86 protein-coding genes, 1 tRNA gene and 3 pseudogenes (3 of these 90 cut by a window edge) are annotated in these 115,343 nt (G+C 62.2%); 26 read left to right on the top strand and 64 right to left on the bottom strand.

Annotation, left to right across the window (positions count from 1 at the left end):
* A protein-coding gene (locus AC3ISG_RS11670) for an ABC transporter ATP-binding protein (protein ID WP_489299336.1) crosses the window boundary here: on the bottom strand, positions 1–10 show its start. The gene continues 1,754 nt to the left of window position 1, outside the view; 10 of the gene's 1,764 nt are visible here — the first part of the coding sequence; the start codon lies at positions 8–10; its stop codon lies off the left edge, out of view.
* Positions 1–1,208, bottom strand: partial view of a beta-glucosidase gene (locus AC3ISG_RS11665; RefSeq protein ID WP_489299335.1) — the 5' portion only. 1 nt of this gene lie to the left of the window's left edge; only the first 1,208 of its 1,209 coding nucleotides appear in the window; its start codon is at positions 1,206–1,208; the stop codon is cut by the window's left edge — 2 of its three bases fall inside, at positions 1–2. Before AC3ISG_RS11665 ends, AC3ISG_RS11670 begins: the two co-directional genes overlap by 11 nt.
* Positions 1,205–2,392, bottom strand: coding sequence for a UDP-galactopyranose mutase (gene glf, locus AC3ISG_RS11660; protein ID WP_489299334.1), 1,188 nt, complete (start codon positions 2,390–2,392; stop codon positions 1,205–1,207). The genes AC3ISG_RS11665 and glf overlap by 4 nt, the downstream gene beginning before the upstream one ends.
* On the bottom strand, positions 2,380–3,561 hold the full coding sequence (locus AC3ISG_RS11655) for a glycosyltransferase family 1 protein (RefSeq protein ID WP_489299333.1): 1,182 nt from the start codon (positions 3,559–3,561) through the stop codon (positions 2,380–2,382). The genes glf and AC3ISG_RS11655 overlap by 13 nt, the downstream gene beginning before the upstream one ends.
* A gap of 313 nt (positions 3,562–3,874) precedes the next feature.
* Here AC3ISG_RS11655 and galE point away from each other — a divergent pair, with 313 nt between their 5' ends.
* Positions 3,875–4,900, top strand: a complete 1,026-nt coding sequence (galE, locus tag AC3ISG_RS11650) for a UDP-glucose 4-epimerase GalE (protein ID WP_489299332.1) — start codon at positions 3,875–3,877, stop codon at positions 4,898–4,900.
* A gap of 431 nt (positions 4,901–5,331) precedes the next feature.
* Here galE and AC3ISG_RS11645 read toward each other — a convergent pair whose 3' ends face one another.
* Both AC3ISG_RS11645 and AC3ISG_RS11640 read right to left on the bottom strand, forming a co-directional pair.
* Positions 5,332–5,556 (bottom strand): DUF6555 family protein, encoded by a 225-nt coding sequence (locus AC3ISG_RS11645; protein ID WP_122536317.1) that lies wholly within the window; start codon positions 5,554–5,556, stop codon positions 5,332–5,334.
* Between the two features lie 91 nt (positions 5,557–5,647).
* The gene (locus AC3ISG_RS11640; RefSeq protein ID WP_122536304.1) at positions 5,648–6,502 is read right to left on the bottom strand and encodes an OBAP family protein; all 855 of its coding nucleotides are present in this window, start codon (positions 6,500–6,502) and stop codon (positions 5,648–5,650) included.
* A 442-nt stretch (positions 6,503–6,944) separates the two neighbouring features.
* On the opposite strand from AC3ISG_RS11640, the pseudogene AC3ISG_RS11635 reads away from it, so the two are divergent.
* Positions 6,945–7,105: pseudogene (locus AC3ISG_RS11635) on the top strand (con-10 family general stress protein); the annotation flags it as partial.
* Positions 7,106–7,197: 92 nt separating this feature from the next.
* On the opposite strand, the gene AC3ISG_RS11630 reads toward AC3ISG_RS11635, so the two are convergent.
* Together AC3ISG_RS11630 and AC3ISG_RS11625 are read right to left on the bottom strand one after the other, a co-directional pair.
* Positions 7,198–7,470: a hypothetical protein gene (locus AC3ISG_RS11630; RefSeq protein WP_122624102.1), complete on the bottom strand. Its 273-nt coding sequence runs from the start codon at positions 7,468–7,470 to the stop codon at positions 7,198–7,200.
* A 112-nt stretch (positions 7,471–7,582) separates the two neighbouring features.
* Positions 7,583–8,110 carry a hypothetical protein gene (locus AC3ISG_RS11625; RefSeq protein WP_489299331.1) on the bottom strand — a complete coding sequence of 176 codons (528 nt, stop codon included), beginning with the start codon at positions 8,108–8,110 and terminating at the stop codon, positions 7,583–7,585.
* Positions 8,111–8,489: 379 nt separating this feature from the next.
* On the opposite strand from AC3ISG_RS11625, the gene AC3ISG_RS11620 reads away from it, so the two are divergent.
* On the top strand, positions 8,490–10,442 hold the full coding sequence (locus AC3ISG_RS11620; RefSeq protein ID WP_489299330.1) for a putative bifunctional diguanylate cyclase/phosphodiesterase: 1,953 nt from the start codon (positions 8,490–8,492) through the stop codon (positions 10,440–10,442).
* A gap of 347 nt (positions 10,443–10,789) precedes the next feature.
* Here the strand turns inward: AC3ISG_RS11620 and AC3ISG_RS11615 are convergent.
* A pseudogene (locus AC3ISG_RS11615) lies at positions 10,790–10,984 on the bottom strand (helix-turn-helix domain-containing protein); the annotation flags it as partial.
* A gap of 617 nt (positions 10,985–11,601) precedes the next feature.
* Between AC3ISG_RS11615 and AC3ISG_RS11610 the strand changes: the two are divergent.
* The 4 genes from AC3ISG_RS11610 to AC3ISG_RS11595 all read left to right on the top strand — a co-directional run bounded on the left by AC3ISG_RS11610 (position 11,602) and on the right by AC3ISG_RS11595 (position 29,709).
* The gene (locus AC3ISG_RS11610; protein ID WP_489299329.1) at positions 11,602–24,732 is read left to right on the top strand and encodes a BapA/Bap/LapF family large adhesin; all 13,131 of its coding nucleotides are present in this window, start codon (positions 11,602–11,604) and stop codon (positions 24,730–24,732) included.
* Between the two features lie 161 nt (positions 24,733–24,893).
* On the top strand, positions 24,894–26,348 hold the full coding sequence (locus AC3ISG_RS11605) for a TolC family outer membrane protein (RefSeq protein WP_489299508.1): 1,455 nt from the start codon (positions 24,894–24,896) through the stop codon (positions 26,346–26,348).
* Positions 26,345–28,504 carry a type I secretion system permease/ATPase gene (locus AC3ISG_RS11600; protein ID WP_205483263.1) on the top strand — a complete coding sequence of 720 codons (2,160 nt, stop codon included), beginning with the start codon at positions 26,345–26,347 and terminating at the stop codon, positions 28,502–28,504. The genes AC3ISG_RS11605 and AC3ISG_RS11600 overlap by 4 nt, the downstream gene beginning before the upstream one ends.
* Positions 28,501–29,709, top strand: a complete 1,209-nt coding sequence (locus AC3ISG_RS11595) for a beta-barrel domain-containing protein (RefSeq protein ID WP_172612311.1) — start codon at positions 28,501–28,503, stop codon at positions 29,707–29,709. Before AC3ISG_RS11600 ends, AC3ISG_RS11595 begins: the two co-directional genes overlap by 4 nt.
* Here the strand turns inward: AC3ISG_RS11595 and AC3ISG_RS11590 are convergent, their stop codons facing one another.
* Complete coding sequence (locus AC3ISG_RS11590) at positions 29,710–30,306, bottom strand: trypsin-like peptidase domain-containing protein (RefSeq protein WP_489299328.1); 597 nt, start codon at positions 30,304–30,306, stop codon at positions 29,710–29,712. It abuts the gene before it with no gap.
* 394 nt (positions 30,307–30,700) lie between these two features.
* Between AC3ISG_RS11590 and proP the strand changes: the two genes are divergently transcribed.
* The 3 genes from proP to AC3ISG_RS11575 all read left to right on the top strand — a co-directional run bounded on the left by proP (position 30,701) and on the right by AC3ISG_RS11575 (position 33,448).
* Positions 30,701–32,203 (top strand): glycine betaine/L-proline transporter ProP, encoded by a 1,503-nt coding sequence (gene proP / locus AC3ISG_RS11585; protein WP_122624110.1) that lies wholly within the window; start codon positions 30,701–30,703, stop codon positions 32,201–32,203.
* Positions 32,204–32,437: 234 nt separating this feature from the next.
* Positions 32,438–32,680, top strand: a complete 243-nt coding sequence (locus tag AC3ISG_RS11580; RefSeq protein WP_272635294.1) for a hypothetical protein — start codon at positions 32,438–32,440, stop codon at positions 32,678–32,680.
* 93 nt (positions 32,681–32,773) lie between these two features.
* Positions 32,774–33,448, top strand: coding sequence for an HAD family hydrolase (locus AC3ISG_RS11575; protein WP_485618558.1), 675 nt, complete (start codon positions 32,774–32,776; stop codon positions 33,446–33,448).
* Positions 33,449–33,913: 465 nt separating this feature from the next.
* Here the strand turns inward: AC3ISG_RS11575 and AC3ISG_RS11570 are convergent, their stop codons facing one another.
* Both AC3ISG_RS11570 and AC3ISG_RS11565 read right to left on the bottom strand, forming a co-directional pair.
* Positions 33,914–34,138 (bottom strand): hypothetical protein, encoded by a 225-nt coding sequence (locus tag AC3ISG_RS11570; RefSeq protein WP_489299327.1) that lies wholly within the window; start codon positions 34,136–34,138, stop codon positions 33,914–33,916.
* A gap of 23 nt (positions 34,139–34,161) precedes the next feature.
* Positions 34,162–35,292, bottom strand: coding sequence for an alkene reductase (locus AC3ISG_RS11565; RefSeq protein ID WP_489299326.1), 1,131 nt, complete (start codon positions 35,290–35,292; stop codon positions 34,162–34,164).
* Positions 35,293–35,598: 306 nt separating this feature from the next.
* Between AC3ISG_RS11565 and AC3ISG_RS11560 the strand changes: the two genes are divergently transcribed.
* Entirely contained in the window at positions 35,599–35,910 is a 312-nt protein-coding gene (locus tag AC3ISG_RS11560; protein WP_172612315.1) for a cupin domain-containing protein, read from the top strand.
* 208 nt (positions 35,911–36,118) lie between these two features.
* Here the strand turns inward: AC3ISG_RS11560 and AC3ISG_RS11555 are convergent, their stop codons facing one another.
* From AC3ISG_RS11555 to AC3ISG_RS11540, 4 genes are read right to left on the bottom strand one after another with little or no spacing between them, the layout of a single operon-like run.
* Positions 36,119–36,970, bottom strand: a complete 852-nt coding sequence (locus tag AC3ISG_RS11555; RefSeq protein WP_489299507.1) for a transporter substrate-binding domain-containing protein — start codon at positions 36,968–36,970, stop codon at positions 36,119–36,121.
* Complete coding sequence (locus AC3ISG_RS11550) at positions 36,964–37,725, bottom strand: amino acid ABC transporter ATP-binding protein (protein ID WP_489299325.1); 762 nt, start codon at positions 37,723–37,725, stop codon at positions 36,964–36,966. Before AC3ISG_RS11550 ends, AC3ISG_RS11555 begins: the two co-directional genes overlap by 7 nt.
* Positions 37,722–38,381 (bottom strand): amino acid ABC transporter permease, encoded by a 660-nt coding sequence (locus AC3ISG_RS11545; RefSeq protein WP_489299324.1) that lies wholly within the window; start codon positions 38,379–38,381, stop codon positions 37,722–37,724. Before AC3ISG_RS11545 ends, AC3ISG_RS11550 begins: the two co-directional genes overlap by 4 nt.
* Entirely contained in the window at positions 38,362–39,027 is a 666-nt protein-coding gene (locus tag AC3ISG_RS11540) for an amino acid ABC transporter permease (protein ID WP_489299323.1), read from the bottom strand. Before AC3ISG_RS11540 ends, AC3ISG_RS11545 begins: the two co-directional genes overlap by 20 nt.
* Before the next feature lie 1,401 nt (positions 39,028–40,428).
* Between AC3ISG_RS11540 and AC3ISG_RS11535 the strand changes: the two genes are divergently transcribed.
* The 10 genes from AC3ISG_RS11535 to AC3ISG_RS11490 all read left to right on the top strand — a co-directional run bounded on the left by AC3ISG_RS11535 (position 40,429) and on the right by AC3ISG_RS11490 (position 48,634).
* Positions 40,429–41,097, top strand: coding sequence for a sensor histidine kinase (locus tag AC3ISG_RS11535; protein WP_489299322.1), 669 nt, complete (start codon positions 40,429–40,431; stop codon positions 41,095–41,097).
* Between the two features lie 200 nt (positions 41,098–41,297).
* Positions 41,298–42,272 carry a GlxA family transcriptional regulator gene (locus tag AC3ISG_RS11530; protein ID WP_122625489.1) on the top strand — a complete coding sequence of 325 codons (975 nt, stop codon included), beginning with the start codon at positions 41,298–41,300 and terminating at the stop codon, positions 42,270–42,272.
* A gap of 118 nt (positions 42,273–42,390) precedes the next feature.
* The gene (msrA, locus tag AC3ISG_RS11525; RefSeq protein ID WP_122536282.1) at positions 42,391–42,912 is read left to right on the top strand and encodes a peptide-methionine (S)-S-oxide reductase MsrA; all 522 of its coding nucleotides are present in this window, start codon (positions 42,391–42,393) and stop codon (positions 42,910–42,912) included.
* Between the two features lie 249 nt (positions 42,913–43,161).
* Positions 43,162–44,067: an aliphatic sulfonate ABC transporter substrate-binding protein gene (locus AC3ISG_RS11520; protein WP_489299506.1), complete on the top strand. Its 906-nt coding sequence runs from the start codon at positions 43,162–43,164 to the stop codon at positions 44,065–44,067.
* 63 nt (positions 44,068–44,130) lie between these two features.
* Positions 44,131–45,003, top strand: coding sequence for an ectoine/hydroxyectoine ABC transporter substrate-binding protein EhuB (gene ehuB / locus AC3ISG_RS11515; RefSeq protein ID WP_489299321.1), 873 nt, complete (start codon positions 44,131–44,133; stop codon positions 45,001–45,003).
* A 229-nt stretch (positions 45,004–45,232) separates the two neighbouring features.
* Entirely contained in the window at positions 45,233–45,913 is a 681-nt protein-coding gene (gene ehuC / locus AC3ISG_RS11510) for an ectoine/hydroxyectoine ABC transporter permease subunit EhuC (RefSeq protein WP_122536280.1), read from the top strand.
* Complete coding sequence (ehuD, locus tag AC3ISG_RS11505; protein WP_489299320.1) at positions 45,910–46,560, top strand: ectoine/hydroxyectoine ABC transporter permease subunit EhuD; 651 nt, start codon at positions 45,910–45,912, stop codon at positions 46,558–46,560. The genes ehuC and ehuD overlap by 4 nt, the downstream gene beginning before the upstream one ends.
* Entirely contained in the window at positions 46,553–47,344 is a 792-nt protein-coding gene (locus AC3ISG_RS11500; RefSeq protein WP_489299319.1) for an amino acid ABC transporter ATP-binding protein, read from the top strand. Before ehuD ends, AC3ISG_RS11500 begins: the two co-directional genes overlap by 8 nt.
* A gap of 95 nt (positions 47,345–47,439) precedes the next feature.
* Complete coding sequence (locus AC3ISG_RS11495; RefSeq protein ID WP_122536277.1) at positions 47,440–47,676, top strand: hypothetical protein; 237 nt, start codon at positions 47,440–47,442, stop codon at positions 47,674–47,676.
* Between the two features lie 283 nt (positions 47,677–47,959).
* Positions 47,960–48,634 carry a DUF3313 domain-containing protein gene (locus AC3ISG_RS11490; RefSeq protein WP_489299318.1) on the top strand — a complete coding sequence of 225 codons (675 nt, stop codon included), beginning with the start codon at positions 47,960–47,962 and terminating at the stop codon, positions 48,632–48,634.
* Between the two features lie 29 nt (positions 48,635–48,663).
* Here AC3ISG_RS11490 and AC3ISG_RS11485 read toward each other — a convergent pair whose 3' ends face one another.
* From AC3ISG_RS11485 to AC3ISG_RS11320, 34 genes are all read right to left on the bottom strand, one after another.
* Positions 48,664–49,026 (bottom strand): response regulator, encoded by a 363-nt coding sequence (locus AC3ISG_RS11485; RefSeq protein WP_122536275.1) that lies wholly within the window; start codon positions 49,024–49,026, stop codon positions 48,664–48,666.
* A 24-nt stretch (positions 49,027–49,050) separates the two neighbouring features.
* Positions 49,051–50,499, bottom strand: a complete 1,449-nt coding sequence (locus tag AC3ISG_RS11480) for an ATPase domain-containing protein (protein ID WP_489299317.1) — start codon at positions 50,497–50,499, stop codon at positions 49,051–49,053.
* 540 nt (positions 50,500–51,039) lie between these two features.
* Positions 51,040–52,335: a sensor histidine kinase gene (locus tag AC3ISG_RS11475; protein ID WP_489299316.1), complete on the bottom strand. Its 1,296-nt coding sequence runs from the start codon at positions 52,333–52,335 to the stop codon at positions 51,040–51,042.
* Between the two features lie 82 nt (positions 52,336–52,417).
* Positions 52,418–53,674: an MFS transporter gene (locus AC3ISG_RS11470; protein WP_489299315.1), complete on the bottom strand. Its 1,257-nt coding sequence runs from the start codon at positions 53,672–53,674 to the stop codon at positions 52,418–52,420.
* Positions 53,675–53,801: 127 nt separating this feature from the next.
* Positions 53,802–56,024, bottom strand: a complete 2,223-nt coding sequence (locus AC3ISG_RS11465) for an ATP-binding protein (protein WP_489299314.1) — start codon at positions 56,022–56,024, stop codon at positions 53,802–53,804.
* On the bottom strand, positions 56,017–56,649 hold the full coding sequence (locus AC3ISG_RS11460) for a biliverdin-producing heme oxygenase (protein ID WP_489299313.1): 633 nt from the start codon (positions 56,647–56,649) through the stop codon (positions 56,017–56,019). The genes AC3ISG_RS11465 and AC3ISG_RS11460 overlap by 8 nt, the downstream gene beginning before the upstream one ends.
* Positions 56,650–56,838: 189 nt before the next feature.
* Positions 56,839–57,579: a type VI secretion system ImpA family N-terminal domain-containing protein gene (locus tag AC3ISG_RS11455; protein ID WP_489299312.1), complete on the bottom strand. Its 741-nt coding sequence runs from the start codon at positions 57,577–57,579 to the stop codon at positions 56,839–56,841.
* 17 nt (positions 57,580–57,596) lie between these two features.
* Entirely contained in the window at positions 57,597–58,037 is a 441-nt protein-coding gene (gene tssE / locus AC3ISG_RS11450) for a type VI secretion system baseplate subunit TssE (protein WP_489299311.1), read from the bottom strand.
* Positions 58,038–58,040: 3 nt separating this feature from the next.
* The gene (gene tssJ / locus AC3ISG_RS11445) at positions 58,041–58,580 is read right to left on the bottom strand and encodes a type VI secretion system lipoprotein TssJ (protein WP_489299310.1); all 540 of its coding nucleotides are present in this window, start codon (positions 58,578–58,580) and stop codon (positions 58,041–58,043) included.
* Positions 58,558–59,652, bottom strand: coding sequence for a type VI secretion system baseplate subunit TssG (tssG, locus tag AC3ISG_RS11440; protein ID WP_489299309.1), 1,095 nt, complete (start codon positions 59,650–59,652; stop codon positions 58,558–58,560). Before tssG ends, tssJ begins: the two co-directional genes overlap by 23 nt.
* The gene (gene tssF, locus AC3ISG_RS11435; RefSeq protein ID WP_489299308.1) at positions 59,616–61,385 is read right to left on the bottom strand and encodes a type VI secretion system baseplate subunit TssF; all 1,770 of its coding nucleotides are present in this window, start codon (positions 61,383–61,385) and stop codon (positions 59,616–59,618) included. The genes tssG and tssF overlap by 37 nt, the downstream gene beginning before the upstream one ends.
* 24 nt (positions 61,386–61,409) lie before the next feature.
* Positions 61,410–63,014: a type VI secretion system protein TssA gene (gene tssA, locus AC3ISG_RS11430; protein WP_489299307.1), complete on the bottom strand. Its 1,605-nt coding sequence runs from the start codon at positions 63,012–63,014 to the stop codon at positions 61,410–61,412.
* Positions 63,011–66,388, bottom strand: coding sequence for an ImcF-related family protein (locus AC3ISG_RS11425; protein WP_489299306.1), 3,378 nt, complete (start codon positions 66,386–66,388; stop codon positions 63,011–63,013). Before AC3ISG_RS11425 ends, tssA begins: the two co-directional genes overlap by 4 nt.
* Before the next feature lie 14 nt (positions 66,389–66,402).
* Positions 66,403–67,626, bottom strand: coding sequence for a hypothetical protein (locus AC3ISG_RS11420; RefSeq protein WP_489299305.1), 1,224 nt, complete (start codon positions 67,624–67,626; stop codon positions 66,403–66,405).
* Positions 67,627–67,628: 2 nt separating this feature from the next.
* A complete protein-coding gene (locus tag AC3ISG_RS11415; RefSeq protein ID WP_489299304.1) occupies positions 67,629–67,892 on the bottom strand; it encodes a PAAR domain-containing protein in 264 nt (87 codons plus the stop codon).
* Between the two features lie 205 nt (positions 67,893–68,097).
* On the bottom strand, positions 68,098–68,823 hold the full coding sequence (locus tag AC3ISG_RS11410; protein WP_489299303.1) for a hypothetical protein: 726 nt from the start codon (positions 68,821–68,823) through the stop codon (positions 68,098–68,100).
* Between the two features lie 131 nt (positions 68,824–68,954).
* Positions 68,955–69,671 (bottom strand): hypothetical protein, encoded by a 717-nt coding sequence (locus tag AC3ISG_RS11405; protein WP_489299302.1) that lies wholly within the window; start codon positions 69,669–69,671, stop codon positions 68,955–68,957.
* Positions 69,668–72,334 (bottom strand): hypothetical protein, encoded by a 2,667-nt coding sequence (locus AC3ISG_RS11400; RefSeq protein ID WP_489299301.1) that lies wholly within the window; start codon positions 72,332–72,334, stop codon positions 69,668–69,670. Before AC3ISG_RS11400 ends, AC3ISG_RS11405 begins: the two co-directional genes overlap by 4 nt.
* A gap of 254 nt (positions 72,335–72,588) precedes the next feature.
* The gene (locus tag AC3ISG_RS11395) at positions 72,589–73,317 is read right to left on the bottom strand and encodes a DUF2931 family protein (protein ID WP_489299300.1); all 729 of its coding nucleotides are present in this window, start codon (positions 73,315–73,317) and stop codon (positions 72,589–72,591) included.
* A 7-nt stretch (positions 73,318–73,324) separates the two neighbouring features.
* The gene (locus tag AC3ISG_RS11390; RefSeq protein WP_489299505.1) at positions 73,325–73,951 is read right to left on the bottom strand and encodes a DUF2931 family protein; all 627 of its coding nucleotides are present in this window, start codon (positions 73,949–73,951) and stop codon (positions 73,325–73,327) included.
* Positions 73,952–73,959: 8 nt separating this feature from the next.
* Positions 73,960–77,892: a type VI secretion system tip protein VgrG gene (vgrG, locus tag AC3ISG_RS11385; protein ID WP_489299504.1), complete on the bottom strand. Its 3,933-nt coding sequence runs from the start codon at positions 77,890–77,892 to the stop codon at positions 73,960–73,962.
* Positions 77,892–80,522 carry a type VI secretion system ATPase TssH gene (tssH, locus tag AC3ISG_RS11380; protein WP_489299299.1) on the bottom strand — a complete coding sequence of 877 codons (2,631 nt, stop codon included), beginning with the start codon at positions 80,520–80,522 and terminating at the stop codon, positions 77,892–77,894. The genes vgrG and tssH overlap by 1 nt, the downstream gene beginning before the upstream one ends.
* Positions 80,523–80,716: 194 nt before the next feature.
* Positions 80,717–81,208, bottom strand: a complete 492-nt coding sequence (locus tag AC3ISG_RS11375; RefSeq protein ID WP_065991578.1) for an Hcp family type VI secretion system effector — start codon at positions 81,206–81,208, stop codon at positions 80,717–80,719.
* A gap of 19 nt (positions 81,209–81,227) precedes the next feature.
* A complete protein-coding gene (locus AC3ISG_RS11370) occupies positions 81,228–83,015 on the bottom strand; it encodes an OmpA family protein (protein ID WP_489299298.1) in 1,788 nt (595 codons plus the stop codon).
* Positions 83,016–83,022: 7 nt separating this feature from the next.
* Positions 83,023–83,694, bottom strand: coding sequence for a type VI secretion system protein TssL, short form (tssL, locus tag AC3ISG_RS11365; RefSeq protein WP_489299297.1), 672 nt, complete (start codon positions 83,692–83,694; stop codon positions 83,023–83,025).
* Between the two features lie 8 nt (positions 83,695–83,702).
* Complete coding sequence (tssK, locus tag AC3ISG_RS11360; protein ID WP_489299296.1) at positions 83,703–85,058, bottom strand: type VI secretion system baseplate subunit TssK; 1,356 nt, start codon at positions 85,056–85,058, stop codon at positions 83,703–83,705.
* A 23-nt stretch (positions 85,059–85,081) separates the two neighbouring features.
* Entirely contained in the window at positions 85,082–86,620 is a 1,539-nt protein-coding gene (gene tssC / locus AC3ISG_RS11355; RefSeq protein WP_489299295.1) for a type VI secretion system contractile sheath large subunit, read from the bottom strand.
* Between the two features lie 28 nt (positions 86,621–86,648).
* Complete coding sequence (gene tssB / locus AC3ISG_RS11350; RefSeq protein ID WP_272634438.1) at positions 86,649–87,152, bottom strand: type VI secretion system contractile sheath small subunit; 504 nt, start codon at positions 87,150–87,152, stop codon at positions 86,649–86,651.
* A 385-nt stretch (positions 87,153–87,537) separates the two neighbouring features.
* Positions 87,538–89,163: an NADP-dependent glyceraldehyde-3-phosphate dehydrogenase gene (locus tag AC3ISG_RS11345; protein WP_489299294.1), complete on the bottom strand. Its 1,626-nt coding sequence runs from the start codon at positions 89,161–89,163 to the stop codon at positions 87,538–87,540.
* 128 nt (positions 89,164–89,291) lie between these two features.
* On the bottom strand, positions 89,292–90,428 hold the full coding sequence (locus AC3ISG_RS11340) for a GGDEF domain-containing protein (protein ID WP_489299293.1): 1,137 nt from the start codon (positions 90,426–90,428) through the stop codon (positions 89,292–89,294).
* A 143-nt stretch (positions 90,429–90,571) separates the two neighbouring features.
* A complete protein-coding gene (locus AC3ISG_RS11335) occupies positions 90,572–91,348 on the bottom strand; it encodes a DUF72 domain-containing protein (RefSeq protein WP_489299503.1) in 777 nt (258 codons plus the stop codon).
* A 23-nt stretch (positions 91,349–91,371) separates the two neighbouring features.
* Positions 91,372–91,803 carry an HhH-GDP family DNA glycosylase gene (locus AC3ISG_RS11330; RefSeq protein WP_489299292.1) on the bottom strand — a complete coding sequence of 144 codons (432 nt, stop codon included), beginning with the start codon at positions 91,801–91,803 and terminating at the stop codon, positions 91,372–91,374.
* Between the two features lie 86 nt (positions 91,804–91,889).
* Positions 91,890–92,582: an RES family NAD+ phosphorylase gene (locus AC3ISG_RS11325; RefSeq protein WP_489299291.1), complete on the bottom strand. Its 693-nt coding sequence runs from the start codon at positions 92,580–92,582 to the stop codon at positions 91,890–91,892.
* Complete coding sequence (locus AC3ISG_RS11320; protein WP_122536257.1) at positions 92,576–92,980, bottom strand: antitoxin Xre-like helix-turn-helix domain-containing protein; 405 nt, start codon at positions 92,978–92,980, stop codon at positions 92,576–92,578. The genes AC3ISG_RS11325 and AC3ISG_RS11320 overlap by 7 nt, the downstream gene beginning before the upstream one ends.
* A gap of 492 nt (positions 92,981–93,472) precedes the next feature.
* Between AC3ISG_RS11320 and AC3ISG_RS11315 the strand changes: the two genes are divergently transcribed.
* Together AC3ISG_RS11315 and AC3ISG_RS11310 are read left to right on the top strand one after the other, a co-directional pair.
* Positions 93,473–95,527: a TonB-dependent siderophore receptor gene (locus AC3ISG_RS11315; protein WP_489299502.1), complete on the top strand. Its 2,055-nt coding sequence runs from the start codon at positions 93,473–93,475 to the stop codon at positions 95,525–95,527.
* A 547-nt stretch (positions 95,528–96,074) separates the two neighbouring features.
* Positions 96,075–96,150, top strand: a tRNA-Asn gene (locus tag AC3ISG_RS11310).
* Between the two features lie 105 nt (positions 96,151–96,255).
* Here AC3ISG_RS11310 and AC3ISG_RS11305 read toward each other — a convergent pair.
* From AC3ISG_RS11305 to AC3ISG_RS11270, 8 genes are all read right to left on the bottom strand, one after another.
* Positions 96,256–96,942 (bottom strand): RibD family protein, encoded by a 687-nt coding sequence (locus tag AC3ISG_RS11305; RefSeq protein ID WP_489299290.1) that lies wholly within the window; start codon positions 96,940–96,942, stop codon positions 96,256–96,258.
* A gap of 417 nt (positions 96,943–97,359) precedes the next feature.
* Positions 97,360–97,767: an SRPBCC family protein gene (locus tag AC3ISG_RS11300; protein WP_489299289.1), complete on the bottom strand. Its 408-nt coding sequence runs from the start codon at positions 97,765–97,767 to the stop codon at positions 97,360–97,362.
* Positions 97,768–97,923: 156 nt separating this feature from the next.
* Complete coding sequence (ycaC, locus tag AC3ISG_RS11295; RefSeq protein ID WP_037010340.1) at positions 97,924–98,547, bottom strand: isochorismate family cysteine hydrolase YcaC; 624 nt, start codon at positions 98,545–98,547, stop codon at positions 97,924–97,926.
* 125 nt (positions 98,548–98,672) lie between these two features.
* Positions 98,673–100,511 carry an amidohydrolase gene (locus AC3ISG_RS11290; RefSeq protein WP_122536313.1) on the bottom strand — a complete coding sequence of 613 codons (1,839 nt, stop codon included), beginning with the start codon at positions 100,509–100,511 and terminating at the stop codon, positions 98,673–98,675.
* A 145-nt stretch (positions 100,512–100,656) separates the two neighbouring features.
* On the bottom strand, positions 100,657–101,286 hold the full coding sequence (locus AC3ISG_RS11285) for an antibiotic biosynthesis monooxygenase (RefSeq protein WP_489299288.1): 630 nt from the start codon (positions 101,284–101,286) through the stop codon (positions 100,657–100,659).
* The gene (locus AC3ISG_RS11280) at positions 101,279–101,695 is read right to left on the bottom strand and encodes a DoxX family protein (RefSeq protein ID WP_122536253.1); all 417 of its coding nucleotides are present in this window, start codon (positions 101,693–101,695) and stop codon (positions 101,279–101,281) included. The genes AC3ISG_RS11285 and AC3ISG_RS11280 overlap by 8 nt, the downstream gene beginning before the upstream one ends.
* A 1,068-nt stretch (positions 101,696–102,763) precedes the next feature.
* Positions 102,764–103,684, bottom strand: coding sequence for a LysR family transcriptional regulator (locus AC3ISG_RS11275; RefSeq protein WP_122535825.1), 921 nt, complete (start codon positions 103,682–103,684; stop codon positions 102,764–102,766).
* A gap of 130 nt (positions 103,685–103,814) precedes the next feature.
* Positions 103,815–104,237: an AraC family transcriptional regulator gene (locus tag AC3ISG_RS11270; protein WP_172612363.1), complete on the bottom strand. Its 423-nt coding sequence runs from the start codon at positions 104,235–104,237 to the stop codon at positions 103,815–103,817.
* Positions 104,238–104,462: 225 nt separating this feature from the next.
* Between AC3ISG_RS11270 and AC3ISG_RS11265 the strand changes: the two genes are divergently transcribed.
* Positions 104,463–105,107, top strand: a complete 645-nt coding sequence (locus AC3ISG_RS11265) for a phosphohydrolase (protein ID WP_489299287.1) — start codon at positions 104,463–104,465, stop codon at positions 105,105–105,107.
* 29 nt (positions 105,108–105,136) lie between these two features.
* On the opposite strand, the gene AC3ISG_RS11260 is transcribed toward AC3ISG_RS11265, so the two are convergent.
* From AC3ISG_RS11260 to AC3ISG_RS11240, 5 genes and pseudogenes are all read right to left on the bottom strand, one after another.
* On the bottom strand, positions 105,137–107,422 hold the full coding sequence (locus tag AC3ISG_RS11260; RefSeq protein ID WP_489299286.1) for an ATP-binding protein: 2,286 nt from the start codon (positions 107,420–107,422) through the stop codon (positions 105,137–105,139).
* A gap of 221 nt (positions 107,423–107,643) precedes the next feature.
* Positions 107,644–108,261 (bottom strand): response regulator transcription factor, encoded by a 618-nt coding sequence (locus AC3ISG_RS11255; protein ID WP_205483191.1) that lies wholly within the window; start codon positions 108,259–108,261, stop codon positions 107,644–107,646.
* A gap of 39 nt (positions 108,262–108,300) precedes the next feature.
* Positions 108,301–109,845 carry a winged helix-turn-helix domain-containing protein gene (locus AC3ISG_RS11250; protein WP_163023086.1) on the bottom strand — a complete coding sequence of 515 codons (1,545 nt, stop codon included), beginning with the start codon at positions 109,843–109,845 and terminating at the stop codon, positions 108,301–108,303.
* A gap of 467 nt (positions 109,846–110,312) precedes the next feature.
* Positions 110,313–110,756: pseudogene (locus AC3ISG_RS11245) on the bottom strand (molybdopterin cofactor-binding domain-containing protein); the annotation flags it as partial.
* Between the two features lie 15 nt (positions 110,757–110,771).
* The gene (locus AC3ISG_RS11240; RefSeq protein WP_489299285.1) at positions 110,772–111,782 is read right to left on the bottom strand and encodes an MBL fold metallo-hydrolase; all 1,011 of its coding nucleotides are present in this window, start codon (positions 111,780–111,782) and stop codon (positions 110,772–110,774) included.
* A 223-nt stretch (positions 111,783–112,005) separates the two neighbouring features.
* On the opposite strand from AC3ISG_RS11240, the gene AC3ISG_RS11235 reads away from it, so the two are divergent.
* Positions 112,006–113,436, top strand: a complete 1,431-nt coding sequence (locus AC3ISG_RS11235) for a mechanosensitive ion channel domain-containing protein (protein WP_489299284.1) — start codon at positions 112,006–112,008, stop codon at positions 113,434–113,436.
* Between the two features lie 324 nt (positions 113,437–113,760).
* On the opposite strand, the gene AC3ISG_RS11230 is transcribed toward AC3ISG_RS11235, so the two are convergent.
* Positions 113,761–114,246, bottom strand: a complete 486-nt coding sequence (locus AC3ISG_RS11230) for a Dps family protein (protein ID WP_272634403.1) — start codon at positions 114,244–114,246, stop codon at positions 113,761–113,763.
* Positions 114,247–114,458: 212 nt separating this feature from the next.
* On the opposite strand from AC3ISG_RS11230, the gene AC3ISG_RS11225 reads away from it, so the two are divergent.
* Positions 114,459–115,343 carry the 5' portion of a VTT domain-containing protein gene (locus AC3ISG_RS11225; protein ID WP_489299283.1) on the top strand. It continues 63 nt past the right edge of the window, so 885 of the gene's 948 nt are visible here — the first part of the coding sequence; the start codon lies at positions 114,459–114,461; the stop codon falls past the right edge of the window.

The raw sequence follows: 115,343 nt of genomic DNA, 5'->3' as shown, positions 1-115,343 counted from the left end.
CATTTTTCATGGGCGAGTCCGGCGGATTCCCGAATCGAGGTGCGCTGGGCACGGACCATCATGTGTTGCTGCAGCGCCTGTGCCTGTAGATGCATCGGGTGGAAAGGTGCCCGATTGCCTTCGCCGTCGGGATAACCGAACAAGCCGGTCGGGCAGTAGCGACCGTCGTCCCACCCGGGATAATCGAGAAACGGATACCAGCACACGCCCTCCATGGGCACGCCCCGGTCCAGCGCCAATAAAGACTGCTCTACGACGTAGTTGAACCATGGCACCCGCTCTTCGTCTTCACACCCGGTCTCCGAGAGCAGAACGGGGCGCTGGTAACGGTGGTGCAACTCCTTGAGCATGCCGGCCAGAGGGCGATAATCCGGGCTGCCACGCGGGATCATGCCGCCGCCGAACACCCACTGGTTATGCGGGTAAAAATTGGCACCAAGGATGTCCAGGTACTTCTCGTGCCCGCCCAGTCCCGGCCATTGCCGCCCGGTGAGCATGTCCCACGCCTCGAACTGCGCCATCCGATGGCGTTCAGCGTTTTCATGGTCCTCCCCGCGCTTCGAACCGGAGACCACGTGAATCACCGGATCGCACTGAATGAATCGCGCGGAGGGGATCACATCCCGCACCGCCTCGATGGCGGCGATGCTCGCCCTCACCAACTGGTGTTTGAGTTCAAGGCCCCGCCCATGGGCGCCCGGGTTGAAGTATCCGACGTCGCCCCCTGCCCAGCTCCAGAACGACATCTCGTTGATCGGCGCATAGAACGGAATCTCTGCGCCCTCCTCCCGCATCAGCGCTGCGGCAGCACCGGCGAAACGCGCGAAACGGTCGACGAACTCGGGGCGCCAGATATCCAGATCGTCCGGATAGCCGTAATGGCAAAGGTCCCAGATGACCTGAATGCCTCGCTCCCGCTCCGCTCGCAACATCGGCAGAAAACTGCTCCAGTCGTAGTGCCCTGGCCGCGATTCGATCAGGTGCCAGCGCAGGCCGTCGCGGGCGCAACCGATCCCCAGGCCGGCGAGCTGCGCATAGTCGTTGGAAGCCCAGCGCGCATGACCGGTTGCGTCGGCGAGGTCCAGACGCTTGCCGTCGCGACGGCGCTGGCTCGAGCACTCGTAACCCGCCATCAGAAAACTCTTGAACAGTGCCGCATTGCCGTCAGCGCCGTGGGTGCCATCCCAACGGCGCTGAGGGGCGGTCATGACGCTTGCGCTCCGACGGCCTCGGCTGTCACGGCGTGGCCCTCTTCGATGCGCTGGTACAACGCCAACGCCTGACCGACCACCTGATCCATGTTGTAGTACTTGTAGGTGCCCAGCCGTCCGAGGAAGGTGACGTTCGCCGTTTCGTCCGCCAGCGCCTTGTAGCGCTTGTACAGCTCGGCGTTCTCCGGGCGCGGCACCGGGTAGTACGGATCGCCGTCATTGCAGGGAAACTCGTAGCTGATGCTGGTCAGCGGATGGGTCTGGCCGGTCAGGTGCTTGTACTCGGTAATGCGGGTGTAGGGCACGCTCTGGTCAGGGAAATTGACCACCGCCACCGGCTGGTATTCGGCTTGCTGCACGGTCTCGTGCTGGAAGCGCAGCGAGCGGTACGGCAAATGGCCGAAGCGGAACTCGTAGTACTCGTCGATCGGCCCGCAGTAAATCAGGTGACCGTGAGCAATCGACTCGCGCACGGCCTTGAAATCGGTGTCCAGCAGGATGTCGATGTTCGGGTGATCGAGCATCTGTTCGAACATCCGCGTGTAGCCATCGCGGGGCATCATCTGGAAGGCGTCGGTGAAGTAGCGATCGTCTTCATTGGTGCGGGTGGGAATGCGCGACGTCACTGACTTGTCCAGATCGCTCGGGTCCAGGCCCCACTGTTTGCGCGTATAGCCCTGGAAGAACTTCTCGTACAGCTCACGACCTACCTGATTGATGACCACGTCTTCCGAAGTACGAATGGCCGATACCGGCTCGGCACGTTCGGCGAGAAACACCTCGGCCTCTTCCGGCGTCATCGACAATCCGTACAACGTGTTGAGGGTGGTCAGGTTGATCGGAATCGGCACCAAATGCTCATCGACCTGAGCCAGCACGCGGTGCTCATACGGGCGCCACGCGGTGAACTGCGAGAGGTAGTCAACGATGCGCTGAGCGTTGGTGTGAAAGATGTGCGGGCCATAGCGATGGACCATGACCCCGGCGGCATCAAGATGGTCGTAGGCGTTGCCGCCGATGTGTTCGCGGCGATCTATCAGCAAGACCTTTTTGCCCAACCCTGCGGCGAGGCGCTCGGCGATCACACTGCCGGCAAAACCGGCGCCGACGATGAGGTAGTCATAACCGCCTTTCAATGAGGACGACGCATTGATGGCCTGTTCAAGGGTTACCTGAGGCATTCGATCTGCTCCTTCATGAAGCGGCTGGTGGTGTCCCACGACATGCCGTCGAGGGCGGCGTCGGCGCTCTGCAGAAATTCCGCCGAGCCCTTCAGGCCCAGGGCAGCATCGATGGCGGCGACGAACGCACCGGCAGTGTCGGCGATGGTCACGGCGCCGCTCTGACCGTAGCCGCGGATGACGTCATGAATCGGCGTCGACACCACCGGGCAGCCCCCCGCCAGATACTCTGGCGTCTTGGTCGGGCTGATGAACCGCGTGGATTCATTGATCGCGAACGGCATCAATGCGACGTCCCAGCCGGCCAGGTACGCCGGCAGCTCGTCGTAGCTTTTGCCGCCGAGGTAGTGAATGTTGGGCAGCTGCGGCAACGTTGCCGGATCGATTTTCACCACCGGCCCGATCAGCACGATCTGCCAGTCAGGACGCAGGGTGGCGAGCTTCTCGACCAGCTCGATATCGAAGCGCTCGTCAATGACGCCAAAAAAGCCCATGCGAGGATGGGCAATGCCGGCCTGATCGCCAGGATCGGCAAGGCCATCGCGGGCAGCGGCGAAGTGCGCGATGTCGACACTGCTCGGCACCGGGTGGGCGTTGTCGTGTTGCCGCTGCTTGACCTCCCACAGGCTGTAGCCGCCGGTGAACACCACGTCGGCACGGGCCATCAGCTCGCGTTCCATGTCGACCAGTCGCACTGGCGCACCGCGGAACGCCGAAAGCTCGTCCATGCAGTCGAAGATCGTCACGTTGCCTTTCAGATGATCGGTGAACGCCAGGCTCATGGGCGTCAGGTACCACAGCAACAGCTCCGCGTCGCCCCGCGCCAGCAGCCTCTCGTCCAGCAGTTGACGCTGGGCCTCGACAATCTGTTCTTCGCTCAGACCGTGGGCCAGTCGCGGCACGATGACTTCAATGCCCGGTGCCGGCTGCGAGTGATCCAGACGTGGCGTAGCGCGGTCTTCAGCAAGGTCTTCAAACACCGGCTCTTCAAAAAAGATCACGTCGTAATCGCGGGCCAGACGCGACATCACATGCTGAGGCCGCTGATAAACGAAGCCCCATCGCAGGTGCGAAAGGCACAACAGCGTCGGGCGCGTTCGCTGGGTGGGCTGCAGCGGATTGTCGATGGCGACGGCGGATAACGAGTCGGGCTGTTCGGCAAGATTCATGGCGACTTCCTTTCTGAAAGGGGCTGGCTGAAGGCCTTGACTTCCTTGGCTTCAACATCGAAGAGCGCGCGGCAGTGAGTGACTGATTGCGCGACTCATGAAGCTTGGAAGGCGGCGCCGCTTCGGCCGTTCAGCGAAGCCGCGCGATTACCGATGAACAGCATGTACCGGTGGTTCATCGTGTTTGAACTCCGCGCGGTGGGTGTGCCCATAACCTGGACAGACACAGGTTTGCGTCGGCTGATTTCAGCCCGCCATGCCCATCGCAGGATGCCCGGCCACATGTCGCCGGGGTGCGTTCGAGGGATTGCAGATGATTTTGATAACCGGCGGTGCAGGCTACATCGGCGCACACGTGGCGCTGGAATTGATGAACCAGGGCGATGACGTGTTGATCCTGGATAATCTTTGCAACAGCTACCGCTCGACCCTTGATCGCATCGCCACCCTGACGGCCCGCCGCCCCGGATTCGTGCTCGGCGACGTGCGCCATCGCGCCCTGCTCGACACGATTTTTGCCGATTACCCCATCGAAGCCGTTATCCACTGCGCTGGCTTGAAAGCGGTGGGTGAGAGCGTCCGCGAGCCGCTGCGTTATTACGACACCAACGTCGGCGGCACTGTGACGCTGTGTCAGGCCATGGCCCACGCCGGGGTGTTCACGCTGTTGTTCAGTTCATCAGCGACGGTGTACGGGGATTGCTTGACGATGCCCATCGACGAGACCTGCGCCACCGGGCAGCCGACCAATCCGTATGGTCAGTCCAAGTTGATGGCCGAGAATGTGATGAAGAGCATGGTCTGTTCGGACGAGCGCTGGTCGGTGGGTTTGCTGCGCTATTTCAATCCGATCGGCGCGCATAGGTCGGGGTTGCTGGGCGAGGCGCCTACCAGTACGCCGAATAATCTGTTGCCGTATTTGTTGCAGGTGGCCAGCGGGCAGCGCGCGGCACTGAGTGTGTTCGGGCGCGACTATGAGACGCCGGACGGTACGGGGGTGCGTGATTACATTCATGTGGTGGATCTGGCCGAGGGGCACGTGAAGGCGCTGGATGCGCTGCGCCATCAGCACGGTGTGCATGTCTGGAACCTGGGCACGGGGCTGGGCTATTCGGTGCTGGAGGTGGTGCGGGCGTTCGAGAAGGTCTCGGGGATTTCGGTGCCGCTGGTGTTTGAGGGACGCCGCGCCGGGGACATTGCGCGGTGCTGGGCGGATCCTGAGAAAGCGCTGAGCGAGTTGGGCTGGAGCGCGCGGCGATCACTGGAGCGGATGTTGGCGGATGCCTGGCGGTGGGAGTGCCATTTGCACGAGGCCGAAGCGGTGCCGCTCGTTAGCTGACGCTTTGGGTCAAGATCAAGAGCGTCGGCAAACCAGGAGCAAGAGCGTCGGCCTAACGGCCTCGGGTTTCGCCTTCGGCGAGTTACTTGGAAAAGCACCCCAAGTAACCAAGGGTGCTTGCTCCTGGTTGGGCCCTTCGTTCCTCAGGGTTCCTTCACTTCGGTCTCGCTCCGTGGGCCCGCGCCGAACGGGCATCCATGCCCTGACGGCGCTCTCGCCGCATCCATGCGGCTCGGCCCACTCCGCGAGACCTGCGTTCAGCCTGCACCAAAGTCGCGATTGGCGGTGACTGGACCTTCTGTGTATGAAGATCAAAAGCAGATCAACGGCTTCCCGGCTGAAGCCGGTCCCACTGACCGCACGGGATTCTTTTAGTGGGACCGGCTTTAGCCGGGAATGCGCGCGCGTGAACACCCTCTACTTTCACTGCCTTACGCCGGCTTCCAGGTCACGGCATCGATGCCCAATCGTTCGGCCTTGGGCTTGGACAGTTTGATGGCTCTGTCGCTCCGGTATTTGGGGATGTCGGCCACGCCAGCGTCGACTGCAGCCCAGTGCCACGCCTCAGCGTTGTCCATTTGCTTGGCGCACACGTAGAACCACCGTGGCTTGCCATGGAAAAGGTATTCGATGCGGTAGTGTTGGGTATGTTGCATGGTCTTGATCTCGTTCACAGGATCGGTTTCGTGGTTTGGTTTCCATTGTGGGTGGACGACTGACTCACCGCAGGGGGGTTAACGCTGCAGACTAGGGATCCGCCTGGGGCGCGGCGGATCGACTATTGGTGCCAGGGGGCGAAGGTTTGCCCGGCTGCATGACGTGGCCGCGACCGGTAGGGTCTGCCAACTGCACTGCATCGCCGTGCTGCCAGGCATCGGCGCCCTTGAGCACCGGCTGGACCTGTATGTCCGCGCGTTCCGAGCGTTTCTTTTCGGTATCGATGGCCATGCGGCGGTTGCGCTGCTCAACCATGGCAGGGTCTGCTTGGCCGTCGGCAGTAAAGCCCATCATCAATTGCGGGACGCCCAATGGCAGGCGTTTGTCCTGATCGGTGTGCCAGGTGTGCCAGGTTTTGCCATAGGTATTGGCAAGCTTGGCCATCAACGCGTGTTCGGCACTGGCGGGAATACCCGGCGCCACCAGTTGCCCCGACTTCACTTCGTGGGCGTGGCTGTGCCAGAGCCGCTTCTCGCCCTCGGGCAGCTGATTGAACAAGTCAGCGCTGATGATGTACTCGACGCCCATCAACTTGGCGTCTCGCACGTTGCCATCGTAGATCACGCACTGAATGAACTCTTCACTGAGCACAGAGCAGTAGTGATGGGCTTCCATCTGCACATCGGGATGACCGTTATAGAAATGAAAGCCATCCAGATAGGCGTTCAGCGCCTCGACGGGCGGACGCGACTGCAAGGTGGCGGCGCCTGCATCGAGAACGCTGAGGGTTGCACTGGTTGGCTTGCCGGGACTCGGCACACTTGAGCGAGTGTCATCACCTGCGCAACCGGTTAACACCAGGCCGGCCAGTGCCGCCGATAGCGCCAGCCTCGGGCTGACCCGGACTGCATTACTCACCAATACCCGTTCAGGGAATAACCGCATTGGAAGTCTCCATAGCTGAGGCCTCAGGCTTTCAAGGGCGGCTTCGTGCCGCGTTATAACTGGGCGGTAAACCCATTGAATCGAGGAGCTGCTTTAAAGCCGGCGCAGACAATGCGCCGGTAAAGGATGGACCGGCCGACAATCGCGGATGTTCATCGTAAATTTCAAGATTGGAGACGAGCGGCTAATAAGGAGTACCAACTGCTTAGTGCGAGTTATTGAACTAACAATGCGTTCATAACGCGAGCGGGTGTGAATCATTCATTTGGATAGGGGGAAAGCAGCGTCAACGAGTGCTTCACGCCACTCATCCGCCATTCATCAAACCTTCTCAACGATTAAATATTGAAGCGCATCGGATTAGTTGTCCGTCGGATATACCGGGCGCCATCTCATTAGTTGATATCGGAGAGCCATCATGACAACCGCCAACAAAAATCCGGGTAATTTTGCCAACGATCGTGAGAAGGCCTCTCAGGCCGGGAGAAAAGGCGGCCAGGGGTCCGGGGGCAACTTCGCCAACGACCGCGTCAAGGGCTCCGAAGCGGGGAAAAAGGCGGCCAGAACAGCCATGGCGGAGGTCGTCGATCATCTGCCGATTAAGTAGCGCGACCTGCCTGAAGGGCGGTCCCGCCGCCCTATTCGCTACCGGTCATTCCGTCGTCCGCCTGTGACCCCGAGCCAGGGTACGGTAGTTACGCGGGCTCTCCCCCTGCAATACGCTCAGCCTGATCGCGCCCTCGGACGAGCCCCTGCTCGACGGTCCAGTCAGAAGCTGGAAGTCTCTCTAACGCTTCGACCACTCTTTCGCCGTCCGCAGCATAAACGCACACCAGTACTTCAACGGCCTCTTCATGGGCACGCGCACGAACTTCCAGCTGACAGCCGTTTTCCGCCGCCTCACTGTACGACTCGTCGTCGGCCGTTAGTTGCACCCACTGCTGATAAACATCACCACGATCAAACATGAAAAGCTCCCTGGTTCGGCTGTAAATGAGTGTTGATACTTATTAAAACCCGATGCCCCTTCCTGTACCTGACCGCTGCATGAGCTGGCAGCGGCACGCTGAAGGACTGCCGTCACTTCCAGCCCAACTGCTTCTGGATATCACGGCGATAAGGGGTGTCGATCTGGGCCGGTACTTGGCGGATGTAATCCCGGGCATGTTCGAGTTTCTCCCCCGTCAGGCTTCGCAGGTACGCAACAGCGTCCTCGCTCGTCGGCAAATGCCCCTCGCTGTGAAGGCGCGGCGGGAGTGCTGTCCAGACCAGCGCATCGACCTGGCGCTCCCTCGCCCACTGAGCCAGCGGGCCCGTTGAAGACCCATGCGCCCGATACACGCCGATACCGTCTTCGCGTTGTGCCGGGATCTGCTCACGCTCACGCAGCGCACTGCACGCCTGCTCAAGTGATTCGGTGGCCAGGACCGTCCACAAGACCCGGCATGGCGATGCGTTGAGACAGATTGCAGTGGCCAGCTCACCGCCGTCACCTATCCGCGAGAATTCGACTGGCAACGCCGGCCCATCCATGAACCACTCACTGGCGATCGGCAGTGCGTCCGGCTTCCATATCAATGAGCCCCAACCCAGACAGGCAATCACCATTGCTTTTGCATCCTTCCCAAGGTTTGCACGACGTTTATTACGGTGGGACTTTCATGCCCGCCACGCGCCCGTGCGTTACGCATGCCCTGTTGGGCACGGCATCGCTGAAAAAGGTCAGTTTTTCGCAGTCGGCCGGCGCGGGTGACCGCTTATTCCCTGCGCCTCCCGATGCCATGAAATCTGCCAGGAGGCTGTCCATCCATTCCTTACACTCACAGCGACCCCATGCCGGGTGGCCAATCGCCCGGCGTCTCAACCGCTGCGCTGGCTATAGAAACCAACCCCGCCGCCGATATCCTCTGACAGTCATCACGTTCTGCAGCGCTGCAAGTTGTGGGGTTCGCCGTTTTTTCTTATTGCGCGCGTTAGGTTCCTAGTCATGAAATTCCCGTCTTTAGATCGATTGAAAGCGCTGGTCTGCGTCCAGCAGGACAACACCCGTCTGATGGAGGCGCAATACATCGCGCTGTCCCGACAGCTGCCCATGATGTACGTGATTCTGCTGATCAACACCCTCGCCCTCGCGGCCACCCATTACGGTATTGCTCCGAAGTGGCTGACGGTTTACATCCCGTTGCTGTTGACCCTGATAGGCGGCCTGAGGGCAGTGCTCTGGTGGCAGAGCCGTGGTCAGCCCATCACCTCAGAGCAGATCTTCAAAAAACTGACACGCACCAATCAGCTCACGGTGTTCATCGCGTTCGGTTTCACGATCTGGGCGCTGCTGCTGTTTCCCTACGGCGATACGTACACCAAGTCCCATGTCGCCTTCTACATGGCGATCACGGTGATCGTCTGCATCTTCTGCCTGATGCACCTGCCCTCCTCGGCGATGATGACCACGGCAGTGGTCAACATCGCCTTCGTGGCGTTTTTTGCCAGCGCCGGCAACGCCACGTACACCGCCATGGCCGCCAACGTGTTTCTCGTTTCGCTGGCGATGATCGTGGTTCTGCAGAACCACTACGGCGAGTTCACCCGGCTGGTGAACATGCAGATACGCACAGAGAAGCTCAGCGACGACAACCAGCGACTGGCCAACGAAGACAGCCTGACCGGCCTGCCCAACCGACGACAGTTTTTCGCCTTGCTCGACCGTGAACTCGACCACGCGCGGCAGGACGAAACGAAGCTGGCCGTGGGGATGATCGACCTGGACGGCTTCAAACCGATCAATGACTCCTACGGCCACGGCGTGGGAGACAAACTGCTGCGTCAGGTCGGCCAGCGCCTGCGCGCGTTTGCCAGTGAGCAGTTGCACGTGGCCCGGCTGGGCGGCGACGAGTTCGGCCTGATCATCGTCAGGGCCGACGATCAAAACGAACTGATCAAACAAGGCCAGTCACTCTGCCGCACGATGCACCAGCCCTTCACCATTGGCGATATTCAGGTCAGCATCAGCGCATCCATGGGACTTGTCGTGTTTCCGGACCTGGCGAGCACCTCAACCGAAGCTTACGAATTCGCTGACTACGCGCTCTACACCAGCAAGCGGGAAACACCCGGCGAGCTGTGTATCTTTTCCGCCAGCCAGCATCAGCGTCTCAAACGCGACGTGATGACCGAGCAGGGCCTGCGCCAGGCCGACGTCGCCGAGGAGTTCACCCTGGTGTTTCAGCCCATCGTCGACATCCGCACCTCGCGCACGGTGGGGTTCGAAGCGCTGGCCCGATGGGTGAGTCCGAAGCTGGGCAGCGTCGCGCCGGGGCATTTCATTGGCGTGGCCGAGCGGATTGGCCTGATCAACCGCCTGACGCCGGTGCTGCTGGAAAAAGCCCTGCACGCGGCGCAGTTATGGCCGGCCGATATCAGGCTCGCGTTCAATTTGTCGGCCCACGATTGCTCGTCCATGGACGCCGTTGAACAACTGATCACCGTCATCCGCCAGAGCGGGTTCGACGCCACGCGACTGGATCTGGAAATCACCGAAACCGCCGTTATCAAGGACCTCGTGCAAGCGCAGAGGTCCATCAACGCGTTCCGTGAACTGGGCTGCGGTATTTCTCTGGACGACTTCGGCACCGGCTACTCAAGCCTGAGTCAGCTTCACGCCCTGCCGTTGACCAAGCTGAAAATAGACCGCTCGTTCATCACCGACATTCACCAGAACGCCGCGAGCTTCAAGATCGTCAAATCGCTGTTGGCGCTGAGCCAGGACATGGACCTGCAGTGCGTCAGCGAGGGCGTCGAGACCGAAGCGGAACTGCAGGCCTTGCGGACCCTGGGCTGCACGCTGGTTCAGGGCTACCTGTTTTCACGACCGATGCCCCTTGAGCAGACCCTGCAGTGGCTCGGCTCGCCGGAGGAGCCTGCAGTGGCAGTTGTTGTGTGAAGGGCAGCGGCGCTCATTGCCACTGACAGGATGACAACCCGCGGCGTTAATCAGGCGCTGCGCTGGACTTTCATCATGGCCAGGCCGATGAAGCGTCGAGAGTCTTCCTGAAAGTCTCGCACCTGGGCGGCGAATTGCTCTTCGCGGACATCCACGTGGCGGGTGCTGAAACACGTGGCGACGTCGGCGATGACCTGCGTCGTGTCGTTGAGGGTCTGGTGCAGCGTGACCAGGATTCCCACCGCGTTACGGTTTGAAATGATGACGTCGCGGTTACTGCTGATCAGTGCCCTGGTCGGAGACGACTGATCTTCGGCGCCAGGTCCGTTCACCGAGCCTAAAAGGCTGGTACCGGAAAACAGGTAATGAACATCGACCCCGGCGTCGCAGACGCGCTGGAGATAGTCGGCTTTGGGTGATCGATGGCCACTTTCGTAATGACCTTGAGCGTTAGGTTCGACGCCACCAATTCTGGCGAACGCGATTTGCGTCAGGCCTAACCGTTTGCGTTCTTTTCTCAAACGCGTGCCAAGCTGTTCCATGAGCAAACTCCTGCTGAATTCACGCCACGCGATGGACCGGTGGGTGCAATGGGGGGCTGGAGTGCGAGCTTCCTGGGTTAGCGAAATAGCCTCGTACAGGGGGGACTCGCCACCTTACAGCGTTTGCAACATGAGTGAACAAGTATTTGGCTGGCGTCCCACTGTGCGTTTTTCGAACGCCCACCTCCCCCGATCTCCCGTTGCCAGATTAAAACAAAGGTATCCCTACGCGCGTTCTTGCATCCAGGTGAATGTGGGTTGCTGGATTGACCAAATCCCCGGCGCCATTGTGACTCCTCCACCAATCGACCTCGCAGATAGCAAACGTTTTCCCCCCATACGGAGGAATTTGCGCAAACGGGCCGACGACCGGTAGATCACTATCTAACGCAGAAAATACCCTTATTTTTCAATCACCTGAAAGTGAGAGCTTTTTATGAACAGATAAACGTCAAACTATTTTCCATTGATATTGAGGGGTTCCATTCTAAATTACTGGCAAACGGCTTTCATTGTAAGAAACAAAGTTGCGCCTGATTAGCTAGGTCAGGCGGCTGGTATGACACGCCATTAAACGCGTTGTTGTAGTGCTAAAAGCGAAGAAAAGGACTGTCAGAATGGACAATATCGTTGTCGCCAATAAAGCAACCTCCGAACTAACTGCCAAAGCCTGGGGAAATCTGTCACTCGATACACCGTCAGTTGTTCAAATGCCTGTTCCTCCCAGTCAAGTGTCCTCGGTCTCCCGCAATGGGCAAGATCTGGTGGTGAACTTGAAGAATGGCGAACAGATCAAAGTCGCCAACTTCTTCAACACCGCGCCCGAAGGTCCCAACAACGACATGGTGTTCCAGGGTGAAGACGGCACCCTTTGGCAAGCCCAATACGACACTCAGTCCTTCAACGGTTTTACCTTCGACGAAGTCAACTCCCTGGATGAACTCATCGCAGACGCCGGCGTGGTCGGCGGGTCGACGCCTACGTTTGCGATCGCCGGGCTCGGCCTGTTGGGCGCCGGCGGTGCAGCGGCAGCGGCAGGCGGCGTTGCGGGCGGCGGCGGCGGGGGCGGCGGTGGAAACGCCGCAGACACTTCGGCACCCGTGGCCCCGGGCAACCTGCTCGTCAGTGCGGACGGCACGTTACTCACCGGCACCAGTGAGGCCGGCGCAACCATCCAGGTTCGAAACACCGCCGGCACCTTGCTGGGCAGCGGTGTCGTGGCACCTGACGGCACGTTCAGTGTGACGCTCAATCCGCCGCAAACCAATGGGCAGCCTTTGGCAGTGAGCGCCACCGATGCCGCAGGCAACGTATCCCCTTCCACTCAGGCACCAACGCCCGATACCGACGGCGGGACACCCCCGGGCCAAGGCCCAGACACGACACCTCCAGCTGCGCCGGCCAACCTGGCGGTCAACCCCACCGGCGACCGGTTGACCGGTTCCGGCGAAGTCGGCGCGACCATTCAGGTGCGTGCCGCCGATGGCACCTTGCTGGGCAGCGGCATCGTCGCAGCCGATGGCACCTTCAGCCTCACACTCAGTCCTGCGCAAACCGATGGTCAGTCACTGACCGTCAATGCGGTCGATGCCGCCGGCAATGTCTCCCCGCCTGCTCAAGCGCAGGCGCCGGACATCGACGTCACCCCACCGGTCGACACCACCGCGCCCAACGCGCCGGGCAACCTTGTGGTGAGCGCCGACGGTACGCGCGTCACCGGTTCCGGCGAAGTCGGCGCGACCATTCAGGTTCGCGGCGCCGACGGCACCTTGCTGGGCAGCGGCATCGTCGCGGCAGACGGCACCTTCAGCCTCACGCTGAGCCCGGCGCAAACCGATGGGCAGTCGCTGACTGTGAGCGCGGTCGACGCCGCCGGCAATGTCTCCCCCCCTGCTCAAGCGCTGGCGCCAGACATCGACGTCACCCCACCGGTCGACACCACCGCGCCCAACGCGCCGGGCAACCTTGTGGTGAGCGCCGACGGTACGCGCGTCACCGGCTCGGGCGAAATCGGCGCGACCATTCAAGTTCGCGCCGCCGACGGCACGTTGCTGGGCAGCGCCATCGTCGCAGCAGACGGCACCTTCAGCCTCACGCTGAACCCTGCGCAAACCGATGGGCAGTCGCTGACGGTCAATGCGGTGGACGCCGCCGGCAATGTCTCCCCCCCTGCTCAAGCGCTGGCGCCGGACATCGACGTCACGCCACCGGGCGGCGATGTCACACCTCCCAATGCGCCTGCTGGCATCGCGATCAGCGGCAATGGCTCGATTGTCAGCGGCCGCGGCGAACCTGGCAGCACTGCCAGCGTGATAGACGCCAATGGCAATGTGCTCGGTAGCGCTATCGTGGGGACTGACGGGCTATTCAACATCAATCTCGGCGCCCCGCAAAATGCCGGGCAAGTCCTGCAGGTCACCCTCACCGATGCGGCTGGCAACACCTCCGCCAACGTACCACTGCAAGCACCGGACACCACGCCGCCGGTGGCACCCTTGGCTTTGGTTCTGTCGGCTGACGGCCTGACCCTCACCGGTCGTGCCGAAGCGGGCGCCCGCGTGCTTGTGCGCAATGCGTCGGGTGCGGTCATCGGCGCCTCCCGCGCTGGTGTGGACGGCACATTCAGCGTGAGCCTCGATACCGCACAGATCAACGGCGAGACACTCAACGTCAGTATCACGGATTCGGCCGGCAACACTGCCTCGGCCGAGCTGAACGCCGCCGACACCACGCCACCCGCCCAAGTCGCCGATGTGGTGATCAGCGCAGACGGCACCCAGGTCTCAGGCAAGGGAGAAGCTGGCGCGACGGTCACCCTCGTCGCCAACGGCACGCCCATCGGTACGGCGGTGGTCGGCGCCAACGGCACCTTCGCTACCACGCTGGCACCGCCGGTCAATCCAGGTGATCAGGTGCAAATCAGCCAGACCGACACCGCAGGCCTTGCGTCCCCCGTGCTGGTGGTCACGGCGCCTGACGCCAGTGGTCCGGCAACGCCTTCGGGCCTGGTCATCAGTGGCGACGGCACGCAGCTGACCGGGACCGCCAGCGCCGGTTCGGTGGTCCAGGTGCGCGACCCCAACGGCGTGCTGCTTGGCAGTGCAACCGTCGGCAGCAACGGCAGCTTTACCGTCGCCATCACCCCGGCCCAGGCCAATGGCGAAGTGCTCGACGTGGTGGCGGTCGACGGTCAGGGCGAGAGCTCGGTCACCGTTCCCGTCACCGCCCCCGACATCACCGGCCCGACTGCCGCCACTGATCTGGCTGTGGCGAACAACGGCCTGACCCTGACCGGCCGTGGCGAACCGGGCTCGACCGTTTCGGTGCGTGACGCCCAAGGCAACGTCATCGGAACGGGCGTGACGTCCGCGACCGGCAATTTCACGGTCAGCCTCGCTTCGGCGCAAACCAACGGTCAGGCGCTGCAAGTCGTGCTGAGCGACGCAGCCGGGAATCCATCGCCCGTTGCGCCCGTCAGCGCGCCGGACCTCAACGGCCCCCTGCAACCCTCCGCCATCGGCCTTGACGTCGGCGGCACAACGCTGACCGGCATCGGCGAGGCCGGTTCGACGATCACCGTCACCACCGTCGGCGGTACCGTGCTTGGCACGGCCATCGCCGCCGCCGACGGGCGCTTCAGCGTGACGTTGAACAGCCCGCAGAACAATGGCCAAACCCTGCTGATCGGCGCCAGTGACAGCACCGGCAACCCGGCTTTGCCCGTAACCTTTGTCACCCCGGATACCCAGGCGCCCGCTGCGCTGACCAACGTCGCCCTCGACGGCACTGGCCTGATCCTGACCGGCACCGCCGAGTCGGGCGCTGCTGTGACGGTGCGTGATGCGGCGGGCACTATCATCGGCAGCGGCCAGGCGGGTGTCGGCGGTAGTTTTACCCTCATCCTGACGGCGGCGCAGACCGACGGCCAGCTGTTGCAGGTCACCCAGGCCGACGGCGCGGGCAACCAGTCCCTGCCCGTCCCCGTCACGGCGCCGGACCTCAGCGCACCGCCGCCTTTGACCAACCTTGATCTGTCGGCAAACGGTCTGATCGTCACCGGCAGCGGCCAGGTCGGTGCCACCGTCACCGTTAGAAATGCGTTGGGCGGCACGCTGGGCAGCGCCGTGGTCGGCAGCGACGGACGTTTCGAGGTGACCCTGTCCAGCGCGCAGATCAACGGCCAGAATCTCAGCGTTACCCAAGTCGATGGATCGACCCTGGCCTCTCCGGCGGTTCCCTTGCTGGCTGCGGACATCCAGGCACCGGACGCGCCCACCGCGCTCACCCTGAGCGCCAACGGCCTGACGCTGAGCGGCCAGGGCGAACCCGGCGCCACCGTCAGCGTGCGCGACGCCAGCGGCAACGTGCTGGGCATCGCGACGGCGGACCCGGCAACCGGTCGCTTTGACGTCCCGCTGAACGCGGTTCAGGCCGACGGCCAGGTCCTGCTGGTCAGGCAGAATGACGCAACGGGCAACCTCTCCCCCGCGGCCTCTTTAACCGCACCGGACACCACGGCGCCGGCTGCGCCGACCGGAATCACCATCAGCAGCGACGGTGTGACCGTTTCCGGCACAGGCACTCCCGGCGATACCGTGCAAGTGCGCGATGGAAACGGGACCTTGCTGGGTTCGGCCATCGTCGCCAGCAACAACAGTTTTGTGGTGACCCTGAGTCCGGCGCAGCTGGACGGACAGGTGCTCAGCGTGACTCAGACCGACGCCAGCACCCTGCCCTCGCCGGCAGGTTCCGTCACGGCACCTGACATCACCGCACCGCCAGCACCAAGCGATCTTGATCTGGACGCTAACGGCGTGCTGACCGGGACCACCGTGCCCTTCGGCTCGGTGAACATCCTCGACGCCAATGGCGTCCAGATCGGCACTGCCGTGGCCCTGGCTAACGGGACCTTCACCTTCAATGTCACGCCGATCCTGAGCAACGGCGAGACGGTGCAAGTGGTTGCGACCGATGGCACCAACGACTCGCTGCCCACTGCTGTGCTCGCGCCTGACACCACTCGACCAGTCCCTGTGTCCGATCTGGCGATCAGCCGGGATGGCGACGTGGTTTCCGGTACGGGCGAGCCTGGCACCACCGTCACCGTTCGCGGCCCCGGTCCCGGCAACGTGCTGCTCGGCACCGGCACGGTTGGCCAGGATGGCAGCTTCGTCATCGGCCTCAATCCGCCTGCTGCCAGCAACACCAATCTGGAGGTCATCAGCACCGACGCCAGTGGCAACGCCTCCACCGCCGTCATCCTCCCAGGGCCGGACGGCACGCAGCTGGCGACCCCCAGTGATATGGCCATCAGCAGCGACGGTTTCATTCTCACCGGCGCCGCCACCCCAGGCAGCACAGTCAACATTCTCGACAGCAACGGCGCCAGCCTGGGCAGCGGCAGGGTCAACAGTTTCGGCCGTTTCAGCATTCTCATGCGGTTCGCGCAGTTGAATGCTCAAACACTGCATGTCACCTCGACCGATGACGCGGGCCAGACTTCGGTGACCGCCCTGGTGGTGGCCAACGACCTGACAGCCCCCGAAGCGCCGACCAGCATCACCATCAGCCCGGATGGCAGCGTGGTCTCGGGCCGTGGCGAAGCCGGCTCGACGGTGGCCATCACCAACAGCAGCGGCACGTTGCTGGGTTCCGGCACCGTGGCGCCCAACGGCACTTTCGCGGTCATCGTGACGCCGTCGCAGCTGGGCGGCCAACCGCTGACGGCCACGCAAACCGACCTGGCGGGCAACGTCTCGCAAACCGGGGCCGTTATTGCCCCGGACCTGACCCCACCCGACGCCGCCACCGGTCTGACCATCAATAACGTCGGCACCGTGGTCGATGGCGTTGGCGAAGCTGGCGCGACCGTCACGGTCCGCGACGCCGCAGGCAACATTCTCGCCACCGGCATCGTCAACCAGAGCGGCCAGTTCCAGGTGACCCTGCCCAACGCCGTCACAACCGGCGCGCCGCTCACGGTCACCCTGACCGACGCGGCGGGTAACGTGTCGGCCGGCGCCAGCCTGACAACCGTGGACACCACGCCACCGGCCCTGCCGCAGAACCTGCTGATCAGCGCCACCGGCAGCACCCTCACCGGTACCGGTGAGGCCGGCGCGACCGTCAGAGTCCTCGACGCCAGCGGCACGCAGCTTGGCACCGCGCTGGTGGCCAGTGACGGCACCTTCACCGTGACCCTCGCCCCCGCGCCCGACAATGGCCAGGCCCTCGACATCAGCCAGACCGACCCGAGCGGCAACGTCTCGCCGTCGGCGAACCTCACGGCGCCGGATATCAGCCCGCCTGCCGCGCTCACTCAGGTGTCGGTGAACGCCGACGGCCTGACGGTGGTTGGCCGTGGCGAACCCGGCGCAACGGTGTCGGTGCGTACGGCCGGCGGTGCCCTGCTGGGCACGGCGCTGGTGGCGGCGAACGGCGCGTTCAGCGTGACGCTGAGCACGGCGCAGATAAACGCCGAAGTCTTGACCGTCACCCAGGAAGATCCGCCCGGCAACGTCTCGACGGCGGTTAACGTGACATCTGTTGACCTGACTGCACCGGACAGCCCGACCGCCCTGCTGCTCAGCGGCAGCGGCGTGCAACTGGCAGGGAACGCCGAAGCCGGCAGCACCGTGACCGTGCGCGACGCCGCGGGCAATGTCCTGGGTTCTGGCGTTGCCGGGACCAATGGCGTGTTCCAGGTCAGCCTGTCCGGTCCTCAACTCAATGGCCAGCGCCTGACCGTCACGGCCACCGATGCGGCTGGCAACGTCTCGGTGCCCGCGCCTTATCAGGCCGCTGACACCGTGGCGCCCTCCGCGGCCAGCAACCTGGCCATCAGCGCCGATGGCCTGACCCTGGGCGGTAGCGGCGAGGCCGGTGCAACGGTGGTCGTGCGCGATGCCAATGGCAACGCGCTGGGCACCGCCACTGTAGCGGCCAACGGCAGCTTTACGGTCGGACTGACCCCTGCGGCAGCGGCCGGCGGCACGTTGACCGTGATTCAGACCGACGCCGCCGGCAATGCGTCCGATGCCGCCACGGTGGTTGCTCCCGGCAATCTCGCGGAACCTGCGCCCGTCAATCTGGCCCTCAGTGCAGACGGCCTGACCCTGACCGGCACCGCCAACGCCGGCAGCACCGTCAGCATCCGCACCGCCTCCGGTGTCCTGCTGGGCACGGCGCTGGTCAATGGCGACGGCACGTTCAGTGCGCAACTGAATGCCGCGCAGCTCAACGGCGAGTCGCTCTCGGCCATTGCCACCTCCAGCGACGGCATCAATTCGCTGGCGACCGGTTACCTGGCAGCGGATGTCACTGCTCCAGCGCCGCTCACCGACCTGGTGCTCACCGCCAATGGCGTGACCTTGACCGGTCAAGGTGAAGCGGGCGCAACGGTCACTGTGCTGGGTGCAGGCGGGTTCATTCTTGGCACCGGGCAAGTGGGTGCCAACGGCAACTTCACCCTGTCGCTGAGCCCCGCGCAAATTGCCGGCCAGTCCCTGAGCATCAGCCAGACCGACGCCGCCGGTAATGAATCGGCCAGCATCGCGCTGACTGCCAGAGACCTGATCGCACCGGATGCGCCGCTCGCCCTGGCGGTTACGCCAGATGGCGCGGTGCTGTCGGGCACCGGTGAGCCGGGCGCGACGGTCAACGTGTCCAACGCCAGCGGCGCCCTCGTCGGCTCCGGCAGCGTGCGCATCGATGGCACGTTCCAGATCACCCTCACCACACCTCAGGCCAATGGCGAACTGCTGGCCGTGACCCTGACCGATGCGGCCGGGAATATCTCCCTGCCCGCCAGCCTGACCTCGGTCGACACCACGGCACCGCTCGCGCTGACCCAGCTGGGCATTTCCAGCGACGGCGCGACGCTGACCGGACGCGGTGAAGCCGGGGCAGTTGTCACGGTCACCAATAGCCTCGGCACTCCGCTCGGCACGGCGACGGTGGGCAGCACCGGGGCCTTCACCCTGGTGCTGGTCCCGGCGCTCTCCAACGCCGAAGTGCTGACGCTGGTGCAACGGGATGCCGTCGGCAACGTGTCACCGCAAGTCAGCCTGACAACGCCTGACTTCACGCCGCCCGATCCACTGGACAACGTGCGCATCAACGCGGCAGGGGCCGTAGTGACCGGCACCGGTGAAGCCGGGGCCACTGTCACGGTCCGCGATGCCGGCGGCACGCTGCTCGGCACCACGCTGGTGCTGGCGGACGGCTCGTTCAGCGTCACACTCTCCACCCCGCAGATCAACAGCCAGGTGCTGAGCGTTCAGCAGGCCGATCCACCCGGCAACGTCAGCGTGCCCGCGACGGTCACCGCCCCCGACCTGACCCCACCGGCGGTCGCCACCGACCTGCAGTTCAATGCCTCGGGCAGTGTGCTCAGCGGCAGCGGCGAGGTTGGCGCAGCCGTGCGCATCACCCTGGCCGATGGCACCCAGGTCGGTACCGGCAACGTGGGCGTCGACGGCAGGTTTCTGATCACGTTGACCCCGCCTCAAAACGCCGGTCAGCCCGTGTTCGTCGTGCTGACTGACGCGGCAAACAATCCCTCGGCTGCGGGTTCCATCGCGTCACCCGACCTGACGCCGCCCGCCGCCGTGACCAACGTTCAGATCGATGACACCGGCGTGGTGGTCAGCGGTCGCGGTGAAGCAGGCGCCAGCCTGTTGATCACCGATGGCGCCGGCAACATTGTCGGCACGGGCGTGGTCGGCGTGGATGGCAATTTCGCGGTCACGCTGTCGGTGCCGCAAAGCAACGGCGAGCTGTTGTCGGTGGTCCAGCGTGATGCGGCGGGCAACCCGTCCACGGGCGCGCCTGTCACGGCGCCGGACTTCACGCCGCCACCGCTGCCGGTGATCACCGGCCTGGTGAACGGGCTGACGCTGAACGGCACCGGCGAAGCGGGCGCGACGGTCAGGGTGACCAGCGCCAGCGGCGTCCTTCTCGGCAGCGCCACGGTGCAGGTCGACGGGAAATTCAGCGTCGCATTGACGTCTGCCCAACTCAACGGCCAGACCCTCAACCTCACCCAGACTGACGTCGCCTCCAACGTCTCCGCCACGCTGGTCTATCAGGTCGACGACGTGACCGATCCGCTCGCCGTCAGCAACCTGTCGGTCAGCGGGGACGGGCTGGTCCTCAGCGGTCGCGGCGAAGCCGGCGCTACGGTCACGGTATCGGTGGCGGGCACCCCGGTGCTCGGCACGGCCATCGTGCGGGCAGACGGCACGTTCAGCGTGCCGCTGTCGATCGCCCAGACCAATGGTCAGTCGTTGACGGTCGTGCAAGTCGACGCCGCGCAGAACGACTCGACGCCGGTGCCGGTCATTGCGCCGGACATCACGCCGCCAGCGGTCCCGGTGTTCGTCTCGCTCAACAGCGACGGCACGATCCTGCAAGTCACTGCCGAACCCAACAGCACCATAGCGGTGACGTCTGCCAACGGAACCCTGTTGGGTTCCGCTCAGGCGAACGCCAATGGGCAGTACTCGATCACGCTGAATCCGGCGCAGATCAACGGGCAGATCATCTCCATCGTGGCGACGGATGCGGCGAACAACCATTCCGCGCCGCTGGTCCAGCAGGTGCCGGACACTCAGGCGCCCGATCCGGTCACCAACGTGGCCATCAGCGCCGATTACCTGCTGCTGGAAGGGCGTGGTGAAGCCGGCGCGCTGGTGACGGTGAAAAACGCTCTGAACATAACCGTCGGCAGCGGGACAGTGGCGGCCAATGGCACGTTCGCGCTGACGCTGAGTGCCGGCATCACCGCCAACGACGTCCTCACGGTCGGTCAGGCAGACGTCACCGGCAACGCCTCCGGGACGTTCAACCTCACCGTTCCGGTAACACCGCCACCGAATGCGCCGACCAATCTGCTGGTCAGCGCCGACGGCCTGACGGTCACCGGCAGCGCCGCAACGGGCACCACCATCACGGTGTACAGCGCCACGGGCGCCGTGCTCGGTACCGCGAATACCACTGCGGGCGGCACGTTCAGCGTCACCCTCAACGCTGCGCAGACCAACGGCGAAAGCCTGGGCGTGACGGCCAGCACTGCGGCGGGCGGCGCATCGCTGCTGGCTGCGGTCGTGGCGGCTGACACCACGCCGCCGGCGGTGCTCGCCGACCTCCAGGTTAACGCCACCGGCACCCTGGTGACCGGTCGAGGCGAAGCCGGGGCCACGGTCACCATCACCACCGGCGGCTCAACGCTCGGCACCGCGCTGGTCAATGCCGGCGGCACCTTTGCACTGACGCTGAGCCCGGCGCAAGCCAACGGCCAGATCCTCAACGCGTTCCAGACCGACGCCGCATCGCAGCCGTCCGCCATCGTGACGGTCACGGCGCCCGACATCACCGCACCGAACGCACCGTTGCAACTGACCCTCAATGGCGCGGGCACCGTGCTGAGCGGGATCGGGGAAGCCGGTGCGACCGTGACGGTGCGCAGCAGCCTCGGCGTCGTACTTGGCACCGCAACGGTTGCCCTGAACGGCACGTTCAACGCCAACCTCTCGGCGGCGCAACTCAATGGCCAGGTGCTGACGGTGAGTCAGCGCGACGTCGCAGGCAACCTCTCGGTGCTCGCCAATGTGACTGCCGTCGACACTACGCCACCCGCTGCGCTGACCAACGTCGCGCTGAATGCCGCAGGCCTGCAGGTCAGCGGCAACGGTGAAGCCGGAGCGACCGTGCGCGTGACCAACGCGGGCGGCGCCGTGCTCGGCAGCGCAGTGGTCAATGCGGCGGGCGGGTTTGTCGTCTTGCTCTCCAGCGCGCAGTTGAATGGCCAGGTGCTGAGCGTCCAGCAAGTGGACGCCGCGAGTAACCTCTCGGCCGTCGCGACGGTCAACGCCCTCGACGTTCAAGCGCCAAATGCGCCTTCGGCCCTGTTGCTGGCGGCTAACGGCCTGACCCTGAGCGGCAGCGGTGAGGTCGGTGCGACGGTCAACGTATTCAACGCGGGCGGTACGCTGCTGGGGACCACCACCGTGGGCGTTGGCGGGACGTTCAACCTTACCCTCAATGCCGCGCAGCTCGACGGCCAGGCGCTGACGGTGCGTCAGGTCGACGTCGCCGGCAACGTGTCGGCTGCCGGCAGCCTTCTGGCACCGGACACCACGGCGCCCGGGGCACCAACGACCGTTGCGGTGAATGCCAGCGGTACGGTGGTGACCGGCACCGGTGTCGCAGGTTCCACGGTGACCGTGCGCAATGCGCTGGGCGCTGTCCTCGGCACAACGACCGTGGCCGCCAATGGCAGCTTCTCGGTGGCACTGAACGCCGCGCAGATCAACAATCAAGTGCTGAGCATTACCCAGGCGGACGCGGCGGGGAACGTATCCCTTGCGGTGAGCGCCATCGCGCCTGATCTGACACCCCCTGCTGCCCCCGGCGCGCTGCTGGTCAGCGTCGATGGCCTGACGGTCACCGGCAGCGGGGAAATCGGTTCGACGGTGCAAATCAAATCCGTTGGCGGCGCCGTGCTCGGGACGGGCACCGTCGGCGCCACGGGGCTGTTCAGCGTCACCCTCGCCCCCGCGCAGATCAACGGCGAAACCCTGCTGGTCAGCCTCACCGACATCAGGGGCAATCTTTCCGTGACGGCCAACGTCACCGCGCCGGACATCGACGTCAACACGCCGGTGGTCGCCAGTGACAACCTCGCTACCGCCACGGTCACCCTGGTGCCGGTGAAGACCACACAGAACTTTGCGGACTCCTTCACCACCTTGCTGGCCGGGTTCTCCAAGGCGTTTGTGTTCACCGTCAACAGCGGCACCCGCCTCGATCCGACCCTGACGCTGACCACCGGCAGCCTGGTGTCGCTGCTCGACGGCGTGGTCTATACGCTGCAAGTGAAAAACGCCAGCGGCAACTGGGTGACCCTCGACGTCAACGGCAGCGGCGGGCTGCTCGACCTCGTGGCCCTCACCGGCCAGGGGGTGCGGGTGAACATCGGTGATCTGCTGGGTGGCGATTACCGGCTGATTGTGTCCAGCACCGGCATCGGCGTGGTGACCAACGTCACCACGCAGCTGCAGCTGGACGTCACCAGCCTGACCCAGTTCAACGGGGTGGCCGGTACCGCCGTGACCGGGAACGTCATCACCAACCCGGGCATTGACGGCCAGGCGGATGTCACCGGCCCGGACAACGGGGCCGTGTTGCAGGTGCTGAAAAACGGCAGCTATGTCGCGGCCAGCGCGGGCATCACGGTCCAAGGCCTGTATGGCACGCTCACCATCGACGCCAGCGGCAACTACAGCTACACGCCGAACGGCGCTGTCAACAGTGTCGGCAAAGTGGATGTCTTCAGCTATCAGCTGGTGCACCCGAACGGCCTGAGCGACACGGCCAATCTGTACGTGCGCATCGACAGTCCGCAGGCCACCGAGGTGTGGAGCGACAGTAACCTGGCCAGCCCGGCCTTTTTGGTCGACGCCACCAACGACATCGCGATCAGCGACATCACCCTGGTCAACAAGGAGGTCATCACCACCTCCACGCTGGGCCCGTTCCTTGTGCCACTGCTGGGCGGCAGTGGCTCATGGACCACCAGCGTGGCGGCGGGTGCGATCAGTGACCTGACCGTGGTGGTCAACTCCTCCAACCTGCTCAGCCTGCTCGGGTCGCTGAACCTGGGCCTGTACAAGCTCAACACCACCACCGGCCAATACGTGCTGGTCAAGAGCTATGCCGGCGGCTCGCTGGCGAATCTGGGCGGCGGCAATTACGCCGCGCGCTTCGATGACCAGGGGCCCGGCAGCTATCAGGTCAGACTCGCCGCCGGGGGCATCGGTGTCGCCAGTACGGTCAACATCAGCCTGATCAACGATGCAACCTATACCAATCAGTTCGTCGTCGGCAGCTATACGCCGGTGGCGGGCAACCTGCTCACCGACACTGCCGGCGGCGGTGCTGACGTGCTGGGCTCGGCGTTCACCGTGCTCAACGTGCTGGCGTCCGGCAGTTACGTGACGCCGGGCTACAACGGCACCACGATTGTCGGCACCTATGGCTCGCTGCTGGTGCAGGCCGACGGGCGCTACACCTACACACTGACGCCCGGACAGACGGATGCGGTCATCGGCCGTGAAGACGTCTTCACCTACCAGCTCAAGCACCCCAACGGGACTACCGACACGGCGACGCTGACCATTGATCTGGAACAGGCCGGTGCCGTCGTCACTACCTCGTTTGCGGCGCTGTCCACTGTAGCGAGCGTTGATGATCACAGCGCCACCGCCATTGCCACCACCGGTGCAGAGCTGATTCAGGGCACGGCAGGCAACGACACGCTGGACGGGTCCCATGGCGGTGCCGTCACGCTGCAAGGTGGCGCCGGCAACGACACGCTGATCATCGCTGACCAGCACTTTGCCTCGGTCGATGGCGGCACGGGCACCGACACGCTGCTCTGGGCGGGAGGCGATGCCACCATCAACCTGGGTGATCTGCAGGACCGGATCAACAACATCGAGGTGCTGGACCTGAACCACACCAGTGCCGTCGCGCTGACCATCAGCCTGGCGGACCTGATGTCCATTACCTCGGCAGACAACAACACCTTGCTGATTAAAGGGGGCAGCGAGGATACCGTACACATGACCAACACCTGGGTCGCCGGCGGTGCGCAACAGGCTGATGGTGTCGATTACACCCAGTACACGCCGCAGGAAGATCCAACCCATCATCTGTGGGTGCAGAACGGTATTCACGTCGTTTGATCAGCCCGCCGTCTGGCGCTGCCAGCGGCGGGGTTCAACCGGCCGATCAATGCGCTCGGCCGGTTGATTCATTAAAGGGAAGCTCTGTATTCGTACAGTAAGGAAGCCATGTGGAGCGCGTTCGCAAGCAGAAATGGCCGGCGGTCGTTCTGACCCTCGGCCTGTGTCACCCGATATTCACCGTTGCGCTGGCGGAGGATCAGATTGATCCCGCCCTGCGCAGCATCAGCCCTTCGCGCTTGCAGGCAAAGCCCGCGGATCCGCGGCACAAGGGCGATGGCACTTCAGGCAGTTCCAAAGGCAGTTCCGAAGGCAATGCCAGAGACAATACCAAAGGCGGTTTCGCCCCCGGGGCAGTCATGGTCAAGGAAGACAGCCAGACCCTGGGTCTGGAACAGGCGGTCAGGCTCGCGGTTGACTGGCACCCCAGCATCAGCGAAGCGATCGGCACCTTGTATCAGCAGGCCGAGGGCATCAACGTGGCTGAAGCCGGTTACTACCCGCAGATCTCCGGCGGGATAAAAGGCGGTTACACCAGCGGCTACGGCAGCGACGACGGCAGCCAGTCCGTGAGCATTTCCCTCAAGCAGATGCTGTACGACTTCGGCAAGGTCTCGAATTCAGTCGAGGCGGCCCGGGCCAAGGTGGCGCGCAGTCAGGCCAGTATTCTGCTGACCATCGATCAGGTCAGCCGCGACACCGCATTCGCCTTCATCGAAGTCCAGCGTTATCAGCGTCTGGTGGAGGTCGCCCGTGAGCAGATTCGCGGCATCGGCGACATCGTCGAACTCGCCAGACAGCGCAGCGACATGGGTGCGAGCACTCGCTCCGATGTGGTTCAGGCGCAGTCCCGCGCCGAGGGCGGCATGGCCACGCTGCAAGAGTACAAAGCACTGTATGCGCGCTGGCAGTCGACGTTGACCAACCTGCTCGGGCGGCAGACCCCGCCCCAGGTCAGTGACACGTTCGACACCTCGATGAGCGACGCCTGTAAGGGGCCACTGGGCACCGACGCCCTCCCCGCGGTGCTGCAAGCCGCTGCCCAGCGCACCCAGGCCCAGGCCGAGCTGGCCCAGGCAAAGGCCGAAGCCTACCCGACGCTGTCGTTGCAGCCGTCGATCAACCAGTTTCTGGACGACCATTACGACGACCAGAACACCAGGATCAATCGCACCCAGGCCGGGATCTTCCTCAATCTGGAAGTGCCGATTTACCAGGGCGGCGCCATCAGTGCCCGCAGTCGCGCCGCCAACTACGCGCTGACCGCCGCCGATTCCGCCGAAGACGCCGCCCGTTTGCAGGCGCGGCAAGGGCTCGGCGAAGCCCAGGCCCAGACGTCCGGGCTGACGCGCCGACTCAGTTCGCTCGAATCGCGGCAGACCAGCATCACCGAGGCCCGCGAGTTGTACGGTCGGCAGTACCTGGAACTGGGCACCCGACCGTTGCTCGACCTGCTCAACGCCGAACAGGAAATCCACCAGTCGCGCTTCGACCTGGCCAATACCCAGGCCGACCTGCGCCGTCTGCAAATCGACTGCCTGTACAACAGCGGTGCGCTGCGCCGGGCGTTCGGCATCGATCACAGCACCATCCAGCACGTGGAGATCCTGCCATGACCGAGACCATCGTCATCCCCGAAGCGCCCGCGGCAGGCCCTGATCGTCCGGATTACTCGCCGTGGGTGGAAGCCATCCTCATCGTCGCCCGGCATTACCGGCTGGACGTCTCGCCCGAGAGCGTTCGTCTGGCGTCGACCAACAGCGAGGGCCGCGCCGAGGAAGTGGTGCGACACATGGCGCGTCAGGCGGGCCTGAGCGTCAAGTTCGCCCACTACGACCGTAAAAGCCTGTCGCGCTGGCGCACGCCGCTGCTGGTGCAACTGCGCGACGGCCAGGTCGGCGTGATCGAAAGCGTCAGCGAGCAAGGCGAACTGGGCATCGCCTACAGCGGTGATCAGGGCCTGCAAAGCCGTATCGACCCGGCCGTGCTCGCCGAACAGGCGCTGCGCACGGTGATCCTGCGGCCCATTCAGCCCCTGAGCGACGTGCGCACCGACGACTACATCAAGCCCTACGACGAGCACTGGTTCAGGCGCATCGTCCTCAGTGACCTGCGCCCGTACCGCCAGGTAATGCTGGCGTCGCTGGTCGCGAACCTGCTGGGCATGGCCGGGGTGCTGTTCTCCATGCAGGTCTACGACCGGGTCATTCCGGCCGAATCCCTGCCGACGCTGTATGTGCTGTTCGGTGGCGTCATGCTCGCGCTGGTGTTCGACTTCGTGATGCGCATCATGCGTCTGCGCATCACCGACGTCATGGGCAAGCGCGCCGACCTGCGGGTCTCGGACCTGGTGTTCGGCCACGCCCTGCGCCTGCGTAACTCGGCCCGGCCGAAGTCCACCGGTTCATTCATTTCGCAATTGCGCGAGCTGGAGCAGATCCGCGACCTGATCACCTCAAGCACGGCAACGGCGCTGGCGGACATGCCGTTTTTCTTCCTGTTCCTGCTGGTGTTCTACCTGATTGGCGGGCCCCTGGTGCTGATTCCTCTGGTTGCGCTGGTGGCGATGGTGCTGCCCGGCATCCTCGCCCAACGCAAGCTGGCACGGCTGGCCAATGCGTCGATGCGCGAAGCCGCGCTGCGCAACGCCATGCTGGTGGAAACCGTGCAGGGCATGGACGACATCAAGGCGCTGCAGGCCGAGCAACGCTTTCAGCAGCAGTGGAATCATTACAACGCTGCGTCCGCCGACAGCAGCCTGAAACTGCGTTCGCTGACCAACAGCCTGGTGGCCTGGACCCAGAACGTGCAGGGCGCGGTGTTCGCCGTGGTCATCGTGTTCGGTGCGCCGATGGTGATTGCCGGCGACCTCACCACCGGCAGCCTGGTGGCGGCCTCGATGCTGGCCTCGCGGATGATGGCGCCGATGGCGCAACTGACCCACGTGCTGACCCGCTGGCAACAGGCAAAAGTCGCGCTGCAAGGGCTCAATCGGTTGATGCAGATGCCGGTCGATCATCCCGAAGGCAGCCAACGTGTGCATCTCCCGTCCATTCGCGGGGATTACGTGCTGCGTCAGGCCGGCTTCAAGTACAGCGAAGAAGCATCGCCTGCCTTGAGCGGCATCAACCTGAAGATTCGCCCGGGCGAGCGCGTCGCCATTCTCGGGCGCAACGGCGCGGGCAAGTCGACACTGCTGCAGGCGCTGGCGGGTTCAATGGATTTGTCCAGCGGCGAGACCACCGTGGACGGCATCTCCCTCGCTCACCTGGACCCGGCCGACCTGCGCCGGGACGTCGGGCTGATGTCGCAGCAGGCGCGGCTGTTTCACGGCACGCTGCGGGACAACCTGACCCTCGGCGCGGGCCAGGCCAGCGATCAGGAAATCATCGCCGCCCTGGCAGTGACCGGCGCGCTGGAGTTTGTCCGCCAGATGCCCAAAGGCATGGACCACCTGATTCTCGAAGGGGGTTTGGGCCTGTCCGGCGGCCAGCGCCAGAGCCTGCTGCTGTCACGCCTGCTGATTCGCCAGCCCCAGGTGCTGCTGCTGGACGAACCCACGGCGTCACTGGATGACATCACCGAACGCCAGTTGCTGGAAAAACTCTCGACCTGGTGCCAGGGCCGCACGCTGATCGTCGCCACCCACCGGGTCAGCCTGCTGCAACTGGTGGAACGGATCATCGTGCTGGACAACGGCCGCATCGTCATCGACGACCACCGCGACGCCGCCCTCACCCGACTCAAGCAGCCGCAAGGAGCGCAGGCATGAACGCATTGACCACCGAACAAACGCCTCGGCTCGGTGACCAGATCACCTACCTCGATGGCCAGGACGAGCGCAGCATCACCGGGAGCGTGCGGGTGATCTGGGTCTGCGCGCTGATGCTGGCGTGCTTCGTCGCCTGGGCGGCCTGGTTTCAGGTCGTGGAAGTGTCCACCGGCACCGGCAAGGTGGTGCCCAGCTCCAGGGAGCAGCTGATTCAATCCATGGAGGGCGGGATCATCAAGGAGCTGAATGTCAGCGAAGGCACGCTGGTCGAGCGCGGCCAGGTGCTGGCGCAGCTGGATGCGGTCAAGAGTGAATCGAACGTAGGTGAGAGTGAGGCGAAGTACCGGGCGGCACTGGCCAGCGTCAACCGGCTGCAGGCCGAAGTCAGTGAGAAACCGCTGACCTTCGACGCCTCGCTGGACAAGTACCCCGAGCTGCGTCGTGCCGAAACCGAGCTGTTCAACGCCCGCCGCAAAGGCCTGGCCGAAACGCTGACCGGCATCGAAAGCTCGTTGAAACTGGTGCGCAGCGAGCTGACCATCACCGAGAATCTGGCAAAAATCGGCGCTTCCAGCCGGGTCGAAGTCCTGCGCCTGAACCGCCAGCGCTCCGAGCTTGAGCTGAAGGCCACCGAAGCGCGTTCGGAGTACATGGTGCATGCCCGGGAAGACCTGGCAAAAGCCAATTCCGAAGCGCAGATGCTGTCTTCGGTGATCCGCGGGCGCAGCGATTCGTTGTCACGCCTGACCTTGCGCTCGCCGGTGCGCGGGATCGTCAAGGACATCGAAGTCACCACGATCGGTGGGGTGGTGCCGCCCAATGGGCAGCTCATGCAAATCGTTCCGCTGGATGAGCAACTGCTCATCGAAACGCGCATCTCGCCCCGGGACATCGCCTTTATTCACCCCGAGCAGCAGGCCAAGGTAAAAATCACGGCCTACGATTACTCGATCTACGGCAGCCTCGACGGCAAGGTGGTGACCATCTCGCCGGACACGATTCAGGATGAAGTCAAACCGGAAATCTTCTACTACCGTGTGTTCATCCGCACGGACTCGGACGTGCTGCGCAACAAGGCAGGTAAAACCTTCGCCATCGTTCCGGGGATGATCGCCACCGTGGACATCCGCACGGGTGAAAAGACCGTGCTGGACTACCTCATCAAGCCCCTCAACCGCGCCCGAGAAGCCCTGCGCGAGCGTTGATCAGTTGGCGGCCAGGTTCGTCGGCACGGGCGCGGCCGGCTTGGCCTGGGCCATGTAGCGGGTCCACTCGCGGTTGATCTCGTTGTACGGCAAGAAGATGCTGACGCGGGGCTGGTTGGCCAGGTCAGGGCGCTTGATCCTCGCCAGGTCGTCGGCGGTCAGCAACGCCACGGTGATCCCCACCACCTTGCCGTCTGCCGAAAACACCGGACCGCCGGACATGCCCTTGGCGACCGGGCCGTCATGGGTCCCGTACATCACGTTGCCTTCCTTGACGTCCAGGCGAACCATGGCCGGCAGCGCATGGCCGGTGCCTTTCACTGACATGTAAGCGGAGTTGAAACCCACGGAAGTCAGTTCTTCACCGGGCTGGTACGAGCGCCACATTGGCACGCCGCTGGCCTTGTGCTTGAAGAATTGCACATCGCCCTGCCCCTGGTAGACCGCACCGGATACGTAAGGAAGGTGCTTGACCGTCACGGCATAGTCTTCATTCCACTGGATCGCGGTGCCCATCATCAGATAGGGCAACGGCGCACCGGAGTGGACGACGAAGGCTTGGTCAAATACAGGATCCTGAGTAAAAGCGGTGGGCATTCCGTTGCACCCGCTGATCAGCACTGAGGCTGCAACAAGTGACTTGAAGGGGCGCATGATGTTCCGTGGGTATGAGTGGATGGCGGAGTGAATATGTCATTGAGCCATCACTTACTCAATAGGCTGAGGCTACCGCTCGTCTACTACCGATACATTTAATTCATTGGATCCAACCTGTTTGAATTTATCAGCCGATAGAGCCAATCGATTAGGCACTCATTTGTACGGATTCAAAATATATGGCGCCCGTTCTGAATTATTTACGCCCTTGTCCTATCAGATGCAGATCGGCCTGCCATTATTACGACAGCACCGCATTCCACGGAGTGCGCGCGTCGCCGATAGCCAGGGCTTTGATTGCCACAACGTCATACTTCCAGCTGCCGGGACTTTTATGAGATCACGCAAGAAAACCGTCAACCCGATCGGGTTGCAAGACATCACTATTGTCGACGATGCCAAGATGCGGAAGGCCATCACGGCCGCCGCGCTGGGCAACGCAATGGAATGGTTCGACTTCGGCGTCTACGGCTTCGTGGCCTACGCACTGGGCAAGATCTTCTTCCCCGGCGCCGACCCCAGCGTGCAGATGATCGCGGCCCTCGCGACCTTTTCCGTGCCCTTCCTGATTCGCCCTATCGGCGGCGTGTTCTTCGGCGCCATCGGCGACAAGTACGGACGACAGAAAGTCCTCGCCGCGACCATCGTCATCATGTCCCTCAGCACCTTTGCCATCGGGCTGATTCCCTCGTATGAATCCATTGGCATCTGGGCGCCGATTCTGCTGCTGCTGGCGAAGATGGCCCAGGGCTTCTCGGTCGGCGGCGAGTACACCGGCGCCTCGATCTTCGTCGCCGAATACGCGCCGGACCGTAAACGCGGCTTCCTGGGCAGCTGGCTGGACTTCGGCTCTATCGCCGGTTTCGTCCTCGGGGCCGGGGTCGTTGTGCTGATTTCCTCTGTGGTGGGTGAAGAGAAGTTCCTCGAATGGGGCTGGCGTCTGCCGTTCTTCCTCGCCCTGCCCCTGGGCATGGTCGGTCTCTATCTGCGTAATGCTCTGGAAGAAACCCCGGCGTTCCAGCAGCACGTTGAAAAACTCGAGCAAGGAGACCGCGAAGGCCTGGCCCATGGCCCGAAAGTCTCCTTCAAGGAAGTCGCCACCAAGCACTGGCGCAGCCTGCTGACCTGCATCGGCGTGGTCGCGGCGACCAACGTCACGTACTACATGCTGCTCACGTACATGCCCAGCTACCTGTCGCACAACCTGCATTACAGCGAAGACCGTGGCGTGCTGATCATCGTGGCGATCATGGTCGGCATGCTGTTCGTGCAGCCGCTGATTGGCTTCCTCAGCGACAAGATCGGCCGTCGTCCGTTCATCATCGCTGGCAGCATTGCCTTGCTGGTGCTGTCGATTCCGGCGTTCAAGCTGATCAACAGCGGCCAGTTGGGCCTGATCTTCGCCGGGCTGCTGCTGATCGCAGTGATCCTCAACTTTTTCATCGGTGTGATGGCCTCGACGCTCCCGGCAATGTTCCCCACCCACATCCGCTACAGCGCGTTGGCCAGTGCCTTCAACGTCTCGGTGCTGATTGCAGGTCTGACCCCGACCGTGGTCGCCTGGCTGGTTGAAACCACCCAGGACCTGTACATGCCGGCGTACTACCTGATGGTGGTGGCGGTGGTGGGCCTGATCACCGGCCTGACCATGAAGGAAACGGCGAACAAGCCTTTGCGTGGCGCAGCGCCGGCAGCGTCTGACCTCAACGAGGCCCGTGAGCTGCTGCAGGAGCACCACGACAACATCGAGCAGAAGATCGAAGACATCGACACGCAGATTGCCGAACTGCAAGCCAAACGCGAGAGCCTGGTTCAGCAGCACCCGCGTATAGATTGATTCTGGTGGGACCGGCTTCAGCCGGGAAGAGGCTGGTTTGTGCACCATCAGTGTTGTGGTGTAGCACACGACGCCTTCCCGGCTAAAGCCAGTCCCACGTCCCCTGCCGTTCGCGGCCATTTCGGCAAATTTGTCGGAACCGCTGCGTCCCTCTCCCGGTCAGGTCTTGCATGAGCATTCACCCGCTTATGTGCAGGCACACAGGCGGACAGAGAACTGAAAGGCAGCTTTCCCATGACCGATATCATTGACCACTTGCCCCCGGTGCTGCGACCGCAAAGCGAGCGCATCCTCGCTGATATCCGTGCGTCCGGCTCGACCATCGACGCCGTCAAGAACGGCGCTCAGGCCAACGGCTTCGTGCTCGGTCTGCAGTGCTGCGGCGGCATTGACGCGCAGCAGGCCGAGGCGCTTTCGGAGTTCTACGACAAGGTCGTGGAATGCCGGTTGAAGCGGCTGACGCTCGGGTTGTCCTGAGCCGACGTTGTGCAGCGTGCCTGAGCGCCGGCCCCCCCCTTTTTATTTTTAGCCATTGTCAGCGGATGACATGTTTACCAACGGAGCCACACCATGCGATCCAATACCTCCTTCCTTTTCGACCTCGACGGCACCTTGACTGACAGCGTTTATCAGAACGTCACGGCGTGGAAGGAAGCCCTCGATTCGGAGAACATCCCACTGGCGATGTGGCGAATCCACCGCAAGATCGGCATGAGCGGCGGTTTGATGTTGAAGATGCTGTCCCGGGAGACCGGGATGGAGATCAGTGAGGCGCAGGCCGATCGGTTGAGCAAAAAGCACGCTGAGGCGTACGAGAGAACCCAGGATCAGATCATTGCGTTGCCCGGCGCTGTTGATTTGTTGAAGACGCTGGATGATGAGGGGTTCTCGTGGTGTATCGCGACCAGTGGGGAGATGTCGACGGCGAAGATCAATTTGAAGGCGCTGGGTCTGGACCCGAAGAAGATCAATCTGATCACGCGCGATGATGTGAAGAACGGCAAGCCGGACCCGGATTTGTTTGTGACGGCGGCGAAGAAGATTGACGCGAAGATTGAGGATTGTCTGGTGGTCGGTGATGCGATCTGGGACATGCTCGCAGCGCGGCGGTGTAAGGCGACGGGGATCGGGCTGCTTTCGGGTGGGTACGATACGAGCGAGCTGGAGCGGGCCGGGGCGTTGCGGGTGTATGAGGATCCGCTGGCGCTGCTCAACCATCTCGATGAGATCGCTACGCGCGAATAGCCAAATCAAGAGCGTCTGCCTAACGGCAGACATTTCGCCTTCGGCGAGTTACTTGGAAAAGCACCCCAAGTAACCAAGGGTGCTTGCTCCTGGTTGGGTTCCTCCTTCGTCGGAATACCTTCACTCCGGTCCCGCTCCGTGGGCCCGCGCCGAACGGGCATCCATGCCCTGACGGCGCTCTCGCCGCATCCATGCGGCTCGGCCCACTGCGCGAGACCTGCGTTCAGCCTGCACCCAAGTCGCGTTTCGCGGTGACTGAACCTTCGGTGTATGAAGATCAAAAGCAGATCAAACGCTTCCCTTGTAGGACCGGCTTTAGCCGGGAAGGGGCCAGTTCAGGCGCCACTGCATTTTGATCTTCAAACCCTATCCCGCTAACCGCACGCGCTGATCGTTCCCCACGCTCCGCGTGGGAATGCAGGATCTGACGCTCCGCGTCGCCCCAATCGGCTGCGCCGTTCTGTCTTACTCGCCCGCCTTATAAAACGGGTAATCGACATAGCCCACTTCAGTCCCGCCATACAGGGTGGCCGGGTTGACGGGGTTGAGGGGCCAGCCGTTGGCGATGCGTGCCGGCAGGTCGGGGTTGGCGATGAAGGGGCGGCCGAAGGCGATGAGGTCGGCCAGACCGGCGTTTGATCGTTCCCACGCTCCGCGTGGGAACGCATCCTCCGACGCTCTGCGTCGCATAGGTCAGCTGCGGGGCGCTGCCTTCACTTGCCGGCCTTATGTACCGGGTAATCGACATAGCCCACTTCAGTCCCGCCATACAACGTGGCCGGGTTGACGGGGTTGAGGGGCCAGCCGTTGGCGATGCGTGCCGGTAGGTCGGGGTTGGCGATGAAGGGGCGGCCGAAGGCGATGAGGTCGGCCAGACCGGCGTCGATCAGGCGGTTGCCACGTTCGGCGGTGTAGCGGCCGGCGTAGATGATGCGGCCGGTGAAGGCATCGCGAATGGCTTTGCGGAAGGTGTCCGGCAGTTCGGGGGCGTTGTCCCAGTCGGCTTCGGCGATGGAGACGTAAGCGACACCTGCGTTTTCCAGGACCTTGATGGCTTCGACGTAGGTGTGGTGCGGGTCGCTTTCCACCAGGCCGATGTAGACGCGTTCTTCATCGGTGCTGGCGAACAGTGGCGAGAAGCGCACACCCAGACGGTCCCCGCCTACCGCTTCGGCGACGGCAGTGACGATCTCGCGCAGGAAGCGCAGGCGGTTTTCCAGCGAGCCGCCGTATTCGTCGTCCCGGTGGTTGGCGTGTTCGGAGATGAACTGGTTGACCAGGTAACCATTCGCCGCGTGAATTTCCACGCCGTCAAACCCCGCTTCGATGGCGTTTTTCGCCGCCTGGGCGTACAGCTTCACCAGCTCGCGGATTTCTTCGACAGTCAGTGCGCGAGGCGTCGGCGGCACCACCAGTTGCCCTGCGCCCGGCCCGGTTTCGATGAACGCCTTGGCGTTGGCCGCCGGGATCGCCGAGGGGGCAACCGGCGCTTCGCCGTTGGGCTGCAACGCGTGGTGGGACACACGGCCCACATGCCAGAGCTGAGCGAAAATCACGCCCTCTTCCGCGTGCACCGCGTCGGTCACTTTGCGCCAGCCTTCAACCTGCTCGGCGCTGTAGATGCCCGGGGTCCATGCATAGCCTTGGCCGCGCGGTTCGATCTGCGTGCCTTCAGTGATCATGAAACCGGCGGACGCACGCTGCTGGTAGTAGGTGGCCATGAGATCCGAAGCGATATCACCCGGCTGCAGGCTTCTCTGGCGGGTCAATGGCGGGAAGGCAATGCGGTTTTTCAGCACATGCCGACCAAGGTTGACGTGAGTGAGCAAGGGTTGCGTAGCCATAGGGTGATACTCCGTTAAGTCGTTGAAAGTTCTGACCAGACCGACCTGCGTAGACCAGTCGTCTAGTGGATGGCCGGGAGTCTAAAGTGCACCCGCACGCCCGGCAATGTCAGATCCGCAATGATTCCGGACATCGACCGCAGACTGCGCCACTTGCAGAATCTTGCGCTTTTAGCCCCTACTGCCCTGGCAAACCGTTGCACCCTGTCATCGCGGCCTTATGATTCCTCGCATTGGACGTTGGCAACCCGACACCGCAACATCGCGGTTGATCGGCTGCCAATCCGCATTTGAACGGACCTCCCCATGAACATCATCCGCAGCAAAGACTTCACCGGTGAGCGCCCGTGGGCCGCGTTGGACATCGCCAACATGAACGGCATCACCACGCGCCTGCACTGGACCGATCAGCCCTACAAATGGCACGTCAACGACGGTCAGGAAGTATTTGTGGTGCTGGACGGGCAAGTGGAGATGCGTTTCAAGCAGGACGGCGTCGAGCAAAGAACCGTGCTGCAAACGGGGGATATTTTCTACGCCTCCATCGGCACGGCCCACGTTGCCCACCCGCTGGGTGAAGCGCGCGTTCTGGTGATCGAGAGCGAGGGCAGCGTGTGAGCCAAGCTGCCTGATCACTGCAAAGTGGTGGTACTTGGACGGACCCCTTCCCGGCTGAAGCCGGTCCTACAACAACAACGCATGCATCCAGCAGGACCGCGTACTCCCGTAGGACTGGCTTTAGCCGGGAAAGCGTCAGAGGCCACACCGCTAGACCCAGGGTGTTCGAAATGACCGCTTCCCGGCTACCAGCCCCAAGCTCGATCAATCAGGGCTTCCACGCCCCGCCTTCAACGATCACCGCCGACGGATCGGTGTCCGCCGCCAGTTGATCCCGCACGTACTGGTTGTACAGCGTGAGCAGGTACTTCTGCTGACCGAGGCTGGCCAGTTCGGTGTTCACCCAATCGCGCAGTTCCGTGTTGCCCTTCTTCACCGCCGGGGCGATCGGCGCTTCGTCGCCGAGTTTCTGCGCCAGCACGCGGTAGCCCGGGTTTTGCTTGGCCCAGCTGAACAGCACCAGGTTATCCTGGGCATAAGCATCGCCTCGGCCGTTGGCCAGCGCCTGCAGCGACTCGGAATTCTTCTCGAACTTGAGCAGCTTCCAGTCGGGGTGGTTCTTGGTCAGCCAGATATCCGCCGTGGTGCCGGTGGTGACGATGACGGTTTTGCTGGCCAGATCGTCCAGCGTCTTCACCGGGCTGCTGTCCGGCACCAGCGCCTGCACCGCGACGCGCAGGTTGGGGTGGGTGAAGTCGACCACTTGCGCCCGCTCCGGCGTCACCGTCATGTTGGCGAGGATCAGGTCAACCTTGTCGCTCTGCAGAAACGGAATCCGGCTGGCGGGCTCTACCACCACAAACTCGATCTTCTTCTCGTCGCCGAGCAGGTCCTTGGCGAAGCGCCGCCCCAGATCGGTGTCAAAGCCGACGTAGTCGCCCTGTTCGTTGACGAAGCCGAACGGTGGTTTGTCGCTGAAAACGCCGACAATCAACTTGTCGCGCGCCTTGATTTTTTCCAGTGACCCTGCGGCAGAGTCGGCAGCATGGGCGGCAGCCGTGCCGACCAGCAATCCGAGGGCGAGCAGTGGCAGTACAAAGGCAGATTTAAGGGTCACGATGCTTTCCTTTTTGGCATGTTTTCTACGTAGGAGAATTTCTCCAGGAACTGCTGCGCGCGTGCGGTCTGCGGGGCGCTGAAGAAGGATTCGGGGTCGCTCTGTTCGGCGATACGGCCGCCGTCCATGAACAGGATTCGATCGGCCACCGCGCGGGCGAAGGCCATTTCGTGGGTGACGATCAACAAAGTCATGCCACTGCGGGCCAGGTCGAGGATGACTTCCAGCACTTCCTTGACCATTTCCGGGTCAAGCGCAGCCGTCACCTCATCGAAGAGCATGACCCTGGGGTTCATGCACAGCGCGCGGACGATCGCGATGCGTTGCTGCTGTCCACCGGAAAGCTCGCGCGGGTAGGCGTCGCGCTTGTCCAGCAGGCCGACACGGCTCAGCAGCGTTTCGGCCTGTTGCTGCGCGTCGACGCGTGTGCGCTTCTGCACGCTCAGCGGCCCGAGCAAAATGTTCTCCAGCACGGTCATGTGCGGGAACAGGTGGTAGCTCTGAAACACCATGCCGATCTGTTGCCGCACCTGACGCCAATCGGTGTTGGCCGGCAGGTTCTGACCAGCGAAACAGTACTGCCCGGCGTGGCCCAGTTCGAGACCGTTGAGGCAACGCAGCAGGGTGCTTTTGCCGCAGCCGCTGGGCCCGAGGATCACCACCACTTCGCCTTCGCGAACGCTCAGGTCAACGTCTTGCAACACCGGCACCGAACCGAAGTTTTTGCTGAAGCGGGTCAGTTCTATCAATGGGCTCATGAATGATTCCAACGCCGCTCGAGCACCCGCGAAGCGGCCGACAGCGGATAACAGGCAAGAAAGAAGAATACGAACAGGAAGCCGTAGATAAGCACCGACTCATAGGTTCGTTCGATGATTTGCTGGCCGATCTTGATCACGTCAACGACGCCGATCAGCACCGCCAGGGAGCTGGTTTTGATCAGCCGGGTGAAGACGTTGATCAGCGGCGGCGTCATGCGTCGCAGCGCCTGAGGCAGCAGCACGCGGCCATAAAGCTGGAACGGGCCCAGGCCAATCGCAAGACCCGCTTCCCGCTGCCCCCTCGGAATCGAGCGCAGTGCGCCACGCACCACTTCGCCGGTTTCACTGGCGCCCCACAGCGATAACACCAGCACCGCGCACCAGAAACCGGGGATGCTCCAGCCAAGAAAAATCGGCAAACCGAAGAAGAACAGGTACAACCAGACCAGCACCGGGATCGCCCTGAACAGTTCCAGGTAGACCAGCAGCACCCCGTCGATCCAGCGCACGCCAAGGTTGCGCAGCACGCCATAGATCACACCGCCAACACTGCTGAAGGCGATCGCCAGCAGCGAAATGCCCAGCGTGCGGCCGATGCCCTGGGCCAATTGCGGCGCCGACACCCACAACAATTCAAGACCCGAACTGGCCATGCTGGAGCCTCCTTTCAATCAGGCGCAGCAGCAGCGACAGCGGCACGAACAGCAGCACGCAGAGGCCGGTCATGACCGCGAGCATTTCGTAGGTTTTGTAATACAGCGCAATGTAGCTCTTGGTGGTGTACAGAATTTCCGGCACCGCCACCGCCGAAACCACGGTGGTTTCCTTGAGCAGGAAGATGAAATTGGCGAACAGCGCCGGCAGGCTGAGGATCCCGGCCTGGGGCAGAATGACGTGGCGCAGTAACTGCCAGCGCGACAGCCCGATGGACAGCCCCGATTCGATCTGCGATTTGGGCACCGCGTCGATGCCCGCGCGCAGGATCTCGGTCAGGTAAGCGCCGCCCATGAAGGTCATGGCAATGATCGCCGAGGCAAACCCGGAGATGCGGATCCCCAGGGTCGGCAGCGCGAAGTAGATGAAAAACAGCTGGATCAGCAACGGCGTGTTGCGCGCCAGCTCCACGTACACCCGTACCAGTGGGCGCAAGATGGGCACGCCGAACGCAGTAATCGCGGCATTGATCAGCGCCACGCACAGCGACGCGCCGATGGCGATGAAGCCGACCTGCAACGTGACGCCAACGGCGCTGACGAACGCGGGCAGCGTGGACACGACAAATTCAACATCGAACGCCATATCAACCCTGGTCCTGGGTGATGAGGTTGTCGCCATCGAGGCGTCGATGGATGCCGGCCGGTCCCGGCGCTGTACGGTTGTGAGGGTTTAATGATGGGGCTGTAGACACAATTATTCCTGCCAATGACTGCCAAAACGTGACGCCATAAGCGGGTCGACACGGGTTCGTTTGCGGGTCATTGCAGGCTTTATGCCACGCCGGAAAGTCCCGGGGTTCAGGGCCGTCGGGGGGTGTGAAGGGGCGTAACTGTTTGTTTTCCATGGCAAGTGGTGGAGTGCTGTTGCTGGGGCAACAGTGTCAGCGGCTGACAGGGTTGGAGGTCCTAAGCACAGGCTGCCACCGCGCTTACCCAAGGCCTTGCCATGACAGGCTTTTTTGCCGGAGTCGCTTCGCGATCTGTGTACGCCACTGATTCTGCGATGTGACAGCTTAGGCCTTCCCGGCTAAAGCCGGTCCCACATGTGCTCGTGGTGACTCAGTGGGACCGGCTTCAGCCGGGAATAGGCCGGTGTGTACGCCATCAATTTCGCGATGTCACCCCAGACGCCTTCCCGGCTAAAGCCAGTCCTACATGTGCTCGTGGTGACTCAGTGGGACCGGCTTCAGCCGGGAATAGGCCGGTGTGTTCACCATCAATTTCGCGATGTCACCCCCGACGCCTTCCCGGCTAAAGCCAGTCCTACACGTGCTCGCGGTGAGTCAGTGGGACCTGCTTCCGCCGGGAATGAGCCGGTGTGTTCACCATCAATTTCGCGATGTCACACCCGACGCCTTCCCGGCTAAAGCCAGTCCTACATGTGCTCGTGGTGACTCAGTGGGACCGGCTTCAGACGGGAATAGGCCGGTGTGTACGCCATCAATTCTGTGGTGTGACAGCCGGCGCCTTCCCGGCTGAAGCCAGTCCTACATGTGCTCGCGGTGACTCAGTGGGACCGGCTTCAGCCGGGAATAGGCCGGTGTGTTCACCATCAATTCTGTGGTGTCACCCCCAAAGCCGGTCCCACAGGTGATCGCGGTCTTACCTTTTTGGTACGGTGCTGCGAACCGGGGCCGCTGGAGCGCGCGCCTGGCATTCCGTTCAGCCTGTGTGGGGACTTTGACAGACATCCGGGTGCCTGTTCCTGCCAAACCCCCCTCGCCTGCGTTTCAAGCCGGACACGCTGCGTATACTCAAGCGCGACGAAGCACAAGACGTCGGACCGCCGGGGGCTACGATGCTGGACGAACATCAATCTCCTCTTTACACCCGCTTCCCGCCGCGAGCGGAGCAGCACTGGCCGGATGCGATTCGGCACCCTTCCCTGCCCCCTCTGGCGCACCCGACAGCACACCGCCCAGCGGGCTGCGATCAGGTTGCTGCCGCGCAAAGCGACTATGCTCACACTCTCCACGTCCGAAAGATGGCCGAGTTCAGCGCCTCCATCGCCCATGAAATCTGCCAGCCCCTTTTGGGCATCGCCGCCAACGCCGCCGCCAGCCTGCGTTGGCTGCAACGCGACGTGCCGGACGTCGACGAAGCCATCGCCGGCTTGAAGGACATCCGCGCCGGCTGCGAACGCGCCGCCAACATCGTCAAAGCCCTCGGCGCGCTGGCCCGTCAGGCGCCCTTGCAGCCGCGCATCCTGAAAATTGACGACGTCATCCGCGAGGCCGTCAGCCTTACCCAGCCGCTGCTGACTGCCCAGCGGGTACGGCTCGAAACCGGGCTATACGTCGACCAGTCGATCGTCGCCGATGCCGTGCAGTTGCAGCAATTGCTGGTCAACCTCATCACCAATGCCGTGGAAGCCATGGCCGGCTGCGGCCGTGACGCCGCCGTGTTGCGCATCCATTCATTTTCCCTCGGCGACGGTGTCGAAGTCTGCGTTGAGGACAACGGCCCGGGCATCCCGCCTGACCGTCGCGAGCAGATCTTCGGCGCGTTCTACACCACCAAGACCAGTGGCCTCGGCGTCGGACTGGCGATCTGCCGCTCGGTGGTCGACGCGCACCACGGGCGCATCTGGGCACAAGCGTCGGCCAGCGGTGGCGCACGCATTCGCTTTCAGTTACCGACCTGCTGTTACTGAAAGGCTGTTATCACGCCAGTCACTCCCGATTCCTCTGATCAAGCCCGGTTCAAACAACCGCGACAAACCCGCTGAACTCATCCAATTGGCTTCCAAACGCCAATCATTCACATTCATTCGCGCAATCCCCTAGAATGCCGCCTGGATTCAGGCTCGTCGCCCTGCGCTGGCAGTGGCGGTAATAGAAAGGCAATCAAGGCATGCGCGACATCTCAGGGCAGAAAACAGTGGCGGTGGTGCTGTTCAACGACGTGCTCATGCTCGACGTGACCGGCCCCATGGACGTCTTTTCGATCTCCAATCGACTGCTGGCGCCGGAAAAACAGTATCGACTGATCACGGTGGCCGAACCTCCGCTGCTCATCCGCAGCTCCTGCGGGCTCAAGGTCCAGGCGGATGTGGCGCTGGCCGATCTGCCCCCCGACATTGACCTGCTACTGGTCCCCGGCGGGCCAGGTGCGTACGGCGTCAGCCATCCTCAACTCACCGCCTGGCTACCGGCCGCCGCCCAGGGCGCCCGGCGTTTCGGGGCGATCTGTACCGGCGCGTTTCTGCTGGGTGACGCTGGCCTGCTCGACGGCTACCGCTGCACCACCCACTGGAACTACGTCGAGCGCCTGGCTCGGCGTTTCCCTGCCTCCCGCGTCGAGACCGAGCAGATCTACGTCGTCGACCGCAACCTGATCACGTCGGGTGGTATCACGGCGGGCATCGACATGGCGCTGGCTATTGTCGCGGAAGACCACGGCAAAGAGATCGCCCTGGAAGTGGCCAAAGTGCTGCTGGTGGTCATGAAGCGTCAGGGCGGCCAAACGCCCTACGGCCCGTTGTTGGCGGCAGTACCCCGGGATGACAGCGCGATCGCCCGGGTGCAGGCCTACGTCGTCGACCACATTGATGAGGCCTACACCGTGCAGCGCATGGCCGACCTGGCAGCGATGAGCCCGCGCAATTTCGCCCGGGCGTTCCAGCGCGAAGTCAGCCTGACGCCCATGCAATTTCTGCTCAACGCGCGCATCGATCACTCGCGCAAACTGCTCGAAGGCAGCGACCTGCCCCTCAAGGTGGTGGCCAGTCGCTGCGGCTTTGGCAGCGCGCGGCACATGCGCAAGGCGTTCAGCGAGCGCATTGGCGTGACGCCCGGCCAATACCGTCAGCAGTTCGGCGGCGACTGAACGAGTGCGCGCGTCAGTCATCTGATCTTCAAGGCCGGCCGTTGCGCCGCGCGCTCGCAGACACGCACACTGCACTGCGTACCTGACACACACCGTTAATAGCTGGAAGGACTTGCCCATGACCACCCACACCGAAACCGCGCTGCTCGCCGGAGGCTGCTTCTGGGGCATGCAGGACTTGCTGCGCCGCTACCCCGGCGTCGTGTCGACCCGCGTCGGCTACTCCGGTGGCGACGTTGACAACGCCACCTATCGCAACCACGGCACCCACGCCGAAGCCATCGAAATCGTCTTCGACCCCGAGCAGATTTCATACCGCAAAATCCTTGAATTCTTCTTCCAGATCCACGATCCGTCGACCCCGAACCGTCAGGGCAACGACGTGGGCGTGAGCTATCGCTCGGCGATTTTCTACCTCAGCGACGAGCAGAAAGCCGTCGCCCTGGACACGGTGGCCGATGTGGATGCGTCGGGCCTTTGGCCGGGCAAAGTCGTCACTGAAATCGCCCCGGCCGGCCCATTCTGGGAAGCTGAGCCCGAGCATCAGGATTACTTGGAACGCATCCCCAACGGCTACACCTGCCACTTCGTTCGACCGAACTGGACATTGCCTGTGCGCGACAAGGCCACCACGGCCTGATTGTGCGCCGCAAGACCGGGGACCGCCGTGCCAGAGCGGTCCCCGTCTTGGTCACCGGTTTTGCCACGTGACGCCGGAGTGCATAACCTCATAACCAAACGATATTTAGCCAATTTTTTTTAGAACTCTATGATTTGTGGCTTGCGCCTTCCCGCGCTTCACTCACGCCACGAGCCCGCTATGCCCACTCCACGTACAACCGCTGGCATTATCGTCCGACACGCCTGGCTGATCGGCTTGGTCGTGGCGATGGCGAGCAGTTTCGCGGTGTCGGCAAATGCGCAAGAAACGGTGCGCATCGGCTATCAGAAATCTTCCACCCTGATCACCCTGCTCAAGACCCAAGGCACTCTCGAGCAGGCGCTGGGCAAAGACAACATCGAGATCACCTGGCATGAATTTCCCAGCGGTCTGCCCCTGCTTGAAGCACTCAATGTCGGCAACGTCGACATCAGCGCGGACGTCGCCGACACCGTGCCAATCTTCGCCCAGGCCGCGAAGGCCAGGCTCACCTATTTCGCTGAAGAGTCGCCTTCGCCCGCCGCCCAGGCCATCGTTGTGCGCAATGACTCGCCGATCCGCCAGTTGTCGGATTTGAGAGGCAAGAAGATCGCCGTGACCAAGGCGGCCGGTACCCATTACCTGTTGATCGCCGCGCTGAGCAAGGCCGGCCTTTCGTTCTCCGATATCCAGCCGGCGTACCTGTCCCCGGCAGACGGCCGAGCGGCGTTCGAGAATGGCAAGGTCGACGCCTGGGTGGCGTGGGAACCCTTCCTCACCAGCGTGCAGCGCCAGTTGCCGACGCGCACGTTGACTGACGGCGTCGGCCTGGCCAGTTACAAGCGCTATTACCTGACCAGCACGGCCTACGCCAAGGCCCACACCGAGGTGCTGAAGCGGGTTTATGAACAGTTGCAACAGGCCGGCGGCTGGGTCAAAAGCCACCCCCGTGAGGCGGCGCAAGTGCTCGGCCCCTTGTGGGGCAATCTGGACGTGGACACCGTCGAGGCCGCCAACGCTCATCGCAGTTATCAGGTCGAGCCGGTGATGGCAGACCAACTGGGCGAGCAACAGAAGATCGCCGACGCCTTTTTCAAGGCCGGGCTATTGCCCACTGCTGTGGATGCCAAGGACGTGGACATCTGGACGCCATGAACGGAGCACCTGGCGTAACCAACTGCTGCACCTGACCTTCATTCCCACTCTTGAGCGCACTTGATGAAAGGCTTAAAACCGCTGTCGCTGTCTGCCGCACTCGGCTCCGCCCTGCTGCTGAATGCCGTGTTTTCGTTCTCTGCCGTTGCCGGCCTGCTGGAGAAGGGCCGCAGTCAGGGCCTGACCGCTGGCATCGCCAACGAGCAACCCTACGCGTACGTGGGCACCGACGGGAAAATCGTCGGCGCCAACGTCGAGATCCTCAGGGCCATTCTCGAACCGCTGGGCGTCACCAAGATTGAACTGCCCATCACCGAGTTCGGCTCGCTGGTGCCGGGTCTCGCGGCAGGTCGTTTCGATCTGATCGGCGCCGGCCTGTTCATCAATCCGGCGCGCTGCAAAGTGATTGGCTATTCGAACCCGGTCACCCGTTCCGGCGGCGCCTTTCTGGTCAAGGCCGGCAACCCGCTGAAGCTGCACAGCCTCAAGGACGTCGCGGCCAACGGCAAGGCGCGCCTGGCGACCCAGCCTGGCAGCAATCAGGTGCAGGAAGCCAAGGACAGCGGCATCAGCAATGGCAACGTCGTGCTCTTCGACAAGGACACCGAAGCCCTCGCCGCGCTGCAGGCCGACCGCGTCGACGTGGTGTACTTCCCGGATGCCGAAATCATCGGCCTGCTGAAAAAAGCCGAAGGCACGCCGGTTGAACGGGCACTGCCGTTCGAGCAGATCCCGGATGCCGACGGTAAGCCGACCTGGAATTACCACGCCTACGGCCTGCCGAAAAACGATCCGGCGTTTATCCAGGCGTTCAACGAGCAACTGGCGAAACTGCGCGCTTCCGGCGACCTGCTGAAGATCCTGCAGAAATACAGCTACACCGAAAACGAACTGCCACCCGCAGACGTGACCGCCGAGCAGCGCTGCAATCGCTGATGCCGATGCTGTTGCCATTGTAGGACCGGCTTCAGCCGGGAAGACGTCGGTGGGCACACCGCAAAATGGTGAGCGCCAGCACGGGCCTCTTCCCGGCTGAAGCCGGTCCCATTGTGGGATCGCGTGCATTCAGTGGGACCGGCTTTAGCCGGGAAGGCGTCCATAGGCACACCGCAAAGTTGATTTTTCGCCCCGCAACACACGGCCCCAACCCATACGAGTACGGCCCATGCTTTTTGATGCTTCCACCCTGGACACCGCGCGCTTCATCGCCCGCCAACTGGCCAACGGCGCACTGGTCACCCTCGAAATCACCTTCTTCGCTCAAATCGTCGTGGTGGTGATGTCGTTTGTCATCGCGCTGATGCGCCTGTCGCCGTGGCGGGCGCTGCGCTGGATCGCGACGGTCTACGTCGAAATCCTGCGCGGCATCTCCGCGTTGGTGCTGCTGTTCTACCTGTTCTTTATCCTGCCGCTGTTTGGCATCACGCTCGCACCCATGATCACCGGGATTCTCGGCCTGGGCCTCACCTTCTCCGCCTATGGCTCGGAAATCGTGCGCTCGGCCCTGAGCAATGTCGCCCGCGGCCAGCGCGATGCGATCAAGGCCCTGGACTTCGACGCGATGACCGCGTTTCGCCGAATCATCCTGCCCCAGGCGCTGCCGTTCATGCTGCCGCCGATGGGCAACCAACTGGTCGAATTGCTGAAGACCACCTCACTGGTGTCATTGATTACCCTCAGCGACCTGACCTTTTCCGGTGGCCAGTTGATCACCACCCTGGGCCAGCAGACGCTGATCTGGAGCATCGTCCTGGTGTGTTATTTCGTCATGGCCTGGCCGCTCAGCTGGCTGGTCAAACGCTATGAGCGGCGGGTCACTCACTGGCGTCGCGGGGTGGCGCGATGAACTTCGATTACGCCTTCGCCTGGTCCATCGTCCCCGATCTGCTTCAGGGCCTGCTGGTGACGCTGCAAGTTGTGATTCTCGGCTTCCTGCTGGCGGTGTTGCTCGGTCTGCTGCTGGCCATTGCTCAGCGATCTCAAAACCCGTTGGTGCAAAGACTGAGCGCCGGCTACCTGAGCTTCTTTCGACACACTCCGCTGATGGTTCAGCTGTACGTGCTGTTCTTCGCCCTGCCCCTGGCCGGCCTCACCCTGCCGGCGATTTCCACTGGGGTCATCGGCCTCGGGCTGTATTACGCCGCCTACATTGCCGAAGCCTTTCGCGGCGCCATCGAAGGCGTGCCGGCGGGTCAATGGGAAGCGGCCAGGGCACTGGATTTCGACGGCGCCACCACGTGGCGGCGCATTGTCCTGCCCCAGGCCCTCAAGCCGATGCTGCCGGTGCTCGGCAATTACCTGATCGGCATGTTCAAGGAAACCCCGCTGCTGGCGGTGATCACCATTCCCGAGCTGTTCCAGGCGGCCAAACAGATCGCCGGCATGACCTACCGCTACAACGAGCCCTACACGGTGATGGCACTGATGTTCCTGGCGATCAGTGTGCCGACCTCCCTGCTGTTCAAATATTTCGAGAGGCGCAGCCATGTCTGATCTCGCACACGCTCTGCCCGGCGCTTCGCCGCAGATCATCCTCAAGCAAGTGGTGAAAAACTTCGGCGCAACCCGGGTCATTGATCATCTTGACCTGAGCATTCCCGCCGGCCAGAGAGTTGCCCTGATCGGCCCCAGCGGTTCGGGCAAATCCACGGTGTTGCGCCTGATCAAGGGTCTTGAGGCCTATCAGCACGGCAGCATCGAGGTGGCCGGCGCGCCGGTGCCCGCCAAGTCCGGCGGCTGGCACTGGCCGGGCGCGAAAAAGCCACCGGTGGTGCACCGCGTCGGCATGGTGTTTCAGCAGTTCAACCTGTTCCCGCACCTGACCGTGCAGGAGAACGTCACCGAGGCGCCTCTTCAAGTGCTCAAGCTGACCCGCGAAGAGGCTTTGGAGCGCGCCCATCAATACCTCGGACTGGTCGGGTTGAGTCACAAGGCCGATGCCTATCCCGCGCAGCTTTCCGGCGGCCAGCAACAGCGCGTGGCGATCGCCCGGGCGCTGGCCATGCGGCCCCAGGTGATGCTGTTCGACGAAGTCACCTCGGCGCTTGATCCGGAGCTGGTCGGTGAGGTGCTGGCGGTGATTCGCGCCATCGCCCACGAGCAGCAGATGACCATGCTGCTAGTGACCCACGAAATGAAGTTTGCCCAGGACATTGCCGATCGCGTGCTGTTCATGGAGGCCGGCCGCATCGTCGCCGACGGCTCGCCGAACCAAGTGCTGGTCGATCCGGACAACGAGCGCACGCGACGCTTTCTCAATCTGGTGGAGCAACGTTGATCGGGTCTGGATCGGGTTCGCGCGCGGTCGAAAAAAACCCGAACTCGCCGACCTCCGACACATCCAAGCTACATACCCACAGCGAGGATGAATCCATGAGCCAAGACACCCCGGTTGACCCACGTAACGTCACCCAGCCTGACGCGCCAACCCTGGACAGCGCCGGCAAACCCGTCAACGTCGTACAGCGAGACCTCAACGACACCGACGACAACACCCGCGCGGTGGACGAAGTCATCACCCCGACCTCCATTCGCGAGAAGGAACAGGACGTCGAAGAGCTGAACAAGAAGTCAGCCGAGATCGAGCGCAAGGTGGCTGACGGCCGTTAATACGGCAGTTGATATCCCCCGGGCGGCCCAGCGCTGCCCGGATCTCCACTCGTTACTCCCCTCTCGTTCCCGAAGTATTTCCCCTTCATCGATTCAGCTCACTGGCGGCAAAATAATTAACTGCTAGCGTTGCTTGAGCACCACGAAGCGCTCGGCCGGCAGCGCCGCATTCAGGCGTCGAACGGATGCGCTGCGCCGGCGTGGGCTGCCTGCTGCCCCTGGCGCCAGGCGCCAGGCGCACAGACGGGAACCATCCAATGGACAAAGCGAAGGGAGTCACACCATGAAAATGCCGGTGCTCAAGGCACTGATCTGTTGCGCCATTCTGGGGGTCGGCGGTTGCGCCAGCTCGCAGGTAGACCCCAGTCAGTATTCGGGCTTTCTCAAGGATTACAGCCGCCTCAAGCCGGCGGAAAGTGCGACGGGCGCGCCGGTCATGCGCTGGATCGACCCGGACGTGAAGCTGAGCAAATACACCCAGGTGTACATCGAACCCAGTCAGTTTTACCCCAGGCCCCAACCGACTGCGGTGATCTCGGCGCAGACCCTGCAGTCGATCACCCGTTACTTCGATACCGCGCTGCAACGCGAACTCAGCAAGAACTTGCGCGTCGTCAATGGGCCAGGGCCTGACACCCTTATCGTGCGGCCGGCGATTACCGCCGTGTCGACCAGCACCCAGGGCCTCAAGCCCTACGAAGTGGTGCCCCTCGCGCTGGTGGCGGCTGCCGTGAACACCGCAGCCGGCGGTCGGGATCAGAACGTGGCAATCGCCACCGAGGCGGCGTTTCTTGATGCCGACACCCACAAGGTGCTGGCCCAAGTCGTGCGCAAAGGCAGCGGCACTCCCTTGGAAAACGAAAAGACGCAACTGACTCTGGACGCTGTCAAGCCGGTGCTCGACGGCTGGGCCAAAGACCTGCGACTGAGCTACGAGACCCTCAAGACGAAGCACTGAGTCAGGTGCCCGACCCAAGCGACCGCGCGCTAGCCAGTACCCAACAGCGCGCGCACTGCTTCCAGCACGGCACTGATCTCGAATGGCTTGTCGAACACCTTGCTGAAAAGATCGGGACGGGCAATCCCCAGATGAGACTGCGCACCACTCATCAGCACAATAGGGATTTGCCCCAGGCTCTGATTCACACGCACCGCTTCTGCCAGCTCAATGCCGTTCATCCCCGGCATCATGTAATCGGTGATGATCAGCTGCGGACGTTCGCGTTCGAGAATGCCCAGGGCCTTCTGCCCGCTGCCGGCAGTGACGGTCAAGTAGCCTTCATCTTCCAGCGCGAAGCTCAGTATGTCGGCGATGAGGTATTCATCATCGACAATCAGAATCGTGGTCATGCAACCCTCCGCGCGAACGAGCGATCATCGGCTCGGTGATGACTGCTGCGCCGTGGCATTGCCTGAATCGTCGAGGGCATGGAAAGCAGCCTTTCTCACAGTCAAACCCTGCTCGCCGATCAAGACGTCCAGCAGGGCCGGGTCGTAGGGGTTATCGCGGATTTTCAGAATCGACAGTTGCCGGGTCAGCCCCGCTGTTGATTGCGCGAAGCGAATCAGCATGAGGTTGTCGACAATGCCCGACATGTCCGGGACCGGGGCGTCAATCTTGCCGCCGATCAGGCCGCGGATTTCCCAACTCGAGACCACCGTAACGCCACGGGCGCGAAGCTCGCTCATCAGGGCGCTGAAGAGGTCGAGAATCCGTGATTGATCGGCCGACGCGCGGGCCATGCCACCCAGGCTGTCGAGGAACACCCGCTTGATGCCGTGCTGCTCGACGATCCGCAGCAGATCGAGCGCCAGTTTATCGATCAACTCGGCGGTGGGTGATTTCCAGGCAATGTGCAGTGCACCGGAGCGTTCAAGCGCCTCGAAGTCCAGCCCGAGCGCTGCCGCCTTTGCCCGCAGACGCTGCGGTGACTCGTAGAAGCCAAACAACAGCCCGGGTTCCTCGGGCGTAGCACGCGCAAGAAAGTTGAGACCGAACGTGGTCTTGCCAGTGCCCGACGGGCCGAGGAGCAAGGTCACGGACGATTCCACCAGGCCGCCGCCGATCAAAGGGTCCAGCGTGTCGATCCCGCTGGGGATGACACTGAATTCTGCACTGTCGCGCAGCGCCGAGTGGGTGATGGTGCTTTCCAGGCGCGGGTAGACCACCAGGCCGTTTTCAGTGATTTCGCATTCGTGGGCGCCAGGAATGGCGCCGCTGCCACGGGTCTTGCGGGCCTTGATGCGGCGCACGGAACGGTTGCCAACCACCTCCTCACCCATTTCCAGCACGCCGTCCACCATCGTGTGTTCGGGGCTGCCGTCGTCCAGCTGTGAGCTGGTCAGGAAGAACACTGTGCAACCGGCGAAGGCGGCGTGGCCCTGCAGCTCGGAGATGAAGCGCTTGGTGTTGATCGAGGATTCGGCCTTGGAGCGGGCATTGAGCAGCCCGTCGAGGATCATCACCGTGGACTTCTGGCGGACGATCTCCCGGCGCAGCAGCTTGACCACTTCATCGAGACCGTCGTTTTCCATGGTGTCGAACGCACTGACGAACTGGATCTGATCGCCTACCCGGTCTTTGTCGAAGAAGCTCATGGTGGAGAGAAACTGAAACAGCCGTTCGTGGGGCTCGGCAAGCAGGGTGGCAAACAGCACGCGACCGCCATCGCGGATGTGATTGAAACCGATCTGATTGGCCAGGATAGTTTTGCCGGAGCCCGGTCGTCCCTGAATGATGTACGAGGATCCGGCAACGAAACCGCCCATTAGCAGCTCATCAAGCCCTTCAATTCCGCTGTGAAGGCGTTTTAGCTGATTCAAATTTGCTTCCTCCGCCACGGTGTTGGCGTCGTGAATATTGCGAGTTAAGTGCGCGACTAATCACACATTCTTCCGTTTTTAAGGAAGCTTTCCAAGGGCAATCATCAAATTCCGTGACAGTTGCACCGACATTCGCCGACAGACGTGATAACGAGTCCACCCGAAGGGGTGATTACCGATCAGCCAAATCGGCTTCAGGCTCCGGGGCACAACCGTCGGTCTCGGCCTGAGACTGCTCAGTGCGACGCTCTGGATCATTGGGCTTGATGGGTGCAGATAAAGGGTATTCGGGGGTGTCGTCACGGTCTGATGGCGGGGCGTCGGACGTTCCGCAAACGAGTGATGGGCTATCGGGGCACATGGCTGCAGGTCCGTAGGAGGAGGCACGGCGTTGGAGCGTGGTGCCGGGCATTCGTGCGGTTCGTCGGACCAGTGGAGTGGGCAGCGTCGTGCGCGACGTGCAGAACTCGCGGTGACCTCGACTGTGGGACCGGCTTTAGCCGGGAAGGCGTCAGGCAACACAACGAAAATGGAACGCACTCATACCGGCTTTTCCCCGGTTGAATCCAGCTTCAACAACACCGTAAAACAGCATCCCCCGTCATCACGGCTAGTCAGCGTGACTGTCCAGTGCTGGTTGGCACAGATACGCTGGACCAGCGACAGCCCCAGACCCAGCCCCTCCCCGCGCTGTTCGTCGCCGCGCACGAACGGTTGAAACATGGCCTGCTGCTTCTCCAGCGGAATGCCGATGCCGCTGTCCTCGACGCTGAAACCATCGCTGCGCAGGGTCAGCTGAATCAAGCCTTGATCGGTGTAATGCCAGGCGTTGCGCAGCAGATTGCCCATGACCGAACGCAGCAAGGGCGCGTTGTGGGTTTCGCCGTCGGTCTGCGTCTGTTGGTAGATGAACCGCAAGCCTTTCGCCTCGATGGGAGCACGCCAAGCCTCGACCAGCTCATCGGCAATCTGCTGCATCGATGAGCGCTGCCCCTGGGGAACGTTCTTGCCCTCAGTACGGGCCAGCAGCAGAAAGGTTTCGACCAACTGGTTCATACCCGCCGTCGCCTTGCCGATTCGCTTCACCTGCGTGCGGGAACGCTCGTCCAGCGCCGGGTATTCCATCAGCAATTCGCAGGACGTTGCCAGCACCATGAGCGGCGTGCGCAACTCATGGCTGACATCGCTGGTGAACAGCTTCTCGCGGCTCAGTGCGGCCCGTAGCCGGCCCAGGGTTTCGTCGAAGGACCTGGCCAGGGCGCCGACTTCGTCGTTGGCGTAGTCGCTGGCGAGTACCGGCGCCAGCTCCAGCAACTGATCGCGATGACGCACCTGGCCGGCCAGGCGCGACACCGGCGTGATCACCCGCGACGCAAGCAGCCGACCCAGCAACACTGCCAACAGCACGCTGAGGAAGAAGCCGACCAGCACGACACCGAACAGAATCCGTTCACGTTTCTGGAATCTGCGCTGATCTCGCAACAACACGTAATGGCGCCCGTTCACCTCCGAGACCATGGCGTAATAGGCTTTCTTGCCGCGAAAGAACTCCTGAAATCCCAGGGGCAGGCCCTTGAGGTCATCGCTCATGGCAAGGTCGGCAACGCCCTCTTCGGCGTAGAACAATTCGTCTTTTTCCGGCCGGTGGCGCCAGTCGTTGACGCTGTCCACGGCCAGTAGACGGTGCATATTGCCCTTCAGGCTCATGATCGACAGGCGCTTTTCGACCACGTGCACGGTGGCGATGATGCCGGCGGCGAATACCCCGGCGACCAGCGCGCTCATCAACGCAAATACGATGACAATGCGTTGTTTAAGGCTGTGTTTGATGTCCATGAAGGTCCGTGCATGGCGGTACTCGACTCCGGGGCGTGGCCCCACCGGCGGCGATTATCCGGTGCGGGATGTCATGGTTTTGTCAAATGCCACCCTCTTTCGGGCTGAGGCCGGGCCCACTGGAAATCAGAGGCCGCATGAGCAACATCCCGACAGCGCAGCCTCCCATCAGCAGGCAGGTGACGATGAAGACCACCGGCATGCCGAAATGCCCGCCCAGGTACCCCCCGGTCAGCGGGCCCAGCACCTGACCGATGTACTGGCAGGACGTGGAATAGCCGAGCATGCGTCCGGCCACGGCGTCGGGCACCGAATGGCGGATGATTGCCGCAATGCACGGCAACAGACCGCCCAGGGCGATGCCCATGAGAAAACGCAGCAGCACCAGTTGCCAGGCATGAGTGACGAAGGCCTGGGGGATGAGCAAGACAGCCGCCGCAGTCAGGCAGCCGATAACCACTTTCCAGTGGCCGACACGGTCGGCCAGCTTGCCAATGCGCGAGGCCGACAACACGCTGGCCAGCGCGGTCGCCGACATCACCAGCCCGGCCATCAGCGTGACGTTTTCGCTGCGCAACTGGGTCAGGTACACGGTGATGATCGGCTCGATCGACATGATCGAGAACATCACCAGACAGGCGACTACGAGCATGGTCAGCACGGGCTTCTTGTCAGGGATGACGTCCCACGCCCGCACCACCGGCGCTTTCGCCACGCCAGTCTGACGCTTGGGCCGAGGGGCTTCCTTCATCAGAAACAGCGTGGCAAGGAAGGTCAGAAAGATCACGCCCCCGGCCATGAAGAACGTGTTGCGGATGCCGATCAGCGGCGGCAACAGCCCGCCAATCAACGGCCCGGTCAGATTGCCGGCCATGATTCCCGATGAGAGCATACCCAGCGCCCAGCCGGTGCGCGCCTTGGGCGTCTGCGTCGCCACCAGAATGGTCGCGCCAGAGGCATAGCCGCCGAGCAACCCCGCCAACAAACGCAGCCCGACTAACTGATAGATATTCTCTGCCAGCCCGATCAGCGACATCGCCACTGCCATGCCCAGGCTGGCGCGGATCAGCATCAACTTGCGCCCGTAGCGATCGCCCAGCCGCCCCCACAGCGGCGCGGTCAGCGCGGCAGACAGAAAGGTCGCGCCAAAGGCCACCCCCGACCACTGCACGATGGCGGCCGGGTCGGTGACGCCCAGGTGCTCGACATACAGCGGCAGAAACGGCAGCAGCAGCGTCATCGCCACGATGGTGGTGAAGGCGCCGAAGACACAGACGGCCAGGTTGCGCTTCCAGTGTTCTTCGACGAGGGATGGCTGAGTTTGGGAGGGCGTGGTCATGACGGCTCTACCGTGAACGGAATACGCACACGGTAGAGGGCTGACGGCCATAAATAAAATTCATGTTTTTCATGCGGGGGATTCCAGCCAGGAATAACCCCCTGCCGCCAGGGCGGTCGCAGCGGGTTCAGGACGCCATGGACGCGCGCGGCACCGTGAAGCGGAATTCGCTGCCGACCCCCTCTTCACTGGTGGCCGTCAGTTCGCCGCCGTGCACCCTGACGATCCCTTGGGAGATGTAGAGCCCTAGACCCGTTCCGCTCGGATTGCCTTCACGTCTGCGCCAGTAGCGCTCGAACACGTGGGGCAACTGATCGCTGCGAATGCCCTCCCCGGTGTCCGCCACGGTGAATACCACGTGGTCACCCTCACCTGCCGCCGTGACCTTCACACTGCCGGCCTTGGGGGTGAATTTGATCGCATTGCCCACCAAGTTGGAGAGCACCTGAAACATGCGCTCCGGGTCGGCGAAAATCGTCAGGTCGGGTTCGGCGTGGAACGTCAGGTCGATAAATTTGCTCAGCGCCAATGGCGTGAGCAATGACCACGCGTCTTCGAACAACTGACTGACTTCCAGCCGCTCGGCGTCGATGAAGTAGCGGCCGGCTTCGATCTTTGATGTATCGAGCAAATCCTCCAGCAGGCTGGTCATCCGCGAAGATGCGCGCTGCAGGATGTCGACGGCAGAGTTGAGTCGTTTGGTAGACGCAGTGGCGTCGGCGTTGATCACCCGCTGCATCATGCCGCACTGCATGACGATAACCGTCAGCGGGCTGCGCAGGTCGTGGGACACCACGGCCACCAGTTCATCGCGGGCACGCACCGCCTCTTTTTCACGCAGCACCTGCCGCGACAGGTCCGCCTCCAGCGCAGAGCGACGCAGGTCGGACACCGCGTAGACCTCGCCGGCGTTCCAGGCTCTGGCCTTGCCCTCAACCTGCTGCTCCCACAGGGCAAAGGATTCCCGTGGCTGCAGGCGGTCATTGACGACCCGTTTGGCCTGTTCCGGGTTGCCGCTCCACTCCACGCTGCCCCGGACTTCGGCGCGAAACCACAGCACCCCATTGGCCACCGGCTTGGGCAAGCTGAACGCCAGCAGTCCGCTGGCCACGCGTTGATACGCTTGCGCGTCGGGGAACACGGCGCCGAGGCTGGACGTCTCGAACACCGATCCGGGCCGGTTCTGCAGCCATTGCTGCAACGCGCTCACTTGCTCGGTGCTCGGGCACTGGCCGATCAGGTGTACCTGACCGTCGATGATCACCGCCGCCCCGTGGGCGTCGACCAGTGTCAGCAGCGCCTGGGCGTGTTCAAGCAGCCCGTTGTAGACGTCGTCCGCGGACTCGTTCATCGCCCTGGACAGCCTGTCCAGCATGTGATGTTTGGCCAGTCGCTGGCGCTGAGTCTGCTGATCTTCCAGCAGGCTGATCTGCATCGACAGCACTTGTCCGATGGTCTGGCAGGCCGAGCGCAGCGTGTGGGGAACCTGCAACGGCTCGCGATTGCCGCAACTGATCAGGCCCCAGAGGCGTTCATCCTTGAGCAGGGAAATGCTCATCGATGAGCGCACGCCCATGTTGTGCATGTACTGACAATGGATCGGCGACACGCTGCGCAGCACCGAGTGGCTCATGTCCAGCGGCTCGCCGGTATCGGGGCGCAGGGCCGGGACCAGAGGCGCCGGCACATACGCGGCGTCGGGGATGATGCGCAGCCAGTTCAGGCGGTACAGCTCGCGGGCCTGCTGCGGGATGTCGGTGGCGGGGAAGAACAGCCCCAGGTAGGCGTCCAGGTCGGCCGTCGCCGACTCGGCAATGACCTGCCCGTGACCCTCCTCTTCAAAGCGATAGATCATGACCCGGTCGTAGCCGGTCAGCGCACGGATTTCCGAGACGCTGATGGCGTACAGATCGTCCAGCGATTTGGCAGATTGCAGGCGACGCAGGGTGCGCGTGAGGCGCGGCCCCAAGTCCTGCATCGATGCCTGCGTGGCGACGGGCTCAAGTTCCAGAAACAACAGGCCGTCATGGCGATGCAACAGGCCATCGAATGCCTGCTCGGCAAACTGCATCGGCAACGGATCGAGGCTGTGCAGATCCGCGTCCTGAACGGCGTCGCGCAGTGCGTCGGCCTGCGCCTCGCCCAACCAGCGTACCAGCGAGTCGCCGGCGTGCACGTCCCCCGCGATGCCCAGCATCTGCCAGGCATTGGCGCTGGCCTGTTGCACGGTCCAGTCGGTTTCGAGCAGGGTCAACAGAGCGCCGTGGGGCTGAATGGCGCCGGGGATGCGAATCGGTTCGTTGGCGCACTTATCCAGCAGGTCGTCCATGGTCTGCATGTCGTTAAGCATCGTTCAGCACTCCCGCCCGCTCCAGCCAGGTTTGAAAGGATTCGAAGGTGAGGCGGGCCGATTGCACCACCTCGGTGTTGGACAGTGGACTGTCGAACTCGGCCAACTGCTTGAGGAAGGCTTTCCACAAACGCCCGGTGTCGCGTCCGTACACGTCCAGAAACTCGCCACCGCTGTCGGCGTCGATGCCCAGTCTTTCCGCGATGATCCGGCGCAGCACCTGCCCCCCCAGCGTAGCCCCTTCCATGACATACATCACGCCCAGCAACTGCGCGACGCTGCCGATGGCGGGCAGTTCGCTGCACAGCGGCAAGGCCTGAATCTGCAGATCGTCCAGGCCAAGGGCGTGCAGATCCTTGATCAGCGCCGGGACTTTCTGCCGCGCAGGGTCGATGGCCTGGGGCGCAAGAAAGCGCTCAATCGACTGATGCAAGGGCAGATGAAAGCCGTAGTAGGCCGCGATAATCCGTTTGTAGGTGTCGAGGTCAAGCTGAGGATGGGTCAGTGGCAATCGGGCTTCGAGTGTCGTGTGCTGGACGGCGGTAGCCGTTCGCAATTGCTCAAGGACACTGGCAAAGGAGGCCGGGACGCAAGGGTCGCGCAACGCAGGGGTGATTTCAACCAAGGGCGAAAGTGTCCGGTCTGAGCGGACGTGCCTGAACATGCGGCAGCCGCGGTGTTGAGGCAGATGATGCGCGCACACTAATGGAGACAGTGCCCGGCTGTAAATATGGCTGGCGGGTAAAAACCGACGTTCGGCTGGGCGGTACGCTCTCTGCGCGAACGGCGCCGCGAAACAGGATGGCAGCGCACCCTAACACGCTGCGGCCAGGACGATGATCAGGATGAACAGCGCGGCGACGAGCCATCCCATCCATGACGCTCGGCGCCTCTTGATCCGCGGGATGTTGTGCGCGGCCTTCGGCTGCATGCCCGGCGGGTGGCTTTGGGTTGTGCAATGCACCGGGGAGTGAATCGCAGCGGGGAGCGTTGGATCTGGCATTGCCTGTTGCCCGACCACTTCAGCGGCTTGAGCATCGCGCTCGATACGTGACGCGAGCTGTCCGATCTGCTGGTGCAACCTTTCCAGCGCAATGATGAATTCCAGGCGTTGAGCAACCGACGTCTGACGCAGGCGCTCAAGCTGCGCGCCCAACAGACGCAGGCCCGCCAGATCACAGAGATTGATCTCCAGTTCCCGCAGCACCGCCTGCCACTGGCCGAACAATCGGCCCACAATTGCCGTCTGCGCCGATAGCCCTCGGGGCCATGGTTTGGCATCTGCGTGCAAGAGGGTTTCCAGCACCACCACGCCTTCGAACATCCCGTCCACCCCGGCCAGATGACTGCGCGCCAGGGCGTAGGCCGCCGCCGTTTGCAGGTCCGCGCCATTGCTCGCAAACAAGGCGTGGCAGCAGTGCTCGATGGCTCGCCAATCCACATCCGGGCAGGCCGGATGAGCGAGTCTGGCCATCTCAATGCACAACGTCCGGTAGTCAGGCAACGCGCGTGGATCGCCGCCGGCCTTGATCCCCATCGCAAGGCCCTTGGTCATCGGGCTCTCTGTGAGGATCAACCTCGGGCCCGCACATCATGGCGCTTGAGGTGACGCACCACTGCTCTTCCCTCCGGGCTCAACGTCGTGCCGAACGTCGCGGTGCGGTTCCCCTCAAGGGTGGCGTCGAGGGCGTAGACCAGATGGCCGGGCTGGGTCTGCGGCAACAGTTCGATGTGCAGCGACAACAGGCGCGGCTCGTACTTGAGCAGCGTGTCGGCGATGGTCCGCATCAGTCCATGGGCGGCAGACGGCAAGCCCTCGAGCACAGCGCCCATGTCCGGCAGGCCGTAGTCGGGCAAATGCGCGAGGGTGCCCGCGCGGCTGTTGAGCACGCGTTGCACATTGTCCAGCACCGAGAGCACGTATTGGTCGTCTTCACCCACCCGGGACAGGTCGAGCTCGCCGCTGAAATTCTGCAGCAGGGTTTCGTACAGCGAAGGGTTGAGCTCGCTCATGGCTCAACCCTCCGCCAGGGGGCGCAGGGTCAGCCGGCTTTCGCCCAGCTCGATCACCCGGGGCCGGTCGGGGTCGAGGTCGTCGCGAGTGAGCAGCAAGCACCAGTCATTGAGCTGCAGATCGGGCTCGCGGAATAACCCGACGACGGCGATCGCCCCGGCGTTTTCGTTCAGCGGCACGTCCAGCTGCGCGCCCTCCCCGGGCTTGATCACCAGCGATCGCTGTTCCAAGAGGTCAGCGCCGAGCAGGCGGTCGGCGTCACGCAGCAGATCGTCGTAGGTGGCCTTGTTCACGGACTGGCCGTCGCGCAGTTGATACACCCGCACCATCACCGGCACCGACCACCCGCGCATGTCCGTGCCTTCGGTGTTCAGGGCCAGGCGGCCGTCGAAGTCCAGGCGCAGCGTTTTGACCTGCTTGTAGAAGATTGCCTGGGTCATCGACGCAGTGGATTCGGACACCCGTTGCGTCACCCCGCAGCCGCTGGCGAGGATGACGAGGGCGATGACGGGCAACGCTTTAACAAAAATAGTAGTCGACATGGGCGGGTTCTCTTTCCTGAGGATTAATCTGGAGCCCCTGATAACGGCCCAGATGAATGATGATGGTGTCGGTTCTCCCGGCAGCGCGGCCTTTCAACGCGAGTCCCGCGGTCATGCCCAGCAGCACACCGCTTCCGCTGAGCGCCGACACCGGCAGGCAGTCGATGGGCAGTGACAGGCGCAGCCGCGCCGTACAGCGCCAACCGAGGTACACCTGCAGCAGCACCCGCAGGTCGCTGAGCAAGCCGCCGCCGGGCAACCATTCCCGCGCCTCGTCGTGGTCGGCGGTGAACAGCGTGAGCATCAGCTCGCTGTTGACGTCGCGACCGAGGCTGCCCAGCGGTGTCCCTTGAGACAGGCTCACCGGCCGCGTTGAGGACAGGCTGGCAGGCGCGTCCAACGCAATGCTTCGCGGCCAGTGCGGCTTGATCGACGCCTGAGTATGAGACGCGAGCAACTGCACCAGCGCCGTGACGCCCTCGGCGTTGCGGGTCGGCAAACGCATCACGCCGAGCAGCGCCAGAAAACGCGACAGCGGCGTGGCGATGCGTTTCGCGGTGCCGGGGATGCCCAGCCCGATCAGCCCGAACAGGCACTGGGAGGTGGGGTCGGCGCCAGCGGGCGCGAACGAGGCCGGGTAGGAATACTTGCGCCAGATCCGGTAGAACTGGGTGAAGACCCGATGGTTGAAGATGTCGAGAAACCCTTCCAGCGCTTCGTGACCTTCCCGCTTTTGCGCGATGTCGTCGAGGTAACGGGTGGGCAGTGGCGAGTCCACACCGTAAAGGCCGAGCAAACGGGTCCGCACGGTCGCCGGCAGCCCTTCATCGGTCGTCGGCCACTCCAGCGCTTTGAGTTCACTGGCCGGAAAGCCCATGCCGCGATCGGGGCGAAAACGCACCAGATCGTCGGCCGGATCCTCCGAACTGCCCAACGGCGGGTGCCCCGGCGCGGCACATTCCAGTAACTGGCAGAAGCGATAAACGCTTGCTTCCGCCACCCGCCCCTGCACCGCATCGAGCCATTCGATAAGCCTTAACCGGGAATCCGCTGGCTGTGGTTTTCGCTCCATCGCAGGCTCCTCCCGGTCGGTTGCAGGATCAGGGTGATCTGAGTGAACAGATGGATGTCGGCGTACAGCGCAAAGAACCGGTTGAGCATTTCGCCAAACAGGCAGATGTCGCCCTCGCCGGCAAAACCGTTGGCGTCGAGGGTCACTTCGATGTCCACGCCGCGCAGCAGAAAGCCTTTTTCGAAGCGCTGGATGAGGTGATGACGCACCTCGACGATGGCTTCCAGCCGCCGGCGATTCAGCTCGCTGCCGGTCCAGTCGTACAGCGCCAGGGTGCCGCGCAGCACTTCGGCGTTGTCGAGCATCGGCAGGAAGTTCGAGCCCAGGTGGCTCAACACCCGCCAGTGAAATCGGTCGCGGCTCGGCGGATAGCACGGCAGGGTCGGCGCGCACAGGTTGCGCACCCGCAGACCGGCCTGGGTCGCGTGCAGGGGCATGTCGAGGATCGTGCTTTGCAGGGCTTTTCTCGGTAACTGTCCGTTGGTGCCGGTGAGCCGAAGGGACAGGCACGGGCGCTCGGCCAGCCGATCAACATCGGCGCCCTCGCCACCCAGTATCAGCCAGGTGTCATGCAGCCCGTTCGCGCCGCGCTTGAGGCGGGTGTGGAAATAACGTTCGGGCGCCTCGTCGCGGAGCATGCCGCCCTTGTGCCGGAAGCTGGAAAACGGCACGTACTCTTCCCGGCCCGAGTCGCGGGACGCCGTCACCCGGTCGACCGAATAGATCTCGGTGTGGCCGTCCTGCAGACGCATGGGCCGCAATAGATAATCGGTCTGCAACGGGTCCAGGGACAGCGGGTCGGCCTCCAGCGGGAACAGATTGATCACCGGCACGGCGTGCAGGCGAATGTGCTCGGCACTGAGGGCAAATCCATGGGGCCAGGCGGTGCTGAGCACGGCCTCGAGTTCGAACCACGGCGCGTCGGGCGTGATGCTCATGTTTTCGAGGCCGTACAGGGTCACGAACATGAATTTCTCGCGAAAGCTGAAGTACTCCAGCAGCAACTGATAGCCACTGAAGGCGCTGTCACCCTTGGGCCAGAGGCGGTCGTCATCGCCGAAGCCCTTGGGGCCAAAACGTCCTTGCAGCGGTTGACGTTGCGCGTCTCCGGGCTGACGGACATAGAGCGCCTGGGTGCCCAGGGTCAGCGCGTGGTGCAGCGCATTGGCCACCGCCGGCGTTGCGTTGAGGTACAGCGGGATGCGACGCAAGTCCAGCTGACCCCAGTTGCTCAGGGCACCGCAGGAAAAACGCAGGCGGATCACCGAGCGGCCGTCCGGCTCCTGGGCCAGGCGCACCGAATCCAGGGCCAACGGGCGCAGGGTCAGGTCCTGAGTGGTGGTGTAACTGCAGCGCGTGCGCTGGGGGCCGATGGGTTGCGACTGGATTTCAAAGCCGGTCGCGATCTGCTCGCTCTGCTTCATCTGGTGCACGTCGGGCTGCAACTCGACGATCGACAGCGACGGGATCGTGCGCAGGTAATGGGGCCACAGCAGGCTGACCAGACCTTCGGTCAGCTCAGGCAGGTCATCGTCGAGCTTTTCCCGCAGGCGTCCCATGAGGAACGCGAAACCTTCGAACAACCGCTCGACGTAGGGATCGTGGGCGCCGGGCTTGTCCAGATTCAGCGAGGCGGCGCGGTCGGGAAACGCCTGGGCGAACTCCTTGCCGGCCTCGCGCAGGTAGCGCATTTCCGCGTCGAAATAACGCAGGGTCAGATTGTCCTCATTCATGTAAACCTCCTGTTTTTTTAAGTTTCAGCCGCACAGCACTGCCGCGCGCACCGGGTCCATGGCCACCAGAGCCGCCAGCAGCGGTTCCATGCGTTTGCCGAGCGCGGCCTTGTCGGCGTCACTGCGCTGGGCTTTGATGCGCAGCAGCTTGAGCAACCGCGCTTTCACTTCAAACACCCGCGCCGGCTCCCACTCAGCGAGCCCATGGCGCTGGCCGGTCGCGTCCAGTTCACCCAGCAGGTGCAACGCCAGCTCGCTTTTGCCGTACTGCTCGGCGACCCGCGCCATAAGCAGGCGCAGCAACCAGCGCTGCCGACCGCTGTGAATCTCGGGACGCGTGTCGAGCCAGGCCAGCGCCACCTCGACGCCGTCGCGGTCGGCCTGGGCCAGCGCCTCGCTTTCGAGGGCCAGAATCTCGGCTTCGTCTGCAATAGACGCGGTCGACGTGGGCAGCCAGGCAGAAGGGGCCTGGGTGCTGACGTGCTGCTCGATCCACTCGCGGGTGGTCTCGTCGGCAAACGCCGAGCCGTCGTCCCAGCACAGCGTTTCGAGGCCCGGCAGGCGGTCGAGGAGCAGGCCCAAATCTTCTTTGACGATCCGCGCCCAGCCCTCGAATGGTGCGGGTTGGCGGCTCAGCGCCTGATACAGAAACCACTGCAGGTCGAGCCAGAAATGGTTCACGCCCTCGGCGAACATGCGCTCCACCTGATCGAGCAACTCGCTCCAGCTCTGTTGCAGGTACAGCCGTTTGAGTTGCGCGCGGTACTCAGATCGCGGCGGTGCCAGTCGCGTCCGACCATTGGCGTCCTGGGGCGGCGACTGGTGCACGGTGTCCCAGCGCAGGCTTTTCATCAGCCGATGGGCGGCCAGCCAGCCCTGGGGTTGTTCGCGCAGATAACTGGCGAGGGCGCGGCCGTTGTCCAGCAAGTCACGGCCTGAGCGGATGGCGTTCGGACCAGCGCCATGGTTGGCCCCGTGGCTGGTGGCTTCTCGGGGTGCAGAATCATGGCTGGCACTGAACTGCGGCACCACGGCATCCAGTCCACCGGCCTGGGCCAGTCGCGTCGACAGCGCCGAGTACAGCGCGCCCAAGTCCGGCCGCTGCTCGGCGGGCCAGCTTTCCAGCACCTGATTCAGCCAGACGAGTGCGGCCACCGTACGTTCGGCCTCCGCCTTCACCACTTCCGGGTACAGCATCAGGCTGTCCAGCACCTTGGCGCTGGCCAGCCACTCCAGCGCCACCTTGCGACTGTTGGGCCGTGCAGGCAGCACTTCGGCGCTGTAGCGATCAACCATTCCAGTCAGCAGATTCAAGCCTTCCGCCAATCCGGCTTCGCCGTCCCGCTGCAGGCGCGCCCACAGGTAATAAGTGAGCACGCGCAAGTCCTTGCACGTGCCTTTGAGCAGTGTTTCCGCCAGCACGATGACCCGATCGGCGTCCGCTCCGGACAGCTTGTTGACCTCCTCGCGCATGCTCTGGAAATCATCGTCATAGCCCGGGTCCTGACCCACGGGGGACTCAGCACTGATCGGCGCCAGCCACGCTGCCCAGTGTTCGGCGTGGCCCCTGGCGAGGGCCACCGCGTCGCGCTCACCCAGCGTCGTGGCGACCAACGCTTGCAGGCTCATTCCATCACCTCGGCGCGCGATGCACTTTGTGCGCTGGCGATGCCGTTGAGGAAAATCTGTCGCGGCAGTTTGAAATTGCGCAGCGCGAGCAGGCTCATCGGTCCGGCGCCGAGTTCAGTGCGCATGTGCCAGGTCAGGTCAAGGCCATCCGGCGCCGGAATGCTGATGCGGTAGCGGCTGTCGCTGTCGTCCAGCGCAGTGACGGTGGCGGCGTCCAGCAAACGGATCAGCCCCCAGGCGCCCTGAAAGTCGCCATACAAACGCTCGCCGCTGCTCACGCTGGTCCACGTCAGGCTGGCGCCGGGGTAATCGCTGCTGCCGGGCCAGGCGAAGCGTTGCCAGCTCTCTTTCTGATTGAAGTACTGATGCCGCGCGCCATTGAGCACGAAGCTGGTCTGCACCACGTCGCGCACAGCCTTGCCCTGCAGCTCGAAGTTGATGCCCATGCCGCCGTCGGTATAGAGCACGTCGGCCAGGTGGCTGAGCTGATTGACCGCCGCGAGAAATTTCGGGTTGATCAACAGGCCCTGACCGTGGGTCGGGTCCACCTCCCAGCGGCCGCCGTCCTTGCGCAACACACCGGTCAGCTCCCGCTGCAGGAACTGCTCGATACGTCCCGAATCACCACGAATCATCTTGCCCAGCATCGGCAACGAGGCGTCGCTGCCGGTGGCGGCAAAGGGGTAACGGCCGAGAAACGCCTTGTCCCATTCATCAACCACCGCCTGCTGCCACTGCCGGTTCAGGGCGGCCGCCGAGGGCTCGAGCACCTTGCGCCAGGCCTGATCCAGCGGTTGCACGAATAGCGCGTGGGCCACTCCGTCCCACTCCTCGCCGAGACTGGCCGCCAGCAGCTCGCCGTAGGCCCGAGTGTCGGTGAGGTCGATGTTCTTGCCCTGAAACACCGTCTGCGCCATGGCCTGGGTCATGCCCTGGGGATCGGCGGCGTGGCTGACCTGCTGCAACTTCAGGCGCACCCGGGTCACGCGGGTCAGAAACGCTTGCAGGCTGAGATCGTCATCGCCGCCCTTGCCTTGCGGGTCCTTGCCCAACAACCCCAGCAGCGGGCCGAAGGTCGGATCCAGCGGCCCGGCCGGCGTGTCGAGCTGCTGGCTGATGGCAGGCACCGGCATCGAGCGTTCGCCGCCCATCAGCTTCTGCGCCGACTGCACCAGCGAGTCCTTCAGCCCTTGACTGCGATTGCCGGCCTGGCCCTGCCACGCCAAGGTGTTCATTAACGCAATCAACGGTGACTGACGGACGTCGCTCATCAGCGTCAGTTGGTCGATGACGTCGGCCAGGCTGTCGGCCCGTCGCCACTGCACGCTGTTGAGAAACGCCAGCCAGGCGCCCGAGTAGTCATGGAAGTAGCGCTCGGTCAGGCGCGCTCTGAGCTGCTCGGGCGAGGCGTCTGCGACGCTGCTGCTCTCTCGATCGCTGAGCACCCAGTCGATCTGCTCGCGGCGGGCAGCGACGATGTCATCGATCGCCTGACGAACCTGCCCTTCCCACGCCTGCCGCGTGAACACGCCCGGCACACGCGCCTCGGTGAAAAACAGCGGCCACGCCTCTTTGTCATCGACCATCTGCTCAACCCCAAGATCGGGAAAGTGGGTCGCGGCAGCCTCCAGCACTTGCTGATACAGGCTGGCCTCGCCATTGCGCTGGCCCAGTTGCACCAGCAAGACCTGCCGCGCCTGGGCCACCAGTGCGTTATCCGCTTCGATGCGCCACTGCGGATTGGCCTTCAACTGCTCGGCGTAGAACTGCCACAGTGAGGGCGACAGCCCTTTCCACAGCCCCGGCGACACACCGATGCGCGTCGGCTCGGCATGACCCAAGGCCTTCACCAGAAACGCGGCGTCAACCTTCTCCGGCCGCGCCATCATCAGGTAAGCCTTTAGCTGCACGTACGCGTTGTGCGCGCCCTTCGCCCGCCGCGAACTGTCGGCGGGCGATGCCGCCAAGGACGCGAGCTGACGCTTGAGGTTCTCCGCCGCCGGGTCGCGCATCAGCCGGTTGTTGGCTTCCACATAACGCGGCCACATCGCCGCGAGCAACGCGTCGTTCTGACTCAGCCCGAAGCGCTGGTACCACGGTTCGCCACGCCGCGCGCGCTCCTTCAGACGCCCCATTTCGAGGATCAGCGCGTTAAGGGCGAGCAACTGCTCATCGCTGTTGCCCGAAGGTTGGACGGCCGCGAGCGATGACTGGATGTCGAGGATCTGCGTGCGGTGGGTGGAAAACGACAGCAACAGGCCTGTTGCCCAGATCAGCGCGGCACCTAGGGCCAGTGCGTAGCTGATGCGCGTGACGGGCCAATTCAAGCGCCGGACGTCGCGAGGTGTGTCCGCGAGCACGCCGTCCCACGCCGGACCTGGCAGCCATTGATTGCCATTGGACTCGGTCGATGGCGCCGGCAAACTGAACCACAGCCCGCGCAAGGGCACGCCCCGCGCGAACTTGCCGAGCAACGGCGTCAGGGCCTGCCGCCAGCGCGCGATGCCCTCTGCTTTCAGGTTGGAAGACAACCGTGAGAGAAAGTCATGGTCAGGGTAGACCGCCAGCTCGGCCAGGCCCATCTGGTGCAACGAGTCGTCAATGGGGGCCAATATCGTCTGCAGTTGCGAGCCGCTGAAGCGCGGGGGCAGCAGCGACCCGGCGGGCCCCCGTGGGTGCTTTTGCTGCGTCCGATTGCTCTCGCAGACCTCCCACAGGTGCAGTGGCAACTGCCAGCCCAGGGTTCGCGCCAGTTGCTGCAAACCGGCGACGCCACCGGCCATTGTCGCGGCGTTGGCGCTTTGCTGCTTATCAAGGGCCCAGACCACGCCGTCCAGACCCCGCCGATGAATTACCGCATGCCAGCGGGTGGCGGTTTTGCAGAGCTGGGATTGCGGGCTGCCGCCCCAGAGCAGCACGGTGTTCTGGCCTTCGAGCCACTGGGCGTCGGCCAGGCCTGGTGCGATGGCCTCGATCTGTTTGGGCTCGCCGACGACCAGAATGAAGCGGGTCCGGGTGCGCTGGAAGGCGGTGTACTGGTGGTCGAGGTGCTCTTTGAGCGCATCGGCGACCTGTAGCGCCTTATCGCCGCCCGGTCCAGTCACTTCGACAGACGCTGGCTGGGGAGAGATTTCACTGGCTTTTTTGAGATATTCCGCCCGCCCCAGCCGCTGCGTCAGCCACTGAAAACTCACCGCGCCCGCGCAAGCCGTTACTGTGGCGGCCGCAACACCCAGCAGCCATGCGGTTTGATCTTCGCTGCCGGCAGCGATACCCATGAGGTGAGGGAACTGCCATATCAGAATTATCAGGCCGAAGCCCACCACCAAAATGGCTGTGAGAACAACAAACCCGATAGAACGTGGAATACGCATAAAAAAAGCTCCTGCTAGGGACGCGCGGGGACGGGCGTCAAGACCATGCCCCAGAGTGCGGTTTCACCCGAACCCTCCCCGGACAAAACAAATTGAGGTTTGGCTTCGTGCTGCAGATTCAACGCAGCGGCGGCGATGGCCAGCCACGGCGCGGCAGGTCCGGCGTGGCCCAGCAACGCGTCGAGATCGATCAGCTCCGGTTTGGCGTCCGCCGTCGGCAGGGCCGCTGGGATCTGTGCAGCAATTGCGGCGTTGCGCGCCCCATCGACACCTGCGCGCCAGACCTGACCGACCTGCTCAGGCTGCAGCGGTACCCAGTCCAGCGCTTGACGCATTGCCCGGATCAATGAGGTGTCGTCTTGCTCGCGCTCCGGTTCAGGACGATGAAGGCAGGCAAGCGTCGTTACACCGCTAGGGTTCGTGGGGTTTGCAAGCAGCAACCCAACCGCGGCCTCAGCCGTTACATCGGCGTTCGAGGGGGCGATCTGCAGCGCGATGATCATCAGTGGGCTCTGGTCCGCAGCGCGTTGGTCGAGCCATTGGTCGACAGCGGCCATGCCTGTTTCGGCAACAGGCACTGGGGCGTGCCGGATGCCTGACTGTTGCCACGACTGTTTCCAGATGTCCTGAAGCGTTTCCTCGGGTACAGAGGTCTCAACTGTAAGCAGCAACGCAATCGGGCTGTCTTGTGGGAACTGCGCCAATGCAGGTGCCAGATCACCGAGCACTCTGCGCAAGGCCCCATCCAGAACATCCTCAGGCGCTTCGGCTACATCCCCGGGCAAGCGACTGTGACGTGCCACACCGCCAAGTCTTGTTACCTGGGATTTGATGGCGGGTTCGTCCCCGAGCATCAGGTCGAGCTGAGGGTGTGTATCCGAGTCCGGCGCTCGCATCGCGGTGTGCAGGCTTGCGCCCAATACGTCAAGCGAGCGGCGACCACAGCTGATCCGCTGAGCCAGGTCCTCATCCCGCACCTCATCCCAGCCATCGGCGGAACGCTGCTGGCCGGCGAAGATCATCGCCCTTAAACCGGCAACGGCAGCCCAGATCATGACCGGCAGAAACACAACGGGCACCAAGATGATTGGCTGGCCCTCCTCCGGTGGCGGGATCAGCAGCACCTGCGCGACCAGGCCTGCCATGACCAGCAAACCGAGTGCGCCAAGCCACAGCCACACCCGGGGCCGACCGGGTCGCTGAGCAACGGGCGGCACTTGATCCAGTCTGACCGGCATGACTAACGTGCACTCGCTTGCAGCGTGGACGAAATCAACAGGCATCCGCATGCGCAGCGATGGCCGTGAAAGGCGACCGGGATACCGTTGTCATTGAAGGTGGGGTGCCCTTCGGCCACGAACGTCGGGCCATGCCCGGGCAGCGGACAAAAGACAGGATCGTTCAGCCGGGCGACCCCAATGCCGCCGAATTTCATGACCCCGGAACCCGAGAGCACCTGGCCGCCGCCGGTGTGCGTGTCGCCAATGCGGATGATGTTTTTCATGATTTGTCTCTCTTCATTGCAGAAATAAAAGTTGATCGAATCCACCCGACTTCATAGAGGTCGGGGATGTAACAGTGCTTTGCACAAAAAAGTGCATTGCAGGAAAAGCCCTTCAGAAAGTGCGCCTGGCAGTCTTTCAGGCAGTTTTAGATGCCTCTGAAAACTGCCTATGGGTAGCGCTTGCTCGTGCGCCCGCACCCAGGTTTTATTTGGATTTACGGCATCTATTGACGGCCATTTTTGTCAGCTTTTCTTCTGTTAACCGATCTAACAAAAACGGATCATGAGAGCGGATGACATCTACATATACCGGGTTATCCGGCTGAGGCTTGTTAAATACCAAAAAGGCCAGCTTTTGTTTGAAGTAATAACAGCCTGACAACGTTTTCACGTATTTCTCGGACTTTGCATTCAAGAGATCATCCATGGAGGCATATCGATCGTATACCTCAACCTTGCCTATTTTTCCCAGGAGAAAGTCTCCGCTAGTTTTATTGCTGATCATTGGCCAAGTGTCGAATGCGTAGACCGAATGCATCCAAGTATTAGCGAGCTCCTGTGCAATGCTTTGAGAGTCTTCGTCGATCTTTGCATTGAGACCGCACATCCCCGCAAGCACTCCAGCGCCATTTCTCGAGTTTCTGCCATCGGCATACGCGCAATCGATATACGCACCGCGCGCATCTGCTTTTAAAGTGTAGTAATAACTGTCTCTTCCGAAAGCGAACAGCGCGGGCGCATTATTGATGAGCTTTACGCCTGTCGATAAGCCATATCGATCGCCGATAATATTGGGATATTGAAACTCCTGACCGCTAACATGCGCTGTCAGGGTTCCATCTTTGTCGCTGGAAGAAATTGAAAAGGCTGCGTTCACCCCGGTTGCCATCGACAGGCACATAAGCCCCAGTAACACCTTCACGATTTTCATAGCGATTTCTCCGGACATCCTTCGTGACTGCTTTAATTGTCTTCTTAAAAGGTCCCGTGCATCGGGATCAATTATTTGCTAGCCGTAACTGTCTTTATTTGCACGCGTCAATGCCTGAGTTGCCGCTCCTATTAACGGCACTTTCTGACGGCCATTTTTGTTAATTTGGCTTCTGTTAACCGATCTAACAAAAATGGATCGTGAGAGCGGATTACGTCTAGAAATACAGGCGTATCCGGCCGAGTTTTGTTAAACACCAAGAATGCCAGTTTTTGTTTGAAGTAATAACAGCCCAACGACGTTTTTACGTATTTCTCGGGCTTTGCATTCAAGAGATCCTCCATGGAGGCATATCGATCGTATACCTCAACCTCGCCAATTTTTCCCAGGAGAAAGTCTCCGCTGGTTTTATTGCTGATCATTGGCCATGTGTCGAATCCATAGACAGAGTCTTGCCAGTCGTTTGAGTAGTTCTGAGCGATCACCTGAAAGTCTTCGATAATTCTCTCATCCAGCCCGCACATACCAGCAAGCACTCTGGCCCCATTTGTGGAATTTCTGGCATCGGCATACGCACAGTCAATATGCACACCCCCTGCATGCGTTTTTAAAGTGTAGTAATAGCTATCTCTACCCAAAACGTAGAGCGCGGGCGCATTATTGATCAGCCCGTCCGTCGTCCAGAGACCATCTTGGTCACCAATAATATCCGGGTACTTAAATTCATGACCATCCACACGCGCTGTTAAGGTCGTATTATCGGCACTAGATGATAAGGAAAAATCAGCGCTTAGCCCAGTAGACATTGACAAACACATGAACATCAGTGTCGCGCGCTCAATTTTCATAATAGCGTTCCCGACAGTCTTGATGACTGCTGTAGTATTTTTTCAAAGCGCTCTGCATAGGAAGCAATCAACGCTGCTTTATCCATCTTATTAATAATTTGCCTAGCATATAAATAGTCGCGCGCATCATCTTTAAAATAATAAGAGAGTTTCCTCCCTGTAAAAAGCCCTTTGGTCATACCAATGATCATAATAGGCACGGAATGCTCGACTCTAGCCGCCGCATCCGGATCAGCGACATAATCGAAGCCTCGCAAATCAGAAAACTTTCGATAATTAGTCTTCCATGTTAGATGCACACAACCGCGCCCTCGATATTTAAACCCATCGCCCTTACTGGTATTTCCGTATTTCACAGCTTCCGCTCGCTGGCCTGGGTTAGGAGCAAGAACAGGGTCGTACTTATTAAAGTAAGAAAGCTCTCCAATCTCAGGTTTTTCGCTGAAAAACTCGCGTGACGGCCAGTGATAGGTTTCATGTCTGACCGTTGCCAACATATAAGCAACCTCGTACACGCTCGCAACGTCGGTGGATTCCTTGTAATACTTGTTGATCGCCACGACAGTCCTGCGCAGATTTTCTCTTGAACCCGCCGTTAGCGCGGGCGTGCCCGTAGCGAAGCGGGTGTGTTCCGCGGCATACAAGGTTAAAAATGCTTCGACATCTATCAGGCCACCTGTCTTTTCAAAACACCCGATCAAGCCAATCGGATGCAGATGATGCAACTTCCCATCCGCCGGCAACCCAAGTCGCTCGGCGACCTCTGCCCACCAACTCATCGCCTTGATCCGCTCCTTCTCCGCCAACCAGTTCAGGTTAGGCGTCGAGCCGCCGTGCCCCAGCAAGTCGTCCAGCGCATCCCACTTACCCGGAACGTGATGCCATTCGCTTTGGTAGCGTACGATCAATTGCGAAATCGACTGGGCATGGGCAGGCAGTTTCAGTGCGGCTTGTATCTCGCTACCGCTCAGTTTGCCGTCGCGGTTTCGGTCAATGATGTCGAACAGGCGCTTTTTGATCGGGCCTTGGTCGGCCTTGTCAGCCGCCGCGCCATGGCGGGTGATCTCGTCCTCGTTGAACCGGCCTGATGCACGCATAAAAGAGGCGAGCATGCTCCGCGGCGAATCATAGTCGGCGAGGGTCTCGTAGCCTTCCCACGACCAAGGACTGAGCCACGGCGTCACGTCCACTTCTTCACGTACCCATCCGTCGAGCAGGTTGTTGTCGGCGTCGTGCAGCAGCCCATCTAGGCGATACCAGTTGCACGCTTTGCTGTCGGCACTGGCAGGCACCGCGATTTTTCGCTCGGCCGGCAAACCGTCGAGCAAACTTTTGGGAAGCAACAATTGCGCAGCGCTGGGCGTGCCAGCCGCCTTCAACGTCGGCGGCTTTTTGCTGCTAAAAGTGCCCTGATGCGCGACCACGGGAGTGCCTTTCACCAGCTTCAGCCAGGTCCTGCTGCTCGCAGGCAGCTTGTCTGCCCAAACACGGCTCAGGCGCAGGAACATGTTCACATCGCCCGCGCTGAACACCTCCAGGTGCAGACGATTCTCCGGGTAATCGACGGCGCCTTCGTGATAGCGGCCAATGTGGCCGATCAGGTCACCGGCCTTGATCGCAACCGGCCTATCCAGAACGACAACGCTGCCCCGCGCTTCCGGCTCGGCTGCGCCGCTCTGCAACGAAGCGAAGTGCACGTATTGATTGACCCGCTCCAGCTTGCGAAACCGGCCCGTACCACTGACCGTCACCTCGGTGCCTGGATACAGCGTGCCGATCTCGTTGCCTTTGCGAACCATTGGCTGAGCACGGACGTTCAGGGGCGTCTCGGAAACGACCCGATGCTGCTCGCCCGCCATGGGTCGCAGGAAGTCGGCGCAGACATAACCTCGCACCGCACCGCTGGCGTCTTTCAGGTGATCGGGGCCGGGGGTGTTTTCAAGCTTGCGATAAGTGCCTTCGCCGCTGACCTGGACTTCCGCACCACGCGCCAGCCAGCCGATCATCGCGCCCTTGCTCGCCTTGTTGCGCGCGTTCAGTCCGCGTTGCCCGGGGTAGTCCCCATGGATGTCGTTAACGTCGACGCGAACTTGAAGGGTCGATCCGGATTTCCAGAATCCTGGCCTGACGACAGCCGAGTCTTTTTCGTACGCCGCCCAATCCCGCAAATGCATGTAGAGGCTGTAGATGATCAGACTCGGCGGCGTGTCCGTGCTGCCTTTGATGGCAGGCGGCTGCAAGCGGTGCCGCACCAGCACGAAATTGCGCGAGAACGGCTTTGAAACGGGCTGTTTATTGACGAAATACGTCGTGGCAGGCGACTGCTCATCTATGCGATACGCCACCACTTCACCGTCCGCGATGCAGTCCACGCTCGACTGGTCCAGCGTGCCCGCCGTTCCCGCATCAAAATGCACACCGCCATGCCAGAGCCCGCTGCTGCCGAGGGGATAGCTGCCGCTCGCGGCATTTGCCAGATGGGTCAGGTGCTGGAGCGCATCGCGTTTATCGCGGAAGGGATGGTTCCAGTTTTGGACTGGTTGCAGTAGGTCGGCATCTCGCTGCGCGTCGGCAGATGAACGCGGCGGCAAGGTGTCGGGCGTTGGCAGTATCGGTGACTGGGTTTCTTCCCATCCGAAGGGCCGGGCAAACAGAGTATTCATAGCGTTATTCGCTCCTGCGATGACGGCGCGGTGCGCCCGTGAAGTCCATTCGCCCTTTTGCAGGCGCGCGACAGTAGAAGAGCCTGGCGGGGAGCCGGACCTTGGTCTTAAAGGATGTAAGCCGGGGCGCTCGGTAAATTGCAGTTGTCGTTGAACCGCAAATTAGTGGACGCGCTACGACATAGAGGTGTCCGCCGCCAAGTCTTGATGCTGGCATTAGGTGGAGACAAAGGCCCGTTATGCCCATGGTCAAATTACCAACTGCCATAGGGAATACCGTGTTGGTCAATCCAGGCCCTTGCCTCTGGATTGGGTGCTCGGTAAAACAGCCCTTTTCCGTCTTGGTTGGGCCCGAGCGGTTCGACTTCAGCTTGGTAACGGCCAACTTCTTTGAAGCCCAGGCATGGCTCACCGACCCACACTTTGACAATTCCCGCTGGGGCCATGCCTAAGGTGATGACATTCCGGTAATCGTCCCTCCAATCATTCGGGACCAGACAAAACGCTCGTTCTGGACGAACCATCTCATCTCGCACCCACTGTGGTATCTGTATTTTGATCCTGTAAGCCTGCGGCTCTACTAGCGACTGCCATCGCAAAAAGATCAGGTCTGGCAAGTCAACGTTGTTTATAGGTTTGCCTCCTGTCCCCCCTTGGTGCCAGCCCTCCACTTTCCCGGTGTAACTGGCGACGCCGCCGTGAACTCGGAAGAATGCAAGTCCACGTTTGTCCAGCACGTCAACGGCCTCAACCCAGACTTCCATGTGCTTGGGTGCAGCAAAACCTATGTACCAGGCCGGATACGGCAGCTTGGGGGCTGGGGGTAACCTTGGGCCACTCGCGCACGCGCTGAGGCTGAGTAACAGACCGGCTAGGCAAACCAGCTTTTTCAGGTGGAGAAGCAAGTCTGTGGCTGAGGCCCTTGAACCAAGCCGTAATTGCGCCTGCGGCTGCTTGTATTGATAGTACTTGCGAGCACTCATGGCTGGGTTACCAACTGCCATAGGGAATGCCGTTTTGGTCTATCCAGGCCTGTGCTTCTGGATTTGGTGGTCGGTAAAACAGTCCCTTTCCGTCTTGATTAGGGCCCAGCGGCTCGACTTTAGCTTGATAGCGGCCGACTTCTTTGAAGCCCAGGCACGACCCGCCTAACCACACTTTTACAATCCCGCCGGGTGCCATGCCGAGTGTGATCGTCTCTCGATAGTCTGTTTTCCATTGATGATTCCACTGGCATAGAACACGCTCTGGTCTAACCATCTCATCACGGACCCACTGCGGTATCCGGATGCTGATTTTGTAAGCTTGAGGCTCTACGAGTGATTGCCAGCGCAGAAGGAGTTGGTCTGGTAAGTCGACGTTATTGATGGGTTTCCCCCCAGATGTTCCCTTATGCCAACCCTCAGGCTTACGCGTGTAGCCGGCGACCCCGGCATGCACGTTGAAGAAAACGTATCCCCGCTGATCGAGCACATCGACGCTTTCCACCCACACCTCCATATGCCTAGGCGCGGCGAAGCCTACGTACCACGCCGGGTAGGGCAGCTTGACGGATGGAGGTACTGAGCCTCCCTTTGCACAGGCGCTCAGGCTGATTAGTAATCCCGCTGCAAACATCAGACGTCTCATTCTGGGTAGCCTTCCTGCGGACGGTTGAGATGCACATTCCTGCGATTCAGCGGTGCCGGCTTGCTAAGCAAGAAGGGGCCTCTTGGAGTCCAGTGCGCGGACAGGTGGATGTACCGCGCTCGTAGCAACGCTTCTTCCGCAGGTTCAAGTCGTACCAGCCGGTCTGTCATTACCCGCTGCAAGATTCGCTTGGCGATAGGCAGGAGTTCGTCCGGTAACTTGAAGCGTTTATCCGTCTCGGTAATAACGTCGAATGGCACCCCATGACGGACACTCATCTCACGCATGACACGCAGTGCAATCAGGCTAAGTTCGCCATGCACCGGGCGTTCAAGGATTACGGTTATCCAGTAGTCCTGCATGACCGGCTCAGCTTTGCCGCGAGGATTAGTTGCGGCAGGCCAGGCTTTCACGGCGACGTAGCCATCACGGGCCACGGCTGATGCGCGCAATGCCTTGGCGTCCTCTTCTGCAAGGCCCCATGCAGCGTGGGATTCAATCCTTTGACCAGTCGGAACGCTCGCCTTACGGGGCTGGGTCATCCACAACTTTTCTCGCGCTCGTGGGAGGTAGCCCCCACCGACATCGGAGTGGGCGCCCGGCAGGCTTATCTGAAGGTGAGTGTGGTGTACTTGATTAAGAGAAAAGTCGGCCCGGTACTCGTCGAGCGCCTGAAGCTGAATGACCTGCCGCGCGCAGTGGGGTGGTAGGTAGAGATTGACGCCACGATTAACGTCGTCGCCAGGGCTGAAGTCCCCATGCGCAGGGTTTGAGATAGCAGCAACCGTATCGAACAGACCGATCAAATTGATGCAAACATCTGCGGCTGCATCAAAATTTTTCAGCAGGCCCGCCACGCCACCTGTAAGAAGTTCGCCGAATAACCCACGTCCTGGCTTGAGCACTTCATTAGCGCAATGCCGTGCAGCGGCAGCGCCACGGCTAAAACCAATAATGTCGAATTCGATATTCTGGATAACAATGCCGGGATTGGTTTGGTGGAAGCTACTCAACTGCTTCGCAACCAGATCGGGGACCTGCTTGACCCGCGCTACTACCCCAGTCTCACCTTGGCCAAGACCCTGACCAATGACAGTTGCATCTTCGCCACCGCTGCGGGTGCCGATACCTTCAATGTACGCCTTGATGTAGCCGGCTTTTGCTTCAGCCGATATGCCATCCACCGCGCTGTCCGGATACAGCTGATACAAATACGCCACATTACTCGGCGCATTCCCGTAACTGTTATCTGGAGCGCTATTGAAGGCACTCCCGTCAAACTCCCCAAACCCATACTGCTTGCACGTCGCGGCAATGCTCTCCAGCTCTTCACGGCTAAAGCTGTCCAAATCCGATTGTCGGCACTGTGCGGTCGCTGCCGCATTGCTCTGGTTATTCCCCGTACCGTCAAAGAAAAGCCCGATACGCAGAGTGATGCCCTCGGTGATTTCTTCTTCCTCTTCTTCCTCCTCAAGTGGCTCGGGCTGTTCAACCGGCGCGGCATTTTTGATCATGCTCCGCTCGTAATGAATATTGCCGCCGCTGAAGCTAGGCCAGAATTCGTGCAGTTCAGGCGGAATATCCAGCAGGGGCGGCAGGACTGGCATTTCAATCGGCTGTTCCGCTTTCGCTTTGAAATCGAAGTGCGCGGCTTTGATCAGGTAGTCGCCGGCGGTGCCGGATTCGATGCTGCACCGCTCGATGGCTAGGTAGCTGCCGCCGGCGTTGAGGACAATTCGCTTCTTGGCGGTGATGTGGATTTCGTTTTCGGTGCTGGTGATGTTTATTCCCTGGCGAGCGAGCAGTTCAAGCGTGTCGTTCTGCGCCTGGATGCTCACCGGGCCTTCGTTGGAGATCAGCTTGAGCCCGACCTTGCGCACGAACAGGCTCAGGCCCTGGCCGATACCCATGAACAGTTTCTTGACCACGCTGATGTCGGCGTGGCCGCCCGCGTCGAGCATCAGGTTTTCTTGTGCGGCCAGTTGCAGATGCTTGCCGCTGGTCAGGGCGATGCCGTCCGGGGCGCTGAGCAGCAGGACCGAGGATTTGAGCGCGTCCAGGTCCCGTTTCAGCAGATCAAGTTGCGCCTGCACGTCAGCGGCTTCGGCGTTACTAATGGCGGCATCTGCCGAGATTGTTTCCAGTTGTTCGCCGGCACTCTGCAAGCGACCGACCGCCGCGCTCATGTCGAGCTGTTTACCCTGCGCCCTGGTCTGTTCATCCGCACTGATAAACACCCCGCGCCCGGCCCGAATCGCACCCCAGCCATCGGTGCGCAATTCAAACCCTTCGCCGCGCTTATCCTTCTCGTTGTCGACCAGATGCCCAAGGTTGAGCTGGCTCTTGCCGCTGTGCTCGGTGCTGAGTTTGATGTGCTCCTGGCCGCGATCGTCTTCCATGCGCAGCTTGTTGTTGGCCGGCGTGCGGAGGACATTGCGCTTGTAATCGCTGCGCAGTAGCGTCACATGGTCAGGATGGCGACTGTCATGAAGCGCATTGGCTATGTAAGGCCGATCCGGGTCGCCTTGCTCGAAGGCAATCGCCACTTCGGTGCCGCAGATCAGCGGCAAGTGCAGGCCGTGGGTATCGCCCGCATAAGGTCGGGCGAGGCGCAACCAAAGGCTTTCCTCACCCAGCTCCCAACTGTCGCGGTCAAACAGAAAGTTGACCTTGTAGCGGCCTTCGCGGTCGATGTGGCTATAGGGATCGTTGGCCAGCGAGCTGGTGACCCGGGCCGGGACGGTTCCGGCAATTTGCGGCTTCGCCAGCAAAGGCGCCCGAAAACACACGCTCTCGGAATACGGAATCGCTTCAAAGCTCAACTCAAAACTGCGATCCCGCGCAGCGCGCAGCTGCAGTCCTGTAATGACCGCTCCCGGCTCAAACGCTTGGGGCGCGCCGCCAGAAATTTGCAGGACCTGCGCCAGTCCCAACGAAGCGCTGCTGCTGATACCGCTGAGCCGAGTCTGATCATTCAGATACCGCTCATGCCGCAGCCGACCATAGAAAAATCCGCTCTCCCCAAGCAGATCTTCATCCTGATCCAGCTTGTCGCCCAATACGCGATACGGCTCCGCATAGTGATACGCCTCGCCATACGTTGTGGTGTCACCCCGAGTCTGATCTACATCCCCATCCAGCCATGCGTTCGCATCCCGATGGTGATAAGCCCGAAAGTGAACGCTCTTCTCCACTACCTCATGACTGACCTGCAGCCCCCAGACGCCATCCCTCCCGCTGCTACCCAACCCCGACTGAGGCCTGAACGGCAAACTGATCCGAGGGCGAACGTAATGCCGCTGATCATCATGAAACTCGACGACCGCAATACCCAATCGCTCATCATTACTAAAGCGATACCAGATCCCCACCTCGGCTAACAGGCGGGAAATAAACGCCAGATCGCTTTCGCCGTACTGCATCACCTGCTCGCGCGCCGGGTACTCCCGCACCAGCGTGAACAGAAAATCCTGCCCTTCAAAATCATGCCGCGTCCGCAGAATGCTCTCGACAATCTGCGGCACCGACTGATGCTGATAAATCCGAAACTGCCGCCCACGACCCAGCAAGGCCAAGCGCGGCTCCAGCGTCACTTCATAGCGCGCCTCGTCAGCCGAGCCAGACAGCCGCTTAAACCCGGTGATGACCCCATGCAACGTCCGCAGCGGTTCAACCTTAGGCACCGGCAAGCCAGGAATAGCCATCGGCAACGTGTGGGGCGCCGCATGCAGACTGAACTGCGCATCCTGCCCGAGCATCCGCTCAGCCCCGATGTCCCGCTCAACCGAGGTAAATTCCACGCGGTAATGAAAGGGCTGACTCAGCCGCTCCTCGCCCTCAAACGCCAGCACATCAAGCGCGACAGACAGGTTATGAACGGTCAGCTTGTGACGGCTATGGTCGAAAAACACCCCAATGGAATCGTTCATCATTCACCCTCCACCGAAGCCAGGGCTCCGACGAACTCAAGGGTGATGCCCTCCTCGTCGCAGTGCCCCAGCACCACGCCCCGGGTGGGCAATCGTGCCGCCTGACGCTGTAAAAGCTGTTGACTCAGCACCGGCAAAATCTGTTGATTGAGCAAGCTGTCGATGTTCCGCGCGCCGCTGTCGGGGAGCAGGCAGGCCTCCACCAGCGTGTCGTGCAGGCGCTCGTCGATCCGGCAGTCCAGCCCGTAATGCCGGCGCAACCGCTCCGCCACTTTGCCCAGCTTGATTGCCACTATGCGTTTGAGCGCAGGCGCCTGCAGCGGTCGATAAACCAGCGTCTGAAAACGCGCCAGCAACGCGGGCTGGAAGTGCTCGCGCAGCACCGGTCGCAGTTGCTCGTGCACCTCCCCGTCGAGTGCATCGGGGTTCGCCAGCAGGTAGTCCTGCAACAAATCGCTGCCCAGGTTGGAAGTCATGACGATGACGGTGTTGCGGAAGTCGATTTCGCGCCCTTCGCCGTCCCGCATGAAGCCTCGATCAAAGACCTGATAAAACAGGTTGAGCACGTCGCGGTGGGCCTTTTCCACTTCGTCCAGCAGCACGACGCTGTAGGGTCGCTGGCGCACCGCTTCGGTGAGCACGCCCCCTTGTCCGTAGCCGACGTAACCGGGCGGCGCACCTTTCAGCTGGCTGACGGTGTGGGCTTCCTGGTACTCGGAGAGGTTCAGGGTGATCAGCGATTTCTCGCCGCCAAACAGGGTGTCGGCCAGCGCCAGGGCGGTTTCGGTCTTGCCGATGCCGCTGCTGCCCACCAGCAGGAAGACCCCCAGCGGTGAGTCTTCTTCGGTCAGGCCGGTTTTCGCGGCGCGCAGGCGCTGGGCCATCGCCGTCAACGCGCGTTCCTGACCGATGACGCGGGACGCCAACGACTGCTCCAGAGCCAGCAGGCTGGCCTGTTCATCTTTCAGCAAGCTACTCAGAGGCACGCCGGTCCAGTCGGCAATGACCTGGGCGACGCTGCGATCGTCGACGTCCAGCGACAGCAGCGGCACATCGCCCTGGACCGCCTTGAGCTGGAGTTGCAGAGCCGCGCAGGTGCCGGAATCGAACACCTCGGCATGACGAGCAGCGAGCAACGTCTGCACGAGATCGAATTCGTTGGCGTGCTGGTGCTGAAGTCGCCCCAGCTCATCGCTCAGGGACAATAGCTGCTTGGCGATGGCCGCCAGACGTTCATCGGCGTGGCGTCCACTGATGCGCTGATCGTCTTGCAGCGCCTGGCGTTCCTGCTCCAGCGCGGACCGCCGGGCCTTGCTCGCGATCAGCGCCTGGGGTTCGCAGTCCAGGCTCATGCGCACCCGGGCGCTGGCGGTGTCGAGCAGGTCGACGGCTTTGTCCGGCAACTGCCGACCGGGCAGATAGCGGCGCGACAGCACCACCGCCGCCTGTATCGCGGCGTCCTCGATGTGCACGCCGTGATGGTTGGCGTAGCGGGCCTTCAACCCGCGCAGCATGATCATCGCCGTGGTGTCATCAGGCTCGTCGACCTTGACCGTCTGGAAGCGCCGCTCCAGCGCCGGGTCACGTTCAAAATACTGCTTGTATTCGCTCCAGGTGGTCGCGGCGATGGTGCGCAGTTCACCTCGGGCCAGGGCGGGTTTGAGCAGATTGGCGGCATCGGCGCCTCCGGCCTGATTGCCCGCGCCGATCAGCGTGTGGGCTTCGTCGATGAACAGCAGCACCGGATGCTCGGCCTGCTGCACGGCCTCGATCACGTCTTTTAGGCGCTGTTCAAACTCGCCTTTCACTCCCGCGCCGGCTTGCAACAGCCCCAGATCCAGTGTTCGCACGCTGACCGGTTTCAGGCTGGCGGGCACGTTGCCTTCGGCGATGCGCAGGGCCAGCCCTTCCACCAGCGCAGTTTTGCCGACGCCGGGTTCGCCCACCAGAATCGGGTTGTTCTTGCGACGGCGGCTCAAGATGTCGATGACCTGACGAATCTCGTCGTCACGGCCCAGCACGGGGTCGATCTCGCCGTTGCGCGCCTTGTCGGTGATGTCCTGGGTAAACCTCGCCAGCACAGGGTTTTCCTGGCGACCAGCCTCACCCTCCACAGGCGAAACATCCGGGCCAAGGTCCAGAACCTGCCCGGTCTGCGGACGCTCATCGGAATGCTCGTCCAGCAACGGCAGCAAGTGACGCAACTGCACCTCGCTCAGGCTGAGCAACGGCCAGGCCTCTAAGCATGCGAGAAGGTCGGGTGACTCGATCAGCGCCGCCAGGACGTGGGCCGAGCGCAGTTGCTCGTTGTCCTCGTCCAGCGAAGCGTGTACCCAGGCGTTCTTGATCAGCCGCTGCAACTTGTCACACAGCTGCGGCTTGGCCTGGACGCTGCGCGGCAGGCGGTCGAGGTGGTCGAGCAAGCCGGTCCACAGCGCTTCGATGTCCCACTCGTAACGCCGGCCGATCAGCACCAGATCGCCGTCGCCCTGCCCCAGCAGTTTCAGCAGCCAGTGCTCGATGGTGATGTGGCCGTGGCCCCGGCTTTGGCACAGCGTCGCGGCCGCACTCAGGGCCTGGGCGCAGAAAGGGTTGAGGCGGCGTAGCAAACGGGAGGAGCTCTGTGCCATGGGTCATCGTCCTTGAACGGATGGGGTAAGGAGCGTCGACGAGACCGTTGAGCGGTCAGCGCCTCGCTGTGTTGTCTGGAGAAACGTGGCGTGTCGATGTGCTTGGCGGAGCGCCCGCGACCGGGCGCTCAACCCAACACACCGCAGCCGGCAGACAGGCGTGCAAAAGCTGCCTGTCTGCCGGCCGTGCAGCGTCAGGCGGTCTGGCGTTCGTTCCACGAGTCGGAGTGGATGATGTTGCCGTCCTTGTAGGTCCAGGTGACCTTCTCGTAGCGCAACTCGACCATCTCCAGGTGGTTGTGCTTCTCCTTGGCCGGGTCCTTGACGTCGTGCATTTTCGGCGCGACGCGGACCACCTTGACGTTCTCCAGCAGGGTGTTGAAGTACTCGACTTCCTGGCCCGCGTCGTCGATGCGGTACCACTTGAACTCGGCGCTTTTCAGCGTCTGGCCGGTGCCGACGGCCTTGTACAGGTACGGGCTGCTGGCATCGATTTCCTTGGTGAACAGGAACGGCGTGTGCACCCGGGCGCCGGTCAATTTGCCGGTGTTGTTGTCGGTGGGGATGTAGACGCTGTGGTCCTGGGCGACCACTTCGACGCTGCCTTCCCGGGACTGCACGTTGACCGAGCCTTTGATGTCAGCGCCGCCGTCATCTTTGAGCCAGAGGTAAACGGGAATTGCCATGTGAAACTCCTTGCTTGGGTTATCGAGTGCCGCGAAATGCGACGGGGGTAGCCGGCCTGGCCCCGGCAGAAAGCGACCCGCAGGCCCCTTCTTCCGGCACCAGACGGATGTCGACGCGGCGGTTGGCCCTGCGCCCTTGTTCGGTGTCATTGCTGGCGATCGGTTGACTGGCGCCGTAGCCCTGCACGGCAAAGCAACTGCCGGGAATGCCGCCCATACGCTGCATCCAGTCGCGCACAGAAGCGGCGCGGTCGCGGGACAGGCGCAGGTTCTGCTCGGCGCTGCCGGTGGCGTCGGTGTGGCCGGTGACGACGATCAACCAGCCGGGTCTGGCCTTGATGCCGACCAGCGCATTGATCAGCACTTGGGTCGAGTCCGCCTTGAGTTCGGCGCTGCCGATGTTGAACAGCGACAGCGTGTCCAGACGCACCGGCGCGGACGCCTGCGCCATCTCGGCGGGCGGACGGTAACGGCCGATGGCGTGCCAGACCCTGATCCGCAGTTGTTCGGCGCGATAAAGGCCGAGGCCCAACGACCGTGGTTCGCCGTGGCGGTAGTAGTCATCCAGCCGCCGGACGTCGTCATGCAGGACGGTCAACGCCGCTTCGCGCAGGGCCCTGGCCTGCTGATCCTCGCGGGCGGTTTCGTTGATCGAGGCGTAGCGGCGCAGGTCGTCGCCGACCTGGCGGATCAGCAAGGTGTTCTGCCGGGCCGAGCTCGACATGGCAACGACGGCAGCGAACACCGCCAGCCAGATGCCGATGACACCGGCGCGCCGCGCTGCGCTGTTGCCGGTGTGCCGGGGCAGCAGTTCCAGCAAAGGGTCCGGCGCGGGCAAAACACCGCTCGCGTGCTCTGCAAGAAGAGTCGGCAACAGCCCGGTCTTTGCCTGTATCCAGTGCTGCCAGACGCTGGCCGAAACCTGTTCCGGCAAACGAGGTACGCGGCAGATCGCGTAGGTCACCGGCAACCGCGCGCGATGGCGGCCGGGGTGTGTGAAATGCGGGACAACACATTGTTCCAGCCATGCAGCGTGGGCGTGCATTTGTACGGCGAGCTGCATGCGGTCGGTGAGAGCGGCGGGCTCTTGTCTCTGCCAGTCCTCAACGCTGACGCAGGTGCCGTTGTGTCGTACCCGCGCCGATGGCTGGCCATTTTCCCAACTGAACCAGACGGATTCCCCGTTCGCACCGCCTTCTTCCCGGCTGAAGCCGGTCGCACCCACATCGCGCGCATCCTGGGACGCTTGTTGATAGCTCACCACCCACAGCGGCAGGGTCTGCGCGCGCTTGCGGATCACCGAAAGCTGGTGGGTCAGCGCACGAAGCTGGCCCTCCAGTTCCGCGCTGTCAGCGTGTTGGGCTGGATTGATGACAAACATGACGCTCATCTGCGCGCGCCATTGCGGACGGGCGGCCAGCAGAGCAGCGGCCATACCAGGCAATCGCTCAATACTCGGCACGCTGACGTAACACCCGATCGCTGTCGTTCGCACGGCGGTTTGCTCGGCGATATCGGCATCGACATCAAGATCAGCAGCAAAAAGCGCCGACGATCCCTGCCCGCACACCAGCACCACAGGCAGCCGGTATTCACCGCCGGGCAAGGACCGGCACTCATCCAGTGTCAGCGAACCACCGAGTCGGGAAGAACGTCGCTCCGCCAGCAGCCAGCTTCCGGTCACCAGAATCAGGGCGCCAAAGGCCGCCAGGGCTTGAGCGGACAGGCTCAGGGGCAACACGCTGATCACCATCAGCGCCAGGCATCCCGACCACAGGGCCAGTGCGCGCATCAACTTGAGTGTCATGGGCGCGTCACACCCGCTCGGTCACAAGGGAGGCGACCAGCGCCGCCAGATGCGAATCCAGCAGCCACCAGAGGCCCGCCAGCAGCAGACCGGCCGCGAACAGGTGCAGCAACGGGGCGCGCATCCATGCCGGCAAGGGCGTGCGGCCCCGTGCGTCGATCCACGTCGGCAGCGCCTGATCCAGGCTCACCGGCGCAACCCGGGTGGTCAACTCGGCCATCAACTGCTGACGCTCGGGGTGGTCGGGCGCCTTGTAGCGACCAAGAAAGCCGAGCATCAGCACGCGTTGATACACCCTCAGCACGCTCGGGTCCGGAGCCGGTTCGTTCAACACCTCACGCATTTCTTCGTAGAGAAACTGCCCCGCCTGATGACGTCCGAAGTAATGCGCCTGAAGCGGTTCGTGGGTCCATTTGGCGCGGGCACCGGCATCGGCGTGGACCAGCACGGTTTCGTCCAGCAGTGCACATTGGGCGTGGCTGATGAAATCAACATGGCGCTGGCTGACACCGGCTTGCGTCAGCCCGTCGCGAACCATTACCACCTGCCGGGTGCACAGGTTCCAGAGCGCATCGCTGTCTGGAGACGACGCGCCATGGCGCAACTCGACCACCAGCAAGTAAGTGTCCTGAAGCAGTTGATCGACATCGACGGGCTGCGCAGCCGCCTGGCTTTTCATCGACCGGCTCATGAGCGCAACACCGCAAACAGCTCAAGCTTGACGTCCGGCAGCGTCGCCGGTACGTAGAACGCGCAGACGCCTTCGGCGAGCACGGCCTGACCGCTCGGATGGGCAAAGTCGAGGGCGAAATACTGGTTCTCGAGACGCAGCGGAATCGCCGCCGGCACATGACTCAGCGGCTGCAACGGAACACCGTCCAGCGCGGCATTGATCAACTGATCGACGTCCTCCGGGGTGCCGACCTTGCACAGCCGCGGAAACTGCGCCTGCAGCTGCGCCGGGGCCTCGCGGCAGCGCACCGAGAGGTAAAAGTCAGCGGCGTCGGCTTCACGCAGGCGCGGATCATTGAGCGTCACTTGCCAGCGACCCGGGATCACCCGCTCCAGCTCCAGGGCGATCACCCGCGACGGCAGACTGGCTTCCAGCAACGTCGAGATCATCTGCATCAACGGCGGGAATACGGTTTCCAGGTCTTCGTGGCGGTACGCCGGAATGGCGTCAACGTCGTGTTCCAGGGAGAACGTCAGCAGCGCGCCCGCCAGCTTCACCAGTTCCTGATAGACCTGCTCGGGATGGCGCGCCGGGCTGGCCTTGAAATCGGCGAGCACGGGTTGATAGGTGTTCAGCGCATTGAGCAGCCAGAACAACGAAACATCGGCCACCGCGAAGTCGGCCATGCGCTGGTTACTCTCACGGCGCATGCCCATCAGGCGTTGTCGCTTGGAGGCCAGTTGAGTCAGCAGATTGTCCAACTGGACCTGCAAACCCGTGTGCCCGGCGAAGCTCAACAGCGGTGGTACGAACGCTTCATCCAGGCACGCCCGGCCCTGGCCGTCACGCACCAGCCGGGCGACCGGACAGGTCAGGTAATTAGCGTTGTCATCGCTGGCCAGACGCAGGCTCAGCATGTGATCGAGCACGCCGATCGACTGTTGATCGTCGCCGTACAGATCCTGCACCTGTCGCCAATCCTGGCGGTAACGCACCGGCCGTTCAGCGCGAGCGTCTTCAAACAGACAATTACCACCGTTGGCCTGCTCCAGCGGCAGGCACAACACCACCGTCGCGCCCTGCCCCGGCTCGATCTGAATCTGTTCGAGGGACAGCGCGGCGGGCAGCCGATCAACGCTGTCGGTATCGATCAGCGTGCCGTCGGGCATGCGGACGCGCAGAGCGGACGCCTTGAGTTTGCCCAGCCGCAGCGCCTCACCATCGAAGGTCGCCGTCTGCACACCCCACGGATGAACCCGCGACAGGTAAGCGATGCATTCGTTAGTCCAGGCTTCCCAGCGCGCTTGCTGCTGGAATTGCTGCTGAGACAGTAGCGCCCCGGCGGCCCAGAGAGGTCGGTCGATTTTCATGTTGTGCTCACCTATGGCCGACGTCAGGTTTTGGCTTTGGGCATCTGGGAAACCAGCGAGAGGTTCACGTCCATGCCTTCCACCTGGAAATGCGGCACGGCGTACAACTTCACGCGGAAGAAACCCGGGTTGTCGTCGATGTCTTCCACCGTCACCCGTGCATCACGCAGCGGGTGCGAGGCCTGCAAGTCGTCCCCGGGGTCGGTCATTTCGGTGACCAGCCCGCTGATCCACTTATTCAATTCCAGTTCCAGCAGACGCCGGTCTTTGGTGGTGCCGATGTTCTCGCGCTGAATCAATTTCAAATAATGCGCAATGCGCGACAGCAGAAAGATATAAGGCAAGCGCGAGTTGATCCGGCTGTTGGCCGTGGCATCGGCGGTGTCATATAACGCAGGCTTTTGTGTTGAGTTGGCGGAAAAGAAACAGGCGTAATCGCGGTTCTTGTAATACGAGAGCGGAATAAACCCCAGATTGGCGAATTCAAACTCCCGGGTTTCCGGAATCATCACTTCCGAAGGGATCTTCACCTGACTGCCGGTGCCAAGGTCATATAAATGAATGGGCAAGTCCGACACCGCCCCCCCGGACTGCGGTCCGCGAATCTGCACACACCAGCCATTGGCGACAAAACTCTTCACCATATTGGCAGCGAAGGCAAATGACGCATTGGTCCACAAATATTTACTGTGATCGGTGCCTTTGACACTTTCCACATAATTGAAACTGCGTACCGGAATGGTGTCCGGGCCATAGGGCAGTCGTCCCAATACCCGCGGCATGGTCAACCCGATATAACGGGAATCATCCGTGTCGCGAAACGACTTCCATTTGATGTATTCGGCGCGATCAAAGTAATTGCCGATGTCTTTGATGGCGGCGACTTCTTCCATGGTTTCCTTGCCGAAGAATGCCGGCCCTACCGAACCAATGAACGGCATGTGCGCTGCCGCCGCGACTTTGGATATATTGCGAAGCAGCGCGATATCTTGCGGGCTGCGATCAAACTCGTAACTGGATACAGCTGCGGCAATGGGTTCACCGCCAGGCGTGTCGTACTCTTGGGTATAGGTGTGCAGGTACAGACCGCTTTGAGCGATCTCGGGGGCGTCTTCGAAATCCTGGACCAGATGGTCCTTGCTGATGTCCAGCAATTCGATGCGCACGTTCTGGCGGAAATCGGTCTGGTCGATCAGCGATTTAACGCCGCGCCATGTGGACTCCACCCGCTGAAAGTCCGGGTGGTGCATGACGGCGTCGAGCTGGCGGCTGATCTGCGCGTCCAGCGAGGCGATGTGTTCGTCGAGGAGGGTCTTGTCGAGGCGCTGGACCTTGCGCGACGAGCCTTTGAGCAGGTTGAGGAACACGCTGACCGCCGCGGTCACGCGCTCATCGGCGGAAATCTCCGACAGCGCTTCGTTGTTCTGAAACGCCTCGATATCGCCCAACGCTGAAACCGGGTTGAGGTTGATTTTTGAAAACAGCGTGTTATACACGCCGGGGCTTTCTTCGGACAAAACGGTGCCACCGCCTGAGACTGCGGAAGAGTGCTTCGAGGACATGTTTGATACCTGCTAGAGACCCGGTTGATTAACGCGCTGTGGGTGCGGCGAGTGCGGCCAGTTCGGCGCGCAACTCGTCACTGAGCGTCTCGTCTTTGACGATGCGTTCAAGTTCATGACGGAAGGTCGCGTTGTCGAGCAGGTTTGATTTGAGATCGCGCAGCAGATTGCGGGTCGCCAATAACGCACGCAATGACGGTATTTGTCTTGCTACCTGTTCCGGTTCGAAGTCTTTCATTTTTTGAAAGTTTAAATCCACGGAAGCATCGGAGCCGTCGTCGGCAAAAGTATTTTCAACGGTCAGTTTCAATGCCGGAGCGAATTCAGCCAGCACACTGTCGAAATTATTCTTGTTGATATTGATTTTGGTGCGTTCGGACAAGGCTCGATCTTCCCGGCCGTTGCTGTAATCCCCCAGCACCATTAATTTGAGCGGCAACTCGACCTTCTTCTGCGCACCACCCGTGTGCAAATCGAGTTTTATATTGACCCGGGCTTTGGGCACTTCATTTTGAAAGCTGTTTGAAGCCATAACTCCTCCGTCGAAAATGCCACACGTCACAAAGGGGAATATCTGAACCGCAGGGCCTTTTTATCAGTCGAGCGTCCAGGACCCAAGCGGTCAAGTTTTAACAAGTGTGAGCAGCGAATGGGCTGATGAAGTTTTCATCGCATTCGGGAAGCGGCAAGGCTAATACCCTACGAATAAAAACTCTACCCACAAAGGCAGGTCGAGAGCTGTCCTACGGAAGTCTAGAAACTTTCCTACAAAATGATCCCGGTGAGCGGAACGGCTGCAGAATTAAACAGCCTGCGCCATACAGTGGCGGCGGGTTTTAAAGTACAGATATAAAAAACCGCAAGCGGTTGAACAGCATCAACTGTTCAACAGGCTTGCGGTGACGTCGAGCAATGAATCAGAAAATGTAATCGGTGGTCAGGAACGTCGACTCACGGTTATGGATGATGTCGCTGATGAGTGCCTTGTTGCTCTCCTGGAACTTGGTCGCCACCAGGGTACGGATCGAAAACACCCGCAACGCATCGTGCACCGACAGCGTGCCTTCAGCCGAATTCTTGCGGCCGTTGAACGGGAAGCTGTCCGGGCCGCGCTGGCACTGCGCATTGATGTTGATCCGCCCCACCTGATTGGCGAACGCATCGACCAGACGCCCGACCTGCTTGGGATCATTGCCGAAGATGCTCAACTGCTGGCCGAAATCAGAATCCAGCACGTACTCGATCACCGTTTCCAGATCGCGGTACGCCACCACCGGCACCACGGGCCCGAACTGTTCTTCGTGATACACACGCATGTCCGGTGTGACCGGGTACAACACGGCCGGGTAGAAAAACTGCCCGTGGGTCGTGCCGCCGCCTTCATTGACCACTTTGGCGCCCTTGCCCACAGCATCGTCCACCAGACCTTGCAGGTACTCGGTCTTGCCCGGCTCCGGCAATGGCGTCAGCGAGACGCCCGGCTCCCATGGCATGCCAGGTTTGAGCTGAGCGAGTTTTTCTTCGAACTTCTCGAGGAAACTGCCGACGACGTTTTCGTGCACGAACAGGATCTTCAACGCCGTGCAACGCTGACCGTTGAACGACAGCGAGCCGGTAATGGCTTCCGTCACCGCATTGTCCAGGTTCACATCCGGCAGCACGATGCCCGGGTTTTTGGCGTCCAGGCCCAGGGCGGCGCGCAGACGGTGCGGCTTGGGGTGGAGTCTTTTCAGGGCACTGGCGGCCTTGTTGGTGCCGATGAACGCGAACACGTCGATCTTGCCGCTGGCCATCAGCGCGCTGACCGTCTCGCGGCCGCTGCCGTAGATCACGTTGATAACCCCGGCCGGGAAGCTGTCGCGGAACGCTTCGAGCAACGGACGAATCAGCAGCACGCCGAACTTGGCCGGTTTGAACACCACGGTATTGCCCATGATCAGCGCCGGAATCAGCGTGGTGAAGGTCTCGTTCAGCGGATAGTTGTAAGGGCCCATGCACAGGGTCACACCCAGGGGCACACGGCGGATCTGGCCGAGGGTGTCCTGCTCCAGTTCGAAGCGGCTGGAACGGCGGTCGAGTTCCTTGAGGGCGTTGATGGTGTCGACGATGTAATCGCAGGTGCGGTCGAATTCTTTCTGCGAGTCCTTGAGGTTTTTGCCGATTTCCCACATCAGTAGCGTGACCACCGCGTCGCGCTGCTCGCGCATCAGCTTGAGGAAGGTCTCGACGTGATGGATGCGATCGGCCACGCGCATGGTGGGCCAGGCGCCCTGGCCCCGATCGTAGGCTTTGACGGCAGCGTCCAGCGCGGTCATTGCCGTGTCCGCGTCCATCAGGGGCGTGCTGCCCAGCACCACGGACTCAAGGCCTGTGTCGGTCTGCAGCGAGACCGGGCTCAACACCGGCGCCAACGGCCCGTGCCATTGGTGCAGTTCGCCATTGACCAGGTAATCGCGCTGCTCGATGGCCGGGCCTGCGCGGAACGGCTCAGGGATCTCGTCGGCGCGCGGGTACAGGTTGTCCAGGCGGTTTTGCAGGGTCATCTCATTTACCTCTTCCAGTCGGTCATCGTGCCAAACAGGCTGGACACACTACGCCACAGCCGCCGCCGAATGAAAAGCGTCGAGACAAATGTCACGTCCGGGTGACACGAAAATCGTCCGCGCTCGTTTCAGAGATGTTCATAGGCCACAGCCGTCTGGTTGCGACCCGATGCCTTGGCCCGAAAAAGCGCTTTGTCCGCCAGGCCGAGCAAGCCGTGTACGTCCTGATCGGTGGAGGTCAGCGCGGCGACACCGAGGCTGGCGGTAACCCCTTCGTCGTGCTGGCAGGTAATGTCGGCGATGGCCTGACGGAGCTTTTCAGCGATGGCATGGGCCGCTTCGAGCGTGGTATTGGCCAGCACCAGCGCAAATTCTTCGCCGCCCAGGCGTCCGCAAACGTCGCCTTCCCGCACGGATTGGCAGATGACCCGGCCGATCTGCCGCAACACGTCATCGCCGGCCTGATGGCCGTGGCAATCGTTGATGCGCTTGAAGTGATCGATGTCCAGCATCAGCGCGCACAGCGGCAGCCGGCTGCGCTTGCAGGTGTCGTAGGCGCGCTCGGCGCGATGGAAAAAAGCCCGGCGGTTTTTCACCCCGGTCAATTCGTCGGTCTGTGCGGCGTGGTCAGCGATGCCATGGGCATGTTCCATTTCGCGGCTGAGGCGAAATGCCCGCTCCATCGCCCGGCACAATTTGCGCGTCGCACTGACCACGAAAGTGGCAAAGATCAGCGACGCAGCAGCCATGCCCTGCTGCGCGGTCTGGGGCTGAAACAGCAGCCAGAGCGAGCACGGCAACAGCACCAGCGCAATCGACACCAGAGTCATCGAGCGGTACGCGGAATAACAGGACACCGCGCTCACGGTCATGCCCACCGCGAACAGCAGCACCAGTGTCTGGATCAGCAGATCACCGGCTTGCATCAGTGCCAGCGCACCACCGCCCCAAATGCCAGCGGACAGTACCAGCGTGATCCAGTAAACGGGTTCCCAGCGCTCCGGCGTCCGGGCGGTTTCCGGCATCCGAAAATAGGTGGTCAACATGATCAGGCGCAGGGTGGTCGAGGCGCCCAGCAACCCTAGCCACCAGAGAATCAGCGAATGCTCGAGGCGCTCCCAGCAAATCCAGGAGAGCATAATCGCCGCCAGAGCACTGCCGAACACCGAGAAAAAACTCTGACGGAAAAGCAACTGCAAACGATCGTTACGCACCTGGCCCCGTATCAGGGCCTCGCGCGCTGGTTGAGAATCATGGAGGTACATCAAATTCGCCCGACCCTGGCATTGGATGGAGCGGATTGTGGCATCGTGCTATGACAGTAAACAACTCGCGCGCCAACTAAATGCTGCGCCAGCCGGCGAGCGGGGTGATCCGCCGGAAAAATGACGGTTCGGGCGTCCAGGAGTCAATCCTTTTGCGCAAGTCCGGACGGCTGCAGACCGAGCAACTCCATCAGTTTTAAGGCGTCGCCCGTTGCGGCGCCGCTGGCGGTGTTATCGAAAATACACCACGTCGGCGCACCGCTTTGCGCCTTAGCCTTCAACGCGACGGCCAGACGAATCAAATAATCTTCTTCATAGCCGCTGTAATAGATGCGCGGCGCGCCGTGCAGTCGCCAGTAACGCATCCCCGGCCAGCCTGAGGGTTGGCTGTCGTTGCTGAGCCTCGACGGATCGACCGTTGCTTGCGCGATGCGATAGTGAAGAAGCATCGACTCGCCCTGCACCCAGCTTTCATGGCGCGGTTCAATGATCACATGGCCCTCATAGCGCTCGCGCAGCTGGATGAAAAAGGCCTCGGCCACCCGGTGCTCGAACGCCAGCGACGGTGGCAACTGCAGCAACAGGCAGCCAAGCCGTTCGCCCAGCTTCCCGCATTGACCGAGGAATTCATCCAGCGCCCGGGCGCTGTCGTGCAAGCGCTGTTCGTGGGAAATGAGCTTGGGGATTTTCACCGAAAAGCGGAAATCCGCCGGTACTGACTCAGCCCAGCGGGCGTAGGTCTGCGGTCGGTGGGGGCGATAGAACGAGCTGTTGATTTCCGCGGTATTGAATTGCCGGGCATAGCGCTGCAAGTGAGTGCCGTCGCCCGGAAACGCCGACGCATATTCACGGCCCAGACTCCAGCCGGCGCAGCCCACGAAAACTCTGCCAAGCGCTTGCGGGACAGCGCCGTTGAACACAGCACCCGTCAAAACTGTATCGTTCAAAGCAGCACCTCCCCGGCTTCACCCATGAAGATTTCTGCAGTCTTCGGTCCTATGCCGTCGAACGCCTGCAGGCGCTTTTCGAACTCGCCACGGTCGGCGCTGGCAGCAACCATCGCGCTGACAGTGCCTGCATATTCGTTAATCAGCCTGGATGCCAGCGCCAAGAGGCGCACGGCCGTGGATTCGTCGTAACGCGCGTAACCGCCCTCGCCCAGCATCCTCACCAGTTCCCGATGAGTGCACCCGGCCAGCTTGCGCGGCGTGTCGCGGCCGTGCCTGTCGACGATGACGTGATAGGTCTGCACCGCCGCCTGCGCCCGAATGCGCTTGCCCATCAGGAAACTGGCCAGCAACCATTTGAACAGCGCCGCCTCACCGCCCTCGACGAGGTCGATGCCCAGTTCCAGCGCTGTGATGTGCTTGCCCATGACCGCTCCTCGATATCCATTGCTGGAGTGACTTCCCAAGCGGCGGTTGAGTTCGATGTTTTGCGCGGCGTGCGGATCGACCAGCGTCAGGCGTTGGATAGCTGGTTGATGCCGATGACCTCGCCGCTCCAGATCATCTCGTAGTGAGCGCTCTGCACAATGGACGTGACGTGGCGCGGGGTCAGCAAAGCCCAGCAGACATTGCCTGGCGACCGCACCGAGTGGTAACGCAGCCCGGCCATCCCGGCCTGCTTCGCGGCCTTGCCCAGCACGTGGGACTGCGCGTAGTCGTCGGGTGCATAAATGGGGTCGGAGAGCGGGATTGAAGTTGCGTCGACGCTGCCCTCCTCGCTGAAGCTGCAACTCAGGCAGCGGAACACGAAGCGCTCGTACTTCAGCGCCGCGACCCGCGACCAGTACAACTGCTGATGATGACGCACTTCAGCGAGGGCCGTGTCGACGGTGTCAGCCAGATACAGCACGCCGAACTCGCCGCTGCTGAAGCGCGAACCTGCCGGGTTGACGTGGGTGAACGGCGCGACCGCGTAGGAACACCCGGGGATGCCGAACGGGATCTCGGCCAGGGGAATCAGCTCGATGCGGCCGACTTCGTTTTGCAGGCGCGGGTTGGTCAGCGCCTGAATTCGGTACAGCGTCTCGAACTCGGCGGCATCGGCAACGTCGCTGAACAGCTCGATGGGCGGGAATTTGGAATTGACCAGGCGATAGGCCTGCTGCGTCTCACCGGCGAGGGCGGGGAGCGCGTCCGGCGTCACCATTGTGCGCCCCGGAGGGTATCGATGCGGCGGAAGGTTTCGTACAGCGCGATCATGTCGCCCTGGGCCATGACGTCCAGAGGCTTTCTGCCATTGAAGAACTCGTTGTGGTTCTCCATCGACGGAAAGCCGTAGGCGTTGTCGGGGTTATCAAACAGGGTTCGGAGGGCGGCGTGGATGTTCAGCACGAAGCTGACCCGCTGCATCTGGTCCTGATCCAGTGCCACCGACCACTGTGCGTCGTCCTGGCGAGCGCGGGTGTACGTGCTTCGGGAAATGCGCAGAATCTGACAGGCTTGCTCGCTGGTGGCTTTCCACTTGTCCAGCACCCGCAACGCCGCCCGCAGACCGACCACGCATTCGGACTTCGAAAGTTGTCGCGCTGGAATGGCGGCGGTCATGGGCATACCTCTTGATGGCTACAGCTTAATATCTGTGGACGCAACTCTAATTCAATTGAGTCCATAGATGCAATGTCAAGTTTCGACAGCGCTGATATGCGGCGAGTTATCTGGCGCGTTCCCGGCTAAAGCCAGTCCTACAGTCGAGGTTAAATCCCACCCTCGTTGAGTGCACGCGATCTTGGTAGGACCGGCTTTAGCCGGGAAGAGGCCTGCGTGAGCACTATCACATCTGAGGTGTGACCCTGACGCTTTGCCGGCTGAAGCTGGTCCTACAGTCGAGGTGATATCCACCCCACTGAAATACATGACCCCCCTTAAGGTTCGTTCCAGAGCCTCCCGGCGTGAAAATAATGTGAAAATTCAGCTTAGTCACATCTGGTAATGATTCGCATCTTGATTCAGAATCGCGCTCCCACCGCGCCTTCAGGAACTTCGATCGTGATCCCTCGCCTCCCCGCCACCTTTCTCCTGGCCGGTGTCGTCACCGCCATGTCTGCCGCTAACGCAGCCGACGACGTCACCTTGCCCGCGATGCAGATTCAGGACACCGCCGCACAGGATGACGGGCAAAGCGTGGGCTATCAGGGCAAGCCGTCTTCGAGCACCACCAAGCTGGGGCTGACCAACAAGCAGACGCCTCAGGCGATCACGACCATCACCCGCGCGCAGATGAACGATTTCAAAATGAACGGGGTCAAGGACGCGCTGCGCTCGGCGCCTTCGGTGACCGTCGAGCAAAGCGAAAGCGATCGCACGGAGTTCACCTCCCGCGGGTTCGACATCGGCAGTTTCGAGTACGACGGCATGGGCATGCCCTTCGCCCAGACCATCATGATCGGTGACCTGGACATGGCCGAGTTCGAGCAGATCGACGTGCTCCACGGCGCCAACGGTTTGATGAGCGGCACCGGCAACCCTTCGGCCACGGTCAACTTCATCCGCAAAAGACCGACCCGCGATTTTCAGGCGCAAATCGATACCAGCGTGGGCTCATGGGACAACCGGCGCATTGACGTCGACGTGTCGGGGCCGTTGACCGACACCGGCAACGTGCGCGGCCGCTTCATCTATGCCCACGACAAGGGCAATTCTTGGATGGACCGCTACAGCCACGAGAAAAACGTCGCCGCTGGCCTGCTCGCCTTTGACCTGTCCGATGCCGACACCCTGACCGTGGGCTTCACCCAACACAACAGCGATTCCAACGGCAGCACCTGGGGCAACCTGCCGCTGGTCGACATCAATAACAACCCGATCCATTACAGCAGCCGCTCGTCCAACGTCGGCCAGCCGTGGACCTACTGGAACATGCACACCCAGCGCGCGTTCGCAGAATGGAAGCACGACTTCGGCAACGGCTGGAATGCCACGCTCACCGGCACCGGTATTACCGAATACCAGGACACCAACATGCTGTACGTCTCGAGCGTCACCGATGACGTCGCCTCGGTGTTCGCCGCTGATACCTCCAGCAAGGCGCATCAGTTGCTGGGCGAAGCGAAAGTCTCCGGACCGTTCAGCCTGTTCGGCCGCGACCATGAGCTGACCTTCGGCGCCGCCTACGGCCGCACCCATCAGAAAGCCCGGGAATACGACGCCGACCAAGCCGGCTACTTTAATACCTCGTTCGCCGGCATTCTTGCCGGCAACACGCCGACGCCGCAGTTTGACTACACCAGCGACATCAACACCCAGAATTTCGAGGACCGGCAGAAAAGCCTGTTCGCCGGCGCCCGCTTCAGCCTGGCGGACGATCTGCACTGGATCGCCGGTGCGCGCATGCTCAGCGTCGACGGCACGGGCGAGAGCTATGGCACCGATCACTCACAGCGCGAGCACGGCAAGGTCACGCCGTACACCGGTCTGGTCTACGACCTGACCCCGCAGTGGAGCGTCTACACCAGCTGGACGGAGATTTTCAATCCGCAGTACGGCACGGTCGGCGTCGACGGCAAAGTGCTTGCGCCGCTGGAAGGCAAGAGCCTGGAAGCCGGCGTCAAAGGCAGCGTGATGGACGATCGCCTGAACCTGACCGCTGCCGTGTTCAAGACCAAACAGAGCAACGTCCAGTCAGCGGACTTCGTCGAGGTGGGCTCGCAGTTCCGCTACTTCACCGATGATTACAAAAGCCACGGCATCGAGCTGGAAGCGTCGGGCGAAGCGCTGCCGGGTCTTGACCTGCTGGCGGGCTACACCTACGTGCACATCGAAAACGATGACGGCGACAAAGCCCGCCGTTATGTGCCGGCCCATGCCTTCCGCGGCATGGCCAGCTACCGGCTGCCAAGCCTGCCCCAGGCCAGAATCGGCACCCGGGTCAGCTGGCAGAGCGGGATTCAGAACGACAACTACAGCGTCATCCGCCAGAACGCCTACGCGCTGGTCGACCTGATGACCAGCTACGACATCGACAGCAACTGGAGCACGGCGCTGAACTTCAACAACGTCACCGACCGCAAATACCTGACGTCGCTGTACAGCGGCACCGCGAGCAACTACGGCGCGCCGCGCAACCTGACGGCATCGTTGACCTGGCGCTATTGATCCAGGTCTGCCTCACTTGCTGGACACCGCAACCGCTCATGTGGGAGTGAGCTTGCTCACGAAGATGGCACTGCAGCCGCTGAAGATTTGGCGGATGTACTGACCCTTTCGCGAGCAAGCTCGCTCCCACAGGAAGTATGGCTGATCCGCAATACTGTCGGCGCTCGGGCTGGCCTCTTCCCGGCTAAAGCCGGTCCCACTAAAAGCAGCGCGTGCATTCTGTGGGACCGGCTTCAGCCGGGAAGCTTTTGATCTTGATCGTTCCCCCGCTCTGCGTGGGAATGCATCCCGTGACGCTCCGCGTCACCTCCCCCGGCCTGAATGCGCGTCGTCTGCGGGACGCGGAGCGTCCGAGGCGGCGTTACCACGCGGAGCGTGGGAACGATCAAAAGGGGGATTTGGCTTGATGACAACCATAGAATCTCCCACACGTGACTCGCTGGCCGGAAGATCGATAACGCTATGCATCTGATAGGCGAGCCTATCCGATAACTTTTTTAACACGCTCGCTTGACTTCCCTTTTCCAATCAGTAAGATAGCGCGCATTCCGCGATAGCTCAGTTGGTAGAGCAAGTGACTGTTAATCACTGGGTCCCTGGTTCGAGTCCAGGTCGTGGAGCCAGACAGAAGTAAACGAAAAGGCCAGCGCTTAGCTGGCCTTTTTCGTTTCCGACGGTTTTGTTCTCTGGATGAAGCGGGACTGCATCAGCCCCGCTCCGCACCCGGGTCAAGCCTTGGTGTAGCGCAGCCAGACCGCGCCGCCGTCCTGGACCTCCGCGGACGTCAGTTTCAACTGCGCCGGCTGTTTCCACGCTTCGGCTGACACCTCGAACGACGCCGGGTGCTCGCCCCGCCCGTCGATCAGCGGCAGGATCAGCACACTGACTTCATCGACCAGCCCCGCGTTGACGAACGAGCCACTGACGTGAGGGCCACCCTCGACGATCAAGCGCTTGCAGCCCAGCTCGCTCGACAGGATCTGCACCACCTGCTGCAGGTCGATCTCGGTCTTCCCCGCGAAAATATAAGACACCTGAATGGACTGCAGGTACGCCAGATAGTCATCCGACACGCCTTCGGTCAGCACTTCGACCACGTGGGAATCCAGCGCCTGATTCTTCTTCCAGCCGACCTTGCCCTGAGGGTCGATGGACACGGCGTAGGCCTTGGCGTTGCGGTCGGCGAAGTAATGGCTTCGCTCGATCGGCCCTGTGGCGAGGCCTTTGGGATAGCCTTCGTCGTGGGCGATTTCCTGCATGGTTACGCGCCCGCAGATCCAGGCGTCAAACTCAAACGTCTGGGCGAGCTTTTCGTACAAATCACCGGCGTCCTTCTTGAACGCGCGATCCCAGCCGTCGGTGAGGGCGTGGCCGTCGAGGGAGGACATCATGTGGCAAATGACATAAGGCTGCATGGCAGGCTCCAGGCTGATAAGTGTGTAGAGCCGACCCGGATCCCGCAGCAATAGTTCACCCCGTCACCCGGTTTTGCCCTTCCAGCACCCTGCTCCATCATTGCCGGTGATGTAGACCATGAAGCCTATTGTCTTCAGCTTCGACAGGGCTCGCGTACCATCGCGTCATTCCAGACCCGACACGGACTCACCACCATGACCCTGCACATCATCAACGCCGTTGCCCTTACCGCCGTGACCGTTTTCCTGGTCAACCGCGCATTTGCCCTGTACGACCTGATCAATGCAGCGACAGTGTCGGAGCATATCTAAGGCCTTAAACGCCTGACGCAACTACGATTCAAGCACGGCACCGAAATGCCAGGCCGCAATGGCCTGGCGGTCCCGCGATGATCGGCGGCCTACATTTTCAACGACTTAGAAATTGGCCTTCAGCGCCTCAAGACCACCCTCGTAAATGCCCTTGAACAACGCCTCGATTTCCGTATCGGAAACACCGTCGGCGGTGAAAACCCCTGACCAATCCACCAACGCCCCATTGGCGCCATCTTCTTTGACTGTCAGCGTTGCCAGATACGAACTGATCGGAAACGGCCCCTTGTCGATGGAGTAGCTGTAGGTGCGCGCCTTGTTGTCGTAAGTCTGCAGACGCTCGGTGATTTCAGCGCCGTCGTCGGTGATCAGATGACGCACGCGCCCGCCTTCCTGCGACTCGCTTGTCTTGATGAAGGGCAGCCAATCGTTCAGCGACAGGAAGCCTCCGGTCAGCGCCCAGACCTTGTCGGCCGAGACCGGGATGCGAACGGATGCAGATGCTTGAGCCATGATGTTTTCTCCAGACGTGGGGCAGCGGCCAATCCGCCAACGCTGAATGGCGTGGCGGGGCCGCGCCCTCTTTGATAAGCGTTAACCGCGAGCAATCTTGTCACGGTTATCGCTGATTCGGGAGGGTGTGCGCCGCAAAAACGCGGCGCTGCGGTGTTACTTGGCGGTGAAGGCCGAATAGCTGTTCATCAGGTTGCGGTAGTTCGGAATGCGCTGGGACAACAGATTTGCCAGGCCTTCCATGTCGTTGCGCCAGTCGCCCTGCAGCTCGCAGGCCACCGAGAACCAGTTCATCAACTGTGCGCCGGCTGCGGTCATGCGCGCCCACGCGGCTTTTTGCACCACGTCATTGAAGGTGCCCGACGCATCGGTGACCACGAACACGTCGAAACCTTCTTCCAGCGCGCACAGGGTCGGGAACGCCACGCAGACGTCAGTCACGACGCCGGCGATGATGATCTGCTTGCGGCCGGTGGCCTTGATCGCCTTGACGAAATCTTCGTTGTCCCAGGCGTTGATCTGGCCAGGACGGGCAATGTACGGCGCGTCCGGGAACATCGCCTTGAGTTCGGGCACCAGCGGGCCGTTCGGGCCGGTTTCGAAGCTGGTGGTGAGGATGGTCGGCAGGTTGAAGAACTTGGCGCAGTCGGCCAGGGCCAGCACGTTGTTCTTGAACTCGTTCGGCGTGAAATCCTGCACCAGCGAGATCAGGCCGGTCTGGTGATCGACCAGCAGAACCACGGCATCATCTTTGTTCAAGCGCTTGTAGGGAACGGTCATGATTGACTCCATTGAGTGGGTGACGGATGAGTACGGGAGCCAGCGCATCACGCTGACGGTGCGCCCCGTCGGTCAGTGCCGACGAGGCCTTTCATGCTCTTTTCAATGCTCTCTTCAGGCGCCAATCAGAAGGCGAAGCACGAGCAGCCAAACGCACCCCAGAAACCCTGGAAGTCGCTGACCGGTACTTTCGACTGGCGCGCTTTATCGTGGCTGTGGGCATGCACGCCGCAGGGGCCGCTGCACTGGTGAACCGCCGCGGCCATCGGTGCGCCCGGGCGCCAGTGGCCCGGAACCTTGGAAACCGGCGACCAGTCCGGCAGCACCGGCACGCTCGGCGGTGCCAGATCGTCGAATTCGCCAGCGCCGTACACCACTTTGCCGTCAACGATGGTCAGCACCGATTCGATCCACTTGATCGACTCTTCCGGCACGCTGAAGAAGTCCTGGGACAACGCCACCACGTCCGCCAGCTGGCCGACCTTGATCTGGCCCTTCTTGCCCTGCTCGGACGAAAACCAGGCGCTGCCACGGGTGAACAGTTCCAGCGCGGTTTCCCGGGACAAGCCTTCCGGGTACAGCTCCAGGCCGCCGACGGTGCGACCGCTGACCATCCAGTACAGCGAAGTCCACGGGTTGTAGCTCGACACGCGGGTGGCATCGGTGCCGGCGCCCACCGGCACGCCTTCGGCCAGCATGCGTTTGATCGGCGGCGTGTGCTCGCCCGCCTTGGCGCCGTAGCGCTCGACGAAATACTCGCCCTGGAAGGCCATGCGGTCCTGAATCGCGATGCCGCCACCCAACGCCTTGACCCGCTCGATGTTCTTCGGCGTGATGGTTTCGCAGTGGTCGAAGAACCACGGGATGCCGTTGAACGGAATGTCGCGATTGACCTTCTCGAACACGTCGAGCATGCGCGAGATCGATTCGTCATAGGTGGCGTGCAGGCGGAACGGCCAGCGGTGCTCGACCAGGTGACGCACCACCGGCTCGAGGTCCTGCTCCATGCCCGCCGGTAAATCGGGGCGCGGCTCGAGGAAGTCTTCGAAATCCGCGGCCGAGAAGGTCAGCATCTCGCCGGCGCCGTTGTGACGCAGGAAGTCGTCGCCCTGATGCAGCGTGACGGTGTTGGTCCAGTGCTTGAAGTCTTCCAGCTCTTCCTTGGGCTTCTGGGTGAACAGGTTGTAGGCGATGCGCACGGTCAGCTGTTTGGCCTCGGCCAGTTGGGTGATCACGGCGTAATCGTCCGGGTAGTTCTGGTAGCCGCCGCCGGCATCAATGGCGCTGGTCAGGCCCAGGCGGTTCAGCTCGCGCATGAACTGGCGCGTAGAGTTGACCTGATACTCCAGCGGCAGCTTCGGCCCCTTGGCCAGGGTCGAGTAGAGAATCATCGCGTTGGGCTTGGCCACCAGCATGCCGGTCGGGTCGCCGTTGCTGTCGCGGACAATCTCGCCACCCGGCGGGTTCGGCGTGTCGCGGGTATAGCCGGCCACACGCAGCGCGGCACGGTTGAGCAGCGCGCGGTCGTACAGGTGGAGGACGAACACCGGGGTGTCGGGCGCGGCCTGGTTGAGTTCTTCGAGGGTTGGCATGCGTTTTTCGGCAAACTGGAATTCGTTCCAGCCACCGACCACGCGCACCCATTGCGGCGTCGGTGTGCGATCGGCCTGGGCCTTGAGCATGCGCAGCGCGTCAGCGAGCGACGGCACGCCTTCCCAGCGAAGTTCGAGGTTGTAATTGAGCCCGCCACGGATCAGGTGCAAGTGCGAGTCATTGAGGCCCGGGATCACCGTGCGCTTGTGCATGTCGATGACCTGCGTGGCCGCGCCGCGCTGGGCCATGATCTCCGCGTCGCTGCCCACGGCGACGAATTTCCCGCCGCTGATGGCCACGGCGCTGGCCTTGGGTTTTTCCTGGTCAACCGTGTGGAAATTACCGTTGAAGAGAATCAGATCGACGTTCATCGCGCCTCCGTTGGCAGACGTTTTAGATGCCCCGACAGCAAGGCCGGTGGCAGGCATGGAAGAAAACAGTGCGGCGGCCGCGCCGAGCAGCGAGCCCTTGGCGACGAAACGGCGACGGTCGCTGGAAGACGGTTGATCGGCGTCGTCATCCTTCATGATCGGCTCCGGCCACCGGCGCGGGCCGGGCATTCAGCCAGGGTGCAAACAGCCGCGTCGCGCGGGGCATCAGCACGTAGACCACCAGCAGCACGATGGTCACGGTGACCAGTGCGGTGCTGATGATGTAATGGGCCAACAGCGGGTACAGGCGGAACACCGGTCCCCAGACCAGCGGGACCAGCAGGGTCAGCGGGCAGATGACCAGAAAGGTCACGCAGGCCTGTTTCCAGCGTGGCGGCGGGCTTTCAGCGGCGGGGACGAACCAGAATTCATTGTGCGGGTTGACCTCGGTGAGATCGCCGTCGGCCAGCATGGGCGACGCTTCGGCCACCAGTTCGCGGCGATGGGACGAGTCGAGCCAGCTGTGCATGGCGTCGGTCGAGCAGAAGCGCAGGACGCAGGTGAACATGTGCAGGCCGTCGGCCTTGCCGCGTATGACGTCGACGCCCAGATGCCCGGGGTAACTTGCCGCCATGGCGATGATGCGCCGCAGCCAGGCTTCGTATTGGGCTTCCAGCCCGGCCTTGATCCGGTGCTTGACCACCAGGGTGACGATCTCGTCGGCGGACAGTTTCGAGGTCGGGACGGTGTCGGCGGTCGTGGCGTAATCAGGCATAGCGAAGCGCTCCGGGCAAACCATGGTTGAGCGCCAGACGACCGGGTCCGGCGATCAGCACACTGGTGAAGATAATCAGTAATAGCCAGCCGAACTGGCCCTGTTCGACGCTCCACTCGCTGTGTACCACGATGAGCGCGACCAGCAGCAGGATGAGAATAGGCAGGCATGCCAGTCGCGCCAGTACGCCGGTCAGAATCAGCAGGGGGCAGAGGACTTCGGCGAAGATGGCCATGCTCAGGGTGAGGGTGGCGCCGAGGTGAAACGGGTCTTCGATGAGGGTCAGCTGGGTGTTGAAGTCGAGCAGTTTGGGCAGGCCGTGGACGAACAGCAGGAACAGTGCGCCGGCGGATCTGAGGAATAGCAGCCCGAGGTCTTGTGCGCGGTCGTTGTGGGTTGGGTAGGTCATCACACACCATTCATTGCGTGGGCCACGTTTGCCGAGGTGCCGGAGTACGTGGCCGATGAATTCAGTGTGGCGGGGCGAAGGGAGTGGGTATTGAACAGACGTGCTTTTGAGGGTCACGCTTTTTAAGATCAACAGCGTCGGCCTAACAGCCTCGGTTTCGCCTTCGGCGAGTTACTTGGAAAAGCACCCCAAGTAACCAAGGGTGCTTGCTCCTGGCTAGGTTCCTCCTGCGTCGGAATTCCCTCACTCCGACGACGCTCCGTGGGCCCGCGCCGAACGGACATCCATGTCCTGACGGCGCTCTCGCCGCATCCATGCGGCTCGGCCCACTCCGCGTCGTCTGCGTTCGGCCTGCACCCAAGTCGCGATTGGCGTCGTCTGGGCTAGCTGTGTATGAAGATCAAGATCAACAGCAGAGCAAGATCAAGAGCTTCCCGGCTGAAGCCGGTCCCACTGAGTGCGCGTTGTCTTAACGATCTTTGATGATGATCGTTCCCACGCTCCGCGTGGGAATGCATCCTGTGACGCTCCGCGTCACGCCCCCGGCTTGGTGCGCGTCTTTTGCAGGACGCGGAGCGTCCGAGGAGGCGTTACCACGCGGAGCGTGGGAACGATCAAAATCAGCGAAAATGTCGGCGCCTGAGCTGGCCTCTTCCCGGCTAAAGCCGGTCCCACTAAAAGCACTGTGTAGACCCTCTAGAATCGCCTCGACTGTAGGACCGGCTTCAGCCGGGAAGCTCTTGATCTGCTTCTGATCTGCTTTTGATCTTCATACACAGATGTTCCAGTCACCGCCAATCGCGACTTGGGTGCAGGCTAAACGCAGGTCTTGCGCAGTGGGCCGAGCCGCAGGGATGCGGCGAGAGCGCCGTCAGGACATGGATGTCCGTTCGGCGCGGGCCCACGGAGCAAGACCGGAGTGAAGGAACCCGACGCAGGAGGGCCAAGCCAGGAGCAGGCACCCTTGGTTACTTGGGGTGCTTTTCCAAGTAACTCGCCGAAGGCGAAACAGTCTGCCCCCAGGCAGACGCTCTTGATTTTAAATATCTTGATCTTAAAGATCGGGCCTCACGGCAAAGGCCGCGTCTCCTGCGACATGAACTCAGTAATCCGCGAGCGCAGCCACCGCTCCGCCGGATCGTTATCGTGCACGCCCGCCCACACCATCGACAACTCGGCAGGCTCGATCGGAAAGGGCGGATCCTCTGCTCGCAATGCGCACCCCTCAATCAGGGCACAGGCAGCGTAGTCCGGGACCGTCGCGATCAGCTCGGTGCCCGCCAGCAGCGCACGCAATCCGCTGAACTGCGGCACCGCCACCACCACCCTCCTCGCCCGCCCGACTTTCGCCAGATCGATATCGATGTTGCCGCTCAGGTCACCCGAGAACGACACCATGGTGTGCGGCCGCTGGCAGAATTCGTCCAGCGTCAACGGCTCCGGGCGTTTGTCGCCGCGCAATACCTTGACGCCGATGTCGCGCAGCTTCTTGCGCTTGGCGTTGGCCGGCAGTTCAGTGGTGTAGCTGATGCCCACGGAAATCTCCCCCGACGCCAGCAACGCCGGCATCAGCAGGAAGTTCGCCCGGCGCACCACCACAATGATGCCCGGCGCTTCTTCACGCAGACGGTTGAGCAACGGCGGGAACAGGCCAAACTCGGCGTCGTCCGACAAGCCAATGCGGAAGATGTCGCAGCTGGTCGCCGGGTCGAATTCCTTCGCCCGACTCACCGCCCCGGAGATGGTGTCCAGCGCCGGTTGCAGTTCCTTGAGGATCGCCAGGGCCCGGGCGGTGGGCTCCATGGCGCGACCGTTGCGCAGCAGCAAGGGGTCGTCGAACAGGTCGCGCAATCTGGCCAGTGCCGCACTGATCGCCGGCTGGCCCATGAACAGCTTCTCCGCTACCCGCGTGAGGTTGCGCTCGAACATCAACGCTTCGAAGATCACCAGCAGGTTCATGTCGACGCGGCGCAGGTCGTTGCGGTTCATTCAGCGATTCCGGAGTGGGCATTATCGGGAGGCCTGACTATGCCAGACCGGCGCAGGTATACACAGCTGCCGAGGCCGTGTCTTGAACATCGGTGCTGTCGCGCCCGACGATGGCTCGGGACAGCGGCCCTCAACAGGCGTGCGCGCGCTGGGCCAAACGCCCCTTGGCTGGCAAGAGGGCCATGGTCCGGCGCCAGCTGCACGGGGTCAGCCCCACTACGCGACTGAACACCCGGGTGAAATGCGACTGGTCGGCGAAACCGCAATCCAGGCTGATCTGCGAGATGGTCAGCACTGACTCGCCAAGCAACGCCCGGGCCTTGTCCAGGCGCATCTGCAAGAACCAGTCGCGAGGGGAAAGCCCGGTGTTCTTCTTGAACGCGCGGGAGAAGTGACTGCGCGACAGCGAACATTCGGCAGCGATGCGGGCGATGGACAGCCCTTTGTCCATCTGGCTGGACATCAAGTCCTTGGCCCGACGCTCCTGCCACGGCGACAGCGCGACGCGTTCGAGAACGGATTCGGGGTTCAGCAAGGGGTTGAATGCAGTCATGTCAGGCGCTCCAGCTTCACCGTTGGCGGTGAGCGAAGTCTCTACAGCAGCGTTCTTAAAGTCCTTCTCCCGGTATTAATCGTTCTGAAAAGTCGTACGACGACATGCCTCGTCGCGGTGCGCGCAAGCCGCTTTCAGAACGTTTAAGGCAGCACCAAGGACGGCCATTGGCCAGCGCGATACCGTGCCAGCTCCAAAGATTCGGTTCGCTGCGAGGGACTGCATGTGACCACCCGATACGTGGCCGGAATTTTGATTCCCGACGGTGCGATGGCCCAAGCGGCAACCGACCTGATGCGTGATCACCAGTCCGACTTGCTGCTGAACGCGGCCTGCCGCACGTTCGTCTTCGCCAGCCTGCTGGGGCACAGTCGCGGCCTGCGTTTAGATACCGACCTCTTGTACACCGCCGCACTGTTTCTGCGCATCGGCATCACCCGGCTGTACGCCCGGTCGCAACTGCGGTTTGAAGTCGACAGCGCCAACGCCGCCGCCCAGTTCCTGCGCGGGCATGGCCGGTCGTGGGACGACATCGCCCAGGTGTGGGACGCCATCGCGCTGCACACCACGCCGGGCATCCCGCAGCACAAACCTCCGTTGACCGCCCTGCTCTGCGCTGCGGTCGAAACCGATTTGACCGGCGCGCATTCCCAGTGCTTCAGCCCCGCCGCTCAGGCGCGGGTGTTGGCCGCTTACCCCCGGGAACCCGGTTTCAAATTCAAGTTTCTGCATGTCATGGCGATGGGGCAGCTGCATCGCCCGCACTCCACGCTGGGCACGACAAACGCCGACGTGCTGTCGTTTCACGCCCATCGTATGCACGCTGGCGGCTTTTGCGAACGACTGCTCGCTTCGACATGGCCGTACTGAACAGCCCGGACTTCGATGAGCCGTCGGCGCTACTCGACGACGGGCAAGGTGAACACGAAGGTCGCACCGCCGAAGCGGGCCGGCATGGCGTAGAGGTGGCCACCGTGGGCCGTGATGATCGACTGACAGATCGCTAGTCCCATGCCCATGCCTTTGTCCTTGGTGGTGAAAAACGCATTGAACAGCTGATGCAGGTCCACCGGCTCGATGCCGCGGCCGCTGTCTTCAACGCTGACAACCACGTAATCGCGGCCCACCACTTCGCTGGTGATAGACAGCCGCCGCAGCACGTGATCGCCTGCGCTCATGGCGTCCAGCGCGTTGAGGATCAGGTTCAGCACCACTTGCTGCAGTTGCACGCTGGAGGCGCACACCCGCAACGGTGAACAGGTCAGATGAGTGGTCATCAAAACCCGCTGCTGTTCGACTTCGACACCGGTCAGCGCCACCACATGGCGAATCACGTCATTGATCAGCAGCTGTCGCCGGTGGTGGGGCCCCTGCCGCGCCAGGCTCTGCAGCGCGTTGACGATCTCCCCGGCGCGCCGGCCCTGGGCAACGATGTCGCGCAGCCCGGACAAGGCTTCGTCCACCTGCGGGTTTTCGCGATTGAGCCAGCGGATGCTGGCGGCGGCATTGGACACCATCGACGCCAGCGGCTGGTTGATTTCGTGGGCAATGGACGCTGCCAGCTCACCCATCACCGTGGCCTGGGCGATGCTGGCCAGCCGGGCCCGAGCACCGCGCAGGGCGATCTCGACATCCCGACGCCGCGCGTTTTCCTGCTCCAGTTCCTGATGCAGGCGCGCGGTTTCCAGGGAAATCGCCGCCTGGCTGGCGAGCAGTTCCAGCACTTCGGTGCGACAGAGGGTGAAGACGCCGGGCGCGAGGTTGTTTTCCAGGTACAACACGCCGAGCACCCTGCTCTGCTTAACCAGCGGCACGCACAAGGCCGAGCGCACCCCATGCTGGCGCACGTATTCATCGGCGCCGAAGTAGGCATCGCCGCAGACATCGTCCAGCACCAGGCGCTGGCGTGTGCGCATCACCCGGTACAGGATCGACAGCGGCAGATGCCGGTTGTCTGGAGCGCTGTCCGCTAACTCGATGTGCAAGCCGTCGGCGCCGCTCTGGCCGATTGCGCGAATCACCGGCGCCTCGTCCTTTACCAACAGCAGCAAGGCCCGTTGCGCACCGGCATGAACGATGGTGTTGCGCAACAGCGTTTCGATCAGCCGGTCCTGCTCACTCTCGTCGCGCAGCGCGTGGGCGGATTTCATGACGGAGGACAGGTCCAGCGCATCACGTCCGCTCAGGTTGATCGATGTACGTGCCGACCACGCCTCCAGATTACGCAACGCAAGGGTCGGATCGTGGGAAGGCGTGCGGATAGACGCGTCATGTTGGCCATTGGACGGGTCAGGCTGAAGATCCGGAATGTCCCGCAGTTCCTGCCACTGACGCAGCATTTCGTTCAAATCCCGGTGCAGGGCCGCCGCGCATTGATAACGGTCATCCGGGTTTTTAGCGATCAAACGATGCACCAGACCGGCCAACGGCTCAGGGATGTCGCCGCGGTGCTGGCTCAGCGGCGGCGGTATTCGCGCAACGTGGCAATACACCCATTCCACCGCATCGGTGGCCTCAAAGGGCAATCGCCCGGCCAGCCATTCATAAAAGGTCATGCCCAGCGCATAGAGGTCGCTGCGCTGGTCAGCCTGACGCTCAATCCGACGCGACTGTTCGGGCGCCATGTAGCCGAGGGAGCCACAAATGGCGTCGACTGCCAGCAGCGGCGACGCCAACTGCACATCGACGCTCAGGCCGAAACCGCTGAGCCGGACCACACCGTCTGCGTCCTGGATCAGGTTGCACGGTTTGATATCGCGGTGCAGCAGGCCTGCTTCGTGAGCGCCTGATACGGCGGCAGCGGCAGCGATGGCCCGCTGCAAAAAGCCTTCGATGGACAGCGGCGCCTGGGGCTGATCATGAAGCGCCACGCCGCTGGCATCCTCCAGCACCATCAGCGTGCCTTCCGGCCCCGACAGCAGTGCCACCGGCTGCACGGCCCATTGCGGCATCAGCCGGGGCGCCAGTGAAAATTCGTGTTCAAGACGGCGGATTGCAGCGATCGAGGCGTCGGGAGCAGGACGAACGATGCGCCAGTGGCGATCCTCCTGCGTCAGCGTGACCCGGTAATGGGCGACTTCTCCATCGACAAACAGCAACTGCCAGACGAGCCGATCCAGCCACAGGGGCCCGAATGCCCCGGCGCTGGAGATAGCCGTGTATGGCCCGTGAAAAACGCTGCTCATGAAACCCCTTTATTATTGGAATTCTGTTGCTGGCACCGTCCCGGCCATTCCCGGCTAAAGCCCGTCCCGTTGGCACGACCTGTGGGAGCGAGCTTGCTCGCGAAGGCGGCATTCAGACTGATGAGGATTTGGCGGATGTACTGGCCTCTTCGTGAGCAAGCTCACTCCCACAGGGATAGTGTTCGCAACACCTCTCCTGAAAGCATCGCCGATCTCAACGGTCATTTCGCCAGGCAACCCAGCCGGTCACTCATCTTCACCAGCTCAATGACGTTACGGGCATCCATCTTCGTCAGGACGTGCTTTTTATGCACCTTTGCGGTCACTTCGCTGGTGCCCAATTCACCGGCAATCTGTTTATTCATCTTGCCGGTGATCAGCAGCGCCATGACTTGTCGTTCCCTCGGCGTGAGGCTGTCGAAACGCGCTTTCACGCAGGCGGTCAGGCAGCGCTCGTCCATGTTTGCCGCGTCACTGGTCAGCGCTTCACGCACCAGATCCAGCAGCTGCTCCGGTTCGAAGGGTTTGGTCAGGAACTCCCGGGCGCCGGCCTTGATAGCACGCACGGACATAGCGATGGTGCCGTAACCGGTCATGAAAATGATCGGGAAGGTCTGGCCGCGATCCAGCAAGGTCTGTTGCAAATCGAAGCCGGTGCCTTGGGCCAGATTGACGTCCAGCAGCAGGCAAATGGGACCCTGGCTCAGAGGGCGGTCGAGAAACGCCTGGGCGCTGTCGAACACTTCGCAGGCAATGTCTGCCGAATGCAACAGCCGCTGTAAGGACGTGCGGATGGCAGCGTCGTCGTCCACCACATAGACCTTGGGGTTCACGTTCATGACAGGCTCATAAAGGATTTCGTCGCAGCAATGGACCTGTTAACGGCCAATGGCCAATGCTCTTTGATGCCGCGCATGATACCCGTCGGGCCCGGCCGGCACAGCCCTGATGCTTTGCAGCGTCGCCAGGGCCGAAGGTGCGTCGTAATCCTGCGCACGCGGCGCGTGGGTCTCGGTCGAGGCGGTGTCGTGGGCGCTTGCGATCAGCAGGCAGGCGCGGGTTGTACCGAGCATTCGATAGAAACGGAAGGGCCCCTGGGCACTGACCATCAGCAGTGACTTGGTGGCCAGACGCACGATGCAATCCATGATGCAGGCCCGCGGCAAACGGGTTCGCTGCAAGGCATCGCAGGCACGTTCCAGCGTAAAGCGACCGTCCAGCTCGGCCAGCCGCCGCAGCACGGTGCGCTCTTCGCGACCGAGCAAACGCAGGCTCCAGGCCAGCGACGCCTGCAGCGTTTGCTGACGTGGCGGCGCGGTGCGCAGCGACGCCGAGAGCATGTGCAGGCTGCCGTCCAGGCTCGCCACCAGTTGATAAAGCCCCAAGGCACAAGCCCGGGCGGCGGCCATTTCCAGTGCCAGGGGCATACCGTCGAGCCGGCGGCAGATTTCGCCCACCAGATCGACGCTGTAATCATCCAGCTCGGCGTTGCCGTCAGCCGCCAGATGGCTGTCCAGCGCACGCCACTGACGCAGAAACAACTGCGCCGACGCACTGCGCAGAATGGTGTCTCGGGAGGCATTGAGCTCCGGGATGTCCAGGGGCGGCACTTGCAGGCTGCGCTCGCCGGCGATGCGCAACGGCTCACGGCTGGTGGCAACCGCGCGCACCGACGGTGCTCCGCGCAGAATCACCTCCAGCAGACTGGCAACGCTTTCGACCAGATGCTCGCAGTTGTCCAGAATGATCAGCCCCGGCTGCTGCTGCAGACAGCGGATCAGCCCTTGCAGGTCCGGATCACCACCGCTGCAGTCCACGCCGACCGCGCTGGCAAACGCTTCCAGCAGGAGCTCGGCGCATTGCAGTTGCGCCAGCGGCACGAAGTACACGGGGGTTGTGCCGGCATCCAGCAGCGTCTGGCCCAATTCGGCCGCCAGGGCGGTTTTGCCCACGCCGCCCGGGCCGATCAGCGTGACCAGCGCGCAGCCCTCGGCCAGAGCGTTGTTCACTTCATCCAGCAACGCCTGGCGCCCGAGCAAAGCGATGCGGGCCGGCAGGCGGTGATGGCAACTGATGCCGTGCAGCATGGACGGCGTGCGAGCATGGTTATGGGAATGGTTATGGGCATCGACGCTTTCCCCGCCCAGCAGCACATAGCCACGGCCAGGCACAGTGCGGATCCGCTCACGGTCGTTGCCCAACGCTTTGCGCAGCGCGGAGATATGCACTTGCAGATTGTTCTCTTCAACCACGGTGTCCGGCCAGACACTCTGGAGGATCAGTTCCTTGCTGACCAATTGACCCTGATGACGCAGCAAGATGTCGAGTATGTCGAAAGCGCGGGTGCCAATGCGCATGGCGACGCCGTCCTTGAACACGTCTCTGTGCTCGCGGGAAATCATCGTCTGACCGAGACTTATCATTTCATGCAGTCCTTGGAAGTGGGGTCGCAGGCCCTGATTCGCTGACCATCGTCCGGGCGAGGTTGAATCCCGGAGACGTTCAGCGCAGCTATCCATTTTTAACAAGCGCTCATCTAACCAGTTAAAAACAATCGCCGATATTAGCTGTAGGGATAGTGACCCCACGGGTTAACCACAAGCGGCATGCTTTGAGCTGCAAGGGCTCAAGACCGCGGCCTTGAGCGCTGCCCGGAGGATCGCCGCCCTTGTGGCGCCCGAAGTATAGGCTGCGGATTCGGCATAAACATGACTGCAGCTTTGCGCTGGACGCAAAAGGCTTTTGCGTTCAACGCATCTTCTTGCCGCGCACGCACCGCTCGAAGGCTGGCGGCGGTCAGCCGTGACGCCTGATACCTGCCCTCGACAAGAACGCCCATAAAAAACGCCCCGGCTTTTTAGACCGGGGCGTTTTTATTGCCTCAATGCCTTTACAGCGCGCGGTGCCAGCCGCTGCGCGCCAATGGCAGGGACAGCAGCCGTTTGCCCGTGGCATTTGACAGGGCATTACCCAGCGCGGCGGCCATAGGACCCTGCACAATCTCGGCGGCGCCAAGAAACGCCTGGCCGGGCTGGTCCAGCACGTGCACCTCGACCTGCCGGGGCAAGGCCGGGAAGCGCAGAATCGGGTAGCCGCTCCAGTCATAGCTGCGCACGCCGGCAGGGTCATAATCGACCTGCTCGTACAGCGTCCAGCTGGCCGACTGGACGATCCCGCCCTCGACCTGATTGCGCAGCCCGTCCGGGCTGACCACCTGACCGACATCCACCGCCGTGACAACCCGATCGATGACCACCTCGCCGGTCTGACGCTGGACATGCACCTGCACCGCGATCGCGCAATAGCCCATGATGTTTTTGTAGCGGGCGAAGGCACCGGCGAACTCAGACTATTCCAGCAACGGCACATGGGCCGCGCGCTGATACGGGCCGTACTCGACCGGCACCCACTGGAAGTGCTTGTCGATGGCGACGATGTGACCGGTGCCGGGGAATGGCAGGTGCGCGGCGGCCACCCAGATCTTCTTGCTGGCCGCCTCGGTGAATACTTGATCACGGCTGGCGATGGCCTTCTGGCTGTTCTCGTCGAAAGCGATGCTCACTGCCGGGTGATCGAACTGCACGGCCAGGCTGTGGATCAGGTCGCCGATGAAGAGAATGGTCTGGCCCCTGGAGCTGAATTGGTACGTCGTGCTGCCCGGCGTGTGCCCCGCCTCCAGCGCCGTGCTGACTTCCGGCACCGGCGACTGGCCCGGGGCGAAGGTCTTGAACCGGCCTGCGGCGACGTAGGGTGCGGTGGAGTCCTGGGCGATCCTGAAGTAGGCCTTGGCCTGCTCCGGCACCCGGCCGATGGCGGTGGGGTCCAGCCAGTAATCGGCTTCGGGTTTGGCGGCGTACACCGTGGCATTGGCGAACACCGGTTTCTTTTCGGCGTCGACCAGGCCGCAGACGTGATCCAGGTGCATGTGGGTCAGCAGAATGGTGTCGACCTGATCCGGCTGATACCCGGCGGCCTTGATGTTCTGTGAAAGCATGCCTGCCGTCTCGCCGATGCATTGGCCGGCGCCGGTGTCGACGAGGATCAGGTGCTCGCCGGTGTTGATCAGGAACGCGTTGAACGCGGTCTGCACGCCCGGCGTGTCGATGTCGCGGCGGGCAAGCAAGGCGCGGATTGCTTCAGGCTTCATGCCCTTGAGCAGCTTGGGCGACAGGTCGTTGTAGCCGTCGAACAGCGCCGTGACTTCGTAGTCGCCGACGGCCGGACGGAAATAACCGGGCACCTGGGTTTTCTGCTGGGCGGGCGCTTGAGCGAACGCCAGACCAGAGCACAAGGCGACTCCGAGAGCGACGGAGCCCGCCAAAGAAACGGAACGGGCGAGCGGGAGAACGGATGAGCGCATGAAGATGCCTCGATTCGGAGAAAGAGAGGCGTCCGATACTGCGCTGTCCGTGGGTAATGGTCTTGAAGCATTGTGCTTGAAGCAACGCGTTTTTTTGCAGGATCACCAGGCCCCATCGGTTATAGACATCGCCCATGGTCATGCCTACATTGAGCGCGCGCATTCGCGCGGGCCAGCCAGGCCCTGCACGTTAGCCCCTGCACCTTTCCTGCGGATATCTTTCATGTCGACCGTCGTCCCTCACTATTCGCTGGCCTGGAGCCTGCTTCTGTTGCTCGCCGACGCGCTGGCCTGGCACTTGCTGGCCGACCGCAACCGGTTGGCGCGCATCGCCACGCGGCTGGCGGCATTCGTCGCCTACAGCCTGGTGATCATCAATGCCGGGGTGAGCCCGCTGGAAGCGCCGGCCTGGCCTGACGACAGCGCCCTGCAATTCGGCGCCACGGCACTGGCGATCGTCTGGTGGCTCTACGCGGCGCGTACCCTCACCGTGGTCCTCGGGCTGGCGCTGACCAGTCGCGTGGGACACAGCGGTCGGCTGTTGCAGGAAGTCATCGGCGCGGTGATTTTCCTGATCGCCATCGTGGCAGCGGCGGGTTATGTGCTGCAGCTCCCGGTCAAGGGGTTGCTGGCGACGTCCGGGGCGATGGCGATCATCGTCGGCCTGGCCCTGCAGAGCACGCTGAGCGACGTGTTCTCCGGGATCATCCTCAACACCACCAAGCCGTATCAGGTCGACGACTCGATCTCCATCGACGGTATGGAAGGCAAAGTCATGGACATCGACTGGCGCGCCACGCATTTGCTCACGGGCGTCGGCACCATGGTGGTCATTCCCAATTCCGTGGCGGCGAGAGCCAAGATCGTCAATTTGAGCCGACCGGTCCATATTCATGGCGTGTCGATCAACATCATGATGTCGCCGCACATTCGCCCGCGCCGGGTGCTTGATGCGCTGGAGCGTGCGCTGCAGGGCTGCAGCGCTCTGCTGCAGACGCCCAAGCCTCGCGCAGTGGTCAAGGAAACCAACCCCACCACCATTGAATACGCGGTCACCGGGTTCATCAGCGACCTGAACAACAAGAGCGATGTGCGCAATCTGCTGTTCGATCTGGCCTATCGGCATCTGGAAGCGGCGGGCATCGCCTGGCAGTCGGAAGCTACCGCTGAAGCGATGTCTCGTCCCCGCGCGCTGCTGGATGAGGTCAAGGTGTTCCGCACCAGCACCGCCGACGAAAAGGACCACCTGGCCCAGAGCATGGTCGCGCGGGAATACACCGCCGGGCAGACGATCATCGAAGTCGATGAGATCACCGACGGCTTGCTGGTGATTGCCACAGGCGTGGTGTCGGCGAGCGTCAAAGATGGCAACGAGATGGTGGAAGCCGGGCGCATGGGCCCCGGCGAAGTGATGGGCGAACAGAGCGTGCTGGCCGACACGCCGTCCCAGGCGCGCTTCACTGCCCTCACCTCCTGCGTCGTTTACCGCATCGACAAAACCGCCACCCGGCAGGCCATGGAACAGCGCGTTGAAATCGTCACGGCGTTGAACAAGCTGCAAGCGGTCCGCCAGCAAGGCACCCAGCATGTGCTGATGCGCAAACCGGCGGTGATCAAGAAGAATAATTTTCTGGGATGGTTGCAGAAGCGCTGAGCTTGATGGGTTGCAACGGCGGACGCCCTATTTCTGTGGGACTGGCTTTAGCCGGGAATGGTCCAGTGTAAGCACCCTAAATCTTGCGGTGTGGCATCGGGCGCTTTCCCGGCTGAAGCCGGTCCTACGGGTAACCGCAGCGCGCTAGTGGGACCGGCTTTGGCCGGGAAGAGGCCTGTGTGAGCACTTTAAATCGTGCGGTGTGGCCTCTGACGCCTTCCCGGCTAAAGCCGGTCCTATCATGATCGCAGTCACACAACTGACCGCGGCGGTTTTGTAGGACCGGCTTCAGCCGGGAATTGGCATTCGGCCGCAACGGGGATGTCAGCCAATGAACCCCTCACCCTCCAGCAGCGAGCGCAGCATCCACGCGGCTTTTTCGTGGACTTGCATGCGCTGGGTCAGCAGGTCGGCAGTCGGCTCGTCGCTGACTTTTTCCAGCAGCGGGAACAGTTCGCGCGCGGTGCGTACCACCGCCTCTTGCCCTTCGACCAGTTGCTGGATCATGTCAGTCGCCGCAGGCACGCCCGGCTCTTCCTTGATCGACGACAACCGCGCGTAGGTGGAATAGGTGCCTGGTGCTGGAAAACCCAGGGCTCGGATGCGTTCGGCAACGGAGTCCACTGCGGTCGCCAGTTCGGTGTATTGCTCTTCGAACAGCAGGTGCAGCGTGCGGAACATCGGGCCGGTCACGTTCCAGTGGAAGTTGTGGGTTTTCAGGTACAGCACGTAGGTGTCGGAAAGCAGTCGCGACAGTCCTTCAACGATCTCTGCACGGTCCTGCTCGTTGATTCCGATTTCAATAGCCATGAATTGCTCCCTAAGGTCTGTTGATTGCTGAGGGGTCGATTCTAGAGGGGACGACGGAGCGACGGAAATCAGCCATGGCAATCGCTGCCATCGACGCGGCCTATGAAACGTCCTCGGTCAAAGACATTCAGCGTTGACACAAACGGGTGGTTCAGGCGACGTTACAACCACCCCTTTTTCGCCCCTCCCGAACTTTCCGAACAGGCACCGCCATGAACGAACTGCAGCAGCTGAATGAAAGCCACGGGCTGTTGCTGGTGTTCGTCAACGTGCTGCTGGAGCAGATCGGCTTGCCGGTGCCGGCCTACCCGACCCTGATCGTGACCGGGGCGCTGGCCATGCAGAGCAAGCCGCTGCTGGGCGCCGGGGTGCTGCTGGCGATGGTCGCCTGCCTGATCGCCGATGGGCTGTGGTATTGGGCCGGCAAGCGTTATGGCGGCGTGCTGCTCAAGACCATCTGCAAGATTTCCCTGTCCCAGGACACCTGCATTCGTCAGGGGCTGACCGTCTACGAGCGTGTTGGGCCCAGGGCGATGCTGCTGTCGAAATTCCTGCCCGGCGCGGGCGCCCTGGTCACCACCGTGGCCGGCATGAACGCCACGCCGATCGGGGTGTTCGTGCGCTATTCCCTGGCCGGTTCGTTTATCTGGGCGGGTTCGGCGCTGCTGTTGGGCATGCTGTTCAGTGACGCGCTGATCCCCATGCTCGACTGGTTGAGCGGCTACATCCCGGTCGCCATCGTCAGCGTACTGGCGGTGCTGGGGCTGTTCATTGGCTGGAAGTACGCCAAGCGGCGTCGGCTCAAGGCGCGCACGGCACGAGTCCCGCGCATCACTGTTCCCGAGCTGCTGGCCCTGCGCGACACCGTGGATGCGCCGGTGGTCATCGATGTGCGGCCGAGTTTTCATGCGGCCGTCGTCGAAGGCATACCGGGAGCGGTGTCGATCAGTCTTGAGGAACCCATTGCGCCCTGGATCGAGCGCCTGGGTGATGTGGACATGGTGTTCTATTGCGCCTGCCCGAATGAGCTGTCGGCGGCATTGCTGGCGGAAAAGCTCCACGCCCACGGCCTGACCCGGGGCAAGGCGCTCATCGGC

It is taken from the genome of Pseudomonas sp. GL_135, from assembly GCF_057834665.1.
The sequence above is the reverse complement of the archived record's forward strand: the minus strand, read 5'-3'. Positions and strand labels throughout refer to the sequence as shown.

Bases quoted from the DNA above. Each gene is read 5' to 3' on its own strand.
- tssC (WP_489299295.1), bottom strand. From the start codon at position 86,620: ATGTCCTCGAAGCACTCTTCCGCAGTCTCAGGCGGTGGCACCGTTTTG.
- AC3ISG_RS11420 (WP_489299305.1), bottom strand. From the start codon at position 67,626: ATGCCGGTCAGACTGGATCAAGTGCCGCCCGTTGCTCAGCGACCCGGT.
- vgrG (WP_489299504.1), bottom strand. From the start codon at position 77,892: ATGAACGATTCCATTGGGGTGTTTTTCGACCATAGCCGTCACAAGCTG.
- ycaC (WP_037010340.1), bottom strand. From the start codon at position 98,547: ATGACCGTTCCCTACAAGCGCTTGAACAAAGATGATGCCGTGGTTCTG.
- AC3ISG_RS11520 (WP_489299506.1), top strand. From the start codon at position 43,162: ATGGCGAGCAGTTTCGCGGTGTCGGCAAATGCGCAAGAAACGGTGCGC.
- AC3ISG_RS11625 (WP_489299331.1), bottom strand. From the start codon at position 8,110: ATGGTGATTGCCTGTCTGGGTTGGGGCTCATTGATATGGAAGCCGGAC.
- AC3ISG_RS11540 (WP_489299323.1), bottom strand. From the start codon at position 39,027: ATGGCGTTCGATGTTGAATTTGTCGTGTCCACGCTGCCCGCGTTCGTC.
- AC3ISG_RS11600 (WP_205483263.1), top strand. From the start codon at position 26,345: ATGACCGAGACCATCGTCATCCCCGAAGCGCCCGCGGCAGGCCCTGAT.
- AC3ISG_RS11530 (WP_122625489.1), top strand. From the start codon at position 41,298: ATGCGCGACATCTCAGGGCAGAAAACAGTGGCGGTGGTGCTGTTCAAC.
- AC3ISG_RS11330 (WP_489299292.1), bottom strand. From the start codon at position 91,803: ATGGGCAAGCACATCACAGCGCTGGAACTGGGCATCGACCTCGTCGAG.
- AC3ISG_RS11570 (WP_489299327.1), bottom strand. From the start codon at position 34,138: ATGCGACGCAGAGCGTCGGAGGATGCGTTCCCACGCGGAGCGTGGGAA.
- AC3ISG_RS11280 (WP_122536253.1), bottom strand. From the start codon at position 101,695: ATGACCTACCCAACCCACAACGACCGCGCACAAGACCTCGGGCTGCTA.
- AC3ISG_RS11240 (WP_489299285.1), bottom strand. From the start codon at position 111,782: ATGCGCTCATCCGTTCTCCCGCTCGCCCGTTCCGTTTCTTTGGCGGGC.
- AC3ISG_RS11455 (WP_489299312.1), bottom strand. From the start codon at position 57,579: ATGACCAAGGGCCTTGCGATGGGGATCAAGGCCGGCGGCGATCCACGC.
- ehuB (WP_489299321.1), top strand. From the start codon at position 44,131: ATGAAAGGCTTAAAACCGCTGTCGCTGTCTGCCGCACTCGGCTCCGCC.
- galE (WP_489299332.1), top strand. From the start codon at position 3,875: ATGATTTTGATAACCGGCGGTGCAGGCTACATCGGCGCACACGTGGCG.
- AC3ISG_RS11300 (WP_489299289.1), bottom strand. From the start codon at position 97,767: ATGGCTCAAGCATCTGCATCCGTTCGCATCCCGGTCTCGGCCGACAAG.
- glf (WP_489299334.1), bottom strand. From the start codon at position 2,392: ATGCCTCAGGTAACCCTTGAACAGGCCATCAATGCGTCGTCCTCATTG.
- AC3ISG_RS11610 (WP_489299329.1), top strand. From the start codon at position 11,602: ATGGACAATATCGTTGTCGCCAATAAAGCAACCTCCGAACTAACTGCC.
- AC3ISG_RS11395 (WP_489299300.1), bottom strand. From the start codon at position 73,317: ATGAGTGCTCGCAAGTACTATCAATACAAGCAGCCGCAGGCGCAATTA.
- AC3ISG_RS11640 (WP_122536304.1), bottom strand. From the start codon at position 6,502: ATGCGGTTATTCCCTGAACGGGTATTGGTGAGTAATGCAGTCCGGGTC.
- AC3ISG_RS11255 (WP_205483191.1), bottom strand. From the start codon at position 108,261: ATGAACGTGAACCCCAAGGTCTATGTGGTGGACGACGACGCTGCCATC.
- AC3ISG_RS11315 (WP_489299502.1), top strand. From the start codon at position 93,473: ATGTCTGCCGCTAACGCAGCCGACGACGTCACCTTGCCCGCGATGCAG.
- AC3ISG_RS11475 (WP_489299316.1), bottom strand. From the start codon at position 52,335: ATGGACATCAAACACAGCCTTAAACAACGCATTGTCATCGTATTTGCG.
- AC3ISG_RS11580 (WP_272635294.1), top strand. From the start codon at position 32,438: ATGACCGATATCATTGACCACTTGCCCCCGGTGCTGCGACCGCAAAGC.
- AC3ISG_RS11470 (WP_489299315.1), bottom strand. From the start codon at position 53,674: ATGACCACGCCCTCCCAAACTCAGCCATCCCTCGTCGAAGAACACTGG.
- tssG (WP_489299309.1), bottom strand. From the start codon at position 59,652: ATGGAGCGAAAACCACAGCCAGCGGATTCCCGGTTAAGGCTTATCGAA.
- AC3ISG_RS11400 (WP_489299301.1), bottom strand. From the start codon at position 72,334: ATGAATACTCTGTTTGCCCGGCCCTTCGGATGGGAAGAAACCCAGTCA.
- AC3ISG_RS11545 (WP_489299324.1), bottom strand. From the start codon at position 38,381: ATGGCCAGTTCGGGTCTTGAATTGTTGTGGGTGTCGGCGCCGCAATTG.
- AC3ISG_RS11500 (WP_489299319.1), top strand. From the start codon at position 46,553: ATGTCTGATCTCGCACACGCTCTGCCCGGCGCTTCGCCGCAGATCATC.
- AC3ISG_RS11560 (WP_172612315.1), top strand. From the start codon at position 35,599: ATGAACATCATCCGCAGCAAAGACTTCACCGGTGAGCGCCCGTGGGCC.
- AC3ISG_RS11340 (WP_489299293.1), bottom strand. From the start codon at position 90,428: ATGTACCTCCATGATTCTCAACCAGCGCGCGAGGCCCTGATACGGGGC.
- AC3ISG_RS11485 (WP_122536275.1), bottom strand. From the start codon at position 49,026: ATGACCACGATTCTGATTGTCGATGATGAATACCTCATCGCCGACATA.
- tssE (WP_489299311.1), bottom strand. From the start codon at position 58,037: ATGAGCGAGCTCAACCCTTCGCTGTACGAAACCCTGCTGCAGAATTTC.
- AC3ISG_RS11550 (WP_489299325.1), bottom strand. From the start codon at position 37,725: ATGAGCCCATTGATAGAACTGACCCGCTTCAGCAAAAACTTCGGTTCG.
- AC3ISG_RS11565 (WP_489299326.1), bottom strand. From the start codon at position 35,292: ATGGCTACGCAACCCTTGCTCACTCACGTCAACCTTGGTCGGCATGTG.
- AC3ISG_RS11345 (WP_489299294.1), bottom strand. From the start codon at position 89,163: ATGACCCTGCAAAACCGCCTGGACAACCTGTACCCGCGCGCCGACGAG.
- AC3ISG_RS11405 (WP_489299302.1), bottom strand. From the start codon at position 69,671: ATGAAAATTGAGCGCGCGACACTGATGTTCATGTGTTTGTCAATGTCT.
- AC3ISG_RS11630 (WP_122624102.1), bottom strand. From the start codon at position 7,470: ATGTTTGATCGTGGTGATGTTTATCAGCAGTGGGTGCAACTAACGGCC.
- AC3ISG_RS11370 (WP_489299298.1), bottom strand. From the start codon at position 83,015: ATGACACTCAAGTTGATGCGCGCACTGGCCCTGTGGTCGGGATGCCTG.
- AC3ISG_RS11490 (WP_489299318.1), top strand. From the start codon at position 47,960: ATGAAAATGCCGGTGCTCAAGGCACTGATCTGTTGCGCCATTCTGGGG.
- AC3ISG_RS11290 (WP_122536313.1), bottom strand. From the start codon at position 100,511: ATGAACGTCGATCTGATTCTCTTCAACGGTAATTTCCACACGGTTGAC.
- tssK (WP_489299296.1), bottom strand. From the start codon at position 85,058: ATGAAAATCGACCGACCTCTCTGGGCCGCCGGGGCGCTACTGTCTCAG.
- msrA (WP_122536282.1), top strand. From the start codon at position 42,391: ATGACCACCCACACCGAAACCGCGCTGCTCGCCGGAGGCTGCTTCTGG.
- tssJ (WP_489299310.1), bottom strand. From the start codon at position 58,580: ATGTCGACTACTATTTTTGTTAAAGCGTTGCCCGTCATCGCCCTCGTC.
- AC3ISG_RS11535 (WP_489299322.1), top strand. From the start codon at position 40,429: ATGGCCGAGTTCAGCGCCTCCATCGCCCATGAAATCTGCCAGCCCCTT.
- tssB (WP_272634438.1), bottom strand. From the start codon at position 87,152: ATGGCTTCAAACAGCTTTCAAAATGAAGTGCCCAAAGCCCGGGTCAAT.
- AC3ISG_RS11655 (WP_489299333.1), bottom strand. From the start codon at position 3,561: ATGAATCTTGCCGAACAGCCCGACTCGTTATCCGCCGTCGCCATCGAC.
- AC3ISG_RS11645 (WP_122536317.1), bottom strand. From the start codon at position 5,556: ATGCAACATACCCAACACTACCGCATCGAATACCTTTTCCATGGCAAG.
- tssA (WP_489299307.1), bottom strand. From the start codon at position 63,014: ATGAGCCTGCAAGCGTTGGTCGCCACGACGCTGGGTGAGCGCGACGCG.
- AC3ISG_RS11275 (WP_122535825.1), bottom strand. From the start codon at position 103,684: ATGAACCGCAACGACCTGCGCCGCGTCGACATGAACCTGCTGGTGATC.
- AC3ISG_RS11390 (WP_489299505.1), bottom strand. From the start codon at position 73,951: ATGTTTGCAGCGGGATTACTAATCAGCCTGAGCGCCTGTGCAAAGGGA.
- AC3ISG_RS11415 (WP_489299304.1), bottom strand. From the start codon at position 67,892: ATGAAAAACATCATCCGCATTGGCGACACGCACACCGGCGGCGGCCAG.
- AC3ISG_RS11620 (WP_489299330.1), top strand. From the start codon at position 8,490: ATGAAATTCCCGTCTTTAGATCGATTGAAAGCGCTGGTCTGCGTCCAG.
- tssF (WP_489299308.1), bottom strand. From the start codon at position 61,385: ATGAATGAGGACAATCTGACCCTGCGTTATTTCGACGCGGAAATGCGC.
- AC3ISG_RS11575 (WP_485618558.1), top strand. From the start codon at position 32,774: ATGCGATCCAATACCTCCTTCCTTTTCGACCTCGACGGCACCTTGACT.
- AC3ISG_RS11595 (WP_172612311.1), top strand. From the start codon at position 28,501: ATGAACGCATTGACCACCGAACAAACGCCTCGGCTCGGTGACCAGATC.
- AC3ISG_RS11425 (WP_489299306.1), bottom strand. From the start codon at position 66,388: ATGCGTATTCCACGTTCTATCGGGTTTGTTGTTCTCACAGCCATTTTG.
- AC3ISG_RS11410 (WP_489299303.1), bottom strand. From the start codon at position 68,823: ATGAAAATCGTGAAGGTGTTACTGGGGCTTATGTGCCTGTCGATGGCA.
- AC3ISG_RS11495 (WP_122536277.1), top strand. From the start codon at position 47,440: ATGAGCCAAGACACCCCGGTTGACCCACGTAACGTCACCCAGCCTGAC.
- AC3ISG_RS11305 (WP_489299290.1), bottom strand. From the start codon at position 96,942: ATGCAGCCTTATGTCATTTGCCACATGATGTCCTCCCTCGACGGCCAC.
- AC3ISG_RS11235 (WP_489299284.1), top strand. From the start codon at position 112,006: ATGTCGACCGTCGTCCCTCACTATTCGCTGGCCTGGAGCCTGCTTCTG.
- AC3ISG_RS11325 (WP_489299291.1), bottom strand. From the start codon at position 92,582: ATGGTGACGCCGGACGCGCTCCCCGCCCTCGCCGGTGAGACGCAGCAG.
- AC3ISG_RS11465 (WP_489299314.1), bottom strand. From the start codon at position 56,024: ATGCTTAACGACATGCAGACCATGGACGACCTGCTGGATAAGTGCGCC.
- tssL (WP_489299297.1), bottom strand. From the start codon at position 83,694: ATGAAAAGCCAGGCGGCTGCGCAGCCCGTCGATGTCGATCAACTGCTT.
- AC3ISG_RS11270 (WP_172612363.1), bottom strand. From the start codon at position 104,237: ATGACTGCATTCAACCCCTTGCTGAACCCCGAATCCGTTCTCGAACGC.
- AC3ISG_RS11260 (WP_489299286.1), bottom strand. From the start codon at position 107,422: ATGAGCAGCGTTTTTCACGGGCCATACACGGCTATCTCCAGCGCCGGG.
- AC3ISG_RS11285 (WP_489299288.1), bottom strand. From the start codon at position 101,286: ATGCCTGATTACGCCACGACCGCCGACACCGTCCCGACCTCGAAACTG.
- ehuC (WP_122536280.1), top strand. From the start codon at position 45,233: ATGCTTTTTGATGCTTCCACCCTGGACACCGCGCGCTTCATCGCCCGC.
- AC3ISG_RS11320 (WP_122536257.1), bottom strand. From the start codon at position 92,980: ATGACCGCCGCCATTCCAGCGCGACAACTTTCGAAGTCCGAATGCGTG.
- AC3ISG_RS11230 (WP_272634403.1), bottom strand. From the start codon at position 114,246: ATGGCTATTGAAATCGGAATCAACGAGCAGGACCGTGCAGAGATCGTT.
- ehuD (WP_489299320.1), top strand. From the start codon at position 45,910: ATGAACTTCGATTACGCCTTCGCCTGGTCCATCGTCCCCGATCTGCTT.
- AC3ISG_RS11590 (WP_489299328.1), bottom strand. From the start codon at position 30,306: ATGCCCACCGCTTTTACTCAGGATCCTGTATTTGACCAAGCCTTCGTC.
- proP (WP_122624110.1), top strand. From the start codon at position 30,701: ATGAGATCACGCAAGAAAACCGTCAACCCGATCGGGTTGCAAGACATC.
- AC3ISG_RS11375 (WP_065991578.1), bottom strand. From the start codon at position 81,208: ATGGCAATTCCCGTTTACCTCTGGCTCAAAGATGACGGCGGCGCTGAC.
- AC3ISG_RS11250 (WP_163023086.1), bottom strand. From the start codon at position 109,845: ATGATAAGTCTCGGTCAGACGATGATTTCCCGCGAGCACAGAGACGTG.
- tssH (WP_489299299.1), bottom strand. From the start codon at position 80,522: ATGGCACAGAGCTCCTCCCGTTTGCTACGCCGCCTCAACCCTTTCTGC.